This window comes from Stenotrophomonas sp. YJH_SMC_16, assembly GCF_059367875.1.
Genome location: NZ_JCAFRH010000005.1, coordinates 56,630 through 167,819, shown reverse-complemented (window position 1 = coordinate 167,819; position 111,190 = coordinate 56,630). Strand labels below are relative to the sequence as shown.

Genomic DNA, 111,190 nt, shown 5'->3' with positions numbered 1-111,190 from the left:
TCGACCAGCTTTCATACAACGCGGCCAGGCACAGGAACACCACTACGATCGACAGCACCAGCAGCAGCGTCGCCGCGTTGCCGGCCAGGATTTCCTGGTAGGACATGCCGGACCAGTCGTAGCCGAAGCCGGCCGGCAGATCGTCGTTGACGATGCCTTCCATGGTCTGCATTGCCTCACCCGAGCTGGTGCCCGGTGCCTGCGAGCCGACGATGTTGATCGCCGAGTAGCCGTTGTAGCGGCTCAGTGACGGCGGTGCCGACACCCATTCGGACTTGACCACCGTGTTGAGCGGGATCATCGCGTTGGTGCCATCGGCATTGGTGGTCAGGCTGGACGGGCTGTAGAAACTCTTCAACGACTCCTGGCCGGTGCGGTACGGGCCATCAGCCTGCATGGTCACGCGCTTGATGCGGCCTTCGTAGAAGAAGTCGTTGACGTACACCGGGGCCAGCATCAGCTGGATGGTGCTGTACACGTCCGACACCGACATGCCCATCGACTGCGCCTGCACGCGATCCACGTGCAGCTGCAGCTGCGGCGCGTTTTCCAGGCCGTTCGGGCGCACACCGACCAGGTGGTCCGGTTTCTGCGCGGCCTGGCCGAGCAGGATGTTGCGGGCCTGGGTCAGCTGCTCGTAACCGGCACCGCTACGGTCCTGCAGCCACATGTCGAAGCCACCGAACTGGCCAAGGCCCTGCACGGTGGGCAGGTTGACCACGAAGATCTGCGCTTCCTTGATGCCATAGAACGCGCCGTTCATGTTCTGGATGAACTCCGGCGCGGTGAACTTGCGTTCCTCCCACGGCTTCAGGCGGATGAAGCCCATGCCCACGTTCTCGCCGGAACCGACGAAGCTGAAACCGGCCACCTGCAGCATGCCTTCATAGCCATCCTGCTTTTCCAGGATGCCACGCATCTGCGCGAACACTTCGTTGGTCTGGCCCTTGGTCGAGCCCGGCGGCAGCTGCACGATCGCCAGCGCATATCCCTGGTCTTCTTCCGGCAGGAAGCTGCCCGGCATGCGGGTGAACAGGAAACCGCACAGAGCGGTCAGCACCACGAACAGGATCATCCAGCGCGGCGCATGGCGCACCGCCGAGGTGATGTGGCCCACGTAGGTGTGGCTGATCTTGTCGTAGTACTTGTTGAAGGTGCGGTAGATGATGTTCGGGTTGTCGTTGTGCGTCGGCTTGAGGAAAGTCGCGCACAGCGCCGGGGTGAAGCCCAGGGCCAGGAACGCCGAGAACGCCATCGAGATGGCGATGGTCAGGGCGAACTGCTTGTAGATCTCACCGGCGGCGCCGCCCTGCAGGGCGGACGGGATGAACACCGCAGCCAGCACGACGGTGATCGCCACCACCGCGCCGGTGATCTGGGTCATCGCCTTCTGCGTGGCCGGCTTCGGCGCCAGGCCTTCCTCGGTCATGATGCGTTCGACGTTCTCGATCACCACGATCGCGTCATCGACCACGATGCCGATCGCCAGCACCATCGCGAACAGGGTCAGCTGGTTGATCGTGAAGCCGATCATCCACATGCCCAGGAAGGTACCGAGCAGGGCCACCGGGATGACCAGGGTCGGGATCAGAGTGGCGCGGAAGTTCTGCAGGAAGATCAGCATCACCAGGAACACCAGGAACACCGCCTCGAACAGCGTCTTGACCACTTCCTGGATCGAGATCTTGACGAAGGTGGTGCTGTCGTACGGCGAGAACCAGGTGACGCCGGCCGGGAAGCTGGGCTGCAGTTCGTCCATCTTGGCGCGCACCGCATCGGCCACGTTCAGGGCATTGGCGCCCGGCAGCAGCTGGATGGCGAAGGCGCCGGTCGGCTTGCCGTTGTACTGGGTGTCGAAGCCGTAGTTGTTGGCACCGAAGGCAACGCGGGCGATGTCCTTCAGCAGCACGCGCGAACCGTCAGCATTGGCGCGCAGGATGATGTTCTCGAACTCCTGCGGCGAACTGAAGCGGCCTTCGGCCGAGACCGTGGCGGTGAAGTGCTGGCCTTCCGGCGACGGGTCCGAACCCAGCGCACCGGCGGCGAACTGCACGTTCTGCGCGCGCACCGCCGCCAGCACCTGGCTGGCCGACAGGCCATAACCCTGCATCTTTTCCGGGTTCAGCCAGATGTTCATGGCGTACTCGGAACCGAACTGCTGCGTGCTGCCGACGCCGGGGATACGCGAGACCTGGTCGAGCACGCGCGAACCGACGATGTCGTTCAGGGCGTCACGGTTGATGGCGGGGGTATCGGACTGCAGCGCCACCACCATCAGGAAGCCGGCGTTGGCCTTGGCCACCACCACGCCCTGCTGGGTCACTTCCGAGGGCAGGCGTGGCGTGGCCAGCGAGACCTTGTTCTGCACCTGCACCTGGGCGATGTCCGGATCGGTACCGGTCTCGAAGGTCAGGGTGATCTGTGCACGGCCGTTGGAGGCGGACGAGGAGCTGAAGTACAGCAGGTGATCGATACCGGTCAACTGCTGCTCGATCACCTGGGTGACCGACTTCTCCGTGGTGTCGGCACTGGCACCCGGGTAGGTGGCCGAGACGGTGACCTGCGGCGGGGCGATGTTGGGATAGGACTCCACGCCCAGGTTGAGGATCGCGATCACGCCGCTGAGCGAGATCAGGATCGCAACCACCCAGGCGAAGACTGGATGTTCGATGAAAAATTTAGGCATGACGGAAGGTTCCCGTTACTGCTTGTTCGAATCGGTGGCTGCCGGCTTGGCCGCATCGGCCTGCTCGGGCTTGGCCGCGTCGGCCGGTGCCTTGCCTGCGGCCGGTGCCGCGCCCGCCGGAGCGGCGCCGCCTGCGGCAGGCTTGCCGTTGGCGTCCTGCCCCGGGGTCCACGGCTTGGCGACTGCCGGTGCGCCTTCCTTGACCTTCTGCACGCCGGCCACGATCACCTTGTCACCGGCGGCCAGGCCGTCGCTGACCAGCCAGTTGCCGTTCTGCGCACCGTCGGTCTTCACGTTCTTGCGGATGACCTTGCCGTCGGCACCGACCACCATCACGTAGCCGCCGGTGGTGTCACGCAGCAGTGCCTGCTGCGGCACCAGGTAGGCGTTGTTGCGCTCGCCCAGGTTGGCCTGGAAGCTGACGAAGGCACCCGGCAGCAGGATCTGCTGCGGGTTCGGCAGCAGCGCACGCAGCGACACCGCGCCGGTGGCCGGGTCGACCGTGGTCGAAGAGAAGTCCAGCGTGCCCGGCTCGCTGTAAGTGGTGCCGTCGGCCAGCTTGACGTTGACCGTGGCCTTGCCGTCACCCGACAGCGCCAGCGCGCCCTTGGCCTGCTGCGCACGCAGCTGGGTCAGCTCATCCACGCTCAGCGAGAAGTTCACGTACAGCGGGTCGAGCTGGTCGACGGTGGTCAGCAGGGTCACATCGCCCTGGCCGACCAGTGCGCCCTCGGTGACCTGCTGCTTGTTGGCCACGCCACTGATCGGTGCGGTCACTTCGGTATAGCCCAGGCTGATGCGCGAGGAGGTCACCGCCGCTTCGGCCTGCTTGACCGCGGCCAGCGCGGTGCGTTCGGCCGATTCGGCGTTGTCCAGGTCGGATTTGGAGACGAACTGCTGCGGCGCCAGCGAACGGGCGCGGTCGGCGGCCACCTTGGCATTGGCGTAGGTGGCGCGGGCCGAAGCCAGCTGGGCCTCGGAGGCGTTGAGCGAGGCACGCAGCGGCGCCGGGTCGATCAGGAACAGGGGTTGCCCCTGCTTGACCTGGGAGCCTTCCTGGTAGACGCGCTTGAGCAGTACGCCCGGCACGCGCGCACGCACGTCGGCGCTGCGGAACGGCGACAGGCGGCCGACCAGCTCACGCTGCAGCGGCAGGGTCTGCGGCTTGGCGTCGATCACGCCCACCTCCGGCGGCGGGGGCGTCTGCTGTTCCGGCTTCTTGCAGGCAGCCAGCGCGACAGCAACGGCGCACGTCAAGGCAAGGGTGCGGAGTGGGGCGGTCATCAGGAGGAACTCCGGGGTTGGTTTGAAGACGGGGCCGGCGACGGCCGAGGCGCGAAGGCGCGCAGGAAGCTGTCGACGGAGAACTCTGCCCAGCGCCGACGCAGCTGCGCGTCATCACGATGGGGGGTATGGAAGCGCTGTTTGTCGAAATCCTGACCGGCGATCATGCTCAGCAGCAGTTCGGCCATGAAGTGCGGGTCGTCATGCCGGAGCTGGCCTCGCATGCAAACGGTTTCAATCCATTCAGCAAGATGAAGCGTCAGCGCGCCGGCACCATGCCGGTACAGCGTACGCGCCTCTTCGGGAAACTGGGATGCATCGGCGGCGATCAGCCGACAGGCCTGGCCCACGTGCGGTTGGTTGAAGTGCTCCAGAAAGTCGGTGGCGAACTGGAGCAGGCTGGCACGCAGGTCGTCAGTGCGGAGTGCACGAACCATGGCGCCGGTGGCGTGGCCGACGTGGCGCTGCATCACCCGGCGCAGCAGTTCCTGCTTGCTGCCGTAACGCGAGTACAGGGTCTGCTTGGAGCAGCCGGCGTGCTGGGCCACCGCATCCATGCTCATCTGCATGCCCTGCTGGGCCAGCAGCTCGCGCACGGCATCGAACACGCGCTCATCGCGTGCGTCGAGGGCAACGGGGAGGTAGGCCGGATTCACGCGGTGGACTATACCGTCCAGTTCAGGATTGTGGAATCGAATCGGTGTCGCCGCGTGTGTCTTCCGGTAACACGCTTTGCCGATCCTGTCGGCAGTGCTGAAGCGGGCGCCAGCACCATACCGGTGCGAACTGAATAGGCGTCTAAACCGCAGCAAACCCGAATCTGGTTATTCCGTCCTGCAGCAAGGCCTTTTCGTGCGGTAGGGCTACAATTTCATTTTCCCAACTGAGCAAGCGCATCGCTCTGCCATGAAACCGCAAAAAACCGCAGCCAAGACCGTGAAAAACAAGACCAAACCAGCAGAAGCGGAGGTCGCAGTGACCGCTGGTTTCTCCCTGGAGCCGGTGTACACGGCCTTGCGCAAGCGCTACCCCGCGGCCGCACAGGCCGAAGCAGTGGCATTTGCCACTGACTTCTACAAGCGCATGGAGTCGGACGAGTTCCCGCACCACAGCGCTGAAGAGTGGGCCGCTCTCGCGGCTGAGACGCTGGAATTTGCCCGTGCCCGCAAGGCCGGCAAGGCCAACGTCCGCGTGTTCAATCCGACCGCGAAGGCCAACGGTTGGGAGTCGCCGCACACCGTGCTGCAGATCGTCAACGACGACATGCCGTTCCTGGTCGACACCGTCACCATGTCGCTGGCCGAACAGGGCGTGGGTGTCCACGTGCTGGGCCACCCGGTGCTGCGTTTCACCCGCGACAAGGCCGGCAAGCTGGTCAAGGTCGGCGAAGGCGATGCCGAGTCGGTGATGCTGCTGGAGATCGACCGCCAGCCGGCCGACGCCATGGCGGCCATCGAGCAGGCCATCAACAAGGCGCTGGACGAAGTGCGTGCGATCGTGCGCGACTGGCAGCCGATGAAGGACAAGGCGCTGGCACTGGCCGACGACCTGGGCAGCCGCCAGCTGCCGGTTGACGATGCGTCGCGCAAGGAAGCACAGGAATTCCTGCGCTGGGCCGCCGACAACCACTTCACCTTCTTCGGCTACCGCGAGTACCGCGTCGAGAAGCAGGGCAAGGAAGAGGTGCTGGCGCCGCTGAACGACACCGGCCTGGGCCTGATGCGCGGCAAGGACAAGTCCGCCGCCCGTCCGGTCAAGACGCTGGCCGCGCAGGGCCTGAACACCACGTCCGGCCTGAAGGACGCGCTGATCCTGACCAAGACCAATGCCCGTTCGCGGGTGCACCGCGCCGGTTACATGGACTACATCGGCGTGCTGGAATTCGACGCCAAGGGCAAGATCATCGGCGAGCAGCGCTTCCTTGGCCTGTTCACCTCCAGCGCGTACAACCGTCGCCCGTGGGAAATCCCGCTGGTGCGCCAGCGCCACGAGCACGTGATGAAGCAGTCCGGCCTGGCTCCGGCCAGCCACAGCGGCAAGGCCCTGCGCCACATCCTGGAAACCCTGCCGCGCGAAGAACTGTTCCAGTCCAGCGAGGACGAACTGTTCCGCACCGCGATGGGCGTGCTGGGCCTGCAGGAGCGCGTGCGCAGCCGCCTGTTCCTGCGCCGCGACAAGTACAGCCGTTTCATCTCCGCGCTGGTCTACCTGCCGCGCGAGCGCTTCAACACCGACGTGCGCCTGCGCATCGAAGCGATGCTGAAGGACGCGCTGCACGGCGAGTACGTGGACAGCTCGGTGGTGCTGGGCGAATCGCCGCTGGCCCAGGTGCACCTGATCGTGCGCCCGAAGCCTGGCGAAATGCTCGACGTCGATACCGCCGAACTGGAGCAGAAGCTGGCCCAGGTGCTGCGCAACTGGCAGGACGACCTGCGTGAAGCGCTGGTGTCCCGCCATGGCGAGACCGAAGGCCTGCGCATCGCCGCCCGCATCGGCAAGGCGCTGCCGGCCGGCTACATCGAAGACAACAGCACCGCGGTTGCCGCCAACGATGTCAGCCAGCTCGACGCCCTGACCGGCCCGGACGACCTGCGCCTGAGCCTGCAGGCCGTGCCGCGCGAAAGCGGCGATGGCCTGCGCCTGAAGCTGTATCGCCAGCTGGACGACATTCCGCTGTCGGATGCGCTGCCGATGATGGAAAACATGGGCCTGCGCGTGATCGCCGAGCGTCCGTACCGCCTGTCGGTCGACAACGCGCCGGTGTACGTGCAGGACTTCGAGGTGGAATCGACCGCCGGCGCGATCGATGCCGCCAGCGTCGATGAAGCCTTCGGCGAGACCTTCGCCCGCGTCTGGCACGGCGATGCCGAGAACGATGGCTTCAACCGCCTGGTGCTGGCTGCCGGCCTGCATTGGCGCCAGGTCGCCATGCTGCGTGGCTACTGCAAGTACCTGCTGCAGACCGGCGTGCCGTTCTCGCAGGCCTACGTGGAAGGCACCTTCGCGCGCTACCCGCTGCTGGCCCGCCTGCTGGTCGAGCTGTTCGAAGCGCGCTTCGATCCGGCCACCGGCCACGAGAGCAAGGACGACATCGCTGCCGGCCAGGCCCAGCTGAAGGCCCACTTCGATGTGCTGGCTGCTGGCGACGACGCCACCCTGAAGGTGCTCAAGACCGTGGTCGACGCCCGCAAGGGTGACCGCGACGCACAGATGCAGGCTGCGCGCGATGCGCTGCTGAAGCTGATGGACCGCGTGTCCAGCCTGGACGAGGACCGCATCCTGCGCTCGTTCATGGGTGTGATCGACGCGACCCTGCGTACCAGCTACTACCAGACCGATGCCAACGGCCAGCACGGCCACGTCATCAGCTTCAAGTTCGATTCGGCGCTGGTGCCGGACCTGCCGAAGCCGCGCCCGTACCGCGAAATCTTCGTCTACGGCCCGCGCGTGGAAGGTACCCACCTGCGCTTCGGCGCCGTGGCCCGTGGTGGCCTGCGCTGGTCGGATCGTCGCGAAGACTTCCGTACCGAAGTGCTGGGCCTGGTCAAGGCGCAGATGGTCAAGAACACCGTCATCGTGCCGGTCGGCGCGAAGGGTGGCTTCTTCGCCAAGATGCCGCCGGTGAATGGCGATCGCGATGCGATCTTCGCCAACGGCGTGGCCTGCTACAAGCTGTTCATCCAGGGTCTGCTGGACATCACCGACAACATCGTCAACAACAAGATCGTGCCGCCGGTGGATGTCGTGCGCCACGACATGGACGATCCGTACCTGGTGGTGGCCGCCGACAAGGGCACCGCGACCTTCTCCGACATCGCCAACGGCCTGGCCATTGCGCACGGCTTCTGGATGGGCGATGCATTCGCCTCCGGTGGTTCGGTCGGTTACGACCACAAGGGCATGGGCATCACCGCACGCGGTGCGTGGGAGTCGGTCAAGCGCCACTTCCGTGCGCTGGGTCGTGACAGCCAGAGCCAGGACTTCACCGCGGTCGGCGTCGGCGACATGTCCGGCGACGTGTTCGGCAACGGCATGCTGCTGTCGCGCCACATCCGCCTGGTCGCTGCATTCGACCACCGCCACATCTTCCTGGACCCGAACCCGGATGCGGCCACCACGTTCGTCGAACGTGAGCGCCTGTTCACCGTGCCGCGTTCGAGCTGGGCGGACTACGATGCCAAGCTGATCAGCAAGGGCGGCGGCGTGTATCCGCGCAGCCTGAAGTCGATCGAGATCACCCCGCAGGTGCGTGAAGCGCTGGGCCTGGACGACAACGTCAAGGCGCTGTCGCCGAACGATCTGATGAGCGCGATCCTGAAGGCACCGGTCGACCTGCTGTGGAACGGCGGCATCGGTACCTACGTGAAGGCTGCCAGCGAGCAGCACAGCGATGTCGGCGACCGCGCCAACAACGCGCTGCGCGTGAATGGTGGCGAGCTGCGCTGCAAGGTAGTGGGCGAGGGCGGCAACCTGGGCATGACCCAGCTGGGCCGCATCGAAGCCGCGCAGGCCGGCGTGCTGCTCAACACCGACTTCATCGACAACTCGGCCGGTGTCGACACCTCCGACCATGAAGTCAACATCAAGATCCTGCTCAATGATGTGGTGCGGGCCAAGAAGCTGACCGTCGAGCAGCGCAACAAGCTGCTGGCCTCTATGACCGATGAAGTCGCAGAGCTGGTGCTGAATGACAACTACCGCCAGAACCAGGCCCTGAGCCTGATGGAGCGGATGGCGGTCAAGCGCCTGGGTTCCAAGCAGCACTTCATCCGTACCCTGGAACAGCAGGGGCTGCTCGACCGCCAGATCGAGTTCCTGCCGTCCGACGCCGAGCTGTCCCAGCGCAAGGCACGTGGCCAGGGCCTGACCCGTCCGGAACTGTCGGTGCTGCTGTCCTACTCCAAGCTGGTGGCGTTCAACCAGCTGCTGGATTCGGACATCCCGGAAGATCCGTACCTGTCCAAGGAGCTGCAGCGCTACTTCCCGACCCCGCTGCAGAAGAAGTACGCCGACGCGATGGAGCGTCACCGCCTGAAGCGCGAAATCATCGCCACGGCCGTGACCAACCAGACCATCAACCGCATGGGCGCTACCTTCCTGATGCGCATGCAGGAAGACACCGGCCGTTCCATCGCCGAGGTCGCCAAGGCCTACACCATCAGCCGCGAAACGCTGGATGCACGCGCGCTGTGGGCGCAGATCGATGCCCTCGACGGCAAGGTGCCGGAGTCGGTGCAGATCGATGCGCTGGAAGTGATCTGGAAGCTGCAGCGCTCGTTCGTGCGCTGGCTGCTGTCGCGCCCGGGTGCGATGCCGGGCATCACCGAAGCGGTCAACCGCTACCAGGGTCCGTTCAACGACATCCGCGTTGCTTCGGGTGTGCTGCCGGATTCGCAGCGTCCGACCTACGAAGCCCTGGTGGCCGAGTGGAAGGAGAAGGGCCTGCCGTCCGCACTGGCGCAGCAGCTGGCCGAACTGCACTTCCTGGAGCCGGCGTTCGACATCATCGAACTGGCCCGCACCCGCAAGCTGAAGCCGGTGGACGTGTCCAAGGTCCACTTCCGCCTGGGCGATGCCCTGCAGCTGCCGTGGCTGTTCGAGCAGGTCGATGCGCTGGAGGTCAATGGCCGCTGGCACGCCGTGGCACGTGGCGTGCTGCGTGACGAACTGGCCGCCAACCACCGCAACCTGGCCGGCCAGGTGCTGGGCACCAAGGGCAGCAGCGCGGAGGCCAAGGTCGCAGCCTGGATGGGCCGTGACGACAACAGCCTGCGCTTCACCCTGGCGATGCTGGCCGAACTGGCCGAGCAGAAGACCCTGGACTACCCGACCGTTTCGGTCGCAGTCCAGCGCCTGGGCCAGCTGGCCGCGCACGGTGCGTAAGTGATGTAACGCCGGGCGCTGCCCGGCATGCGTGAAACACAGCGGCCCCGCGAAAGCGGGGCCGTTCTGTTTTTGCCTGTCTATTCTGCGATCACTGACCCGACGCCGGCTGTCGACCTGTCAGGTGGATGTCCGGCCCGTCCGCCGGGACCGTGAGCGCCATGGATGGCGCGACCGAGCCCCCAGGGATGGGGTTACGGCGTGTCCCGGCGGACGGGCCGGTCATCCGCCCAGCGGAGTCCAACCTCCGGCGCTCGGTTATGCTCTCCCTCATGCCTTCCCCCCGGATCCACCGATGAGCGACACCCCCCGCATCGCTTTCCTGGCCAGCACCACCGAACCTGCGCAGATGGCTCGCGCGGCGATGATTTCGCGTTATGGCGATCACACGCCGGAGCAGGCCGACGTACTGTGCCCGCTGGGTGGCGACGGCTTCATGCTGCAGACCCTGCACCGGCACGGGCACCTGGGCAAGCCGGTGTTCGGCATGAAGCTGGGCACGGTCGGTTTCCTGATGAACCAGTACCGTGGCGACGATGACGTGCAGGCCCGCATTGCGCGCGCCGAACCGGCCAACCTGCGCCCGCTGGAAATGGTCGCGCTGACCGAATCGGGCACCAGTACCGGTTCGCTGGCCTACAACGATGTCTCGCTGCTGCGGCAGACCCGGCAAGCCGCGCATATCGGCATCGACCTGAACGGCCAGGAGCGCGTGGCTGAACTGATCGGCGACGGCGTGCTGGTGGCCACCCCGGCCGGCAGCACCGCCTATAACTATTCCGCGCATGGCCCGGTGCTGCCGCTGGGCTCGCACACCATCGCGCTGACGCCGTTGGCGCCCTATCGCCCACGGCGCTGGCGCGGCGCGATCCTGAAGGCGGATACCGAAGTGCGCTTCCGCGTGCTTGATCCGTACAAGCGTCCGGTCAGCGTGACCGCCGATTCGCACGAGACCCGCGACGTGGTCGAGGTGACCATCCGCGAGTCGAAGGACCGCCGCGTGACCCTGCTGTTCGACCCGGAGCACAATCTGGAAGACCGGATCCTGAGCGAACAGTTCGTTTTTTGAGGACAATAGGCGGCCGGCCATGCCGACCGCTTGAAGGACCCCCACCGATGGGCGACAACTCCCCCCGTTTGCTGACCGTCGCGGTGACCTCGCGCGCGCTGTTCGACCTCGAGGAAAGCCACGCGTTGTTCGAGAGCGATGGCGTGGCGGCCTATGCCGAGTTCCAGCGTCAGCACGAAGACGACATCCTCGGCCCGGGTGTGGCGTTCCCGGTGGTGCGCAAGCTGCTGGCACTGAACCAGGGCGCCAGTCCAGAGAACCCGCGGGTCGAGGTGATCCTGCTGTCGCGGAACTCGGCCGATACCGGCCTGCGCATTTTCAACTCGATCCAGCACTACGGCCTTGGCATCATCCGCGCGACGTTCACCGCCGGCGAGCCGACCTGGCCCTACGTGAAGCCGTTCGGAACCGACCTGTTCCTGTCGGCCAACCCGGAATCAGTGCGCAGCGCGCTGCGCCATGGCATCGCCGCGGCCACCATCCTGCCCAAGCCGCCCGGCGAAACCGCCGCGGCGGCAGCCGATCAGATCGACATCACCCGGCCGGCCGGGCAGCTGCGCATCGCCTTCGACGGTGATGCGGTGATCTTCGGTGATGAGAGCGAGCGCATTTCGCGCGAGCAGGGCGTGGAAGCGTTTGGCCGCCACGAGCGCGAACGTGCCCGGGAACCGCTCAGTGGCGGCCCGTTCCGCGGCTTCCTGTCGGCCCTGCATACGCTGCAGGAAGTCTTCCCGGCCGGCGAAAGCGCACCGATCCGCACCGCATTGGTGACCGCACGCTCGGCACCGGCGCACGAGCGGGTGATCCGCACCCTGCGCGAGTGGGGCGTGCGCCTGGACGAGGCGCTGTTCCTCGGCGGCCGCCACAAGGGCCCGTTCCTGCAGGCGTTCGGCGCCGACATCTTCTTCGATGATTCGCAGCACAACATCGACAGCGCCCGCGAGCATGTGGCCGCCGGCCACGTACCGCACGGCGTCGCCAACGAAGGCTGAAGCCATGCCGGGTAGGTGCCGACCTCGGTTGGCACTGCCATGCATCGGCGCCCACCAAGGTGGGCATCTACCAGAGCCGCATGCCCCGGTAGTTGCCAACCTAGGTCGGCATCGCCCTCAGGCCCCGGGTACGATCAAGGGCTGCCCGACATCCCCAGCTGCAGGTCCACCACCTTCCAGCGCAGGCCCTGCGGCTCCAGCACGACCTTCATCGGCGCCTGGCCGGGGCCGCGATCGACATCGATCACGAAGCGGTCCAGCGCTTCGAAATGATGCTCGGCATTCTTCAGCGGTCGCGCCGGCTCGGTCGGGCCGAAGGCATCGCCGCCCTGCAGTTCATTGCGGCCGCGCTTCCATAGCACGTGGCCCTGCAGCATCGCGCCGATACCGGTTGGGGTCACCATGGTGTCCACCGCGGCACCGCCTAGCTGGTCGCCCAACCCATACAGCAGGGCACCGAAGGGACTGGCCGCCACATCCGGGCCGGCCTGGCGCACCAGGTAGTCGTTGAGCTGCGCCCGCAGGCTGCTGCGCACGCGCGGGAAATCCACATAGCGCTCCAGGCGTGCGGTGTCGCGCTGTTCAATGGCCTGGGACAGCCCGCGCACGGTCATGTAGGGGCCACCGAACCACCAGGCGGCCAAGGCCAGGACCAGCAGCACAACGAGTACTGTGAGTTTCTTCATGCCGCACAGACTGCCGCAACCGCAGCGGCATGGGGTGAAGACTCAATGACTGGGTGATCCGCGCCCATCACCGAAGGCGTTCACAAGCTGCTGGCGTTCGGCTGCGGTCAGTGCCTCAAGCCGCGTCGCCAGCACTTCGTCCAGGCTGACGGTGCGGGTGGTGCCGAGGATGCCGCTGGCCACGCCGGGATGGCCCAGGGCGTAGGCAAACGCGGTCTGGGCGGGGCGCTGGCTGCGGATGGTAGCGATGGCGTGGCGCATCCGGCGTGCACTGTGCATCAGTGCGCGGCTGCTTGGCTTGAGCCAGGCTCTGGCCAGGTACCAGGCGTCGGCCGGGCGCGGCAGGCGGGCGCGTGACGGCAGCAGATGGCCCTGCGCCAGCACGGTGCCGGCGAGCACGCCGATGCCCGCCGCGTGCAACTGGTCGATCAGCGGTTCACGGTCCTGCTGCAGGGCGTTGTAGTCCAGAAGCACCACATCGAACAGCATGGGATGGTCGATCATCCAGCACAGGGTCGACGCCGTGTGCGTATTGATGCCGGTGTGCCGGATCAGCCCGCGTTCGCGCAGTCGCTGCAGTGCGGCCAGCAGGTCATCGTTGATGTCGTGCTGGCTGGCACCGTGCAGCTGGTAGATATCGAGGTAATCCAGTCCGAGGTTGCGCAGCGAGGCTTCGCAGCTGGCGGTGATGGCGGCGGGCGAGAAATTGCGCTGCTCGGCGCCGCTGATGCCGGCCTGGCCGGTCAGCGTGCCGCCCTTGCTGGAGATCACCAGCGACTCGCGCGGGTATCGCTTCAGCAACGGGCGCAGGATGCGGCCCAGCCGCGGCTCGGCGTGGAAACCGGAGTAGTTGTGACCGGTGTCCAACAGGTTGACGCCCTGTGCCAGTGCATGCTCGACCACGTGCGCGGCCGACTGTTCCGGGAACCGGCGATGCCCCCAGAAGCCGGAACAGCCCAGGCCCACCGGCGAAACCGCCAGCCCGGTGCGGCCCAGCGTGCGGCGTTGGTGCGCCAACGGCATCAGAATTCCAGGTCCAGCGCCGCGCACAGATAGTCGACGAACGGGCCCAGCCCGGCCAGATCCCTGCCGAGCGTGGACAGCAGGCGCGGGCCGGTCATGGTGGCGTCGTCCAGTGAGCGCCACATCACCCAGTTGCGATGCTTGAGGTCGTCGATGAACTCGAAATCGGCCGGGAAGCCGCGCGGTGCACGCACCAGTTTTTCGCTCTCCTCGAAGTCGAAGCGCTTGCGCAGCGCGGGAGCATGCGCGGCCGCCTTCCAGCTGCCCGGGTTGTCGAGGATGAAGTGGCGCACGCGGCGCTGGGTCTCCGGTTCTGGATGCCACAGGCCGGCGCCAACGAAGCTCTCGCCCGGTTGCAGGTGCACGTAGAACGAAGGCGCGGCCACTTCGCGGCGGCGCTCATGGAACAGGCGCGCACCCTGCCAGGTTTTGTACGGGGATTTGTCGTTGGAGAAGCGCGCGTCGCGGTGGATGCGGAACAGCGAGCCACCGACGCCACGGGTATCGGCGCGGAAGTGGTCGCTGATCTCCGCCAGCGCTGGCTGCAGGTCACCCAGCAGGCGCAGGAACGGCTGCCGGACGTGGTCTTCATACTGCTGGCGGTGATCGTTGAACCATGCCTTTTCGTTATGCCGCGCCAGGCTGCGCAGGAACTTGAAGCTGGCGTCCGAGAAATAGGTACTCACAAGGTCTCCTGCAGCTGCTGGCCCCAGTCGCGCAGCGATTGCAGCAGGGCCTGGCGCCGGGTGTCATCGGGCGCTTCGGCGGCCAGTGCATCGAGCTGCTGCTGGTACTGGGGCAGGTTGAGTTCGCCCAGGCCGCCGTCTCCGAGCAGGCGCTGGCGGCGGTAATCCTGCCAGCGCTGGCGTTCAGGCGGCGCGAGGCTGTCGGGATGATTGCGCGCGCGGTAGCGGAACAGCAGTTCGGGCAGGCGCGGGTCGCGGAAGCGGCCTTCCAGCGCGGCCAGCTGTTCCGGCGCGGTGGTGCGGGCCAGCGCCAGCAGCGGCTTGTCGCCATTGCCGAGGAAGCCGTCGTACAGCGAGGCATCGACGTCGGCCACGGTGGCCGCACGGGGCTGGTTGTAGACCTGGCGCGCCTTCTCGGCCAGCTGCGGGGCGAACGCGCGCAGGCGCTCGACCTTGGCCTCGATCGCGGCCACGTCCAGGCCGAGTCGCGCGTGGTCATCGGCGCGCAGGTGGTTCCAGGCGATCAGTGCTGGCACCTTGTTCAGATGCACTTCCTTCAGTGGCACCCGCGCCGCGCCTTCGGGCAGTTCGCTGGCGCGCATGTACAGGCGCTGTGCGATCACCTCGGCCGGCAGTGCCAGCAGGTCGTCGATGTCGCCATCCAGGTCGAACACGATCACGCGGTTGTTGATGGTGGGATGCACGGCCAAGGGCAGCACCGGCGCCGCGCACAGGCGACTGGCGGGGTAGCGCATGGAAATGTGCAGCACGGGTTTCATCGCGGTCACGTCCAGCAGGCTGCCGACGAAGCGCTTGTCGCGCAGCTTCAGCGCGTACTCCCACAGCCGCGGCTGCGACTGCTTGAACAGGCGTGCCATGCCGATGGTGGCGCGCACGTCGGACAGCGCTTCGTGCGCGTCGCCCTCGCGCACGTTGTTGGCCTCGGCCAGGTGCTCGAGCTTGAACGAGGTGGCGCCGTCCTCGCGCAGCGGCCACTGGATGCCGTCCGGACGCATCGCGCGCATGAGTCGCAGCATGTCCAGCAGGTCCCAGCGCGAATTGCCGTTGCGCCACTCGCGTTCGTAGGGGTCATGGAAGTTACGGAACAGGCCGTAGCGGACGAATTCATCGTCGAAGCGCAGGGTGTTGTAGCCCAATGCGCAGGTGCCGGGACGCGACAGCTGCTCGTTGATACGGTCGAAGGCTTCGGCCTCGCTGATGCCCTCGGCCAGGGCCTGCTGCGGGGTGATGCCGGTGACCAGGGTGGCCATCGGCGAGGGCAGCAGGTCGTCGGCCGGGCGCACGAAGAAACTGACCGGGGTATCGATCTCGTTGAGGTCGGCGTCGGTACGGATGGCGGCGTACTGGGAGATGCGCGTGCGTCGCGGGTCCTGGCCGAAGGTTTCCAGATCGTAGAACAGGAAGCTGTCAGCCATCAGTGCGCGCCCTCCAGGATCGGCAGCTGCGCGTGGATCTGCGCTTCCAGTGCCGTCCAGTCGATGTTGTCCAGTGAGTGGTGACCTGCAGTGGCCGCCACCAGCATCTCGCGCTGCAGTTCGGTGCGGCGCAGCGCCTCGGCGTAGGGCGTGTGCAGGAAAGTGACCATCGTGTAATGCGGTACGAAGCGGGTCGGCCAGCGCCGCTGCAGTTCCTGCTCCAGGTCGCGCTGCAGAAGGAACGCAGGATCGGCCACGCGGTCGCGCATCTCCAGGTAGTTCTCCAGCGCCATCTGCTGGATGGCACGTGCATTCGGCTTGCGCTCGGCTTCGAACGCAGCGAACGCACCTTCCAGATCATCGGCCTCCATCAGGTGACGGGCCAGCGCAACGCAATCCTCGAACGCGCAGTTCATGCCCTGGCCGTGGAACGGCACCATCGCATGCGCAGCATCGCCGATCAGTACGGCGCGGCCCTGCTGATGCCATCGGTCCAGGGTGAGCGTGCCGAGCAGGCCCGGGGGGTGCTGTTCCCAGTCCGCGCGCAGGTTCGGGATCAACGGCAGGGTGTCGGCGAACTCGCGCGCGAACAGCGCCTCGGCCTGTACGCCGGTGTTGACCGTGGCGAAGCTGGGCTCGCCCTGGTTGGGCAGGAACAGGGTGACGGTGAAGGTGCCTTCGTGGTTGGGCAGGGCGATGCACATGTAGTGGCCGCGCGGCCAGATGTGCAGTGCGTTGCGCTCGATGCGGAAGCTGCCATCTGCGGCCGGCGGGATCTCCAGCTCCTTGTAGGAGTGGTCGAGGAAGGCGATGTCCTCGCCCAGCGGCGCACGCCGGTTCATCGCCGCGCGCAGCGCCGAGCCGGCGCCGTCGGCACCGATCAGGGTGTCGAAGCGGATGTCGTGCGGGCTGTCGTCGCGATCATCGATGAAGCGCGCGTAGCCGGCATCGAAATCGACGGTGTGCAGGCGGCGATGGAAGTGCACGGTGGCGCCGGCCTGTTCGGCCAGTTCCAGCAGTGTGGTGTTCAGGTCGCTGCGGTGGATCGACCAGATCACTTCGCTGTCATCACGGCCATAGCGCTGCAGCTGCGGTTCGCCTTCGCGCGGGTGCACCATGCGCCCGCGCATCATCACCGCGCGCGCCATCACCTCGTCTTCCACGCCGGCCTGGCGCAGCGCATTGCGCCCACGCTCGGCCAGCGCCAGGTTGATCGAGCGGCCGCTCTCGTAGTCGGCCACGCGCGGATCGCCGCGGCGCTCGTACAGGGTGATGCGCCAGCCTTGGCGTGACAGCAGGATGGCCAGCAGGGACCCGGCAAGGCCGGCACCGATAATGCTCAACGAGCGGGAAGCGTGTGCGATCAACGAACTGTCCAGCAGTAGGGGAAGGGGTCGGCCTAGAGGCCGGCCCAGGCTTCCACTTCCTCGACGAAGTGGTGCACGTCCAGGTAGCGGTTGTAGAGCGGGGTGGGCGAAATACGGATCACGTCGGGTTCGCGCCAATCGCCGAGCACGCCGATGCCGCGCAGGTGTTCGAACAGTGCGCGGCCACGTTCGCGGCCCCCGATCACGCGCAGCGACAACTGACAGCCGCGACGCTGCGGGTCGGCCGGGGTGATGATGTCCAGCACCTGCGGCAGGCGCGCGCGTACGAGTGCTTCGAGCATGCCGGTGAGTGCCAGCGATTTGCTGCGCAGCGCGTCCATGCCGGCACGCTCGAACAGCTCCAGCGAGGCACGCAGCGGTGCCAGGCCGAGGATCGGCGGGTTGCTCAGCTGCCAGCCTTCGGCGCCGATGGCCGGGGTGAACTGTGGTGCCATCTGGAAGCGAGTGGACTCTTCATGGCCCCACCAGCCGGCGAAACGCGGAAGGCTGGTGTCGCGATGGTGGCGCTCGTGCACGAAGGCGCCGGCAACCGCGCCAGGGCCGCTGTTGAGGTACTTGTAGTGGCACCACACGGCGAAGTCGGGTGCGATGTCATGCAGGCGCAGCGGCAGGTTGCCGACCGAGTGCGCCAGGTCGAAGCCGATGCGTGCGCCCTGCAGGCGGGCGGCACGGGTGATCGCATCGAGGTCGAAAGCCTGGCCGGTGCGGTACTGCACGCCCGGCCACAGCACCAGCGCCAGGCGCGGGCCGTGTTCGGCGATGGCGTGCTCGATCGCGGCCAGCGAGATCGTGCCGTTGGCCTCGTCCGGCTGCACTTCCACCAGGCACTCGGCCGGGTCGAAACCATGGAAGCGGATCTGTGCTTCCACCGCATGACGGTCGGTCGGGAATGCACCGGCCTCCATCAGGATCACCGGGCGCTCGGCCGTTGGCCGGTAGAAGCTGACCATCATCAGGTGCAGGTTCACGCTCAGCGTGTTCATGGCCACCACCTCGCTGGGCAGCGCACCAACCACGCGGGCCAGCTGCGCGCTCACCAGACGGTGGTAGGACAGCCACTGCGTCGGGCCGGTGAAGTGGCCTTCCACGGCCAGCTCGCCCCACTGCTTCATCACTTCCTGCACGGCCGCCTGTGCGCCACGCGGCTGCAGCCCCAGCGAGTTGCCGACGAAGTAGGTCTGCTCGCCGCCACCATGGCGCGGAATCAGGAATTCATTGCGCAGCGGGCGCAGCGGATCGGCGGCGTCCAGGGCGATGGCGTGGGTGCGGCTGAGCAGGTCGGACATGGTCGGGCAACAGGCTGCAACGGGACCGCCAGTGTAGCGCTTGGCGGCGTGCCTGCCGCCGAACCTGTAGAGCCGAGCCCATGCTCGGCTGCCGGGCCACGAAGCCGAGCATGGGCTCGGCTCTACAGGGGCAGGTGCTCAGCCCGCCGCAGGCACCGGCAGCGGATCCACGTGCCCGCACTGGCTGCAGGTACGCAGCTCCAGGCTGGCGTGGTAACGCGCGAACACCTTGGGCAGATCGGTTTCGATGTTCCGCAGCGGGAAGTACTCTTCGTGCAGCTTGTGGTTGCAGTGTTCGCAATGCCAGATCACACCGTCCATCTCATGCGGCAGGCGCTTGCGCTCGACCACCAGGCCGATGCCACCGGGCGGACGCCGCGGCGAGTGCGGCACCTTCGCCGGCAGCAGGAAGATCTCGCCGGCGCGGATCGGAATGTCGCGCACCGCGCCGTCTTCCTGCACCTTCAGCACCATCTCGCCTTCGAGCTGGTAGAACCACTCCGGGCCTTCGTCGTAGTGGAAGTCGGTACGCGAGTTCGGCCCGCCCACCACCATCACGATGAAGTCGCCGTTGTCGATCATCTTGTTGCCCACCGGTGGCTTCAGCAGGTGGCGGTTTTCTTCGATCCAGGCGTGCAGGTTGATCGGCGAAGCGAGCATGGTGGTCATCCGTAAGGGATCAGTCGCGCTTGCCCTTGCGCGGAATGTAGGACAGGGCCTTTTCATACGCCGGCTGCAGCTCTTCCTGCGAACCGACGTCAATGCCCATCTCGCGCACGCGTCCGTCCTTCAGACTGTAGACCCAGCCATGCACCATCAGCTTCTGGCCGCGGGCCCAGGCATCCTGCACGATGGTCGAGCGGCACAGGTTGGCAACCTGCTCGATCACGTTCAGTTCGCACAGGCGAGCGTGCTTGAGCTCATCGGTCTCGATCGCATCGAGGATGCCGGTGTGCTTCTGCATCACGTCGCCCACATGGCGCAGCCAGTTGTCGGCCAGGCCGACGCGGGTGTTGTGCAGGCAGGCATGCACACCGCCGCAGCCGTAGTGGCCGACGATCAGGATGTGCTTCACCTTCAGCTGGTCCACCGCGTACTGCACCACGCTCAGGCAGTTCAGGTCGGTGTGGGCGACCACGTTGGCGACGTTGCGGTGCACGAACACTTCACCCGGGGCCATGCCGATGATCTGGTTGGCCGGCACGCGCGAATCGGAGCAGCCGATCCACAGGTATTCCGGGTGCTGCTGCTTGGCCAGCTGGTGGAAGAACTCGGGGTCTTCCTTCTCGATGCGGTCGGCCCAGTCGCGGTTGTTCTGCAGCAGCTTGTGGATGTCTTTCATGTACGGGTCCCTGGCGTCGGGTGGGGGCGCGCCGCAGCCATCCGGCTGCGTCGTCGCGGGAATCTGGGGCGTTCAGTCGCTGCGGGCGGCCTGTTCGCGGTGCCAGCGCATCCACTGCGCCAACTCGGTGGAAGAGGGGGTGCCGAGCTGTTCCAGTTCGGCGATCACGGCGCGCTGGTTGGCGTCGGGATGGTTCTGGCTCAGCTTGAGCTTGAGCTGCACCTGCTCGACCTGGAAACGGAAGCCGACGATGGCGCGCAGCTCCGGGCCGTGTTCGGCACGCGTGGCATCGAACTGCCAGGCCTGGCCGACACTGGCTTCGAAACGGTCGCTGATCGTACCAACCAGTTCGGCCAGCGCATCAGTGTCGTCGAAGGTCTGCAGCTGGCCACGCAGTTCGGCGGCGGCGTAGTTCCAGGTCGGCACCCGCGCCGCAGGTTCCTTGTCCGGGTACCAGCTGGCCGAGACATAGCCGTGCGGGCCGTCGACCAGCACCTTGGCCGCGCCGCTGTGGCGCGACTGCGGGTTGGCGCGGGCCCAGTGGCCGCGCAGTTCGATCTGTTCGCCGTCACGCCGGTACAGTACCGGCATCCGGGTCAGCTCCGGCAGGCCATCGCTGCCGGGGGTGAGCACGGTGACGAATGGATCGCGCGCCAGCAGGCGGTCCAGCCAGAGCAGGTCGGTCTCGGCGAAGGCGCGCGGGGTGAACATGCTGGGTTCAGGCGCGCCCGCCCAGCGACTGGATCATGCGGCCACGCAGTCCCTCGTCGCTGTCGGCCTGCGGCGGCTGCACTTCGTGCAGGCTGAAGCCGCGCACCAGCGCGTCTTCTTCGTCCAGGCCGTCGTACTCGACGAACTCGGCGTCGAACAGCTGCGAACGGGCGGTGTCTTCGCTGTCATAGCTCAGCGTGTTGCCATCGCTGTCGAGCACTTCGGCGGTGCCGGCCGGGCGCACGCGCAGGCGCGCCCAGATCAGGGTGTTGCCGAGGCTGGCCAGCCACCAGCTGTCGCGCGAGGCGGTGATGTCATTCATGGGTGTGTTACCAGAGCGAGGCCAGCCAGAGCAGGGCGGCCATGCCCAGTCCGGCCAGCAGGGTCAGCAGCGATACCCAGGCCGGCGTCGCCAGCCCGGACAGCGAGCGGTCCGGCTGATTGCGATAGTCGCGGCGCAGCAGCCAGGCCAGGGCATCGGGCTTGAGGAAGGCGCCGCTGCCGAAGCGCTCGGCGAGCGCCGGATGGCGGTCGCGCACATGCACCAGGGTCAGCGGCCAGAAGATCACGAAGGCACTGAACCCGGCCACTGCAACGCCGACGAAACAGAGGGCGAAGAACAGGGTCATGGGGCAGTACCTCCGTGGTCGTGTGGGGCTTAGAAGTCCGCGCTGCCGGGGGCGCGCGGGTAGGGGATCGCATCGCGGATGTTGGACAGCCCGCAGACGTAGACCACCAGGCGCTCGAAGCCCAGGCCGAAGCCGGCGTGCGGCACCGAACCATAGCGGCGGAAATCGCGGTACCAGCTGTAGTGCTCGCGATCCAGGCCGAACTGGGCCATGCGCGCATCCAGCACGTCCAGGCGCTCTTCGCGCTGGCTGCCGCCGATGATCTCGCCGATGCCCGGGGCCAGCACGTCCATCGCGGCGACGGTCTTGCCGTCGTCGTTCAGGCGCATGTAGAAGGCCTTGATGTGCTCCGGATAGTTGGTCACCACCACCGGGCGGCCGACGTGTTCCTCGGTCAGCCAGCGCTCGTGCTCGGTCTGCAGGTCCAGGCCCCATTCGACCGGGAAGTCGAACTTCCTGCCGGACTTCTGCAGCAGGGTGACCGCATCGGTGTAGTCGATGCGCTCGAACGGCGCGTTGATGAAGTCTTCCAGCTTGGTGATCGCGTTCTTGTCCACGCGCTCGGCGATGAAGGCCAGGTCGTCGCTGCGCTCGTTCAGCACCGCGCGGAACAGGTACTTCAGGAACTCTTCGGCCAGGCGTGCGTCTTCGGCCAGGTCGGCGAAGGCGATTTCCGGCTCGATCATCCAGAATTCCGCCAGGTGGCGGGTGGTGTGGCTGTTCTCGGCGCGGAAGGTCGGGCCGAAGGTGTAGACCTTGCTCAGCGCCAGGCAGTAGGCCTCGACGTTCAGCTGGCCGGACACGGTCAGGAAGGTTTCCTTGCCGAAGAAGTCGCGGCTGAAATCGATCGCGCCCTTCTCGTCACGCGGCAGGTTCACCATGTCCAGGGTGGACACGCGGAACATCTGGCCGGCGCCTTCGGCGTCGGAGGTGGTGATGATCGGGGTGCTGATCCAGTTGAAGCCGTTCTCGTGGAAGAAGCGGTGCACGGCCTGGGCCAGGCAGTTGCGGATGCGGGTGACCGCACCGAACAGGTTGGTGCGCGGGCGCAGGTGTGCCACCTCGCGCAGGAACTCAGGCGACATCGGCTTGGGCTGGATCGGGTAGGTGAGCGGGTCTTCGACCCAGCCGACCACTTCCAGTGCGCTGGCCTGGATCTCGAACGACTGGCCCTTGCCCTGCGACTTCACCAGGGTGCCGGTGGCAATGACCGAGCAGCCGCTGGTCAGGCGCTTGATCTCGTCGAAGTTGGCCAGGCCGTCGCCGGCCACGACCTGGATCGGGGCGAAGCAGGAGCCGTCGCTCACATTCACGAAGGCCAGATTCGCTGAACCGCGCACCGTGCGCACCCATCCGCGTACCGTGACTTCGCCGCCTTCCGGGATCTTCCCGGCAAGCGCATGTTCAACGCTGACCACCGTCATGACTTGAATCCTCTGCTGATCGACTCGATCTGTGAACACGGGAGTTTACCGGTTGCAGCGTTCTGCTTGCGAGGCATTTTTCGCGGCAACGGCTCCTTATAATGTCCCCGTACCTCTGGAGTAGCCCCATGGCCGTCAGCCTGACCCCCATTGCCTTCGAGCGCGTGCAGCGCTTCGTCGCCCAGACCCCCGGCGCGCTGGGCCTGCGTTTCGGCGTGACCAAGACCGGTTGCTCCGGCTGGGGTCACATCACCGACCTGGCCCGCGACGAGCGCGAGGGCGATACCGTGTTCGACCAGGACGGCGTGAAGATCTACGTCGACGCCAAGAGCCTGGCGCTGGTGGACGGCACCGTGATCGACTTCGGCAAGCACGGCCTGAGCGAGACGTTCACGTTCAGCAACCCGAACGCCACCGCCGAGTGTGGCTGCGGTGAAAGCTTCACCACCGACGCCGACAAGGCCTGACGGCCGGCCGCCGGGCATGGCCCGGCGCTACCCGCCTGGTGGGTGCCGACCTTGATCGGCACCGGGGCAGGGCACCCCGGTTCAGCATGTCGGGTACCCCCGGTTGCCCGGCCACCCCATCTGCGCCATAATGCGCGGCTTCCTGCCTACCCGGCGGGAACCCTTGCCCCACCGCGGTCTCAACGGCGGGGGGCTGTCCGGCCGCAAGGCCACATCCGAAAGGTAGAAAAAACATGAGTCGTCATTACGAAATCGTGTTCATGGTCCACCCGGACCAGAGCGAGCAGGTCCCGGCCATGATCGAGCGCTACAAGTCGCTGGTCGAGAACGGCAACGGCACCATCCACCGTCTGGAAGACTGGGGCCGCCGCCAGCTGGCGTACCCGATCCAGAACCTGGTGAAGGCCCACTACGTGCTGATGAACATCGAAGCCGACCAGGCCGTTCTGAACGAACTGACCGAGAGCTTCCGCTTCAACGACGCCGTGCTGCGCAACCTGGTCATCAAGCGTGACGAGGCTGACACCGAGCAGTCGCTGATCATGAAGAGCAAGGACGAGAAGGGTGACAAGCCGGAGCGCGGTGAGCGCCGTCGTCGTGACGACGAAGAAGGCGAGTCCACCACCACCGCTGACAACGAAGCCGGCGACGACGCCGCTTCTGCCGCCTAAGGAGCCTTCCCATGTCCAAGTTCTTCCGTCGCCGCAAGTTCTGCAAGTTCACGGCTGAAGGTGTGAAGGAGATCGACTACAAGGATCTCAACACCCTGCGCCAGTACCTGACCGAGAACGGCAAGATCGTGCCGAGCCGCGTCACCGGTACCAAGTCGAAGTACCAGCGCCAGCTGGCGACCGCCGTCAAGCGCGCTCGCTTCCTGGCCCTGATCCCGTACACCGACAACCACGACGTCTGATGCCCGGCGGGGCGGCCCGGTGCCGCCCCCGCTGTGCCAGCTATTCGGACAGCCTTTGTTGCGGGGCATCGCCTCGCTAACGAATAACTCATCTGGAGCAATACCATGCAGCTGATCCTCCTGCAGAAAGTCACCAACCTCGGCAACCTGGGCGACCTGGTCGACGTGAAGCCGGGCTACGGCCGTAACTTCCTCGTGCCGCAGGGCAAGGCCGTGCCGGCCACCGAGAGCAACAAGGCCGAGTTCGAAGCCAAGCGCGCCGAGTACGAAGCCAAGGCCCAGGCCATCCACGCCGAAGCTGACGCCCGCAAGGCCAAGCTGGACGGCGCGAGCGTGACCATCCCGGCCAACGCTTCGACCGAAGGCAAGCTGTACGGCTCGGTCGGCGCCCGCGAAATCGCCGATGCCTTCACCGCTGCCGGCCTGCCGGTCAGCAAGAGCGAAGTCATCCTGGGCGAAGGCGCCTTCCGCAACATCGGCGAGTACGACGTGCTGATCCACCTGCACGCCGACGTCGAGACCACCGTCAAGGTTGTCGTCGTCGCCGAAGCCTGATCCCACGCCGCAAGGCCTGGCATCACCGCAGAACGGGCGCCCGCAAGGGTGCCCGTTTTGTTTTATGGCTCCGTTTCGTGGTGTCGGACCACCTCTGGCCGACGGGGTGGGGCTGGACAATGTTCCACGCCCATTCGTAGAACACGGCCACATCGGTATACTCAGGGCGTCACACCCGTTCCACGGGCATCGATCCCAACAGGATCAATGGCTTGGAGGGTAAACGCAGGCCGCTTGCCGGCCCCAGTCCGGAACCCCTATGCGTCTTTCCACGATCAAGCTGTCCGGCTTCAAGTCGTTCGTCGATCCGACCACCCTGCACCTGCCGACCAACATGACCGGCGTGGTGGGGCCCAATGGTTGCGGCAAGTCGAACATCATCGACGCCGTGCGCTGGGTCATGGGCGAGAGCTCGGCCAGCCGCCTGCGTGGCGACTCGCTGACCGACGTGATCTTCTCCGGGTCCAACGCGCGCAAGCCGGTCTCGCAGGCCACGGTCGAGCTGATCTTCGACAACTCCGACCACACGATCTCGGGCGAGTACGCCTCGTTCAACGAAATCTCGGTCAAGCGCACGGTCAGCCGCGACGGCACCAGCAATTACTACCTCAACGGCACCAAGTGCCGCCGCCGCGACATCACCGATCTGTTCCTCGGCACCGGCCTGGGCCCGCGCAGCTACTCGATCATCGAGCAGGGCATGATCAGCCAGATCATCGAGGCACGCCCGGAAGACCTGCGCGTCTACCTGGAAGAGGCGGCCGGCATCTCCAAATACAAGGAGCGCCGCAAGGAGACCGAGACCCGCATCCGCCACACCCGCGAGAACCTGGACCGGCTGGGCGACCTGCGCGACGAGATCAGCAAGCAGCTGGAGCACCTCAAGCGCCAGGCCAAGCAGGCCGAGCAGTACCAGGCGCTGCAGGAAGAGCGCCGGGTCAAGGATGCCGAATGGAAGGCGCTGGAATTCCGTGGCCTCGACGGGCGCCTGTCGAAGCTGCGCGAAGGGCTGTCGCAGGAAGAAACCAGGTTGCAACAGCTGATCGCTGACCAGCGTGATGCCGAGGCCCGCATCGAGACCTCGCGGGTACGCCGCGAAGAGGCCGCCGATGCGCTCAACACCGCGCAGGCGGCGGTCTACCAGGTCGGCAGCACGCTGGCGCGCCTGGAACAGCAGATCCAGCACCAGCGCGAGCTGTCGCAGCGCCTGCACAAGGCGCGCGATGAAACCCAGCAGGCGCTGGCTGAACTGGGCCAGCACATCAGCGGCGACGAGGCCAAACTGAGGGTGCTGCGCGAGGCGGTGGAGGCCGCCACTCCGCAGCTGGAAGCACTGCAGGAAGAAAACGAGATCAAGCAGGAAAGCCTGCGTGAGGCTGAAGAGCGGCTGGCCAGCTGGCAGCAGCGCTGGGAACAGCACACCTCGCAGAGTTCGGAAGCCTCGCGCGCCGGCGATGTCGAGCGCACGCGCGTGGACTACCTGGACAAGCAGATCCTCGACGCCGACCGGCGTCGCGAGGCCCTGGCCGCCGAACGCGCCGGCCTGGACGTGGATGCGCTGGAAGAAGCCTTCGAGCAGCTGCACCTGCAGCACGACACGCAGAAGACCGCGCTGGATGAATTGAGCGAAGACGTCGAGCTGCGCAAGCAGGGCGTGGCGGCCGTGCAGGAGCAGCAGCGGAATGGCCAGAACGAACTGGCTGAACTGCGCAAGCAGGCCAACGGCCTGCGCGGTCGCCTGGCCTCGCTGGAAACCCTGCAGCAGGCCGCACTGGGCCAGGAGCAGGGCGCGGCCGTGGCCTGGCTGAAGGCGTGCGGGCTGGATTCGGCGGCGCGCGTCGGCGAACGCCTGGACGTGGATGCCGGTTGGGAAAACGCGGTGGAAAGCGCGCTTGGCCAGTTGATCGAAGGCGTGCTGGTCGATGACCCGGCCAGCCTGGTCGACGCGCTGGGCGAACTGGGCGAGGGCCACATTGCACTGGTCGCCAACGATGGCGCGGACCTGAAGGTCGCGCCGACCTCGCTGGCTGCACGCGTGCGTGGCCCGGCAGCGATCCGGCGCCTGCTGGCGCACCTGCACGGTGCCAGGGATCTGGCCGAAGCCAAGACGCTGCAGGCCAGCCTGCCGGAAGGCGATTCGATCATCACCCAAAGTGGCGAGCGCCTGGGTCAGGGCTGGCTGCGCGTATCGCGTTCCGGTGCGGCCCAGCAGGGCGCGCTGCTGCGCGAACGTGAGATCAACGAACTGCGTGAGCAGATCGAGCAGCTGCAGGACCGCGAGGCCGAGCTGGAGGAACAGCTGGCAGGCTTCCGTGAGCAGTTGCAGGCCGCCGAACAGCAGCGCGAAGACGCGCAGCGTGCGCTGTACCAGGCCCATCGCGCGGTCTCTGAACTGGCCGGCCAGCTGCAGGGCCAGCAGGGCAAGGTGGAGGCCGCGCGCACGCGCATCGACCGCATCGAAGGTGAGCTGAAGCAGCTGCAGGACACGCTGGAAGCCAACAACGAGCAGGCGCGTGAGGCGCGCTCGCGGTTGGAGAACGCGGTCAGCAGCATGGGCGACCTGGAATCGACCCGGCAGCGGCTGGAGGGCGAGCGCCGCCAGCTGACCGAGGCCCGCGACCTGGCCCGCGACGCTGCACGTGCGGTGCGCGAGCGGTCGCACTCGCTGGCCCTGACCCTGGAATCGCAGCGGGCGCAGCTGGCCTCACTGAGCCAGGCGTTGGAGCGCATGGGTACCCAGCGCGGGCAGTTGGATTCGCGCCTGGGCGAACTGCATTCGCAGCTGGATGAGGGCGATTCGCCGGTCGAATCGCTGCAGGCCGAACATCAGAACGCATTGGAAGAGCGCGTCCGCGCCGACCGCGTGCTGACCGAGGCGCGCACGTTGCTGGACGGCATCGATGCCGAACTGCGCAACTACGAACAGACCCGCCACCAGCGCGACGAACAGGCGCTGGCCCAGCGCGAACGCATTTCGCAGCGCAAGCTGGACCAGCAGGCGCTGGTGCTCAGCGCGGAGACCCTGCAGGGGGCGGTGGAGAAGGCTGGTTTCGTACTGCAGGACGTGCTCAATGCGCTGCCCGAGGATGCCCGCCTGGGCGACTGGGAGCAGGCCGTGCACCAGATCGATGGCCGCATGCGCCGGCTGGAGCCGGTCAATCTGGCCGCCATCCACGAGTACGGTGAGGCGTCGCAGCGCTCGGACTACCTGGATTCGCAGCACACCGACCTGACCACGGCGCTGGAAACCCTGGAAGATGCGATCCGCAAGATCGACCGCGAGACCCGTGGCCGCTTCAAGGACACCTTCGACCGCGTCAACGCCGGCGTGCAGGCGCTGTACCCGCGCCTGTTCGGCGGTGGCCACGCCTACCTGGAGCTGACCGGTGAAGACCTGCTCGACACCGGTGTGACCATCATGGCGCGTCCGCCGGGCAAGCGCGTGTCCAGCATCTCGCTGCTGTCCGGCGGCGAAAAGGCGATGACTGCGGTGGCGCTGGTGTTCGCCATCTTCCAGCTGAATCCAGCACCGTTCTGCCTGCTGGACGAGGTGGATGCGCCGCTGGACGAAGCCAACGTCGGCCGCCTGGCCAACATGGTCAAGGAAATGAGCGAAAAGGTGCAGTTCCTGTTCGTCAGCCACAACAAGGCGACGATGGAGGCCGCGCACCAGTTGTCGGGCGTGACCATGCGCGAGCCGGGCGTCAGCCGCCTGGTCAGCGTGGACCTGGAAGAAGCCGCGCGATTGGCGGGCGCGGCCTGACGTGCCATCCTAGTTACCTGAATGAACTAGCCGGAGAACCTATCGAATGTCCGACACGGCACTGTTGCGCATCGGCATCCTGGCCGCCGGCCTGCTGTTGATCGCCGCGATCTTCCTGTTTGGCCGTCCGAAGAAGAAGCCCCAGGGCCGCCGCGTGGAAAGCGCGGAACCGAACAGCGGCGAGCGCCGCGAGCCGGTGCTGGGCGAAGACGGCGTCACCGTGGCCGATGGCCGCGTCGAACCGGGCATGGGCACGGAAGGTGAGCAGGCCGAACTCGGCCTGGGCGAAACCGATCCGGGCGCCAGCGACCTCGGCAAGCGCGCCACCCAGGACTTCGACAAGATCGTCTCCCTGTTCGTGGCCGCTCGGGCCGGCGAACAGCTGCGTGGCGAAGACATCGTGGTGGCGGCCGAAAAGACCGGCCTGGTGTTCGGCCACATGAACGTGTTCCACCGCCTGGTGGAAGGCCACCCCGAGCGCGGCCCGATCTTCTCGATGGCCAGCATCATGAAGCCGGGCAGCTTCGACATGGCCAATATCCGTGCCATGGAGACCCCGGCCATCGCCTTCTTCCTGACCCTGCCGGCGCCGCTGACCGCGCTGGATGCCTGGGAGAAAATGCTGCCGACCGTGCAGCGCATGGCCGAGCTGCTGGATGGCGTTGTGCTGGATGACAGCCGCAACGCCCTGGGGCGCCAGCGCATCGCGCACATCCGTGACGAGCTGCGCGCCTATGACCGTCAGCACCAGGCTCCGCCGTTGACCAAGACCCCGCGCTGGTAAGCGCCATGGCGTGCCGACCAACGGTCGGCACCCACCCCGACCAACGGTTGGCACCCACAACAGTAGATCCGCGCCATGCGTGGATGGGGCGAACCAAGGTTCGCCCCCACCAACAGGGTCAGGCCAGTACGCCGGCCACCTTCGCGAACGCATTGCGGAACGCGGCCATCTCCTCTTCGGTGCCGACGGTCACGCGCACGCGCTGTGGCCAGATCGGCCAGCTTCGCCCGATCACCACGCCGTTGTCGGCCATTGCCTTGGCGAACGCGCTGCCATCGCGCCGGACGTCGACCACGAAGCAGTTCGCTTCCGACCGCACGCAGCTGAAACCACGCTTGCCCAGCCACGCGATGGTGGCCTGCCGCACCTTGGCATTCTGCAGGCGGCGCTGAGGAATCAACTGCGGATCGCGCAGGCTGGCCAGTGCAGCGGCCAGTGCCGGCACCGGCAGCGGGTTGTCGCCCAGGCTGGCCAGTTCGCGCAGGCGGTCGGGATGCGCGGCCGCCACGCCCAGTCGCAGGCCGGCCATGCCATAAAGCTTGGAGAACGTGCGCAACACGATCAGGTCGTCGCGCTGCGCCACCTGCGCAATCAGGCTCGGCTGCTCGCTGTACTGCAGGTAGGCCTCGTCCAGCAGCACGCGGGTGGAGGCGGGCTTGTGGGCCAGCAGCCAGGCAAGCTCATCCGGTGGGCTGATCGAGCCGGTCGGGTTGTTCGGGTTGCACACATACAGCAGTCCGGTCGGGCGTGCATGCGCGGCGGCAACCATTGCACGCAGGTCATGTGCGCCGTCGTCGCGCAGCGGCACTTTCTGCACGTGCGCACCGTGTGCGGCGGCGACCTCGCCCAGCGTCTCGAAGGTCGGGTCGGCGACTACCAGTCCCGCCAGCGGGCCGGTCCATAGCACGGCGGCACGGTTCAGCGGTTCGCTGGAACCCGGATACAACCGCACGTGATCAGCCGGAATGCGTGCCTGTTCGATGAAGGCGTCGCGCACCTGTCCGGCCAGTGCGAAACGGTAGCGGCCGCAACCGGCGATGCTGTCGCGTGCCGCCTGCTGGGCTGCGGGCGAGGGACCGTAGGGGCATTCGTTGAAATTCAGCAGCACCGCACCTTCGGCGGGGGCGAGGGCGGCGGCGGCGGCTGTCGCGGGTTGGGCATGGCCGAGCTGCGGCAGCCCGCTGCCGGCGACGGCGAGGCCAGCACCGGCCAGTTGCAGGAAGCGTCGACGGGAAGCGGGCAGGGGCACGGGCAGGATTCCGAAGGGCAGACCGTCGCACGCTAGCGCCGGTGAGGGTGGGCGGCAAGCTGCATTTGCAGCGTCGAGCCGTGCTCGACTACAGACGTGCCAACCAAGGTTGGCACCTACCGGAGCGGGGAGAAGGTTGGCACCTACCGGAACGAGGGAGACGGTTGGCACCTGCCAGAGCGGAGGGGGGGCAGTCGAGCATGGCTCGACGCTGCAAAAGCGGGGCCGTTACCGGGCCTGACGGCCGGGCGCGGTAGAATTCCCGGCCATCCCAGAACCACCGGATCCCGATGAGCCCCAGCCCAGCCGAACGCGCCGAAGACCTCCGCCGGCAGATCGCCCAGGCCAACCGCGCCTACCACGAGCTGGACGCGCCGGAGATCCCTGACGTCGACTACGACCGGATGGTGCGCGAGCTGGAAGCGCTGGAGCGCGAGCACCCGGAACTGGCCCGTGCCGACAGCCCGACCCAGCAGGTCGGTGCGCGGCCCTCCGGCCGTTTCCCGGAGGTGCGCCACGCGGTACCGATGTTGTCGCTGTCCAATGCCTTCAGCGATGAAGAAGTGGCCGATTTCGTGCGCCGCATCGATGAGCGCCTGGGTCGTCGCAGCCTGCGGTTCTCGGCCGAGCCGAAGATGGACGGCCTGGCGATCAGCCTGCGCTACGAAGAGGGTCATTTCGTGCTCGGCGCGACCCGTGGCGATGGCAGTACCGGCGAGGACGTGACCGCCAACCTGCGCGAGATCGGTGACATTCCCAAGCGCCTGCACGGCAAGGACTGGCCGGATGTGCTGGAGGTACGCGGCGAGGTCTACATGGCGCGCGCCGATTTCGAGGCCTACAACGAACGTGCCCGCCAGCACGGTGGCAAGGTGCTGGCCAATCCGCGCAATGCCGCGGCCGGCTCGCTGCGCCAGCTCGATCCTAAGATCAGTGCGCAGCGCAGGCTGAGTTTCTTCGCCTACGGCACGGGCGAAGTGCAGGGCGGTGAACTGCCGGACACCCATTCGGGCACTCTGGCCCAGCTCGGTACCTGGGGCTTTCCGGTCAGTGAGCTGTGCAAGGTGGTGGAAGGCACCGACGGCCTGCTCGGCTACTACCGCGACATCGGTGAGCGCCGTGATGGCCTGCCGTTCGATATCGATGGCGTGGTCTACAAGCTCGATGATCGTGCGGGTCAGCAGGCGATGGGCTTCGTTTCGCGCGCGCCGCGCTGGGCCATCGCGCACAAATTCCCGGCGCAGGAACAGAGCACCACGGTGGAGGCGATCGAGATCCAGATCGGCCGCACCGGTGCGGCCACACCGGTCGCGCGCCTGGCGCCGGTGGCCGTGGCCGGCGTGATCGTGTCCAACGCCACGCTGCACAACGCCGACCAGATCGCACGCCTGGATGTGCGCGTCGGCGACAGCGTGATCGTGCGCCGTGCTGGCGATGTCATTCCCGAAGTGGTCAGCGTCATCCTCGACCGCCGCCCGCAGGGCACCGCGCCGTGGCAGATGCCGACGCGCTGCCCGGTCTGTGGCTCGGAGATCGTGCGTGAGGAGGGGGCAGCGGCGTGGCGTTGTTCGGGCGAACTGTCCTGCCCGGCGCAGCGCAAGGAAGCCATCGCCCATTTCGCTTCGCGCCGCGCGATGGACATCGATGGCCTGGGTGACAAGTACATCGAAACCCTGGTCGACGCCGGCATCGTCAAGAGCGTGGCCGACCTGTACCGCCTCAGCCGTGACCAGCTGCTGCACCTGAAACTGGTACTGGACGCCGAGGATCCGTCAGCACTGGCCGCTGCGCTGAAGCTGCATCTGCCCGCCGAGGGCAGTGGTGCGGTGCTCAATGCAGTGCTGAAGCTGGACGGCAACGATCCGGGCTGGCGCGCGCAGGCGCTGGTGCAGCCGGCCAGCTTCGAATGGAACACGAAGAAGATCGCCACCAAGTGGGCCGACAACCTGATCGCGGCGATCGACGCCAGCCGTGCTGCCACGCTGGAGCGCCTGCTGTTCGCGCTCGGCATCGAGCATGTGGGCGAAAGCACGGCCAAGGCGCTGGCGCAGTGGTTCGGTGACCTGGAGCTGATCCGCCATCTGCCGTGGCCGTTGTTCAAGCGTGTGCCGGACATCGGTGGCGAAGTGGCGCGCTCGCTCGGCCATTTCTTCGAGCAGCAGGGCAACCAGCAGGCCATCGATGACCTGCTGCAGGTTGGCCAGGTGCGGATCAGCGATGTGCACGCGCCCAGCGCCAAGCTGCGTGAGGGCCTGGATCTGGCACAGCTGCTGGTCGAGTCGGAAATTCCCGGCATCACCCGCCTGCGCGCCGAGAAGCTGGTGGCTGCGCTGCCTGGCGCGCAGGCCGTGCTCGACGCCGAACATGGCCAGTTCGTCAACGCCGGCCTACCGGACGACACTGCGCGCGGTCTAGCGGAGTGGCTGGACGCCGAAGGCCATGGCGCGATGCTGCTGGCGGCCGAGAAGGCGATGCAGCAAATCCTGGCCAAGGCGCCGGCGCTGGCCGAGATCGTTGCGGGCCCGCTGGACGGGCAGACCGTGGTGCTCACCGGCACCCTGGCGCAGCTCACCCGCGATGCCGCCAAGGAGCGCCTGGAGGCGCTGGGCGCCAAGGTCTCCGGCAGCGTCTCGAAGAAGACCAGCTTTGTGGTGGCCGGTACAGAGGCAGGCTCCAAGCTGGACAAGGCACAGTCGCTGGGCGTGCCGGTGTGGGACGAAGACCGCCTGCTGGCCTATCTTGCCGAACACGAATGATGACCCCGCCGGGTGCCCCTGCGCCCGGCATGAAACACAAAGGAACACCGATGCAGACCGCCCCGCTGGATTTCCGCCTGGCTACCCGAGCTGACGAAGAGCTGCTGATCGCGTTGATGCGCGAGTTCTACGCCGAAGACAGGATCGACTTCGATGACGCGCGCGTGCGTCGCGGTGTGGATGCGCTGCTGGCTGACCCGCGCAATGGCGAAGTACTGCTGTGGCTGGACGAGGCGGGCGAGGTGGTCGGCTACGCAGTGATCGCGATGGGCTTCAGCCTGGAGCAGGGCGGCCACTTCATGCTGCTGGACGAGCTGTACCTGAGCCATCGCGCGCGCGGTCGTGGCCGCGGCAAGCAGGCGCTGGCCATCTGCGAACAGCGCGCACGGGGTCGTGGCGTCAGTCGCCTGCGCCTGGAAGTGAACCACCACAACGAACTGGCCCGGCGCCTGTACCTGGCCAGCGGCTACATCGATGACACCCGCGATCTGCTGACTCTGCCGCTGGACCACCCGCGCCCGGAGGGCATCCTGTGAGCGAGGCCCTGCTGCGCATGCTGCAGCAGCGCGCCGCGCTCAATGCGCTGGTGCGCCGCTTCTTCGCCGAGCGCGACGTGCTGGAGGTGGAGACGCCGATCCTGTCGGTGGCCGGCAACACCGAGCCGAACATCGACAGCTTCCATACCGATTTCACCGGCCATGTCGATGCCGGCGGACGCCGCCGCTGGCTGCGCACCTCGCCGGAGTATCCGCTCAAGCGCCTGCTGGCGGCGGGCGTGGGTGACTGTTACGAACTGGGCCGGGTGTTCCGCAACGGCGAGGCGGGCGGCCGCCACAATCCGGAATTCACCATGCTGGAGTGGTACCGGGTCGGTTGGGACCACCATCGCCTGGTGCAGGAAACCGCCGAGCTGGTTGGCCAGGCGCTGGCCCTGGTCGGGCGCAGTGCGACGCTGCGTGTGCTCAGCTACCGCGAGCTGTTCCAGCAGTACGTGGGCGTGGATCCGTTCGATGCCGATGAGGCTGCGCTGCGTGCCGCGCTGGGCGAGGTGCACATCGACCCGGTCGGGCTGACCCGCGATGACTGGCTGGATCTGCTGATGACCCATCATATCCAGCCGCATTTCGATGACGCGGTGATGACCGTGGTCCACGATTGGCCCGCCAGCCAAGCCGCATTGGCACGCATCCGTGCCGGCACGCCGCCACTGGCGGAGCGTTTCGAGCTGTACCTGGGGGCAGTGGAACTGGCCAACGGCTATCACGAACTGAACGACGCCCACGAGCAGCGTGCGCGTTTCCAGCGCGACCTGCAGCGCCGCCATGAGCGCGGCCAGGTGCAGCCGGCACTGGACGAAGCATTGCTGGCCGCATTGCCCTCGATGCCCGCCTGCGCCGGCGTGGCGGTGGGTGTTGATCGGTTGCTGATGGCGATGAACCGCACGCCGCGTATCGCCGATGTGCTGGCCTACGACTTCGCCCACGCGTGAGCGCGGTGCGCACGTTCCTGAACATCGAAGACTGAACGGAATTCCGCGTTTCTGCGCTTGCTTCGGTAAGCGGGATGATGCTCTTATCACGGCAGATGCCGGACACTGGCACGCAGTTCATCCATTCCTGCTGGGGAAGGCTTTGGTCAAGTGGTTTGCGGTTGTCGCTGCACCGGTGTACTCCATCGCGCTCTGGGGTGCCTGGCTGCCGTCATCGGCGTCGGCCCAGCAGGCGGGCTATGACGGCGAAGTGGTGACCTGCGAATCGCGCGACATGGGCTGGGTGCATTGTGATATCGACGTCAGCAATGGCATCGACCTTGTGCGCCAGCTGTCCAGCAACAGCTGCATCCGAGGCAGCGAGTGGGGCACCGACCGCAGTGGCGTGTGGGTCACCCTGGGCTGCCGGGCCGAGTTCCGTGCGCGTCGAGCGCAAGGTGCAGCGCCTGCGGCAACGGAAGGCAAGCGCCTGGTCCGCCGTGTGGTGCGCTGCGAATCCAATGGCCGCCCGCAGAGTTGCCCGGTGCGCCTGGACGGTGCGCCGGTGCGCCTGCTGCGCCAGCTCTCGGTGCTGCCGTGCCGCGAAGGGCAGGGCTGGGGCTACAAGCGCAATGAAGTCTGGACCAGCCGTGGTTGCCAGGGCGATTTCGAAGTGGCGGACGAGGACGGCCGTTTTGTCGACGTGCCGCGCCGCCTGACCTGCGAGTCGAAGTCGAAGAAGCGCCGCTTCTGTGGCGCGAGCATTTCGGTCGGCGCCGTCGTCACCGAACAGTTGTCCAGCACCCCGTGCGAGGAAGGCAACACCTGGGGCTGGAACCGCAACGGGATCTGGGTGGACGGCGGCTGCCGCGCCGAATTCTCGGTGAATTGAGCCGGGGCAGGCTCCAACCGCGCGGGGCGTGGCCCTACAATGGGGCCATGAACACTGCCTCCGACATCGACTACGCCCGTTACGACCACATCCGCCCGATCCTCTGGACCGGCGATGCCCTGCAACTGCTGGACCAGCGCAAGCTGCCGTTCGTGGTCGAGCACGTGGTCTGCCATGACAGTGACGAGGTTGCCGCCGCCATCCACGCGCTGACCGTGCGTGGCGCGCCGGCCATCGGCATTGCCGCGGCCTGGGGCGTGGTGCTGGCCGCACGTGACGTGCAGGCCGCTGATGGCGCGCATGCGCTGCAGCAGCTGGAGCCGGCGCTGCAGCGCCTGAACGCGTCGCGCCCGACCGCCGTCAACCTGGCCTGGGCGCTGGCGCGCATGCGCCGCTGCCTGAATGCCGCCGGTGCCGACTGGAAGGCCGCGCTGGAAGCGGAGGCGCAGGCCATCGCCGAGGAAGACCTGGCCGCCAACCGCCACATGGGCGCGCTGGGCGCCGGCCTGATCGAGGCCGGTAGCGGCGTGCTGACCCATTGCAACACCGGCTCGCTGGCCACCGCCGGCTTCGGTACCGCGTTGGGCGTGATCCGTGCCGGCATGGCCCAGCACCGCATCGCCCGGGTATTTGCCGGCGAGACTCGTCCGTGGCTGCAGGGCGCACGTCTGACCGTGTGGGAGCTGCAGCAGGATGGCATCGACGCCACCCTGATTGCCGATTCGGCCGCCTCGCACCTGATGAAGACCGGTGCTGTGCAGTGGGTGATCGTGGGTGCGGACCGCATCTGCGCCAATGGCGATACCGCCAACAAGATCGGTACCTACCAGCTGGCCATTGCCGCGCGCCACCACGGCGTGAAGTTCATGGTCGTGGCGCCGTCCTCGACGGTGGACATGGAAACTGTGGACGGCAGCCAGATCGAGATCGAGCAGCGCGATCCGGGCGAGCTGTACGGCGTGGGCGGTACCCGCACCGTGGCCGAGGGCATCGCCGCCTGGAACCCGGTGTTCGACGTCACTCCGGGCGAGCTGATCGATGCCATCGTGACCGAGCGCGGGGTGATCCTGAACCCGACCGCCGACAACATGCGCGCCGCCTTCGGCGGCTGAGGCGGGCAGGGTCGCGGATGTCTGGAGAGCCGAGCCCACGCTCGGCTCAGCCAGCGAATCCGCCGCAGCCGAGCATGGGCTCGGCGCTACAGGGGCGGTATGGGGCCCTAAGTTCCTGATTTGTGCCGGTAAAATCCCCGTAAAGGGAGGCGGAAAACGGCCTGTTGTGGTAGTATCCACAGGTTGAATCGAGGTTCCGGCACGACCCCCTCCCGCAGAGGGCTGCGCCGGACTGGACCGCTACCAGACAACGGAACCCGAATGGCAGAAACCGCCAAGGAAATCATCCAGGTCAACCTGGAAGACGAGATGCGCAAGAGCTACCTCGATTACGCCATGAGCGTGATCGTGGGCCGCGCGCTCCCGGATGCGCGCGACGGCCTCAAGCCGGTGCATCGCCGCGTGCTGTTCGCGATGAACGAGTTGAACGCGCACAGCAACAAGCCCTACTTCAAGTCGGCACGTATCGTCGGTGACGTCATCGGTAAGTACCACCCGCATGGCGATCAGTCGGTGTACGACACGCTGGTGCGCCTGGCACAGCCGTTCTCGCTGCGCTACATGCTGGTCGATGGCCAGGGTAACTTCGGCTCCATCGACGGCGACTCCGCCGCAGCGATGCGATACACCGAAGCGCGCATGTCTCGCCTCGCGCATGAGCTGATGGCCGACATCGACAAGGAAACCGTCGATTTCCAGCCCAACTACGACGAAAAGGAACTGGAGCCGACGGTCATGCCGACCCGGTTCCCGAACCTGCTGGTCAATGGTTCGGCCGGTATCGCGGTGGGCATGGCGACCAACATCCCGCCGCACAATCTGAGCGAATCGATCAACGCCTGCATCGCGCTGATCGACAACCCGGAAATCGACGTCGACGGCCTGATGGAATACATCCCGGGTCCGGATTTCCCGACCGCCGGCATCATCAATGGCACCGCCGGCATCGTCGCCGGCTACCGCACCGGCCGTGGCCGCGTGCGCATCCGTGCCAAGGCCGATATCGAAGTGGCCGACAACGGCCGCGAATCGATCATCGTCACCGAGATTCCTTACCAGGTGAACAAGGCGCGTCTGATCGAGAAGATCGCCGAGCTGGTCAAGGAAAAGAAGATCGAAGGCATCAGCGAGCTGCGCGATGAGTCCGACAAGGACGGCATGCGCATCTACATCGAGATCAAGCGCGGTGAATCTGCCGAGGTTGTGCTGAACAACCTGTACCAGCAGACGCAGATGGAATCGGTGTTCGGCATCAACATGGTGGCGCTGGTCGATGGCCGCCCGCAGTTGATGAACCTCAAGCAGATGCTGGAGGCGTTCGTCCGCCACCGTCGCGAAGTGGTCACCCGCCGCACCGTGTTCGAGCTGCGCAAGGCGCGTGCCCGTGCCCACGTGCTGGAAGGCCTGACCGTCGCGCTGGCCAACATCGACGAGATGATCGAACTGATCAAGACCTCGCCGAACCCGAACGAAGCACGTGAGCGCATGCTGGCGCGCGTGTGGGAGCCGGGCCTGGTCGGTGCGATGCTGGGCGCCGCCGGTGCCGAAGCCTCGCGTCCGGAAGACCTGCCCAAGGGCGTGGGCCTGATCGAGGGCGGCTACCAGCTGACCGAGATCCAGGCCACCCAGATCCTGGAAATGCGCCTGCACCGCCTGACCGGGCTGGAGCAGGACCGCCTGACCGACGAGTACAAGCAGCTGCTGGAAGTGATCGCCGGGCTGATCCACATCCTGGAAGACCCCGACCGCCTGCTGCAGGTGATCCGCGAAGAGCTGGTCAGCGTCAAGGCCGAGTTCGGCGACGAGCGTCGTACCGAGATCCGCCACAGCGAAGAAGACCTGGACATCCTCGACCTGATCGCGCCGGAAGACGTGGTGGTCACCGTGTCGCACGCCGGTTACGTGAAGCGCCAGCCGGTGAGCGTGTACCGCGCGCAGCGCCGTGGCGGCCGTGGCCGTAGTGCGGCGGCGACCAAGGAAGAGGATTTCATCGAACAGCTGTGGCTGGTCAACACGCATGACACGCTGCTGACCTTCACCAGTTCGGGCAAGGTGTTCTGGCTGCCGGTCTACCAGCTGCCCGAAGCCGGTTCCAACGCTCGTGGCCGTCCGATCATCAACTGGATTCCGCTGGAACCGGGCGAACGCGTGCAGGCCGTGCTGCCGGTGCGCGAGTACGCCGACGGCCAGTTCGTGTTTTTCGCCACGAAGAACGGTACGGTCAAGAAGACCCCGCTGGGCGAGTTCGCCTTCCGTCTGGCCCGCGGCAAGATCGCGATCAACCTCGACGAGGGCGACGCGCTGGTTGGCGTCGGCCTGACCGACGGCGAGCGCGACATCCTGCTGTTCGCCTCCAACGGCAAGACCGTGCGCTTCGGCGAGGACAAGGTCCGCTCGATGGGCCGTACCGCGACCGGCGTGCGTGGCATCAAGATGCCGGCCGGCGAGGAAGTGGTCAGCCTGATCGTGGCCGAAAGTGCCGGTGGCATCGAGGACGAGAACGAGGACGACAACGGTGTCGAAGAAGCCGCCGCCAATGGCGATGCGGTGATCGACGGCGCTGACGACGCCAGCGTGCAGTACATCCTAACCGCCACCGAGAACGGCTATGGCAAGCGCACCCCGCTGCCGGACTACCCGCGCAAGGGCCGTGGTACGCAGGGCGTGATCGGCATCCAGACCACCGAGCGCAACGGCAAGCTGGTCGCCGCGGTGCTGATGGGCTCCAGCGACGAAGTCCTGCTGATCTCCGATGGCGGCACCCTGGTGCGTACGCGTGGCTCGGAAATCAGCCGCGTCGGCCGCAACACCCAGGGCGTCACCCTGATCCGCCTGTCCAAGGACGAGAAGCTGCAGGCGGTGGAGCGCATGGATGCCTCGATCGACGAGGACGAGGACGAGGTGGCGGCTGCCGCCCCGGCCACGACCGACGGCGCCCCGGCTGCGGCCAGCAGCGAGGACGCCGCGCAGGAGTGATCCTGCCGCGAGCCTGAAGTACCCGACGACGCCGGCCCTGTGCCGGCGTCGTCGTATCCGGACGCCACACATACGCGCGCGCTTCACGCCGGCGGTGGGATAAGGGCGCATGCTGCCCCCGGAGATCGACGATGTCCGTCACGCCGCCGTCCGATCCTGCTCCTGTCCGAACCCCGCGCCATCCGCTGGTGACCGTGCTGTCGCTGTTGCTGGTCGTGCTCGGCCTGGTCATCGGCGGGCTCGGCGCATGGCTGCTCAGCCTTGGCGGCTCGGCGTACTACGCCATCGCCGGGCTCGGCCTGCTGGCCAGCGGCCTCCTGCTGTTCGGCAACCGTCGCAGCGGCGCGCTGCTGTACGCGCTGGTGTTCATCGGCACACTGCTGTGGACCTGGTGGGAGTCAGGCAGCGACTACTGGCGTTGGGTGCCGCGCCTGGGCCTCGTTACGGCCCTGGGCATCGTGGTGGCGCTGCTCGCACCGACCCTGCGCGAACCGGTGTCCAAGCGCCTGTCGCGCAGCGTGGCGGGCGTGCTGATGCTGGTGTTCGTAGCTGCCTTCGGCCTGGCCTTTGCGCCGCATGGTGAAGTGGACGGGCACCTGCCGTTCCCGGAAGGCGCGGTCAGCGCCGGACTGGAACCTACGCGCGATACCACGGGCCTGCAGCCGGCTGACCAGCCCGCCGAGGGCGACTGGCCGGCGTGGGGCCGCAGCAATGCGGCCACCCGCTATTCGCCGCTGCAGCAGATCACCCCGGCCAATGTGGCCACGCTGCAGCCGGCCTGGCAGTTCCGTACCGGCGATATGCCGAAGAAGCGCTGGGGCGCGGAAACCACGCCGCTGAAGATTGGCGATCGCCTGTACCTGTGCACCGCGCGCAACCGCCTGATCGCACTCGACGCCGCCAGCGGCAAGGAGCTGTGGCGGTTCGATCCAAGGGTGAAGGATGCTTCGATTCCCTATACCGCTGCCTGTCGCGGTGTGAGCTATTACGAGCAGCCCAGCACGCCGACCGTTGCTGATGCGGCATTGGCCGATGTCGCCGCTGATCTGGCGCTGCCGGAACCGCCGCCCAGCATCACCCGCAGTGTTGCACCGGGCAGTCGTCCGGCATGCTGGGCGCGCATCATCGAAGGCACGCTGGATGGGCGCATCATCGCGGTGGATGCGGACAGTGGCCGCCCGTGCGCGAATTTCGGCAACAACGGCCAGGTCGACATCACCCTGGGCATGGGCGAAGTGCCGCCGGGCTATGTGTCGATCACCTCGCCGCCGGCCATCGTGCGCGGCGTGATCGTGACCGGTCATCAGGTGCTCGACGGACAGCGCCGCGATGCGCCCTCGGGCGTGATCCAGGCCTACGATGCCATCACCGGCAAGCTGCGCTGGGCATGGGACATGGACCAGCCCGAGCGCAGCGGCTTGCCGCCGCGCGAGCAGACCTATACGCGTGGCACACCCAACATGTGGACCACCGCCACCGGTGATGAAGCACTGGGGCTGGTCTACCTGCCGCTGGGCAATTCTGCGGGAGACTATTGGAGTGGCTCGCGCACGGAGAGCCAGAACCGCTATGCAACCTCGCTGGTGGCGATCGACGTGGCCACCGGCAAGCCGGTCTGGCATTTCCAGGCGGTGCGCAAGGATGTGTGGGACTACGACCTGGGTTCGCAGGCCAGCCTGATCGACTACCCGACGGCGGCGGGCAAGGTGCCGGCGATCCTGTTGCCGACCAAGCAGGGCGACCTCTATATCCTCGATCGCCGCAACGGCCAGCTGCTGACCGCCGCCGAAGAGCGCAAGGTGCCGGTCGGCGGCGTCGAACCCGAGCAGCGTTCACCCACCCAGCTGTTTTCGCTGTACCACACGCTGCGCCGCGAACATGACCTGACCGAGCGCGACATGTGGGGCATCACCCCGATCGACCAGCTGGTCTGCCGCATCCAGTTCCGCAAGGCGTACTACGAAGGCTTCTACACGCCGCCGAGCAGCGAGCGCCATTCCATCGAGTACCCTGGCTACAACGGCGGCTCGGACTGGGGCAGCGTGTCCATCGATACGCGCCGCGGCGTGATCGTGGCCAACTACAACGACATGCCCAACTACAACCGGCTGGTGCCACGCGCCGAGGCCGACCGGCTGGGCTGGCTGCCACGCGAGAAGATCCGGTTCGACAAGGGCGGTGCAGAAGGCGCGGGCGACCCGCAGGTGGGCACGCCGTATGGCATCCAGGTCAACGCTGGTTGGCGGCTGCCGTTCACCGGCCTGCTGTGCAAGCAGCCGCCCTATGGCGGTATCCGTGCCATCGACCTGCGTACCGGCAAGCTGCTGTGGGACCGTCCATTCGGCAGTGCGCGCGGCAACGGACCGTTCGGCATCCGTTCCGGCCTGCCGATCGAGATCGGCACGCCGAACAATGGTGGTTCGGTGATCACCGCCAGCGGCCTGATCTTCATCGCCGCTGCCACCGATGACCTGCTGCGTGCCATTGACCTGAAGACCGGCAAGGAACTGTGGCATGCCAAGCTGCCCGCGGGCGGCCAGGCCAATCCGATGGTGTACGAGCAGGGCGGGCGCCAGTACGTAGTGATCATGGCCGGCGGCCACCATTTCATGGAAACCCCGAACGGCGATTATGTGATGGCGTTTGCGTTGCCCAGGTAACCGCAATGGGGGCGATGATCCACCCCCATTGCATGACGCTGGATCACACCGTCACCACCACCTTGCCGATCTGCTCGTTCGATTCCAGGTAACGGTGTGCCTCCTGGATCTGCGCAAACGGGAACACCTTGGCAATCTTTGGCGCCAGCGTGCCCTTGTCCAGGCCATCGACGATGAACGCCTTGGCGCGGGCCAGTGCGGCATCGTCAGAAACGATTTCCGAGTACAGATAGCCCTTCAGCGTCAGCGACTTGCCCAGCACGTTGAACAGCGGGAACGGCGTGGGTTCGCTGCTCAGCGCGCCGTACTCCAGCAGGATGCCGGCACGGGCCATCGCTTCGGTGAGCGGCACGAACTGCGGGCCACCGATCGGATCGAACACCACACGGGCACCGGCACCGCCGGTGATGCGCGCCACTTCGGTCACCAGATCCTGCTCCTGGGTGGCGATGACGTGGGCGGCACCGGCATCGAGCAGGGCTTGGCGCTTGCCCGGGCCACGGGTGACCGCGATCGGCGTGGCGCCTACTGCATTGGCGATCTGGATGGCGGCCAGGCCGACGCTGCTGCTGGCGGCGGTAATGATGACGAAATCCCCGGCGGCCAGATGAGCCTGTTCCAGCAGCGCGCCCCAGGCGGTGACGTACTGCATCCACACCGCGGCCGCCGTTTCAAAGTCCAACGCCTGTGGGTGCTTGACCACCAGTCGTGCCGGCACGTTGGCCAGCTCGCCATAGGTGCCCCAGCGCGCGATGTCCAGTGGCGGTATCACGCTGACCGCATCGCCAGCAGTGAAGCCGCTCACCGCACTGCCGACCGCTTCGATCACGCCAGCGGCCTCATAGCCCAGCCGGCTGGGGAACTGCGCTTCCTGCAGATAGGCGCCGTTGCGGAACATCACCTCGGCGCGGTTCAGGCCGATTGCCTTCACCCGGATCTGGACTTCGTCAGGGGCGGGGGCGGGAACGTCGATATCGTCGATGCGCAGCACATCGGCACTGCCATATTCGTGGATGCGGACAATCTGGCTCATGGGGGCTCCGAGGAAGGGCCGACGAGGGCGTCGGCGAAAGGGTCACGGCTACTGTGCGCGTAGTCTGCATCCAGAATAAGGGGTAATCTGGTGTTTCATTGAAGAACAATTGTTTGCAATGGACCTGATCGCTCCCCTGCGGACCTTCGCCAAGGTGGCCGAGGTCGGCTCCTTCGCCGCCGCTGCCGAGGCACTGGACCTGTCGCCGCAGCTGGTCGGCAAGCATATCCAGGCGCTGGAGCAGCACCTGGGCATGCGCCTGCTCAACCGCACCACGCGCAAGCAGAGCCTGACCGACTTCGGCCAGGCCTACCTGGCGCGGGCGCGGGTGATCCTGGAGGAAGTGGAGGGCGCCGAGCAATTGGCGGAAGTGGCGCGTGGACGGCCGATGGGGCGCCTGCGCATCAGCGCGCCGGTCACCTTCGGCGTGCACGCACTGGGCCCGGCGGTGGTGGCTTACATGCAGCAGTACCCGGATGTGCAGGTCGATCTGAATCTGTCCAACAGCTTGGTGGACATCGTCGAGGACGGCTACGACCTGGTGTTCCGTACCGGTGACCTGGCCGACAGCGGGCTGGTGGCGCGACGGCTGGGGCCGTATCCGCTCGTCCTATGTGCCTCGCCGGACTACCTGGCTTCGCGCCCGGCCATCACCCATCCCAATGACCTGAGCCGCCACGAGTGCCTGGGCTTCGCGCATTCGATCATCCGCACACGCTGGAGTTTCCGCGATGCCGATGGCAGCGTGCTGACCGTGCCGGTGTCCAGTCGCTTCATGGTCAACCAGGCCGAGCCGCTGCTGACAGCGGCCGTGGGTGGGCTGGGATTGATCCTGCAGCCCTACGAAATGCTTGCCGCTGTGCTGGCGCGTGGTGAACTGGTGGAAGTGCTGCCGGACCATGTGCCGGTATCGACGTGGATCAACCTGGTGTATCCGCGCGACCGCCAGCTGACGCCCAAGCTGCGCAGCTTCCTGGACTTCTGCGTGGCGCGTTTCACAGAGCAGACGATGGCAAGGCGATAGCGTGGCATCGATCAGCATTCCTGTGTTCCCATGCGAAGGACTCGCCCCGTGATGTCTCTCCTGCTGCCGCAGCATGCCGCCCGCGTCCTGCTGCTGGCGTCATTTTCCAGCGCCAGCGTGCTTGCGCAGCAGACGCCTGCGCAGGCGTTGGCCGAGTGGGAGGTGCAAGGGCGCGCGGATGGCCTGGCGCGACCTGATACTGAATGCCAGGATTTCCTGCAGGCAATGGGCCGGAAGCCTCCGGAACTGCAGTATGTAGGCTGCAGCCAGGATGACGTGTCCTACATCAAGCCGATGGAGGCCCACTATCGTGTTTCAGGCGCGCAAGCGGCGCAGGTCGAAGCCTATCTGCACACGGCATTCGGCCTGCCTGCATTGCGCTACGTCTGTTGTGGCTGGAGCAACGGCGCACCCTACTACTGGCGCGAAGGTCCGGATGCGGTGAGGTATCAGATCGGCATGGGGGTGGAATCGCTGCCGTACGAACGGGGCCAATGGCATAGCATCGAGGCATTCAACGTCACCGTCGAGGTGGTGCGGCAGCGTCCCTAGCGTGGATGCGGCGGGCCGATCCATCGTCTAGGATGCGCCCAGGGATACCCGCAAAGGAATTGCCATGAGGGCTGTTGGACGCCTGTTTCTCTGCAATGCGCTGGCCTGTTTGGTCCTGGTGACCGCCTCGGCATTTCCGGCAGTTGGCGCAGCATCTTCCGAGCGCGAACATCCACGCGCGCGGGATGCCATCGATGACTGGCTTGCCGCCTTCAATGCGGGCAGCCTCGAGGGGTTGCAGGCATTCGCCGACAGATATGCCAAGCAGGAGGGCAGCACGCCCAAGGACTATCTCGAGTTCCGCGAGAGCACGGGCCCGCTGAGCGTTCTGGAAACACTCGAGCGCGCGCCCGGCCAGGCGAAGCTGCTGGTGATGGGCCAGCTGAGCGAACGTGCGATGTGGGTGACGGCGGTCATGGACCCGGCCAACCCGTCGCACGTGAAGCAGTTCCAGATCGAGGGCACTGAAACGCCGGACAAATACAAGCCGGCACGGGTTGCATTGCCTGCGCTGATGGCTGATGCCGCGGCAAGGCTGGAGGCGCTGCGGGCGCAGGACGCGCTGTCGGGTGCATTGCAGGTGGCGCAGAATGGCAAGGTGCTGCTGGACTGGCGCGGTGGCGATGCCGATCGCACCGCTGGCATTCCAGTGGACGTGGATACACAGTTCCGCCTTGCGTCCTCCAACAAGATGTTCACCGCAGTGGCCGTCCTGCAGCTGGTGCAGGACGGCAAGCTCAGTCTCGATGACACGATCGGCAGTTGCCTGCCGGACTATCCGAACAAGGCCGTTGCCAACAGCGTAACCGTTCGCCAGCTGCTGTCACACACCAGTGGCCTGGGCGACTTCTTCGGCGACGATTTCGAACAGTATTCCGCGTCGTTGAAGACGCTGGATGACTACGTGCGGCGCTTTGCCAAGGATGCGCCGCAATTCACGCCAGGCAGCCAGGACAGCTACTCGAACTATGGCTTCATCGTGCTTGGGCGGATCATCGAGGTCGTCTCCGGGCAGTCGTACTACGCCTATGTGGAGCAACACATCCTGCGCCCGGCGGGCATGATGGGCACCGGCTTCGAACCGGAAACAGTGAACGTCCCGCAGCGTGCCGTCGCCTACACGAAGAAGGACGGGCAATGGGTCCGTGAAACGAAGTCGCTGCCCTGGCGCGGCATGTCAGCCGGTGGTGGCTACAGCGCGGTGGGCGACATGGTGAAGTTCGCCGAGGCATTGCGCAGTGGAAAGCTGGTCTCACCTGCATTGCTGCAGCAGGCCACCACGGCGCAGAACCACAAGGGCTGGTATGGATTCGGCTTCGTGGTGCAGGGCAAGGGCAGGGAGCACCAGTACGGCCACGAAGGCGGTGCGCCCGGATCGAACAGTGCCATCGTGGTGATGCCCGCACAGGGCTATGTGATCGTTGGCCTGGCCAATGTCGATCCGGATGCGATCAGCAACGTGGTCAACTACATCGCGCGAAGAGTGCCGTTGTAGCCCCGAGCGACTGTGCTGCAGCGATGTTGACGCTGGGGCAGTTGGCGGACCAGAATCGGGCCATGAGCCGATTCCTTCCCGTGGTGTGTCTGGTCGCCAGCATGGTGCTCCTGCTGCGCGGGGTGCACGTGATACTCAGGGGTGTCCCGGCGATGGCCAGCGAAGGTACCAGTGCTGCGTATGCACAAGGCTACCTGCATGGACAGGCAGCAGCCGGGTGGGTGTTGATTTCCGCTGCGGTAGCCTGTGCACTCATTGCCTGGTACCGGGCGCGCGCCAGGAAGTGAGAGACGGGCGCATCAGCGCGGCACCCGCACCATCTTCGTCATCAAGTGTTCCACCACGCCCGCCGGGTCCGCAGTGCGGCCCACATGCGTGCTCGACATCTGCACAACCGAACTGCGCTTGGCGGTAAGGAAATGGAAGCGCGCTCGCGCGGGCAGCTGCGCGATGGGGCCGGCGCTGGCGTCGCCGCGGCAGATGGCCACGATCGCATCCAGCCACGGCTGCAGCGCCTCCTGGTCCAGCGCCGGCGCGAAGGCGCGCAGGCGCGCAGGATCGATCTCGATGGCCGCCTCCAGATGACGCGCGCCAGGACAGGAGACGATCACCCCGACGTTGATGAATTCCTCGCGTTCCACCCGCGGTACCACGCGGATGACCGCGTAGTCATACGTGTGCAGCGTGGGCACGGATGGCCTCCTGCACGAACACCGCACGCACTTTCAGGCGATGCTTGAGATAGTCGATGTAGCCTTGGCGATAGGCCTGCGGACTGTCGAATGCCGGCTCGTTGACCAGCCAGCTGTCCGGCACCAGGCCGACGATGCGCTCGATCTCGGCATCGGTCAGGCGCGCGGCCAGTTCGGCATCCACCTCGGCGATGCGGCTGGCGAACGACAGCAGCACGTGGTCGCGGATCAGCACGAACGGCTTTTCGCAGGCATCGCCGGCGTTGGCCCAGTCGTGATGGAAGTACATGGCCGCACCGTGATCGATCAGGTACAGCTTTCGATGCCACACCATCAGGTTCGGATTGCGCGTGGTGCGATCGACATTGCTGGTGAGCGCATCGAACCAGACGATGCGCGAGGCCAGATCGGCATCCACCGGCATCGCCGCCGGGTCGTAGTTGATCGCACCGGGCAGGTAGTCCAGGCCCAGGTTCAGGCCCTCGCTGGCACGGATCAGCTCCTGGATTTCCGGGTCCGGTTCGGTGCGGGCGAACTCGCGGTCCAGCTCCACGAACAGGATTTCCGGAATCGGCAGGCCCAGCGTGCGCGCCATTTCGCCGGCGATCAGCTCGGCGATCAGCGCCTTCGGGCCCTGGCCTGCGCCACGGAACTTCAGCACGGCCATGCCGTCGTCGTCGGTCTCGACCACGGCCGGCAGGGAGCCACCTTCCCGCAAGGGAGTGATGTAGCGGAGGGCATGTACGGTGCGCATGGGCGCATTCTAGCGTGGTGCGGGTGCAACCCCCTGATCGGCGAAGACCGAGTTCGGCCTTCACCTGTCCCTTCCGCCTGCGATGGCAGCATCGTGCTCCAGGAACCCTTGGGTTCATGGGCGTACTGGCACTCTCGATGCAGAGGCTTCAGGCCGGGCACCTGCTCGGCTGCCAGCGACGCGCACTGCGAAGCGGAAACCTCATCCACGATGTCCTGCAGGCTACGGAGGTGCACCGATGAGCGACGAATTCACTCCCATGCTGCCGCCCTTGGACGACGCCAAGGTCGAGGAAATGATCGGCAAGGTCGTACTGGTAGGGGTGACCCGCTATGGCGGCGACGGCCAGGTAAAGGGGCTGGAGCAGTATGCCGGCACGGTGCTGCGCATCAGCGCCGACGAGGGCGTGGTGCTGGCCGACGAGAATGATGGCCACGAGCGCTACCTGCCGCCGATGCTGGACCAGTACCAGCCAGCCGAGCCCGGGGAGTACCGCATGCACACCAGTGGCATGATCGTGGTCGACCCCGACTACCTGGCCACCTGGGACCTGCACGCGCAGCAGTAGTGCCAAGCCATGCCTGGCAGGTGCCGGCAGTTCCCCGGCACCTCCCGGAGCTGCACTTTGCCCCATCCGTCCACTAGCCCTTCCGGCCCATTCACGACAACCCCTGCGGTGCTAGATTCGGGTCCATGCCCGATTCCGGGTACCCATTCACACTCCAGGGGATAAGGATGCTGATCCGTCGAACCTCTCTGGCGGCGGCCGTTGCCGTCGCCACCGTCGGCCTGCTGGCCGCTGGCCCGGCGCTTGCCGACTACGCCAAGCCGCCGGAACACCTGCTCAAGGTGCTGAAGGCACCGCCGCCGCCGGCGCCGAACGTGGCCCCGGGCGGCCAGCGCCTGCTGCTGACCACCGCGCAGACCTACCCGTCAATCAGCCGCGTCGCCCAGCCGTACCTGAAGCTGGCCGGCGTGCGCCTGGAGCCGAAGAATCGCAGCCGCCATGACACCCCCGGTGGCTACGGCATTCCGGCCTGCGTGGCCGACTTCACCCTGGTCGATATCGGCAGCGGCAAGGAGACCAAGGTCAACCTGCCGCAGGGCTGCGCCACCGGCGCGCTGTGGTCGGCCGATGGCAGCCACTTCGCCTTCCAGAATGCGGTCGATACCAGCGTGCAGCTGTGGGTGGGCGATGCGGCCACCGGCCAGGTGAAGCAGGTGCCGAACGTGCAGCTGAACCCGATCTTCGGCTACACCGTGCAGTGGCTGGGCGGCAGCCAGAATCTGCTGGTGAAGCTGGTCCCGGCCAATCAGGGCCCGGCGCCGTCCAATGGCGGCGTGCCGACCGGTCCGGACGCGCAGGAGTCGCTGGGCAGCAGCGGCGAAAGCAGCACCTACGAAGCCCGCGACACGCTGACCAGCGTCCATGACGAGAAGCTGTTCGCCTATTACGGTACTTCGCAGCTGGCCGTGGTCGATACCGTCGCCAACCGCGTGCGCCCGGTCGGGCAACCGGCGCTGTTCAATGAAGTCAGCGCCGCGCCCGATGGCGTGCACGTGCTGACCGAATCGATCAAGGCACCGTATTCGCATGCGGTGACCTACCAGCGCTTCGCCAACGACGTGGCCGTGCTGGACATCGCCAGCGGCAAGTCCACGCCGATCGCCAGCCTGCCGTTGGCCGACCGCGTGCCGGTGCACGGCGTACCGGAAGGTCCGCGCGGTTTCGACTGGCGTGCCACCGATCCGGCCACCCTGGTCTATGCCGAAGCGCTGGACAAGGGCGACTGGAAGGTCAACGTGCCGCATCGCGATCGCGTGCTGATGCTGAAGGCGCCGTTCAACGGCAAGCCGACCGAAATCACCCGCACTACGCAGCGCTTTGAAGGTTTTGCGTGGTCCGCCGATCCGTCCGTGGCGTTCCAGTTCGAGAACGACGAGAACCGCCACTGGATGCAGACCCGCATCGTCGATGTGGACCAGCCGAAGAAGGAAGGCCGCCTGCTGTGGGACATGTCCAGCGATGAGCTGTACGGCAACCCCGGCAACCTGGTCTTCACCCGCCTGTCGAATGGCGCGCAGGTCGTGCGCCGTGAGGGCAACCATGTGTTCCTCAGCGGCCGTGGCGCGTCGCCGCAGGGCGACCGTCCGTTCCTGGACCGCCTGGACCTGGGCACGCTGAAGAGCGAGCGCCTGTTCCGCAGCAGTGCCGATGCCTACGAACAGTTCCTCGGTTTCAGCAACACGCCGGGGCGCTACCTGACCTGGCACCAGTCGGTGATCGATCCGCCGAATGCCTTCATCCGCCAGCAGGGTGAGGCGGTGGCCGACGCGAAGGCCGGCGAGGCGCAGTTCGCGTCCACCACGACCGCGCTGACCAAGCTGGTCGACCCGACCCCGGAAGTGCGCCAGATCAAGAAGCAGCTGGTGACCTACAAGCGCGCCGACGGCGTGGACCTGTCGTTCACCCTGTACACGCCGCCGGGCTACAAGGAGGGCCAGCGCGTGCCGGCGATCCTGTATGCGTACCCGGCCGACTTCGCCAACGCCGCGCAGGCCGGCCAGGTGTCCGGTTCGCAGCAGACCTTCACCCGCCTGCAGCCGTACCGCCTGATGCTGCTGGCCGGCTACGCGATCATCGACAACGCCTCGTTCCCGATCGTGGGTGACCCGAAGAACGCCTACGACACCTACCTGGAGCAGCTGGAAGCCGACGCCAAGGCGGCGGTGGACAAGGCCGTGGACATGGGCGTGGTCGATCGCAACCGCATCGGCGTGACCGGTCACAGCCATGGCGGCCTGATGACCGCCAACCTGATTGCGCACACCAAGCTGTTCAAGGCCGGTGTGGCGACCAGCGGTTCGTACAACAAGACCTTCACCCCGTTCGGCTTCCAGAACGAACGCCGCTCGGTCTGGCAGGCGCAGGACGTGTACCTGAAGGCCTCGCCGTTCTTCTATGCCGACAAGATCAAGCTGCCGCTGCTGCTGGTCCACGGCGAGGACGACGCCAACCCGGGCACCGAGCCGTTCCAGTCGCGCAAGCTCTACCAGGCGATCCGCGGCAACGGCGGCACCACCCGCCTGGTGATGCTGCCGAACGAACCGCACTGGTACACCGCTTTGGAATCGAACGAGCAGCTGGTGGCGGAAATGCTGAACTGGTTCGACACCTACGTGAAGAACGCCAAGTAGCGTCGAGCTTGCTCGACTGCTTTGCACAAGGCCGCCTTCGGGCGGCCTTCCTGCATCCTGCTGTAGAGCCGAGCCCACGCTCGGCTATCCGTTGGCCTGTAAACAGTTGCAGGTGCTATGCAATCAACTGTGGAGACTCGGTAACGACGTGTTACCGGCACATTCGCACGCCGCGCAAATGGTCTAGGCTGAACCTGATAGCTCGTTCCAGGTCGGTGCAATGAAAGTCATCCTTCTTGCTGCAACGTTGTCCTTGGTCCTGGTCTCAACTGCAGGTGCGCAGCCATTGCCCACCGAATTGGCGCAGCTGGGGATCATCGCCGGCATGCCTTACGCCAAGGCCAAGCGCCTGCTGGATGCCGCAGGCTGGCGGGCAAAACCTGCGCAGGGCGCGCCGGAATCGCTGGACGGCTTTCCGGAAGTCGGATGCCAGAAGGATGGAAAGCAATGTGCGACGACCTTCGAAAAGGACGGTCAACAGATCGCGGTGCGGCTGGGCACTACCCTGGCAGGGCAGCCGTTCGTGCAGAGCGCTGACTGAGTACCCGCCCTCACGCCAGCGGTAGGCGGTCCTGCGCGCGCGACAGCCGGTCATGCAGGTCGCGCACATGTTCTGCCTTGGCATGCACCCGGGTGGTATCGCCGAAACTGCGTAGATAAGCGCAGGCCGCGAAGCCGGCGCTCTTCTTTTCGTATTCGGCGATCCAGGCCAGACGGTCCGGGTTGTTGGCCTGTTCGGCGGACCACGCGGCCACCGGCGGGCGGATGCGATAACGCAGGCCGACGCGCCACGGCTTCGGTGTCAGCCGCGCACGGAAGCAGTGCTGCAGTCGGCACATGCGCGCGTACAAGGTGTCGGTGCCCAGTGCCTTGAAGAGCGCCTGCAGCTGCTCGTCCTCGGGCGAGAAGGTGGCATGCATCGCCAGCACGCGCAGTCCCGCAGGCGTGCGGTAAGCGCGCAGATGCCAGTCGGGGTGTTGTTCGCTGAAGACTTCCACGCGCCGCAGCGCAAGCCCTTCGGCACCCCCGGCGGCGGCCAGACGCTGCCTGCGGCGCAACAGCAATGCGGCATTGACCAGAACTACCGCCGCCACGCCCAGCACCAGCCCCACCAGCCAGTGCCACAGCAGCGTGCCAGTGACGGCGCCGGCAAGCAGCACGACCGCCGCAACCATGGCCGGCATCACGCAGCCGGCTGGCGGCTGCGCATGGTCGATATCGGCGAACAGCACGTCAGGGGTATTGAGGCAGAGCGCACCGTAGCTGTTGCGGGTGATGATGACGTCGCCGTCGCGCTGCACGATCTGCTCGCGGATCGGCACGCCCTCCACGCCGTAGTTGCTGCGCACTTCGCGTCGCGGAAGCGCCTGCCCGGCGAGGATGGCATTGAGGGCTTCGTTGGCGCGGCGGTCGGCGTGCACCTGCGCCTCTGCAGGGCCTTCGTCGGACCAGCCGAAGCGGCGCACCACCACCGGCCGGCCACGGAAGCGGGCCTGCAGGCGGGCTTCAGCCCAGTACGCGGGAACGATCATCATCGCGGGGTGCTCCATCTTCCGTGGCAGGTGCCGAATCGAGTCTGGCACAGCGCCGGAGTGCCCGCATCTGCTTGCTGCGGCGGCCGGGCCGGGGTGATAGATTGCGCGCTTCGCCTGCACTCCACCAAGGACGGAGCGATGTCCATGATCCTGCGCGGCCTGTTGGCCCTGGCCTGTGCCGGGGCAGTTGGCATGGCCACGGCGGCGGTACCGGCCGGGCCTCAGATTGTCACTGACGATGTCAGTCGCTTCTACGCGCTGTACGACAACGCAGGTGGCAAACCCAGCGTTGCGCAGTTGCGTGGATACATGGCCGAGGGTTCGGCGGGCCTGGCCGAGCTGGCGAAGGCGCGCCGGGTCACCCCCGAGCGCATTGCCGAGTCCATCGCCATCCAGCCGGAACTGTATGCGCAGGGACGAAGCTGCCTGGCCGAACTGCCAGCGGTGAAACAACGCCTGACGCAGGTGTTTTCCAACCTGCAGGCCATCTACCCGCAGGCCGCGTTTCCGCCGGTGACTATCGCAGTCGGCCGTGGCCGTCCGGTCGGGCTGACCTCGAAAAGCGGGGTGATCATCGGCCTGGAAGCGCTGTGCGCAGCCGATTTCATGAATCCCAATGTGCAGGACCGCTTCGTCCACGTGATCGCGCACGAGTACGTGCACATCCAGCAGACCGGCCTGACCGACTTCGAGCCGGGCGACCCGCATGCGACGGTGCTGCGTGTTTCGCTGGGGGAGGGCATCGCCGAGTTCATCGCCGAACTGATTTCCGGCAACGTCGGCAACGGGCGCCACGCGGCCTGGACCCGTGGCCGGGAAGTGCATATCGAAAGCGCGTTCGCGCTGGATCTGGACAGCACCGATCTGTCGCCGTGGCTGTACAACTACAAGCCAGGCTCGCAGGAACCTTACGACCTGGGGTACTGGGTGGGCTACCGCATCGCCAAGGCCTATTACCTGCAGGCCAAGGACAAGCGTGATGCGGTGCGTGCGCTGATCCAGCAGGACAACCCGAAGGCGATCCTCGCTGCCAGCGGCTGGACGCCGGGCATGTGGATGCCGGCGAAAGTCACGGGTGTGGCGGCGCGTACGGCTGCACGCTGAGCACAGGGCGGGGCGTTAGACTGCGGAAGATGATTTCAGGAGTACTCGCATGCGTGGATCTGTTGAGCTTGCCGCTGCCACCGTCGTGACGCTGGGCCTCGCGTTGGCTTCTCCGCTGGGCGCTGCAGAAGCCGTCGCAGTCAATCCGCTGCTGCAGACGCCGATCGACCAGCTGCGCCCCGACGAAGTTCGTTTCATGCAGCAGCGCCTGGCCGATTGGCCGCAGCTGCAACGCTATCGTGACGCGAACGCGCGACTGCCTGCGGCAGTGCCGGGCCAGCCACGCGTAGTGTTCTTCGGTGACTCCATCACCGAGGGCTGGGGCAGGGAAGGCAGTGCCGGTTTCTTCCCCGGCAAGGGCTGGCTCAACCGCGGCATCAGTGGCCAGACCACGGCGCAGATGCTGGTGCGTTTCCCGCAGGACGTGCTGGCACTGAAGCCACAGGTGGTGGTGATCCTGGCCGGCACCAACGACATCGCCGGCAACACCGGCCCGTCCACGCAGGCGATGATCGAAGACAACCTGCACGCGATGATGGAGCTGGCCCGTGCACATGGCATCGCCGTGGTGCTGGCCTCCGTGCTGCCGGTGAGCGAGTACCCGTGGATGCCGGGCATCACGCCTGCGCCGAAGGTGCGCGCATTGAATACGGCGTTGAAGCGCTATGCCGAGGCGAAGCAGTTGGTCTATCTGGACTACTACACGCCGATGGCCAATGCGGCTGGTGGCCTCGATCCGCAGCTGGCCGAGGACGGCGTGCATCCCACGGCGAAGGGCTATGCAGTGATGGCGCCGTTGGCCGAAGCGGCGGTCAAGCGCGCGCTGCAGCAGAAGTAGCTCCCGCGGGCAGACTCGCCAGCAGCCACTCGCAGAAACTGATCACCAGCGGATCGGCGGTGCTGTCCTCATGCACCAGCCAGCTCCAGCGCGGACCACGCACGCGTGCCTCATCCAGCGGCTGCAGCAGGCCCTGCTCGCAGGCGCGTGCCGCCAGCAGCTCGCTGACCAGCGCGATGCCCAGCCCTTGGCATGCGGCATCCAGCAGCTGCCCGGGCTCGGAGAAATTCATGCCCTCGCGGCGCTGGCCGACATCGGCGCCGCCCTGCACCTGCCATTGGCTCCAATCCATTTCGCGCTCGCCATGCAGGGTCAGTCGTTCGTGCACCGGTGTGGCGAGCAGGGCCGGATGGCAGGCCGGATAGAGGCGGTCCTGCAGCAGCACGCGGTGCTGGCACTGCGCCTGTGAGTCGAGGTCATCGCGTACCGCTACGTCCAGCGTCTGCGTGGTCATGTCCGGCGCGTCCTCGCTGGTCAGCAGCCACAGGTCGGCACCGGGATGCAGGCGATGGAACCCGGCCAGGCGTGGCACCAGCCAATGGCGCGCAAAGGCCGGGCTGGTGTTGACGATCAGTTGATTCGGCTTGCGGTACTGATCGAGCCGGCGGATGCCACTGGCCAGCTGCCGCAGCAGGGACTGGGTGGTTTCCAGCAGGTCGATGCCGGCGTCGGTGAGGGTGACGCTGCGGCCCTGCCGGAAGAACAACGGCTGCTGCAGCGAGGCTTCCAGGCCCCGGATCTGCTGGCTGATGGCCGACTGGGTCAGATGCAGTTCCTCGGCGGCCCTGTGGAAACTACCCAGGCGGGCGGCGGCCTCGAAACCACGCAACGCGTTCAGCGGTGGCCAATGCTTGAGCATTTCAGGTAAGTAAAACTGTTCAATTGATGGCTGAATCTATCGTTTGTTCTTATGGATGGGCAAGCGCAGCATAGCTTCCATTCCACACCGGCCCTGGAGCCCGTCATGAGCAGCCGTCGTCACTTCCTCACCCAGCTGGCGGGCGCCGCCGGTCTTGGCGGCCTGGCCGCCCTCGGTCTGGCGGGGCTGCCGGCTCGCGTATCCGCAGCGGAGCCAGCTGCGGGCCCCTGGCGCATGCCGGACGAGCACGGGCCGCAGGAACGTGTCTTTCTGGCCTTTGCCGCGCAACCGCGGGTCTGGGGCGCGCAGGCCGATGCGGTGAACACCGCCGTGGCGCGGCTGGCCCGTACCATCGCCCGCCACCAGTCGGTCAGCGTGCTGTGCCGCCCGGAGCAGCTGAAGCAGGCGCAGGACCGCTGCGGCCGCGACAACATCGAGTTCCTCGAGGTGCCGCTGGATGACATATGGGTGCGCGATTACGGCGGTTGCTTCGTCACCAACGACAGGGGCGGGCTGGGGCTGGTCGACTTCAACTTCAACGGTTGGGGAGGCAAGCAGAGCGCACGCAACGATGGCGCGGTGGCGCCCTGGCTGGCACAGGTGACCGGCGCGACGCTGCTGGAAAGCGATCTGGTGGGCGAGGGCGGTGGCATCGAAGTCGACGGCCATGGCACCGCCATCCTCACCGAAAGCTGCTGGGTGAACCGCATCCGTAATCCGGACTGGTCGCGCGCGGAGATCGAGGCCGAGCTGAAGCATCACCTGGGCCTGCGCAAGGTGATCTGGCTGCCCGGCATCGCCGGCGAGGACATCACCGACGCGCATGTGGATTTCTATGCGCGCTTCGTGCGCCCGGGTGTAGTGATTGCCAACCTGGACAATGATCCGGAGTCCTACGACTACGACCTGACCCGCGAACATCTACAGATCCTGCGCGAGGCCACCGATGCCGATGGCCGTCGCCTGCAGGTGCATACGCTGCCGCCGCCGCTGGACGGGCGCGACAACGTGCATACCCGCGACAACGACGATCTGGCGACGGGCTATATCAACTACCTGCCGATCAACGGCGCGGTGGTCGCGCCGCAGTTCGGTGACGACGCAGCCGATGGCTACTGCCGTGAACTGCTGGAGGACTTGTATCCCGGCCGCGTGATCGAACAGGTGGATATCGATGCGATCGCCGGCGGCGGAGGTGGCATCCATTGCGTGACCAAGAACATGCCGAAGGTAGGGTGACGTGCCTCAGGCATCGTCCAGCTTCAACGCGGCATCGGCCGCCAGCAACGCCTCGGCGGCTGCACTGAGCGACGGCGACGGTGGGGCGACCACGCCGATCGCTTCCATCATCTTCGGCATGCCCAGGAACTGGCGCGCGCGACGGTCGTAGATGCCGGTGACCAGCAGCGCACGGGTGGCGATCTTCTGCTCGGGCCCGATCAGCACGCGCTGCTCCATGATGCCGCGCGAGCCGACCCAGCCCACCAGGCGCGTTTCCAGGGTGAAGCGCTGGAACGGCTTGAGTTCGCGGCGGAACTGGATGGTGCCGGCACCGACGATCGGCGCCCACTTCTCGCGCAGCGCCACCCGGCCCAGGCCCATGCGCAGGATCAGGTCCAGCCGGCCCAGATCGAAGATGTTCCAGTAGCGGCCGTTGGTCATGTGCAGGTTGCTGTCCAGGTCGTTGGGCAGCACACGGAACTGCAGGCGCGAGACCCCGAACGGGGCCTCCAGCTTCGGCCGGAACAGGCTGCAAAGCAGCAGATGGAGCAGGCGGAACCAGAGATTCATGGCTATGACGACTGTTATAGAACGGCCGGTACGCTAATCTATGACGACTGTCTTAGCAAGGCGATCGCCGTGAGCCCACGACCCTCTGATGCCCCGCAACGGGTGATTGATGCCGCAGCACAGATGCTGGCGCGGGTAGGCCTCAATGCCACCAGCATTCGTGAGGTGACCAAGCTGGCCGAGGCGCCGCTGGGCTCCACCTACCACCATTTTCCTGGCGGCAAGCAGGAACTGCTGGCGCGCGCCACCTACATGGCCGGCGACAAGGTGGAGGCGCTTCTCGTCGAGCTGTTGAAGGGAGGGGCGGTGCAGGGCCTGCAGCAGTTCCTGGCAATGTGGCGCGAGCGCCTGCTGCGCTCCGGGTTCCGGGCGGGCTGCCCGGTACTGGCCGCTGCCGTGGAGGAGCCGGTGGAGGCAGTGCCGAGCCAGCCCCGTGCAGCAGCTGCTGAAGTGTTCGCACGTTGGCAGGCCCATCTGGCCGCAGCGTTCATCGCCGACGGCCACGATCCGGTCGCCGCGGGTGGGCTGGCCAATCTGGTGATTGCCAGTGTGGAAGGTGCGGTGGCGATGTGCCGCGCACTGCAGGACATCGCCCCGTTCGACCAGGTGGCCGCGCAGTTGCTGAAGGCCGCCGCGCCTCCTTGATACGGCTGAACGGTCGCGGGAGACTTGGCGCAGGCCCTGACTGGACACCGCCGTGGACGAATCGCACTGCCGCCATCTGATCGAGCACTACCTGCAGGCCTACAACCGCTTCGACATCGACGCCATGCTGGCGGTGCTGGCGCATAACGTGCGTTTCGAGAACCACAGCGGTGGGCAGCTGACGATGGTCACCGAAGGCATCGATGCCTTCGGCGAACTGGCACGGCAATCGGCGCCGTTGTTCCGCGAGCGCGAGCAGCGGTTGCTGGAGCTGATCTTCAAGGATGGCGTGGTGCTGGCCAGCATCGGCTGGCGTGGCGTGTTCGCGCAGGACATTCCCGATGGTCCCGGCGCGGGTACGGAACTGGCACTGCAGGGACACAGCGAGTTCGCTTTTGAGGACGGTCGCATCGTGCGGATCGTCGACCGCAGTTGATGATCAATGGCCTCGGCCCGTCGCCTGGACAGAGGCCCCGGCCGCGGTAGAATCCGCGCAACACCCCCCGCGCGTGCCCGGCAAGGATGTCCGCATGCTGTATCAGGTTCTTGAGCTTCCACGCTCCACGATCCGCGGCACCCGGTGGCGCCGATGAAACGCACCCGTTTCTTTGCGCGGAGCCCGCTGAAGTTGCCGGTGAACCGTGCCGGTGAGCTTGTGCGCGCACGGCAACACCTGCGGGAACGCGGCTGGCCATGCCTGCAGATGGCGCTGATCGTGGCCCTGACCGGTGCGGCCGGTTTTCTTGCCTCGCATCTGCTGCGTCTGGCCGGCATCGACGCGATGCTGCTTCGCTACCCGATGGCCGTATTGCTGGCCTATGGCGTGTTCCTGCTGCTGATGTGGATCTGGATCCGCTGGCGCTGGGACAACGTGCTGGATGGCCTGTCGCCGGATGTGGGCAGTGGCAGCCCTTCGCCTCGCGGAAGTGCCGTGGAATCACCGTGGGGCGGCGTCGGTGGCCGTTCTGGAGGTGGCGGCGCGTCAGCTTCGTGGAATGAGTCGGCGCAGGCCGGCGGCGGCGATGCCGGTGAGCTGCCGTTGACCGGCCTGGCCGAAGACGAAGCAGGCCTGCCGTTGCTGGCGATCCTCGGCATCGTCGCGCTGGTGGCGTCCGTCCTGCTGGCGAGCGTGTGGGTGGTGTGGTCGGCACCGGTGCTGATGGCCGAATTGCTGGTGGACGCGGCCATCGCCAGTGGCCTGTACCGGCGCATGCAGGGCATGCACGAGCAGGGGTGGTGGCGGGTATGCGTGACGCACACGATCTGGCCGCTGCTCGGCCTGCTGCTGTTCTTCGTGGTGCTGGGCGGGCTCGCGCAGGAACTCGCGCCAGATGCGACCCATCTGCTGCAGGTCATTCAAGCGCTGTAGCGTCACGTCCCCGGCCGATATCCCAACCTGCTTCATTTCTTCCAGGAACTTCATGCGACAGCGCATTGCACGGAAACGCGTCCTGGCCACAACGGTCGTTCTATCGATGGTTGCAGTCGTAGCGCTGATCGTCAGCATGCGCTCGCAATGGCGGCAGGCAGTCGGCCCGCCTCCGATCAATCTGGGAACGGCACGGATGCAGGCCGAAGTGATGGCAGAGCTCATCGACCTGCGACCGACACCACCAGGGAAGCCGCCGGAACCACCGATTCCAATCAAGGGAATCTTCTCCCCGATGCTGACCGGTAACAGTGGATCCGCGACCGCGGCAGTGCCGCTGGAAGATGTCGCGCCAGCACACTTCGAGCCGCGCGGCTGGGAGCCCGACATGCCATTTGTCGTGATGGAATGGACTGCGCCTACCTGTGGCGAAGGAGACCCCGCCCCTGTCTGCCAGGTTCGTCACAGCGTCGTGGAATGGCGTGATGATGACAGTGCGGCGTCCTTTCAACTGCAGCAGCATCTGGAGTCGATGCTGCAGGTTGCGAACCGCCGGGCTGTACGCGTACCCGACCTTGCGTTTGAGCTTGCGCATGTGCGAGCGCAACGGATGACGTGGGACGAGCTTCAGCAACGGCGTGCGCGTGGCATCGAGGGATGCACGGGTGGCCCGGGCAATCCCGATCTGGGCGTTGTCTATCTGCAGCGTCCTGTGTTCAGCCAGGAGGGGAACTGGGCAATGGCATCGGTCGCCTCGGATCTGTGCAGTGGAGGGACGGCGATGCGCGTCCTCTACCTTCTGCACCGCAGGAAGAGCGGATGGGAGCGTATTCGAGTGGAGCCTGTCCGCCATATGAGCGTTGGACACGGCCTGTGGCCCGCGTTGGCGGAGTCGTGATGACAGATACCTCGTTCAAGCCAGACCGTGACTGCCAACAACGGATCACCTGGCGACGCATTGCATCGCTGGCGGCGGCGCTGTCGGCTTTGGCTCTCATGGCCGGGATCTGCAGCCTGCGCCCGAGGTGGCAGCAGGAGATCGGTCGGCTACCGATCAACCTGGGAACAGCGCAGATGCAGGCGGAGGCGATGGCGCTGGCGCTGGCGATCCGGCAGAGCCCCCCATTCCCCCCTCCACCCCCGCCAGTGCCCGCGGCCGCATTGGCCGGTGCGCAGCGGATGGTCGGCGCGGGGCTTCGAGCGCTGCGGGAGCACGGGTGCGGGGCAACGGTGCATGGGCCGACTCGGACATACGACCACGTCGCCTATCTGACCCGGCCTGTTTTCAGCGTCGAAGGGCAGTGGGCTATGATTGCGGTCGCCCGGGATTCGTGTTCCGACGATTTCGTCTACCGGGAGCTTGTCGTGCTGCATCGGGAACAAGGACGCTGGATGGCCGAACCCCCGGAACGGGGTCTGGGCGGCGTATGGGACGGCCGCATACTGCGGCCCTGGACGTACAACCACTGACGAGGAAGAGCGCATGGATGTCGCTGCACGCAGGAACAGGACGTTGTTTCGTTGGATCATGGTGACGCTGCTGGCGGTACTGATGCCGTTTGCAGCGCTGGCGCAGCCCGCAGCCGGGCAGGCCGATGGCGCCGAAGCCGCCACTGCCGCGGAAGAGGCCCAATGCCGCGCCTGCAGCTATGAGCGTATCGGGCCCAAGGTCGATATCGGACTGGTTGCACTGGTATCGCTGCTGGTGGTGGGTCTGCTGATCGCAGCGTCGCGGGAATGGGGCACCACGTCGCAGCGCTGGACCTGCCGCACGCTGGCTCTGCTGCTGGTGGGCATCGGCCTGGCGTTGCTGTGGTGGGCTGGCAGCGTCGTCTACCTGGGCTACAACCCGTGGCAGGACATGGCCCCCCCCGGCGATGGTTCGCTTACCTCGACACTGCTCAACACCTCACCGAAGTGGCTGGCGGCGCTGGTGTTGATTGGTTTCGCGCCTTCCATCTGGAAGCGTAGCGAACGCCTGCCGGCCTGGCGTATCGGCTGACCCTGGAACGACGGCGCCGGGTCAGACCCGGCGCCGCCTGCGGCCATCAGTCAAAGCGCCAGCGCACGCCCGCATAGACGCCACGGCCTTCGCCTGGCGTCGAGCGCGCGACATCCTTGCCGGCGTCGTCGTAGCCCGGCGTGACCGTGGCGGCGTAGTGGCGGTTGCCGATGTTGCGCATCTCCGCCCACGCCTGCCAGCGGCCACCGGGTGCGTCGTAGCCGATGCGGCTGCCGAAGATCGCATGGCTGTCGGCCCAGTAGCTATTGGCGTAGTCCACCGCGATGCGCGAGGCGTATTCGGTGTTCAGCGCGGCGTACAGGCCGGAGGCATGATCGAAGCGCAGCTCGGCCTGGTAGCTGTGGCGCGGCAGGCCGGGCAGGCGGTTGCTGCCGAAGCGTGCATCGTGGCGATAACGGAAATCACTGAAGGTGTACGCCTGGCGCAACGACAGGCGCCCCGGCGCGGCCTGCCACAGTGTGCTGTCCAATCCGGCTTCGATGCCACGGTGCACGGTGGGGCTGGCGTTGTTCTCGGCGATGAAAAGGTTCGGCACCGGTTGCAGTTCGACACTGAGCAGTTCGTGGTTCACGTGGGCGTAGTAGCCGGTCAGTTCCCAGCGACCCAGCGCCGCGTCACCGCGCGCGCCCAGTTCCAGCGTGGTGGCGGTCTGGTTCTGCATCGGCACCGGCGCGCGCTGGCGGCCGGTAGACGGGCCATTGCCCGGCCCGAAGTACTGGTTCGAGCCCCAGATCATCGACCACGGGTGCGGCGCCTCCACCGAACGGCTGAGGTTGCCGAACCACTGCGTCTGCGCGCTGTGCTGCCAGGTGAAGCCCAGTCGCGGCGCGTAGTCCCAGTCGTGGTCGCGCAGGCGGCCGCCGCTGCTCGGCCAGGTCACCTGCACATCGCGGCGGGTGCTGATCAGTGCCAGCCCGGTCTGCATGCGCAGGCGGTCGTTGAAGGTGAGGGTATTGCCGACGTGCAGCGTACTGTCGGTGCCGTGGTGGCGGAAGTCACGCGTGCGCGTACCGGCGGCATAGCCGTTGCTGGCAAAGCGCAGCGACTCGCGCACATCGGCGTCCAGATCGTGGGTGGCGCGCAGGCCGACCGTGGTCTCGCTGTCCAGGCCGAACAGCCGGTGGCGATGGCGGTAGTCCAGCGTGGCGTTGAGGTTGGCGTAGTCCAGCTGCTGCCGGTACAGGCTCTCGTTCAAGTCCATCGGGTACGTGTGGTAGACCAGCCCGGCCTGCAGCGAGGAGTCCTCATCGATCTGCAGCGTGGTGACATTGCCCACCCAAGTGCTGCCCGGTTGCGGGCGGCGAGCATCAATGGCCAGGTTGGACGCATTCGCGGCGTGCGGATCGTTGCGGATCTGATCGCGGGTCAGGCGGCCGGGCGTTTCATGATTGGTTTCGCGGTAGCGCACGAAGAAACGCGTCTGCAGATCGGGGGTGATCTGCCAGCCGATGTTGGCCATCGCGCCCTTGCCGTCGCCGCGCGCATGGCGCTGATAGCCATCGAACTCGGTATCGGTATAGGCCAGGAAGTAATCGACATCGCCACTGACGCCGCCCCAGCTGATGCCGTGCTTCTGGTAGCCACGGCTACCCGCTTCGTAGTGCAGCTGCACGCCGGCCGAATCACGGCCGCTGCGGCTTACATAGTCGATGGCACCGCCCAGCGCCAGCGCGCCGCGCTTGAAACCATTGGCGCCCCGCAGCACTTCCACGCGTGACAGCCACAGCGGTTCGAGCAGCTCGTAGGGCGTGCCGCCCGGTCCGGTCAGCGGCAGCCCGTCGATCGACACTGCGATGCCCGAAGCATGCGCGCCCGGCCCGCGATTGATGCCGGAGCCGCGGATGGACACCTTGGTGCCCTCGTTGCCCGGCGACTGCGCGCTGATACCGGGCTGGTAGGCCAGCACATCGGCGCTGCTGGACAGGCGGCTGCCGGCCTTGGCCACGTCGATGACGTTGCTAGCGCCGGGCACGCGCTTCAACGCCTCGCGCGCCTGGGCACTCGCATCGGCGGCAGCGGTGACCCGTACGGCATCGAGGGTGGTGGCCTGGGGGGCGGCGACGGCGATGGAGGAAAGGCCTAGGGAAACGGTCAGGAATAGCAGCGAGGGAGTGGGGCGGTACGGCGAGAGCGACATGCGGAAATGCTGTAAACCACGAAAGTGGCGCGCAAGTTAACAGGTCGGCGCCGTCACGTCACCCGTCGCTCGCGTATGGCCGCCCGCAACATCCATGTAGAGCCGAGCCCATGCTCGGCTATCGCGCGCAGCGCGCGCGGGTCTCCTGCGATCGCAACGAAGAGCAGCCAAGCATGGGCTCGGCTCTACAGCAGGGTTTAGGGCGAGGGCTTCGCCAGCGCCTTGGCCTTCGCATACAGCCGATCAGCCGCTTCCCTTTCGCCCAATGCCGCATGGCACTCGGCCAGGCTGTCCCACGCGTTGGCCGAATCCGGATACAGCTCGGTGTTGAGCGTGAACACTTTCAGCGCCTTGCCAGCACCCAGACTCTGGCGGATGGCATAGCCATCGGCATTGATCGCGCGCTCCAGTTCGCCGGTGGGAACGCCATTACTGTCGCGCAGCCAGCTACGCATCTGCGGTTTCGCATCGGTGCTGTCATCCAACGCATAGCCGATCAACCGCTCGGACAACACCGCATGCGGGAATTCCTTCGGCGCGGCCACCGCCATCGTGCTTTCCACCAGCGTGCTCGACCAGACATTGCGGGCGCTGCCGTTGGTCAGGTAAACGAATACCCAGTAGCCGCTGGCCAGCGTGCCCTTGTAGGCCAGCCGCGCACGTACACGGGTGCCGCCATCGTGGCCAACCTGGGTGTAGCCGTCGCTGCGGGTGGTGTCCCATCCCGTGGAGAAGAAATTGTTGCCGCCACCGGCCAGTTTCTGCGGCTGCCAGAGTTTTTCCAGGGTCGCCGTGCGCACCAGCTTGCCGGTCGCAAGCGCCTGCAGGAAACGGTTCATGTCGCCTACGGTGGTCTGCAGATCGGCATGGCCCCAGCCGTAGTCCGGCCAGGGGTCTTCATTGGCGGGCTGCAGTTGGCCGTCCCTGCCGATGTAAGGCACCGCCGCGCGCGTGGCCGGCACGCTGGCCACGCCCCACGAGGTGCTGGCCATCTTCAAAGGCTGCAGGATGCGTTCGCGTGCGATGGCCGGGTAGGGTTTGCGATAGTGCGCTTCCAGCAAGGCGGTCAGTACCAGGTAGTTGGCCTGGGTGTACTGCACGCGGCTGCCGCTGGCGAACTGCATCGGCGCGGTCGCGGCGACCTTCAGTGCAGCGGCAAGATCAGGCGCCACACCGGTGTAGCCCTTGCTGACCCAGCGGTTCTCCACCCGGTCGTAGTACTCGCCGATACCCGAGCTGTGGTTGAGGAAGTCGCGCACCGGGATCGTCTTCCATGCGGCCGGCAGGTCCGGCACATAGCGGCTGGCCGGCGCATCCAGATCCATCTTGCCTTCGTCGACCAACTGCATCACCAGCGTGCTGGTCAGCAGCTTGGCCATCGACTGCGCAGTGAAAATGGAATTGACGGTGGCCGGTGCGTGGGTAGCGGGATCCCGTTCACCGCTGGCGCCCTGGTACAGCGCCTGGCCGTTGTGGGCGACCAGTACGGCCTGGCCGGCGATGCCGTAGCGTTCGCGGTTGGTCTGCAGTTGGGTATCCAGCTGGGACGAGAGGTTGTCGGGAGCACTGCGCGCCGAAACGGGCAGGGTGGCCATCAGGAAGCAGGAAAGTGCAACGGCAAGAGCGCGATGCATCGCAGTGGTCCGTCAGCGGTGATGGCGCATCTTGGCATGTAGAGCCGAGCCCATGCCCGGCTGCCTTCCGGTCAGGCGTGGTGACCCTGGAAGCACTGAGCCGAGCATGGCTCGGCTCTACAGGTGCCTTGCGGTAGTGCCGGCCAGTGGCCGGCACCCCTGCGATCAGCCGAGAATCCCCGGCAGATCCAGCCTCTTCTCCTTCGCGCAGTCGATCGCGATCTCATAACCCGCATCGGCATGGCGCATCACGCCGGTCGCCGGGTCGTTCCACAACACGCGGCCAATCCGCTTCGCCGCTGCCTCGGTGCCATCGCACACGATCACCATGCCGGCATGCTGCGAGAAGCCCATGCCCACGCCACCGCCGTGGTGCAGCGACACCCAGGTCGCGCCGCTGGCAGTGTTGAGCAGGGCGTTCAACAGCGGCCAGTCGGAGACCGCATCGGAGCCGTCGGCCATCGCTTCAGTCTCGCGGTTCGGCGAGGCCACACTGCCGCTGTCCAGGTGATCACGGCCGATCACCACCGGCGCCTTCAGTTCACCGTTGGCGACCATCTCGTTGAACGCCAGGCCCAGACGATCGCGGTCGCCCAGACCCACCCAGCAGATGCGCGCCGGCAGGCCCTGGAACTTGATCTTCTCGGCGGCCATGTCCAGCCAGCGGTGCAGGTGTGGGTTGTCCGGAATCAGCTCCTTCACCTTGGCATCGGTCTTGGCGATGTCTTCCGGGTCGCCACTCAGCGCCGCCCAGCGGAACGGGCCGATGCCACGGCAGAACAGCGGGCGGATATACGCGGGCACGAAACCCGGGAAATCGAAGGCATTGGCCACGCCTTCTTCCAGCGCCATCTGCCGCAGGTTGTTGCCGTAATCCACGGTCGGCACGCCCAGTGCGTGGAAGCCGAGCATGGCGCGGATGTGGTTGGCCATCGAGGCACGCGCAGCCCTTTCCACTTCCTTGGGGGCGGAGACACGTTTCTCGTCCCACTGCTCGACGGTCCAGCCCTGCGGCAGGTAGCCGTTCACCGGGTCGTGTGCGGAGGTCTGGTCGGTCAGCAGGTCCGGCTTCACGCCGCGCTTGAGCAGTTCGGCCAGCACGTCGGCAACGTTGCCGAGCAGGCCCACCGACTTCGGCGTTCCGGCCTTGCACGACTCCTCGATCAGGCGCAGCGCTTCGTCAAGATTGTCGGTCCAGGTGTCCAGATAGCCGGTGCGCAGGCGCATGTCGATGCTGCTCTTGCGGCACTCGACGGCCAGGCAGGAGGCGCCGGCCATCACGGCAGCCAGCGGCTGTGCACCGCCCATGCCGCCGAGGCCGCCGGTGAACAGCCACTTCCCGGTCAGGTCGCCACCGAAGTGCTGGCGGCCCATTTCCACGAAAGTCTCGTAGGTGCCCTGCACGATGCCCTGCGCGCCGATGTAGATCCAGCTGCCGGCGGTCATCTGGCCGTACATGGCCAGGCCCTTCCTATCCAGCTCGTTGAAGTGGTCCCAGTTGGCCCAGCGCGGTACCAGGTTGGAATTGGCGATCAGCACGCGCGGTGCATCGGCATGGGTGCGGAACACACCCACCGGCTTGCCCGACTGCACCAGGAGAGTCTGGTCGTCGTCCAGGCGCTTGAGCGTTTCGACGATGGCATCGAAGCTCTCCCAGTCACGCGCGGCGCGGCCGATGCCGCCGTACACCACCAGCTCCTGCGGCCGCTCGGCCACGTCCGGGTGCAGGTTGTTCATCAGCATGCGCAACGGCGCTTCGGTCAGCCAGCTCTTGGCGTTGAGCGTGGTGCCGGTCGGCGCGGCGATGGTGCGGGACGGGTCGTTGCGGGTCATGCGGCGCTCCGGTTCGTAGCGAATTCAAGGCAGGCATTGAGCACCTGCGCCAGGGTGTGGCGCAGTGGTGCGGCGTGGTCGGGGTCGAGCGGGGTGGGCCAGCTGTGTTCGTCCACCTGATCCGGCAGGGGTTCGTGCATGTAGCCACGGCAGGCCAGCTCCATCTGCAGGCTGTGCACGCCGCCGGCGATGTTGCTGTAGTGGCGGGTGATCCAGCCGCCCTTGAAGCGGCCGTTGCGCACCTGGCTCATGCCACTGATCTTCAGCAGGTTTTCCACCACATCGCTCAAGGCGTTGTCGCAGGACGTGTCGGGTGCGCCGGACGGCCCGGCGGTACCGAGGTTGAACTGCGGCAGCTCGCCATCGAACAGGTGCGGAATATGCGAGCGGATCGAATGCGCGTCGTACACCACCACCGTACCGTGCTGCGCGCGCAGGCGGGTGATCTGTGCGGCCAGCGCATCGTGGTAGGGCAGGAAATACGTGTCGCGGCGCCGCGCGATCTCGGCGTCATCCGGCTCGCGGCCCGCGTGGTACAGCGGCTGGTTGTCGAAGGTGGTCAGCGGGCACAGACCGGTGGTGTTCTGGCCCGGGTACAGCGACACACCGCTGGGATCGCGGTTGAGGTCGATCACCGAACGTGAGATCGCCGAGCGCACCGTGGTCGCGCCCATGCCGCGCACGAAGTCGTACAGCTCGTGCACCCACCAGTCGGCATCGCGGCGTGCCAGCCACGGCGAGTGGTAGTCGCCGATCAGGTCGTGCGGCAGCTCGCTGCCGGTATGCGGGAAGCTGACGATGAGGGGGGCGTCGCCCTCGTGCACCGTCAGCCAGTCGGGATGGGTATTCATGCCTGCGGTTCCACGGTTGGCAGCTCCACGCCTGGCAACAGATGGGCCAGGCCCTGCGCCAGCGCGCCACTGCGCACCAGATTCGTGGCGGTCACCATGTCCGGATGGAAGTAGCGGTCTTCTTCCAGCGTCGGCACCTGCGCACGCAGCGTGGCGCGCACGGTTTCCAGCGCGGCACTGGAGCGCAGCGGCGCATGGAAGTCGCAGCCCTGCGCCGCGGCCAGCAGTTCGATGCCGATCACGTTGGCCGCGTTCTCGGCCATCTGCATCAGGCGCCGCGCACCGTGCGCGGCCATCGACACGTGGTCTTCCTGGTTGGCCGAGGTCGGGATCGAATCAACGCTGGCCGGGTAGGCGCGCTGCTTGTTTTCAGAGACCAGCGCGGCGGCGGTCACCTGCGGAATCATGAAGCCGGAATTCAGGCCGGGGCGCGGGGTCAGGAACGCGGGCAGGCCGGACAGCGCCGGGTCCACCAGCATCGCCAGGCGACGCTCGCTGATCGAACCGATCTCGCACACGGCCATCGCCAGCATGTCGGCGGCGAAGGCCACCGGTTCGGCGTGGAAGTTGCCGCCGGACAGCGCTTCGCCGGTTTCGGTGAACACCAGCGGGTTGTCGGTCACGCCGTTGGCTTCGATTTCCAGCGTGGTCGCGGCCTGGCGCAGGATGTCCAGCGCCGCGCCCATCACCTGCGGCTGGCAGCGCAGGCAGTACGGATCCTGCACGCGTACGTCGTTGTCACGGTGCGACTCGCGGATGCCCGAGCCCTGCATCAGGGTGCGCAGCGTGGCCGCTGTGGCGATCTGGCCGCGCTGGCCACGGATGGCATGGATGCGCGGATCGAACGGGGTGTCCGAGCCCTTGGCCGCTTCCACCGACAACGCGCCGGTGACAAGTGCCGCCTGGAACACGGTTTCGATCTCGAACAGGCCGGCCAGCGCGTAGGCGGTGGAGAACTGGGTGCCGTTGAGCAGCGCCAGGCCTTCCTTCGCGCCCAGTTCGATCGGCTGCAGGCCGGCACGCGCCAGTGCGTCGGTTGCGGGCAGGCGTTCGTCACCAATGAACGCTTCGCCGACGCCCAGCATCACGCTGGCCAGATGCGAGAGCGGCGCGAGGTCGCCCGAGGCGCCGACCGAACCCTGCGCCGGTACTACCGGCAGCACGCTCTTGACCAGCATCGCTTCGAGCAGCAGCAGGGTTTCCTCGCGCACGCCGGAAGCGCCCTGCGCGAGGCTGACCAGCTTCAGCGCCATCATCAGCCGCACCACGCTGGCCGGCATCGGCTCGCCCACGCCGGCAGCGTGCGAGAGCACGATATTGCGCTGCAGAGTGGCCAGGTCCTCGCGCTCGATGCGCACGCTGGCCAGCTTGCCGAAGCCGGTATTGATGCCATACACCGGCGCGCCCTTGGCGACGATGGCGGCGACGGCGGCGGCGCTGGCACGCACCACCGGCAGTGCGGCCGGGTCCAGTGCCAGCGGCGCGCCGCGATAGACCTGCCGCCACTGGGCGAGAGTGACATGGCCGGGGCGAAGAACCAGGGTGTTGCTCATGTGTTGCTCCAGGAGGCAGGCAGGTCGGGCTGCCCGCGCACCACGCGCGCGTGCAGCGGGTTGAATCCAATGCGATAGACCAGGTCGGCGGGGGCGTCGATGTCCCAGATCGCCAGGTCGCAGTCCATGCCGACGGCCAGACGGCCGATACGCTCGCCATGGCCCAGTGCGCGCGCCGCTTCACGGGTGAAGCCGGCGATGCATTCGTCCACGGTCAGGCGGAACAGGGTGGCGCCCATGTTCATCGCCAGCAGCGGGCTGGTCAGCGGCGAGGTGCCGGGGTTGCTGTCGGTGGCCAGCGCCAGCGGCACACCCGCCGCGCGCAATGCAGCGATCGGCGGCAGGGTGGTATCGCGGGTGAAATAGAACGCGCCCGGCAGCAGCACAGAGACAGTGCCGGCCGCCGCCATCGCGGCGATGCCGGCGTCATCCAGATGTTCGATATGGTCGGCCGACAGCGCGCCGAAACCAGCGGCCAGTTCGGCGCCGTGCTGGTTGCTCAGCTGTTCGGCATGGATCTTCACCGCCAGCCCGTTCGCACGCGCCGCTTCGAAGACCTGGCGCGCCTGCGCGGGCGAGAAGGCGATGTTCTCGCAGAACACGTCCACCGCTTCGGCCAGGCCTTCGGCGGCAATGGCCGGAATCATCACCTCACACACCTCGTCGGTGTACTCCTGCGCCTCGCGGCCTGGCGGAATCGCGTGCGCGCCGAGGAAGGTGGTCACCACGTTGACCCGGCATTCCTCGCCCAATGCGCGTGCGACCTGCAACTGCTTGCGTTCGTCGGCCAGGGTCAGGCCGTAGCCGGACTTGATCTCGATCGTGGTCACGCCTTCGGCGCGCATCGCCAGCAGGCGCGGGCGGCTTTCGCTGGCCAGTTGCTCGGGTGTGGCGGCGCGGGTGGCACGCACGGTGGAGACGATGCCGCCGCCGGCACGGGCGATGTCGGCATAGCTGACGCCCTGCAGGCGCTGCTCGAATTCGTTGGCGCGGTTGCCGGCGTAGACCAGGTGGGTGTGGCAGTCGATCAGGCCCGGCGATATCCAGCGGCCCTCGCCGTCAATGCGGGTGGTCGGCTGCAGGTGGGCGTCGCTGCCGGCCGGGCCGACATGGACGATGCGGCCGTCGGCGCAGGCCAGCACGCCATCGCGGATGACACCCAGGCCCTCGCCATCGAGGGTGATCAGGTGGACGTTGGACCAGAGGGTTTCGACGTGCATGGAATCCACAACGCGGCTGTGCTTATATGTCTATACAATATAGGCGTCCATTTCGGGTTGTCCAGCCATGTCCGATTCGCGTTCCCCGCACTGTTTCCATGCCGCCCACGCCCTGCTGGCCGAGGGCTGGGCCCGTGATGTCCGCCTGCAGGTTCAGGACGGCCGCATCACCTCGATCAGCACGGGGCAGGGCGCGCAGGACGGTGACACCCGCGTCGGCATCCTGGTGCCGGGCCTGCCCAACCTGCACAGCCACGCCTTCCAGCGCGGCATGGCCGGCCTGACCGAGATCGGCGGCGGTGACGGTGACAGCTTCTGGAGCTGGCGCGAACTGATGTACCGCTTCCTGGCCCATCTGCGCCCGGACGCGGTGCAGGCCATCGCCGCCCAGGCCTACATGGAAATGCTGGAAAGCGGCTTCACCCGCGTCGGCGAATTCCACTACCTGCACCACGATGCCGACGGCCGCGCCTATGCCAACCGCGCCGAGATGAGTGCGCGGATCGCGGCGGCGGCCGATCAGACCGGCATCGGCCTGACCCTGCTGCCGGTGTTCTATGCGCATGCCGATTTCGGCGGGGCAGCGCCGAATCCCGCTCAGCGTCGCCTGATCCACGATGTGGACGGCTTCGCGCAGTTGCTGGATGCCGCCAAGCCGGCATTGGCCGCGCTGCCCGATGCGGTGCTCGGCATCGCACCGCACAGCCTGCGCGCTGTCACGGGCGAGGAACTGGGTGCGTTGTTGCCGCTCACCGATGGCCCGGTGCACATCCATATCGCCGAGCAGATGCGTGAAGTCGAGGCCTGCCTGGCGTGGAGCGGCCAGCGCCCGGTGCAGTGGCTGTACGACCACGCACCGGTCGATGCGCGTTGGTGCCTGGTGCACGCCACCCACATCACCGACGACGAGCGTGCCGCCATCGTGGCCAGCCAGGCCGTGGCCGGCCTGTGCCCGATCACCGAAGCCAACCTGGGCGACGGTCTGTTCCCGATGCAGGCGTTCGCGCGCGAGGGTGGCCGTTTCGGTGTCGGCTCCGATTCCAACGTGCTGATCGATGCCGCCGAAGAACTGCGCCTGCTCGAATACGGCCAACGCCTGACCCTGCGTGGGCGCAATGTGCTGGCCCCGGACGCCACCCGCAGCACCGGCCGCTTCCTGTTCGAAGGCGCACTGCACGGTGGGTCGCAGGCGCTGGGCGTGGCCGCTGGCCTGCAGGTCGGTGCCAGTGCCGATCTGGTCGAACTGGACGCCGCGCACCCGGCGCTGCAGGCGCGACAGGATGACGCATGGCTTGACAGCTGGGTGTTCGCCGCACGTAATGGCGCGCTGCGATCGGTCTGGCGCCATGGCCGCCAATGCGTGGCCGAGGGCCGCCACCTGCAGCGCGAGGCGATCACCACCGCCTTCGCCGCCGCCCTGAAGGGCGTGCTGGGCTGATCGCCTCCGCCACCGGGACCCCATTACGTGAAGGCCAGCAAGTCCGCCACGCTCAACCAGCGTATCCGCAGCGATCTGGAAAGCCGCATCCTCAGCGGAGAATGGGCGCCGGGCTTCCGCATTCCATACGAACACGAGCTGATGGAGCAGTACGGCTGCTCGCGGATGACGGTGAACAAAGTGCTGACCGCGCTGGCCGAGAGCGGCATGATCGAACGTCGCCGTCGTGCGGGTTCGTTCGTGGCGCGGCAACCCCCGCACCTGGAGCAGGTGGCGTTGGAAATTCCGGACATTGCGATGGAGGTCGGTTCGCGCGGGCATCAGTACGGCTACCGGCTGCTGCAGCGCGAGCTGCGTCTGGCTGAAGTGGGCAATGCCGGCGAAGTGGAACTGGCCGGCAGCGAAATGCTGTTGGCGATGCGTTGCCTGCACCTGGCCGATGGCCGCCCGCTGGCGCTGGAGCATCGCCTGATCAGCCCCGTCGGCGTGCCCGAGGTGCTGGAGGTCGATTTCAGCACTACCGCGCCGGGCAGCTGGCTGCTGCAGAACGTGTCGTGGACCCGCGCCCAGCATCGCATCAGTGCCTGGGGCGCGGATGCTGTCACCGCCAAGCTGCTCGATGTGAAGCCCGGTACCGCCTGTCTGGTGATCGAGCGCTTGACCTGGCGCGGTGAGCAGCCGATCACCCGCGTGCGCCAGGTGTTCCTCGGCGATGCCTGGGACCTGGTTGCGCGCTTCGCGCCTGGGGCGCGCTAGAGGCGTATCCACGCATGGCGTGGATCTACTGAATCCCGGTTGGGATTATCCGACGCGTGTGAATCCCTGGTAGATCCACGCCATGCGTGGATGCTGCCCCATCAATACGTGGCGCATTGGCGCCAGCGCACCGGCTCATCCACACCGGGTCGGGCATTGAGCTGGATGCGCACGTTGCGCAGGGCGGGGTAGTGCAGCACTTCCTCGCAGACCTGCGGCCACACCGCGTCCAGCTCGCCGGTGCGGTTGATCGCCAGCGTCTGCCGGGTCAACCAGACACCGCTGGCGATGCCGGGCTTGCCGGCCAAGGCACGGGACAGATCGGCCTGGAAGCGCTCCAGCGTAGCGGCATCCGGGTTGGGGTTGCTGCGCGCATCGGTTGAGGGCGCGGCCGGTGCAGGCGTAGCGGCCGGCGGCATGGTGGCGGGGGCCGGCGCCGGTTCGGGCGCCGCTTCAACCGCAGGCGCAACCGGCGCGGGGGCGACCGCCACCTCGGCAACGGGCGGGGCGTCCTGCACGTGCAGCCCTTGCAGGCTCAATCCCACCAGCAGGCCCAGCGTGACCGCGCCGAGCGCGGCAATGGCGATCCGGCGCAGGGCTTCATGGCGGGCGCTGGCGCGCACACGGGTTTCGATTTCCGCCGGTAGATAGGGTTGCAGCAGCGGCCACAGGCGCGGGCCGTCCAGCACCTCGACCGCCTGCTTCTCGGCGGCGCTGCGGCCGTCGCGTTCCATCCGGCCTTCGGTCAGCAGCACGCCGCCCTTGGCGCCGGCCAGGCGCGCGGCTGCACCCAGTTCGTTCACTGCAGCGGTGCCGATGCGGTAGGCCAGGCCGTGCTTGCACGACACCAGCCAGCTGTTGGGGCCGTCACTGAGCAGGAAATCGCTGCTGGGCTCACGGGATTCCTCGCCTGGGTCATCCAGTTCGCGCAGGCCGCGCTGCTCGCGCAGCATGCGCTTGACCAGTACCGAGAATTCGCGCCAGTGCATGCCAGCCAGGGCCTGCAAGCCGAGTTGCATCTCCTTCTGCCGCCGTTTGATCCACCACAGATAGACAACGGCCAGGGAACAGGTAAGCAGGGCCGACAGCAGGGCCAGGATCCAAGGGAGCATGCAGGAGGTGCGCGGAAGGGGCGAATGCGAAGGCGACAGTGTAAAGGTCGCGCCGTGCCGCTGAGTCAGGATGTTCCTGACAGGAAGCGTGATGGAACGCGCAGTTCGGAATACCGCAGGCACGAAAAACCCGCCAATCCTGAAGCCGTGAGGGGAGGGAACAAACGGCAGCCGAAGCGATTGGCGGGTTGCTCGCGATTGTCAATCAAAATTTATTGCATTGCAACAATGGCCGGTCAGGGCACGCTGCCTGGCGACTGATGGCTGCCCGGTGCAGGTGCATCAGTGCCCGAGGCGTCGCGATTCTCCAGCTTGGCCAGGCGCGCCTGCAGGGCATCGATGCGAGCCTCCAGCGCAGTCACCTCGTCGGCGGTGGGTACGTGCAGGCGCTTGAGTACGCCCTGCACCTGATCGTCGAACGCCTTTTCAACCTTGTTCCAGGTGCCGGAGGCCTTCTCGCGGGCCTCGTCCAGCGAGGTTTCAACGTTGTCGCGCCAGCCCGGGCCCTGTTCGCCGTTGCGTTCACGGCGGCGGGCTTCCCAGGCTTCGCCTTCCTTCACCAGGCCGTCGAAGAAGCGGCTGCCTTCGGCCTGTGCACGGCCAAGAGCGCCCAGGCCGGCCAGCCAGACCTGCTGCGCCGAGTCACTCAGCTTGCGCGAGAAGCGCTCGGCCTGGTCACCGAACGAGGCGTCGTCGTTGCGGCGGTCATCGTTTTCGTACTGGTTCATCGCACTTCCCGTGGGAGTTGGGCCTGCCCCCGAGAGTAGCGCGCGTTGGCGTTGCACGGCCGTGATGGCCGCCGCCGGGGTTCAGCCCAGCTTTTCCTTCAGCACGCGCTGGATCTCGCCTTCGACCATGCCCTTCATCGCCGACAGCAGGAAGCCCAGCTTGGCGGTCACGCGCACGGCGCCCGGCTGCAGTTCGATCGCACCGTCCACGCCGCTGCCGGAGAAATTCAGTACGTCGGCAGTCCAGGACGACTTCAGGCCGAAGCGCTCGGACAACTTGGCGGCAACCTGTTCGATCGCGGTGCGCGCCTGTGCGTCGGGCAGGGCGTGGGCGTGGCGGACATCGATGGTGGACATTCAGGCTCCTGGCGCAGGGCGGGGATGATCAATGAGGGCGAGCATTGTGCGCATCGAGGGCCTCCGCGCCAAGCACTCATCGTGGGTTCTTCTTCGTTGGCGGCCAACCTGCTAGGCTGCGCCGCGTGCAGAACCTGCTTGTCCACTTCAGTCAGCAACAACAGCCCGACCAGCCGCTGCGGCCCGGGGTGCAACGCATCGTGCGCCAGGCCAACGGCAGTGTGCGGCTCGGCGATGCCGGCCACGGTGCCCTGCTGCTGGCGCAGTTCTGCGTGGATGATCGCGGCCTCTGGCTGCAGGTCGGCAACGGTATCCGCGGCATTCATGTGAACGGTCGCCCGGTGCGGCGCATGGCGCTGCTGCGTGCCGGCGATGCGGTGTATGTGGACGGCGTGGAAATGGTCCTGCAGGGCGAGGTCGAGAGCCTGCTGCAGGCGCCTGCGCCGAAGAACGACGACGGCTCCGATGAGCAGCAGCGCCTGCTGCGCGGTGTCGGTGGCCTGCACCATGGCCGCAGCTTCACGCTGTCGCGGTCCCGCCTGATCGGCCGCGGCGGCGACGCTGACATCGAGATCAATGAACCGGCCTTCGCCGAACAGCACGCCCGCGTGGAAGTGCACGGCGAGCGCGTGCTGCTGCGTGACCTGGGCAGTGCCGACGGCACCCGGGTCAACGGTGTGGCCGTGCGCCACTGCTGGCTGCAGGCGGGCGACCAGGTCGTGTTCGATGGCCAGCACCGGTTCGTGCTGGAAGTGCCGCATGACCCGCGCCGGCGCCCGCTGCCGGATGAAGACGAGTCCAGCCAGGACGCCGAGCAGGCGCCGGTGCTGCCGGCCGTGCCGCGCAAGGTCCGGCGCTGGCCGTGGCTGCTGGTCAGTGCGCTGCTGCTGGCCGCGCTGCTCAGCCTGCTGCTCTGGTTCGGCGCGCGCTGATCTGAATCCGCCGGGCATGGCCCGACGCTACCCCCCCCCCCGGCGTGTGCCCACCCGCTTCCGGTAGGTGCCGACCTTGGTCGGCACGCTCCTTCGGCGGGAATGACGCCTGACGGCGTACGCCGACCAAGGTCGGCGACTACCGGCGCCATGCGGGTGGCCAATGGATTCCAATGAAACCAAATTTCCCTTGCGCCACAAGGCCGCAAGGCTGGTGCACTGCGGCATACTAGGGGTCTTGCCCCACAGGTGTGACATGACGCGCGCGTTCAACTTCAGTGCCGGCCCTGCAACCTTGCCGGAATCGGTCCTGCGCCAGGCGCAGGCGGAAATGCTGGACTGGCACGGTACCGGTGCCTCGATCGTGGAAATGAGCCATCGCGGTGTGGAATTCATGTCCGTGGCCGCCGAGGCGGAAGCCGATCTGCGACGCCTGCTCGACATCCCCGACGACTATGCGGTGCTGTTCCTGTCCGGTGGTGCGACCACCCAGCAGGCGCTGATCCCGCTCAACTTCGCCGCCCCCGGCCAACGTGCCGACTACGTGGTCAGTGGCCACTGGGGCAAGACCGCGGTCAAGCAGGCCGGTGTCTACGTCGACGTCAACATCGCCGCCAGCAGCGAGGCCAACGGCTACCGCGAACTGCCGGCGCGTGCCGACTGGCAGCTGTCGCCCGATGCCGCCTACGTGCACATCACCGCCAACGAGACCATCCACGGCGTCGAGTTCCGTGATGTGCCCGACACCGGCAACGTTCCGCTGATCGCGGACTTCAGCTCGTCCATCGCCAGCGAACCGCTTGATGTGCGCCGTTATGGCGTGATCTACGCCGGCGCGCAGAAAAACCTCGGCCCGGTCGGCATCGCGGTGATGATCATCCGCCGCGACCTGCTCGAGCGCAGTGGCCAGCCACGTGCGGACATCTTCGATTACCGCTCGCACGTCGCCCGTGATTCGATGCTCAACACCCCGCCGACCTGGAACTGGTACCTGGCGGGCCTGGTGTTCAAGTGGATGCTGGCAGAAGGTGGGGTGGCCGAGTTCGCCAAGCGCAACGCCGCCAAGGCCGCGCTGGTGTACGGCGCCATCGACGGCTCCGGCGGCTTCTACCGCAATGAGGTCGCACATGCGGCCCGTTCGCGGATGAACATCCCGTTCTTCCTGCCCGATGCCGAGCTCGATGCCCGCTTCGTCGCCGAAGCCAAGGCCGCCGGCCTGCTGGCGCTGAAGGGCCACAAGGTGGTCGGGGGCATCCGTGCCTCGCTGTACAACGCCATGCCGCTGGCCGGGGCCGAGGCGCTGGTCGCCTTCATGGCTGATTTCCAGCAGCGTCACGGTTGAGCAATGAACGGCGCGCACCGTCGGGTGCGTGCCCCGCAACAAGGAACTCCGATGGCAAGCAGCAAATCCAGCAAGAAGGCGCCGAAGAAGGCCGAACCGGCCAAGGACAGCGCCTCCACCAAGGCCAAGGGCAAGAGCACGTCCAAGGCCGCGTCGAATCCGGCGCCTACCCTGGCGCCGCTGGCGCTGGCCGATGTGCGCTCGAAGATCGACCAGATCGACCGTGACATCCAGAACCTGATCGCTGAGCGCGCGCGCTTCGCCCACCAGGTCGGCAAGGCCAAGGGCAAGCTCGCCGCCGCCGTCGACTACTACCGCCCCGAGCGCGAAGCGCAGGTGCTGCGCATGGTGGTGGACCGCAACGAAGGCCCGCTCAGCGATGAACTGCTGGTGCACGTCTACCGCGAGATCATGTCGGCCTGCCTGGCCCAGCAGGAGCCGCTGAAGATCGGCTACCTCGGCCCGGAAGGCACCTTCAGCCAGCAGGCGGTGCTCAAGCACTTCGGCCGCTCCGCGCTGGGCCTGCCGATGGCCAGCATCGAGGAGGTGTTTCAGGAAGTGGAAGCGGGCAACGCCGATTTCGGCGTGGTGCCGGTGGAGAATTCGGGGCAGGGCACCATCCAGATCACTCTGGACATGTTCCTGACCTCCAACCTGAAGATCTGTGGCGAAGTGGAACTGCGCGTGCAGCAGTACCTGATGTCGCGCAGCGGCCGCCTCGAGGACATCGAGCGCATCTACGCACACCCGCAGTCGTTCATGCAGACCTCGGCGTGGCTGCGCGCCAACCTGCCGAAGGCCGAGAAGATTCCGGTATCCAGCAACGCCGAAGGCGCGCGTCGCGCGCGCAACGCCGATGATGCGGCGGCCATTGGTGGCGAGAGCGCCGGCCACGTGTACGGCCTGAAGAAGGTGGTCACCAAGCCGATCCAGAACGATGCCGACAACACCACCCGCTTCCTGGTGGTGGGTCGCAACATCTTCCCGACCTCCGGCCACGACCGCACCTCGGTGCTGGTGTTCATCCATGACAAGCCCGGTGCGCTGTTCGACGTGCTCAGCCCGTTCGCCCGCCACGGCATCAGCATGAACCGCATCGAGTCGCGGCCGTCGCACCACGGCAAGTGGGAGTACGGCTTCTTCATCGACCTGGCGGGCCACATCGACGACGCGCCGATGCAGGCTGCCCTGGCCGAACTGGAAGCGCACTCGGCGCAGATCAAGGTGCTCGGCTCCTACCCGGTGGCCGTGCCCTGAGTGCTGCTGCGGCGGCAACAGCCGCCGCTCCCTGATGCATCGCCGGCGCTGCCGGTGTTTACGGAATGATCGAACGATGAGCAACGCGCAACACTGGATTGCCCGCAAGGGCCAGCCGCTGCAGGGCAGCCTGACCATTCCCGGCGACAAGTCGGTCTCGCACCGCTCGGTGATGTTCGCCGCGCTGGCCGATGGCACCTCGCATATCGAGGGCTTCCTGGAAGGCGAAGACACCCGCGCCACGGCGCGCATCTTCAGCCAGCTCGGCGTGCGCATCGAAACCCCCAGCCCGTCGCAGCGCATCGTGCACGGCGTCGGCATCGACGGCCTGCAGGCACCCAGCGCACCGCTGGACTGCGGCAACGCCGGTACCGGCATGCGCCTGCTGGCCGGCCTGCTGGCAGGCCAGGCATTCGACTGCACGCTGATCGGCGATGAATCGTTGTCGGGCCGCCCGATGCGCCGCGTCACTGGCCCGCTGTCGCAGATGGGCGCGAAGATCGACACCCAGGATGACGGCACGCCGCCGTTGCATGTGCATGGCGGCCAGTCGCTGCACGGCATCGACTTCGCCTCGCCGGTGGCCAGCGCACAGATCAAGTCCGCAGTGCTGCTGGCCGGCCTGTACGCGCAGGGCGAAACCAGCGTGCTGGAACCGCATCCGACCCGTGACTACACCGAGCGCATGCTGTCGGCGTTCGGCGTGGACATCGAATTCTCACCGGGCAAGGCCCGCCTGCGTGGCGGCCAGCGCCTGCGCGCCACGGACATCGTGGTGCCGGCCGACTTCTCGTCTGCGGCGTTCTACCTGGTGGCCGCCAGCATCATTCCTGGTTCACAGCTGCGCCTGAAGCAGGTCGGCCTGAACCCGCGCCGCACTGGCCTGCTGCACGCGCTGCGCCTGATGGGGGCGGACATCACCGAAGAGAATCCGGCCGAGCAGGGCGGTGAGCCGGTGGCGGACCTGGTGGTGCGCTACGCCCCGCTGAAGGGCGCGCGCATTCCGGAAGCGTTGGTGCCGGACATGATCGACGAGTTCCCGGCGCTGTTCGTGGCCGCCGCCGCCGCAGAAGGCCAGACCGTGGTGAGCGGTGCGGCCGAGCTGCGGGTGAAGGAATCCGACCGCCTTGCTGCGATGGCCACCGGCCTGCGCGCGCTGGGCATGCAGGTGGACGAAACCGAAGACGGCGCCACCCTGCATGGTGGCGTTCGCCTGGGCAGCGGCACCATCGAAAGCCACGGTGACCATCGCATCGCCATGGCGTTCGCCATCGCCGGCCAGATCAGTGACGGCGAAGTGCGCATCAACGATATCGCCAATGTCGCCACGTCCTTCCCGGATTTCGATGGCCTGGCGCGCAGCGCCGGGTTCAACCTGGCCTGATCGTCACAGCAACCTCCGGGCCACGCCCGGCGGATCGCATTGCACGGTAGAAGCCAACCTCGGTTGGCGCGCTCACCTCATCCGGTAGGTGCCAACCTCGGTTGGCACGCTTTTCCGCATAAAAGGACGGAGGCCGAAGCCTCCGTCTAAACATCACGAACCCCTCGTCCGCGATCAACGCTGCTCGGTACGGAAATCCACCGGGACCCGCACCACGCTGGCGACGGCACGGCCCTCGTGCATCGCCGGCTGGAACTTCCAGTTCTGCACGGTGTTCAGCACCGCGCGATCCAGATCACGACTGCGCTCGCCGCTGCGCGAAACGATCGCAGCATTAGCGACATTGCCGTGGGTATCTACACTCAGGCTGGCGATCACGCTGCCCTGCACGCCACTACGCAGCGCAGCGGCGGGGTAGGTGGGCATGCGGTTGCTGGCCAGCGGGCGGGCCTCACGATTGCGCGCTACCGGCGCGGCCTTCCGCGAAGCAGTAGCCGGGGCTGCCTGGCGCGCGGCAGGGGCCGCTGCATCCGTCACCGCGGCCTGCTCGGGGGCTGGAAGCATGCGCTCACCGACCGGCGCTGGCGCCACATCTTCCTGGTTGGAATGACGCAGCCAGAGCAGGGCGGCAGCAAACATCGCCACGATCAGCGCGATCCACATCCAGGGCGACGTGGGTTTGTGCTGCAGGCTGGAATCCTCCTGCAGCTGCGGCGAATGAAGGTCTTCGTGGGTGGTGGCAGTCATCGCTAACTCCTTCCGTCAATGGACGACGTGGGAAGTGTTGCGCGAGCCACGGACGAGAAGTGTCAGCGTTGCGTCAACGCCACCGGCAGGGTTCAGTTTGCCTGCCGGGAAGTGTTCAGTTACTGGGTCTTGAAGTCGAACGGCACTTCAATGCTCCCGGGGACGGGCTGGCCGTTGCTCTGCGCGGGGGTGAAACGCCAACGGCGTACGGCGTCGGTGGCGGCACGGTCGAGGTCGCGTGAACCACTGCGCTGGATCACCGTGGCGTTGTTCGGATAGCCGGTGGCGTCTACATCCACGCGTACCACCACGGTACCGGTTTCGCCGGCGCGCAGGGCGGCGGCGGGGTACGACGGCGGCGGCGACTGACCGGCAATCGGCATCGGTTGGCTGTTGCCGGTCGTGGCCGGGGCAGCGCCCGGGGTGGCCGGGGCCGGCTCGGCGATCGGGGCGGGCGGTGGCGGGGCGGTTTCGACCAGCTTCGGCGCTTCTTCCTCGACCGGGGCCGGCTTGGCATCGGGCATGTCGCTGGAGCCGGCCGCAGCGGCCAACGGTTCCGGCAGGGGCTCGACCTGGGCGGTTTCCTGCGGGGTCTGCGCGGCCGGGTCGGCGCGGAAGAACTCCTTGTCACGGCCGGTCAGCCAGACCAGCACGAACAGCAGCACGCCCACGCCGAAGGCGATGCCGGCGATCTTCAGGGCGTTGCGCGGGATATGCACAGTAAACGACTTGGCGGACGACGAGCGGGGTGCAGACATGGACCGGACCAGTACGGAATAGCCCGATTCTGCCACGGCGGGAATGAACCGGGCGGCAGAAATCCGTATAACAAGCGATAATCCCATCCCTGATACCCACCACGACACCTGCCATGCTTGATCCAGCCCTGCTCCGCCACCAGCCCGCCGACCTCGCCGAACGCCTGCGCACCAGCCGCGGCTTCGAGCTCGACGTGTCTGCCCTGGAGTCCCTGGAGGCCGATCGCAAGCGCATCCAGGTGCGGACCCAGGAGCTGCAGAGCCTGCGCAACAGCCGTTCCAAGGCCATCGGCCAGGCCAAGGCCAAGGGCGAGGACGTTTCGGCCATCATGGCCGAGGTTGCCGCCTTCGCCGACGAGCTGAAGGCCTCGGAAGTGGCGTTGGACGAGCTGCGTGAGAAGATCGAAGCGATCTCGATGGGCATTCCGAACCTGCCGGCCGATGACGTGCCGGCCGGTGCCGACGAGAACGACAACGTCGAGCAGGCACGTTGGGGTACCCCGCGCCAGTTCGATTTCAAGGTGCTCGACCACGTCGAGCTGGGCGCCCGCAACGGCTGGCTGGACGGCGAGACCGCGGCCAAGCTGTCCGGCTCGCGCTTCACCGTACTGCGCGGCCCGATCGCGCGCCTGCACCGTGCGCTGGCCCAGTTCATGGTCGACCTGCACACCGGTGAGCACGGCTATGAGGAAACCAACGTGCCGCTACTGGTCAACGCCGATTCGCTGCGTGGCACCAGCCAGCTGCCGAAGTTCGAGGACGACCTGTTCAAGACCGCCGTGGGCGACTCCACGCGGTACCTGATCCCGACCTCGGAAGTGCCGCTGACCAACATCGTGCGCGACGAGATCGTCGAGGCCGAGCGCCTGCCGCTGCGTATGACCGCCCACTCGATGTGCTTCCGTGCCGAGGCCGGCAGCGGCGGCCGCGACGTGCGTGGCATGATCCGCCAGCACCAGTTCGAGAAGGTCGAGCTGGTCTCGATCAGCCGCCCGGAAGACAGCGACGCCGAACACCAGCGCATGACCCGCTGCGCCGAAGTGGTGCTGGAGAAGCTGGGCCTGCCTTACCGCAAGGTGCTGCTGTGCACCGGTGACATGGGCTTCTCGGCCATCAAGACCTACGACCTGGAAGTCTGGCTGCCGTCGCAGGAAACCTATCGCGAGATCTCCTCGTGCTCGAACTGTGGTGACTTCCAGGCCCGCCGCATGCAGGCGCGCTGGCGCAACCCGGCCACCGGCAAGCCGGAACTGGCGCACACGCTGAACGGCTCGGGCGTGGCGGTTGGCCGCGCGATGATCGCAGTGATGGAGAACTACCAGAACGCCGACGGCAGCATCACCGTGCCGGAAGCGCTGCGCCCGTACATGGGTGGGCTGGAAACCATCGCCTGATTCTCTGATCGGGTGGGTGCCATGCATGCATGGCACCGCTGTGGCTCTGGTGGGTGCCATGCTTGCACGGCACCGAATCCACGCATGGCGTGGATCTACTGGAGGATGTTGCACGCGCCCGGCATGAATTCACCGATGCCTCAGTAGATCCACGCCATGCGTGGATGAACCCCGCGATTACCGCATGGCCCGCAGCTTCTCCAGCGGCACCCATCCCGGTTCGCCGGTCTCCGGCACGCACCACGCCCAACCATTGAGCGTGCGCTGCCCACGCAGCACCTGCCCGGGATCCACATCCAGCTCCCGTGCGCAGTAATCCTCGGTGGCAAACGCGTCACCCTGCGCAGTGCGACCGATCACGGGCGCCGGCACGAAACCGGGCTGCTGCCCTTCGGCCTCGCACAGGAACCAGTCGTCCCAGCCCTCCGGGCCTTCATAGCGTTCGCCCACCACCAGCGCCTGGCCACGGCGCAGGGTGATCGGGTGCGGAAATTCGCTGCGGTGTGCAGTGGTCACGATGTAGTTCATGGCCCCAGCCTAACGTTCTGGTGAGCGCCGCGCATGGCACCGAATCCACGCACACGTGCAGTAGATCCACACCGTGCGTGGATGGCGAGCCCTCGGGCCAGACACAGAAAAGCGGCCCCGCAAAGCGGGGCCGCCAGGGTGGGCCGGGATGGGGGAGGGGATCCCGGCCCGCGTTCAGCGCCCAGACGAGGAGAGAGGGGCACCGAACGCTGGAACGCTTATGCAGCGGCGGCTTCAGCCGCTTCGTGCGACGGCAGGGCCGCCAACGCGCCAGCGATGGCGTCTTCACGGTGCTGCGGCGAGTAGGCGATGCCTTCGGCACGTACGAACTCGATGTCGTTGATGCCCCAGAAGGCGAACGTCTGGCGCAGGAACGGTTCCTGGAAGTCGGCCGGCGAATCGGTGTAGATGCCGCCGCGGCTGCTGACCACGATCACGCGCTTGCCGCCGGCCAGGCCGATCGGGCCGTTCTCGGTGTACTTGAAGGTGCGCCCGGCCACGGCCACGCGGTCGATCCAGGCCTTCAGCGTGGACGGGATGCTGAAGTTGTACATCGGCGCGCCGATCACCACGATGTCCGCGGCAAGGAACTGCTCGAGCACCTGTTCAGCATCGGCGGCTTCGGCCGCGTCCGCCTTGGCCAGCGAGCTGCTGCGAAGATGCGGTACCGGATTGGCGTCAAGATCGCGATAATCGATCTGCAGGCCTTCGATCTGCTGCTTGAAGCGGGCCACCACGGCGGCGGTCAGGTGGCGGGAGACGGAGTTCTCGCCAAGCACGCTGGCGTCGAGATGCAGAAGCTTCATGGCAGTCACCTATGTTCTGGGAGGGAGGGGGCGGGGTGGCCCCGCCGACGGAGAGAACGATAGGTTGTTGCAAAGGCGGGATAAAGGTGGTTGAATGCCACGTATTGTTCTAGATATGGAACTCGGGCATGCATGACCTGAATGATCTGTACTACTTCGCGATGGTGGTCGACCACGGCGGATTTGCCGCCGCCGAGCGTGCGCTGGGCATCCCCAAGTCGCGCCTGAGCCGCCGCATCAGCCAGCTGGAGACCGACCTGGGCGTGCGCCTGCTGCAGCGCTCCACGCGCCGTTTCGCGGTCACCGACGTCGGCACCAGCGTGCACCGCCACGCGCAGACGATGCTGGCCGAGGCGCAGGCCGCCCGCGAAGTGGTCGACCGCCTCAGTGCGGAACCGCGCGGCGTGGTGCGCGCCAGCGTGCCGGTGTCGCTGGCGCAGATGCAGCTGCCCAAGCTGCTGCCCAAGTTCCTTGAGCAGTACCCGAAGGTGCGCCTGCAGCTGAACATCAGCAACCGCCGCGTGGACATCATCAACGAAGGCTATGACGTGGCCCTGCGCGTGCGTTCGCGCCTGGACGACGACGGCAGCCTGGTGATGCGCAGCTTCGGCCAGGTGCAGGAACTGCTGGTGGCCAGCCCGAAGTACCTGGACCGCGCTGGCCGGCCGAAGGACCCGGAAGAGCTGACCCAGCACGTTACCCTCAGCATCAGCGAAGACGAAGCACGCCAGCGCTGGGAACTGCATGGTCCGGAAGGCGAAGTGCGCCGGGTCGACCTGCAGCCGCGCGTAGCCGGCTTCGATTTCCCGCTGCTGCAGAGCATGGTGAAGGACGGCTTCGGCATCACCATGCTGCCGGAAACCGTGTGCGCCGATGCCGTGCGCAATGGCGAGCTGGAAGTGGTGCTGCCGGACTGGTCGCTGCCGCAGGGCGTGTGCCATGCCGTGTTCGCCTCGCGCCGTGGCCTGCTGCCGGCGGTGCGCGTGTTCATCGACTTCCTGGCCGAACATCTGCCGCCGCAGCTGGAGGCCTCGCGCCTGCATTGCGATGGTGCCTGCGAGAAGGCCAAGGAGCGGATCAAGGCCAGTGCACTGGGTGCGCTGGCGGTGGATGCCGGCTGAGGGACATCAACGGTAGCGCCGGGCCATGCCCGGCGTTGCTGTTTCCGGGCGTCGATCACTTCCGCCCGAACAATCGGTCCCAGAAGCTGCGTCGCGGGGCTGCCTGCGGTGCTGGCTGGGCTGCAATGACCGGTGCCTCCAGCACCGCTATCAGCTCCGCGCTGCGTGGCTTCTTCAGGAAGCGCGCGTAGTCCAGGTAGCTGGTCACCTTGCTCATGTGCAGGCGCTCCGGCATCGCCGGCAATGCGCCGCCCTGCAGCAGTACCCGCAATGCCTGCGGACGGTCCAGCCGGATCGCCTCGAACACCGCGGTGCCGCCGCAGTCCGGTTCGATCTGATTGGCGCGCTGCGGCGCATCCTTCAACAGGTCGCGCAGCGCATCCGCGTCGTCCCGCTCCACGGCCGCCACCAGCCGCGCCAGCGCTTCCGCTTCTTCACGTGGAAGGTTGTCGCGATAGGCCTGGTCGGCGATCTCGCGCTCGTCGCGCCCGTCTCCGCCCTGGATGCACAGGAAATCGGTGACCAGAGCGACCGGAATGCCGGACGTATCCAGCGCCCAGTAGCTTGGGTAAACGCCGTCGCCCCAGCCGCTGGTGAATACGACCAGGCCATGCGGTGAGTCCTCGCCCCAGGGGCGGTATTCGGTGCCTTCGTCCAGGCCATCATGGTCGATCAGCGCATCCGACCACTCGCCGCCTTCGTCGCCATCGGCCCGTTCGATCAGGGCCAGCAGTGCCTGCTGGGTGTCGGTATCCATGAAGCAGCCGATGCCGGCGTCGACCGGGTAGCCGATGAAGCTGTCCTCATCCAGTCCGGTCAGGTCCTGCGTGGTCCAGCGCGCCATCTGCCAGTGCAGCGCAGACGCGGTGAGTGCCTGACGCGGCTTGAACCAGACCACGGCCAGGGCTGGGCGGCCGCTGTGCACGATGATTTCCACCGGATGCCGACCCAACGGGGCGGTGTAGTCGGCCAGCGCAGGCGCCTCGGCCTGGACCAGTGGATCGCAGACCACCAGATGCCCACTACTGACCGGCAGGTGCCCAGCGAAAGTGCGATGCAGGGCCACTGCGGCCAGCTGGGTGTCGTCCAGCAGGGTAGTGCGCAGGTTGGCCAGGTCGAGGTGGGCCATGGGGGCTCCGATTGCAGTGAAGGCCCCACCGTGCCGGATGCGAAGGGCGGGGGGCAAGGGTGGTCTTGGGCAAATGCCCTTCACGTGCGAGAATACGCCGCTGCCCGGGTAACTGGGACCCGATTGGAGAGATGGCCGAGCGGTTTAAGGCACCGGTCTTGAAAACCGGCGAAGGGTCAAACCTTCCGTGGGTTCGAATCCCACTCTCTCCGCCATATCATCGCAAGTAATTGATTTATATGTTTATTTGCATGATTTGATTGATTGTTAAATGGGACACAAGTCGGGACACATCTCCCGCATGCGCATCCCTCACAATCTCGTTCGAGCTGCTTCCGGCAACTTCTCTTTCCGCCAGCGTGTTCCTGGTGATCTACACGCAGTTGTGGGTCTCAGGCTCATCAAACGCGCTCTAAATACTGCCGACACTAGCTGCGCTCGTATGCGCGCAACCGTTCTCGCGTCAAGCTATGCTCAGGCCTATGACTTGCTGCGAGAAAGAAGTGTGGAGAAGTTCGGTAAAAAGGATCTGGAAGATCTTGTTGAGCGGCTGAGCAAAGGTGCAGGTCGAAATGATCTCACTTTGCATCGGACTCAAGCCGCCGATGGCACGATCACAGAGCGGTGGCAGATGGATAGCGAGGAAGACGTAAAGCTCTTCCGTCAAGCGCAAGCCCAAGCGAATGCTGCGGAAGTCGCAGCAATCGGCGTCCTTGATCCCACTCCCGTTCGGCGTACACACGCTTCTCGACCCCAAGTCACCGAAACCATTAGCCTCGAGAAGGCTCGCGATGCGTGGCTTGCAAGCATCAAACCGCGCACGCTACCCAAGACCTACACGATCAAGCTTGCAGCGGTGGAATCGTTGGTTTCATTCCTCGGGCCGAAATCCAAGCTCCACACTGTGTCCCGACCTGACCTGGCGCGCTGGTATCAGCACCTTCGCGACAACGGTGCATCCACGCCAACGCTCACGAATAAACAAAGCTATGTAGGCGGAAAGGGCGGCTTCTTCGATTGGTCAATTGCGTCAGGCTTTTACCCGAAGGGCGATAACCCGGCCACCGGACATGTGAGCTATTCGCTCCGCGAGAAGCGTGCGCGCAGGAAGCTTGGTTTTAAAGCATATGACGATGAGCAGATCCAGACGATCTTCTCACCCAGCAACTTCGAAAAGCTCTCCCAAAACGCCAAATGGGCCTCGCTGATCGGGCTCTACACTGGTGCTCGTGCTTCTGAGGTGGGCCAGTTGCTGGTGACAGACGTCTTCAATGAAGGGAAATTGGCTTGTATCCGAATTTCGGATGAGGGTGAAAATCAGAAGGTGAAGACCGAGGTCAGTCTTCGCACCGTGCCTCTGCATCCAGCTTTGATTGAACTAGGCCTTCTTGTTTGGGTTGAGAGCCGAAGAGCGGCAGGGCATAAGCGCCTGTTCCCCCAAGCCAAAGGCACTGCTCTCAACGGGCAAGGAAATTGGATCACCAAGGCATTTAGCCGCCACTTGTCTGTGATTGGCAAAGAATGGCCGAAGGCTAAACGTGGCTTCCATTCGTTGAGAAAAACCTTCATCCAGGAGTTGCAAGGACTTGGTGTGTCTTCTGAACTTCGCGCTCAAATTGTGGGTCACGAGCTCGATGACGAGCACCATGCGACATACAGCAGGGACTTCACTGCCGCAGAAAAGCTCAATGGTATGGGCAAGCACTCGCCCGGCCTTGCGGCGCTAAATTACAAGTTGAGACTTGGTCCGGACTCAATGAATTGAGCTAAAAGATCAGTTCAGAACGTTGCCAGTTTTATGCCAGTTCGATATGATCAGGATGCATCCCGAATTCCTTTGATCAACCAAAGAGTGCAATCGAATGGCAATGACTTACGCAGAAATTCAGAAGAAAGAGAAAGAACTTCGTGATGCTCTGCAAAAGCTTGAGCAGGACAAGGAGAAGTTGCTTGCTGCCGAGGCAACGAAGCACTTTGAGGACATCCACGGCAAGATGTCTGAGTTCTTCCAGCACTTCACTGCCGAACAAAAGGCTGAATTGAAGTCGTTCTTCCCGTCTGACAAGGTTCGCGGAGCGAAGAAGGGCGGTAAGCAGTCTCAGGAAAAGGGCAGTGTGCAGCCGAAGTATGAGCTGCCGACTGGCGAGAAGTGGAGCGGTCGTGGCCGCACCCCGATTTCGTTCCAGGAGTGGAAGAAAGCGAATCCGGATCACGAATATCCGGCATACCCACACAAGGCCTGATTTCTCATTGAACCTCGGAAAGCCGGCAGCAATGTCGGCTTTTTTATATGCCAAGACTGACAAACGAACAGGCTGAGCAAGAAGGCTTCCAGAAAACGTTGGAGTCACTTTTTGCCAGTGAAGAAAAGCGCGAAGAGATGACAGCCAAACAGGACTATGCATCAGTGCGCAAGATGCTTCATGGGATGAGTGGAGATGCTCTATTCACACTATCCATGACTGCTTTCTTCCTTGGCATCACAAGCAGCGCTTTGCGGGAGGCTCGAAAGAAATATGACGATCCTTTCTCCGTGTCCAAAAGCCACGCGGCTCGCAAAGATCAAATCTTGCGATGGTGGGCCACGGTCTTAAAGAAAAAGAGCGGGCTAGTGGAGGAGATTGAAGGCGGCGTTGGTCTCGATCTTCATTCCAACCCAAATCTCTTTATCGTCTTCAAAGACAAGATCACGGGTCGGCCGGTTGTTCTTTGCAATAGCCTGATCACCTCTGTCTCTGACGAGCTCTTGTCAGATACCTTGCGGGCTGGATGTCGTGTCGTGGCACTCACACCTGAAAAGGCAATTGAGAAGCCCTGGGCGGTGCATGAAGAAAAGGCCGCTTACATTGAGGCCTACCGCAAGCATCTTGAAGCCAAGCATCGGCAGAAGCTCCTATGGCTGGATCGAGAGCAGGCGCAAAGCAAAGCGCTCGCTGATCGGGCAGAGCTTGACGCTTCAACGGTAAGAAGGTAGTTGCACCTACCCAAGTTATTCTGGTGGATAGCAGGTGTGATGGAATTATAAATACCTAAATTATTGCCAATTCTGGATTCTCTGTTTTGCTGGTTCTAAGTCAGCAAATCAGGAGATCCAGTGCGGTATAAGCGAGATCAGAAATACCATGCAAGAGAGCGGCATCTATACGCTCTTAGATTTAAAAGCGGGGCCGTCTACATCGGCCAGACCGTTGACCTGGCCCGGCGGCAAAAGGAACACGAGTCGGTTGCTGGTGGCTGGCCGAGTGCATTCGACTTCCAGCATTTGTCCACGATTGAAGGCACTCAGCTTGAAGCCGAAGATCATGAGAGAGCTTGGCGCTATGTCGCAGCCTCTCACGGGCATCAAATCTTTGGCAAGCCACCTGGGATCGTTGTGGATTGCAGGCGTCAGCAGACGCCTAATAGCTTAAAGCTCGCGAAGACCCTGCGGTGGCCTGATCCAAGAATGCCAATGAGCCATCGGGTCTGGAAGGTGGTCCACACTGCCTTGCTTAGATTAGGTCGCTAAAAAGTGTGCTTCGACAGTTTGTTGCACGAGCTATAAATAAGCATGTAGTCCAATAATATAAGGAGCACTACATGCAAATAAAATTATCGTTGGGAACAGAGTATCGAGTAACATTGCTAGACAAGAACGTTGTTGTATTGATTGTTCATGGCACGAAGCTAGGTGTAGTTCAGTTCACGCTGGATGGCATCTACGGGGAGCGTTCAGACATAGAGTTCTTGCAATGGAGCAAAATTGAGGAGGGGATTGGAATAGACTAACGGTCAAGAAGTGAAGTGGTTGAACGCTAAGTTCCCACTTCACGGACTGGGTCCGCACCGCTAAGCTCGCCCGATGCTAACCGTCCTTCATCCCGAGCTTTACCACCAGGTCTTGAGCTACCCAATCGGCATCATGGCTGCGCCTGATCCTGATGGTGGCAATCCCTTCCTCATCGTCAAGGCTCACAAAGAGTTCCTTCTCGCGGCCAAGATCAGCGGCTTCATCAAGGTCTATGTGTGTCCTGCGGACCTTGGCGGACGAGAGACACTGGCATTGGTCTTCGCGTTCTTCGACGACGAAGACGAGCCCTTGAATATCCTCACGCCGCTGGTCGATGACGTCGAGAGTCGCCAGCTGTTGGCGGCCCTGAAAAGTCCTTCCGTCAACGTCCACTTCTTCGATGAGCATGGGCGCGAGTTCTTGGTCTACGAAGCGGAGATTGTTGTCCCAGAAGTCACAAGGGGCCGGCTGGATGGGCTGAAGCTGCTTGGGTCGGACTTCGTCGAGGCTCAGAACATGCTGCATGGAGTCGCTATCTGGTTCGGCCTGCGAACCTCCCAGGACGACGAAGAGGCACTGACAGTCAGGCTTGTCCACGCGCCCTATGGAGAGAGTCTTGCCATCCAGGATGCTCGGTATCCGCTCCATCAACATCATGGGGCTAAGGGATACAGCATCTCCACGTTAGAGAGGGAGGAGCCTGGGAACTTTCAGGAAGAAGACATCATCAAGTGCTTGGCGATGTGCTTTCCCCAAAGCCAGATCTACCACGGACCACTACGAACAACTGACAAGGAAGAGATTTGTGACGTCTTGGTGGTGACAGATGATCGAGTGCTCATCATCCAAGCTAAGGACAGTCCGAACGTTGAGCGCATCGCAAAGCAGAAGCTCAGTCGGAAGCAAACCAATGCGATGACCGCTTTCAAGAAAGCTGTGGCACAGGTTCGGGGTGCACAAAGTTACATCAAAGCAGGCAACGGAACGCTTCGATACGTCCTCAATGGCGAAGAGAAGTCAATCGATATCAGTCAGAAGCAGCTCTTTGCGATCACGATCATCAAAGAAGTCTTTGAGCGAGAGAGCGAAGAATACGCGAAGATCCTCAATGTGCTGATGGTGGAGCGCAGCATCCCTTGCTACGTGATCTCTTATGGCATGTTCTTTGAGCTCTGCTATCGAGTCCATGACCCTGACAAGTTCTTTCAGTTTTCAGAAGAAATGGTTGAGAGCATCAAGAATCTGCAAGACCTCCCTGTGATCAACTTCCACTCCTAGTCCACTTTAGAGGCTATCCTTAATCTTCTAGGAAGTTTTTTCAGTTCTTTTGAACTTACAACTGGTGGGGGTGGGCAGTGGCAGACTGGCTTGGCGAAGCATTGGAGACGGCGAGAGACCCGTTCGCCCTGATCGTTAAAGGACCCCGCGTCCTTGCAGAATGGATGGATCAAAGACGCGAGAAGCGATACCAAGAGTTCATCGATGCGGCACGCGTAGGGGATGTTTTTCCTGAGAATGCGGAAGCCATGACTGCTGAGGATTTGGTAGCAATCATGCGATCCCTCGAACAGGACATGGAAGCAGAAAAATCTGTTCTTTATGGTCGTCTTGCACGAACTATTGCGCTTGGGCGAATAGTGTTGTCAGAGCGGCGGCATTTCATCAAAGTCCTACGCGAGTTGAGCTTTCACCAAGTCGAGCAGCTCAGAAGCGCACATGTGTCCACGCTCTTCAATCTCCATCCGGGTTCTGGTAGCGGAAGGATGGTGCCAAAGGACTTCCTTGCATCACTTGTTGAGCATGACAAGCTGCAGATCGAGCAGTTGGGCCTGTGGGTTAAAGACAGTCTGTCGCCCACAGGGAAGCGCTTGGTTGAAGCTTGTTACTTGAAGGATGAACTCACGCCCCAGGCCATCGGTGCTCGTGAGTGGGTAGATGGGATGCTCGACATCATCTGCAACGAAATCGGCGAAGGAGAATGCTCTCGATTTATTGATGAGGTGACGATGGTTGGGCACGGGCGCTTGGTCAAGGTTAGAAATCAGGCCGCTTTCCGATCCAAGAACACGATTTCTTCGTTGTTTCCGTCATCGATGGCCGTGCTTCTATATTTTGATCCTTCCAAGCTTACGAGCCAGTGGAAATTTGTTGAGGAGCGCATTAGGCCTGGGACAGAGGTGGTCACCGCATCTTTTGATGACGGTTCATCTCGCGAACCTACGCTTTCAAGCTATCGCCACTTCAACCTGGCAAGCGGTATTCCCATCGTGGCATCCGAGATCATTGACCATTTTCTTGCCGCTAAGTCGGGCGAGCGGTGATCAATGGAGCATCTATGGAACTGGATTCATCACAGAAGACTCCCATTCCTTAGAAAGCTCTACTAGCGCTTCGTGTGCCGTGAGAAGGTCGTGGTGAGCCTTCTTCAAGTGGGGAATGATCTCCTTGAGTTTGATGGGATCCTGAGTCCCAATTCCCCATGAAAAGGAACCATCAGCATGCTTGGTCCACTCAGTGTGCTCCGTCAGCCCAATGACGAGCTGGCGAGGCGCGCCGTGCTGAAAGCTGTTCCGGAAGTGTCCGCTTGCCTCGTTGAGTTCCTGGGCCTCAAGGAGGGTCAGCTTCTCTGCTAATTCCGGCCACGCTTTCCAATTCTCAGCCACGGACTTTGCAACCTTCATGGTCACATGGGTGCTGCCGTCCCAGCGAAGCGGCTGCCCGATGATGCTATTGGTCAGTGCGCCACACTCGACCGTGGCGTAGATCATTTGCCCTCGGATTGCTTGTGTCGCCGAAATGGCGAGATTGGCAAGCGGCTCAATGTGCTCAATCGCGAGGGAAAAAATCTGCTTGTAATCTAGGCCTTCTATCACCAGATCCCATGCTTCAAGATTGCGTATCATCTGCCCGAAACTGTTGATCTGGTTTGCAATTTCTTTCATGGCCCTCGATAGGGCGTTATCGAGCACCATGGCTGTCCCTGGGATGCTCTCAAAGCTACCAAAGGGTGGGTAATAAGGTGCGTGCGCGAGCTGCGGAATGTGATGCCTGATGGCCAAGAACATTTTGTATCTCGCAACTTGAAAGCTGTCAGCCCCATGTAGCTGAGAGTCAATGTCATTCAGCACCAGGTTGCGAATACGAAAGCGTTCCATGTCATCCATCATGAGCACCTTATGCTTTTGGGGTGGGGTCTATCTGACCCGTTGCCGTCATGGGGGAAGTTGTGATCGATGGGGCGGCCGGGCCATTTCAGGCTGATCCTACCTCACGCGAATGAGCTGCTTCCAATCAGTGGTGTAAGCCGGTGAGAGCATGTCCCTCTTGACTGACCAGGCGGGCTTCTCAAGGGTCTTTCCCCTTGGACGCCAAGCCGTGGAAGCAAAGCCCATAGAGCCTCGGCCGAACTTCTGGTTGGTCCGGTCCATGACATCCATAATGGCCTTGCTGCGCTGATCGACCCCGGCGAACAGGTCTCCTTGCTGGACATCCATGTGGCTCAGATCAAGCAAGCTGACACCTGCTTTCTTGTAGCCGTAGCCATGTTTGAACATGGATTTGGCCAGCCCCTGGGCAACCATCAGAATTTCCCTGGTGTCAGCAGACGGCATCAGCAATCGAAACGACTTTGATGGATTGTATTGCGGCAAATTTTGCTTGAAAGGGTTCGTCTGGATGAAGACCCATACGCCCGCTGCTTGCAGCTGCCTTGAACGAAGCTTTTCGCAGGCTCGCTGTGCGAAAGTGGCAATGGCTTGCATCAGCTCGGTCTGTGACGTGATGTCTTTGCCGAATGTCCGAGACACCATGATTTCCTTGCGCTGTGGCTCGTGTTCTTCGAGTTCTGCACACGAGATGCCCTGCAACTCCCGCTGCGTGCGTGCCAGCACAACACCATATCGAGAACGCAGAGTGTCTACGTCAGTGGCAGCGAGATCGCCAGCCGTCAGGATGCCATCCGCACCCAATCTTGCAGTGAGCTTCCTTCCCACACCCCAAACATCCTCAACTGGGTATGTGAGCAGGGCAGGGTCGTCAGGCATCGTCGTAACTACACCTTCCACAGTGGACTTGGCCCTCTTGTTGCTGAGCTTCGCCAGCGTCTTCGTCGGTCCAATGCCTACACATGAGGGAATGCCGGTCCACTTCAAGATACGAGCACGGGCTTCGGCTGCGAGAGGCTCGTGATCCTTTGAGGGGATGCCTGCCAGGTCAATGAAGTTTTCATCGATGCTGTATTGCTCGATTGCAGGAAAGAGGGCTCTTAAGATCGACGCAATCCTGGTGCTGATGTCACCGTAGAGCGCGAAATTTGCAGAGCGAAAAGTGATCTGCCGGCGCACGTCTGGTGGGATCTGGTGAATTGGCGCACCCATGGGCACACCGAGCTTTTTGCTCAATGCGTCCCTGGCAATGACACAGCCATCCCCGCTGCTTGCCACACACACAGGCTTACCGCGAAGCCTGGGATCGAAGCTTGCTTCAACAGAGCAGTAGAAGTTGTTCCCGTCTTGGAGAGCGATCATGCTCACAGCCTGATCTCGCTCACATCGTGCCATCGCGTGATCTCAGCCGACAGCTCATCCCACTTCGCGTGAAGAACTGCGGGGTCGCCGCTGAAAAGTGGTTGCTCGATGTGCTCAAACTGATCGAACTGGGGCCTTGGAAGGACCGAGCCAATGCCGTCATAGCAAAGGGCGCTACCTAGGATCTCTGCCGTTTGCGCAAGGTCCCTGAATGCATTTTTTGCATCCGTAAGCTGCCAGCTTTCCAACTGCCTTCCTGCCCGACTTGCTTCCGTAGCCGCATGAGCCACGTCGATGTGCGTGTGCGTAACCACACCTTCAAGCCTTGCCATACGCTGTTCCAGCGCAACAAAGAAGTCTTCTCGAATCACATCATCAGCCGTTCTGTTTTGCTCGGTCGTTCCGCTCAGCGTGTCGAACTCGAGATGCCTACGGATCGATAGTTCTTCATCGAACCTCCGGCCGGAGACGATTGTGCCAGCGGGATGAGCGCGAACGAACTCTTCGAACCGTGCACGAGTGGCTACGTAGTCATAGTTGAGGCCGGCAATCTCTTCTACAAAAACCCGTCTAGTGATGAGCTCACGAGCCGCCTTCGCATCAGCGATGAGGCCTCCAATCGAGCAGACGCCCCGTGCACCCCCAATGGGATGTTTGTCAGCCAGTTTACGGACGCCCAAGAACGCGCTGTGCCAAAAACCGTTGGCAAGCATGCTGACCATGACTCCGTTTAGCTGCTTGCCTTGAGGGCCATCTGGAGCTTGGTCGATGGCTTCCACTAGGCAGGTGAACACGGCAAGGTCCCAAGCCATTCCGGATAGCTGCTTGCAGATGCTGTTCTCGTCGGTTTGGAAGATGCTCTTCCACTGCTCAATACGCTCGCGCATCATCGCCTCAGCTGCTTTTTAAAAGACCAAGTCACCACACCCCAGACATCCAGTTCAATGTCTGGGGGCACCAGGATAGGAGGGTAGTCCGGGTGTCCCGAGTGGAGCGCCAGACGATTCCGGCTCATGGCAAGCCGCTTGACCATGAACCCCCCTTCCCACAGCACCAGGACAATGTCCCCGTGCCTCGGCTCTAGGCTGCGGTCAACGACCAACGTGTCGCCTTCGTCGATTCCCAGCCCGGTCATGCTGTCCCCCTCAGCGGTGGCAAAGAACGTGGCCACTGGATTGCTGATGCAGTGCTGATTGAGGCAGAGCGTGTCCTCGGCCCCGAAGAAGTCCTCTGCTGGGCTAGGGAAGCCGCAAGAGACGCGCATACGCAGGACGGGCAGTGCATGGGTAGGTGCGGTGGGGCTGAAAGCGCCCAGGAGGCTTGGAGGGGCGATGGGGTGCATAGTGGGAGAGTCCGAGAAAGCTGAATCACGGGCTGAGACTGACAGGCCTCAGCATGCTGCTACGGCGCTAGCTTAGAACTCAGTTAGTTAAATTACTAACCAATTCCATAAGTCATTGATGAAGAAGGACCGGCCCGATGCCTGCGAAGCTGAATACGCTGGAAGCTCAACTCAACGCGCTTGAAACCGACCTTCCCTTGCTGATCCAGGCCCACTCCAGCTCGGGCGACTTCCGGGCAGTCTTCGCAGGCCTGGCAGATGTCATTGAGGACAACGCGGGAGCACACCAGAAGTTGGTCGCTCAACGGATCAGTGCCATGCTTACCCGGCACGGCATTGCCTGCGAAGATGAGCCGGGCGCAGTGACCTAAGGAAGGGGCGTATGGACATGGAAGAATCGAAGACTGTGGTGGTCTATCGCCTGATCACTTCTAGACTCGTGGATACACGGCAGGCTCACGCGATTAGCAAAGCACTCAATCTTGCATTGGGTGAAGACAGCCCCAGGCGACTGACCGACCGGCTCAGCGGTTTGGAGGACGTTACGCTGCCCATTCTTTGGTCCTGCCAGCTCGCAACGTTCGTGGGATTGGTGGCGGTGCTGGAAGACAGCAAGGGAAGTGCTTCGATCCCAGAACTCGCTCGCTTGATCCGAGCAGATGGCACAGAAGTGCCGGCAGAGCTGGAAGCAGAAGCTGCGGCGATCTGCGACAAATATCGCGTGTTTCGCAACAAGCTCTTCTCTCATAATTCGACCCAGCGCGAGCAGCATCGAGAGCTCTTCGACGAAGCCAAGATTAGTTGGGAGCAGCTTGACGCTGACTTCGACGCGGTGACGCGGATCCTTTTTCAAATTGCAGACAAGAGCCAAGAGCTTTCGCTCGATCTCGCGCCGCTCATGGCGTTCAATGATGTCGAAGCAACCGAGGCTTGCATAAAAAAAATCCTGTCAGAACTCGGAGCATAGGCCATGTGCTACTCAGCAGAAGTTTGGACGGACTACCACCGCTATGTCGATCAGTTCAATGCTGACGTCGACATCAAAGATTTCGCCAAGCTCTACCTCGCTCGCCAGAGTTCCCCAAAAATAAAAATCCCAAAGGGCATGGATCGCGGCTTCAACAAGCCGAAGACCGATCTGGAAAAGCAGATCCAACAGCTTGTGCAGGACTACAAAAGCAGCTTGATCAACGCCAGCGAACAAGAGATGTTCAAGCAAGCAAAGCGCTTGGCGGATGCTGAAAGGAAGCTTGCAGTCAAAGAGACGAAGACGGCACTCAACGAGCAGCGCATTGCAACGAATAAGATCAAGCAAATGAAGCGATGGATCGCTGACGCTAAGCGCGTTGAGCTCGATCCCGTCAAGGACAATCGCATGTGGCCGGACTGGTATGTGCCCGTGCTGATTTCTGAGAAGGGAAAGCTTGTCGTTCGGCCGATGCGCTATCACTGCCGTCCCGCTGGCAAGCCCGTCAGCGTTGACCGCACAAAGGATGGCAAGGTCTCGGGCACTTACAACGCTCGCCGGGACAACTTGACCCGATTTTGGCGCAAACAATTTGGCTACACCCACGGCCTCATCGTTTCCAGCCAATTTTATGAGATGGTCGAACGGGACGGTGTCACTCGTGAAGTTCAGTTCAACCCAAGCACGCACGAGCCGATGTTCATCGCGTGCCTGTGGTCACATTGGACAGACCCCAAAGGTGAAGCGACTGATCTTTACAGCTGCGCTGCTGTAACTGACGATCCGGAGCCCGAGGTTGCAGAAGCGGGGCATGACCGCACCGTCATCAACCTCAAGCCAGAACACATCACGGCTTGGCTCAATCCCGACCCAAATAATTTACAGAGCATGCAGGACATCATGGACGACAAGCAACATCCCTTTTACGAACATAGGGTTGCTGCGTGATCATTCGCAGAATTATTTCGTTGCGAGACGCCCACGCACTTCGTGCCCGACGCGAACGTCTGAAAGCCCTTGTGAGCAATTCTAAGCGAGTAACGAAATTCTGCATCCATGATCTGGACAGTAAGACCATTGAGGAGATTCGATGGGCGTTGAATGATGACTTTGCTTACTGGGCTGCACTCTGCAATGAAGTAGGTAAGTTTGGCGTATGGGGTGCGGTTGGAGCGAACTCGTTTCGTGCAATTGGACTTAGGATTGGTAGCCTGGACGCTGGTCACATTCAGAACTTTGCTTTTATTGACCAAGGGACGGAGTTGCAAATCGGCCATTTCGCGACATCCAAGATGCAAGATCGCAAGGGGTTTGGCACAGCACTCTTGCGTGGTCTCATGAGAGACGTAAAAGAGCACCATCCTCGGTGTAAGACGGTTACCTTGCTGGGCGGTGGAGAAACGGGTGTGGGCATCGCTCATCTGGCTAAAAAGTTCAACGGGACGCGGTTTCGAGGGAAAGGCGACGTGGCTGAGCGATATAGGATCGTGATTCCATGACGAGAAGCCATGACAAGTCGGTGCAAGTCAACGACGCCTTAAACCGTGCAGGCGAAATTCGTGGGCGATTGCAGTTGGCTGAGCATGCAACCCTTGCTCATCGAGTTGCCGTATCCCTTCTTGCTGCGGCTTATGATGATGCACGAGCAGCCACCCTGTTGATCGGGAACTATGGGCCGGACCTAGTTGGCAGCGCGCTGAGTCTGGTGCGGCCCATGAATGAGAAGCTGAGGCGAGGATGTTGGTTCTTCCTTGGGGCGACCGAGGAGCAGGCTGGCCAGTTCCTCACGCATGATCGACTTCCGCCGTCCAACGTGATGGTCGAAGCCATAGAGCGAGAAGAGCCGTTTCGAAGCTTCCCTATCTTTTCCATGCAACACCAAAACGGAATCAACCATCTGCATAGCTTCACACATGGGGGAAATCAGATTGCGCTGCCTTACATGGTCACCAACGAGATTGGTGCCTCATATGCAGATGTGGATGTTTTCCATGCTCTTGAGAGCATCGAAGCAATCGGGATCACTTCGGTCCTTGTGACAATCATGGTTGCGGGTGAGAGCAACCCTGAACTGGCGCAAGAGGTGCTGAATACGTTTGGTCGCGAGTTCAACATACCAACCGGGCCGAGCGGCTGACTCGCTCAGGCAGCACCAAAAATTGAGAATTCTAATATCGCGTTTCGTGCGCCAAGCGCGGATTGCCCCAACTGAGCATAAATAATGGAAGCGACAACACGAAATCTTAGGAAGCTCTTGGAACCTTCGGTCCAGTATCAAGTCCCGCTCTTCCAGCGTCCCTATGTGTGGAAGCAGGATGAGAACTGGATGCCTCTTTGGGAGGACATCGAAGCGCTGTTGGACAAGCATCTCTACCAGGGCAGTGCCCACCCGCACTTCCTCGGGGCAGCAGTGTTTGAGCTGGCAACCAGCCAGTCCGGCGCTGTGCAGACCCGCTTGGTGATTGACGGCCAGCAGCGTTTCACCACGTTGCAGCTCTTCTTGATGGCTGCACGCAACCTCTCCCGGAAGGTGGGGAGTGAGAAGCAGACTCATCGACTTGGCGCGTTGGTTGAGAACGGTGTGCTCGATATCGATGAAGAGGTAGAGAAATACAAGCTTCTCCCCACAAATGCGGATCGAGCTGCGTTCATGGCTATCCATGCATGTTCGTCTGACGATGAGGTCAGATCTCTGGTCAAGGCTGACAAGACCCTGGCTGAAAACCGACTGGTAGAGGCTTATCTCTTCTTCGCTGCGAACATTGCTGCTTGGGTCAATGGCGATGATGTCGATGTGGATCGTGCCGATGAATTTGCAAAGACCAAGCCGGAAGACCGCATCGAGTGCATCTGGAAGGTCGTAACCGAAGGGTTGCTCCTAGTTGTCATCGACCTCACTGCTGGGGACGAGAGCCAGTTGATCTTTGAGACGCTCAACCACCGAGGGGAACCGCTCCTTCCCGCCGACCTGATCAAGAACCTCCTGTTCCGCAAGGCTATCCAGCAGCCAGGGGCTAAGGAGGGAGACGTTGAAAGGCTCCACGAGAAGCACTGGCGTCGGATCGATTCCGATTACTGGCGTGAGGAGGTGACACAGGGCCGGTTGAAGCGGCCACGAATCGATCTCTTCATCAACCACTACCTGAGCATGATGCTCAGAGAAGAGGTGCGAGCAACGCATCTGTTCAACGAATACAAGCGATTCTTTGAGAACTCGGCCGATGTGTCGGTGGTCGGCATTGATACGCCAAAGAGTCCGTCAGAGCACATCATCCAGCTGGCGAAGTTTGGCGACATCTTCCAGGAGTTCTACAGCCCAGATCATCATCCAGAGCTTGCCCTGTTCCTGCGTCGCTTGAGTGCCATCAACACCGCAACTGTCTACCCCTTCCTGCTCTACAGCTATGCGCGGCTGATGCCGGACAACCGAGCTGAGTTCAACAAGATCCTGGTAGTCCTCGAATCGTTCCTGATGCGTCGTTGGATCGTCAATCTCACACCGAAGAACTACAACCGATTTTTTGTTGACCTCATCAAGGCAGTAGAACGGTCGGGCGAACTCACGGCAAGGTCCGTGAGCGAGCAGCTGATCCGGGGTGTCGGTGACAGTAGCAAGTTCCCCACAGACGATGAGCTACGTGTGGCGGTGTTTGAGAAGCCGCTCTACACCAGTCGCACTGTCACGAAGTCTAGGACGGTCCTGGAAGCGCTGGACGACCGTTTCCGGTCGGGCAAGAGCGAGGCGCTGACTATGCCTACAAATCTCACGGTCGAACATGTCATGCCCCAGTCGTGGGAAAAGCACTGGCCCCTTCCTGGTTCATTGACTGATGATGTGGAGAGGATGAAGTTTGCTGCGCGGCGCAACCTGCTCATTCACACCTTGGGAAACCTGACCCTCATCACTGGCGAGTTCAATAGTGGTCTCCAGCACAAGGCCTGGGGCGAGAAGAAGCCGGAGCTGCTGACGTATTCGAAGCTCAACCTCACCCAGTATTTCCACAAGATGGAGTCCTGGGGCGAAGACGAAGTCCGTGCTCGCGGTGAAGTTCTGTTCTCCGAGATGGTCAGGATGTGGCCTGTGCCCGAGGCAGCTCATGAATGAGGATAATCGAGTTTGCGATGGCTGTGTCGGAGATGCTTTTCTGGCACAGATCATCGGTGCTAGCGAACAAATTGAAATTTGCGACTACTGTGCAAAAGAGGGCCCCACAATCAGTCTGGATGAGCTAGCTGACAAGTGTGCTGCGGCCTTTGAAACGTTCTACGAAGGAACTGCTGACGCATATGCGGTCGTCTATCATGATCGCGAGCCGGCAGGCGACGATATCCATTCCTGTTTAGAGGAACTGGCAGGTGTGGAAGAAGAGCTCAATAATGATCTTGCCGACGTTTTGCTCGGTCGCTTGAGCACAGGTGATCTAGACGAAGCGGATCCGTTCTACATCAGGAGCAGTCAGCTAGGAGCTGTAATAGGTGATCAGTGGGAGCGAGTCTCCCAGAGCCTCAAGCATGAGGCAAGGCTCATCAATCCTGATGTTGTGGACGTCTTTGACGTGGTGTTCGGCCAGGTCTCAGAGGACGTTACCGCCGAGGGCTTTGACGTCTTTGTATCTGCGGGGCCGGGGAAGAGCGTGAGTCAACTCTTCCGGGCACGCGTGTTCCAAGGTGACAGCAAGCTTGAAGCGGCTTTGAAGCATCCCGAGCGAGAGCTTGGACCGTTGCCTATAGGTGAGGGAAGAGCGGGAAGGATGAACTCATCCGGTGTTTCCGTATTTTACGGAGCAACTGACGCAACTGTGGCTCTTGCCGAGGTGCGCCCACCGGTCGGAAGCAGGGTGCTGGTCGGATCCTTCGAAATCATGCGCGAACTGAGGCTCTTGAACCTTGATGAGTTGGGTCGCTTGGTTCCATCCCCATCAAGAAGTCTCTTTGATCCTCTGGCCAAGGCCGAACATGCTAGGTGTGATTTTCTGCGATCACTTACGCAACGCCTCACTATGCCCGTGATGCCTGAAAACGAAGCGCAGGATTACTTGATCACCCAAGCGATTGCTGACTATTTGGCGACGCATCGGAGCGTCTCAATTGATGGAATCTACTTCAGATCTGCGCAAGCCTTAAAGAGAAGGGAGCACGAGACTGGTCGCAACGTGGTGCTTTTCCATAAGGCATCTCGGGTAGATCGAGCGGAGATCCAATACAAATTCGGAAGAAGTTCGCAGCTGATGGATAATGACGAGGATCACTTCTTCATGCAGCCTGAAATCATGTGGAACGGCAAGGAGCCGCATGACCATAGGGATGGCTGGGAAGACTCCGACAACCGCGAGAAAACGCTCTCTCTTGATCTTAGTTCGATGGAAGTCAGATCTGTAACCGAAGTTCAATACTCGTTCAGCACGGATGAAGTCGGCTATCACAAGTATGATGAGTCGAAGTTTCTGAAGTTCAAGCGTCGCGGTTGAGATGGAAGACCTGGGGAATCATAGATGCCGGTTATGAATGTCATCGGTCCAAAGTCGGGTAGGTGCAACATCTGTGGCGCCGTAGGGCCTTTGACCGAAGATCACATCCCGCCTAAAGCGCTGGCGCAAAACATCGCTCTGCGACTCAACCATCTCGTTTCTGAGTTGGGTGCAGAGAAGGCGCCTCCCGGCACCAAGATGCCAGACGGCATCAAGTTCAGAAGCCTTTGCCAGCGCTGCAATGGCGTCGTGTTGTCACGCTACGACAAGGCCCTCGTGGCGATGGCAGACCAGGTGACTGCGATGTTGCGAACACCGATCCTGCTTGATGGATCGCAGACCGTTCGAGTCAAGCCGCAACTCGTAGCCAGGGCAGTGTTAGGTCACATCTGTGCGCTAGGCATCGATCGCTACAACGAGGGAGACCCGCAGAAATTTGGCGAGTATGTGCTCAACGACCAATCGACCTTCTTGCGAGATTGTAGAGTCTGCTATTGGGTCTATCCATTCGCTGGACGAACGGTCGCGCGTGATCTGTTTATAACTTACATCGGGACTAAGACTGCCTCGCAAGTGATGATCATGAAGTGCTATCCCATAGCATTCGCAATCATCGTCAATAAGGCATTGCCGTTAGATGGCTGGCAGCCGCCGTCGTTTGACTTCTATGCTTCTCTCGGCCCGGACGATGAGGTTGAACTACCGATCTACCTTGATCAGATCCCCGATCAGATTTGGCCTGAGATGCCGCATCGGGACGGCAACATGGTTGCGCTGCTGGGAGAAGCTGCATACGTCGCCAAGCTGAGCTCACCGAGGGGTCAAGTCCTAAAGAACCGACTTAAGCGTTGAACATCATCGGCGCATCGAGGTGGCGCTCGAATCGGCTCCATATCGGTATTTCACCATCAAGTGCTGTGCATCGCGATCACCGCGCTCCATGGCGGCTTGTATCGGTGTGTTACCGAAGTCGTCCACGATGTCTTGCTTCGCTCCGAAACGGAGTAGCGCATCAATTACCCCAGGGTCATCGGCCAGGTGCAACGCAGTCTGTCCGAACGCATTGGTCGTGTTGACGTCTACATGTGAGCGGATAAGGCCTCTGGCTTCGTTCCAGCGCCCGTTCTCGACAGCGTCCAGGAGAGCGGTCCCGGGGAGCGTGTCATCCGGCTCAGAAGCATAGACAAGCGGTTCTTTGTCACCCCGGATGCGAGCGAGAAGCAAGGCATGATCAATGAGGTGATCGAACCGCGATCCGGCGCGGCTTGCATCGTAAATGGCCTGGGATTCTGGGCTTAGGTTGCCAAAATCGAAGAGCTTGGGGCGGGGGTCTTGCTCGGGCTGTGTGTAGCACTGCCGGCTCTCTTCCAGGTCTGAATTATGGATCTGTGGCAGTCGTTCAGTCATAGCGCTACCGCCAGTTCTTTGGCTTTGCGCCGCGCCTTCATGTCTTTGATCTGATCGTCGAGCAGTTCGGGTGCCAACGGATCGACAGTCTTCGCCCTCGCGTTACGCACCGGCCGTTCTTGACGGGGCTCTTGACCCGCTAGCTCCTGCGCCTGGACATTGTTCTGCTCAAGTTCTTGATAGCGCTCGACCTTCAAGAAATTGCAGATCTTCTCTGCATCCGCACACGCGCGGAGGATCTCTTTGGGATCATCTTTGAGGACCTTGATCCAGGATTTGATGTAGGCCGTGTGCTGACCAGGGTCATGTCCAATACCCAAGCGTTCGCCGGTCATGTAGGAGAAGATCTCGGCTCGCAGCTCTTCGATAGCATAGCTCTCACTACCAAACTTGCCCGATAAATCACGCCCCAACCGATTTTTATTGCCGGTGCTGTGGCCTAGCTCGTGAAGGGCTGTTGTATAGAAGCCGTCCTGGCTTTTAAACGCAGTTTTCGAAGGCATGAAGATCTGATCGATGTCAGGACGGTAGTAAGCCCTATCACCGCCATTGAAGTTGAACGGAACTCCCGAGTCGCTCATCAGTTGCTCGCACTTCTCATGTCGCCATTTCTCAGGAACTTGGAGCTGGGCTTTCGGCCCAGGCAAGCCATCGCATTGATCGCGGTTGAAGACTGTGAAGTAGAAGACCTGCATGCGCTTCTTTGCCGCTGGGTCCTCAGCCAGTTGCTCTGCACTTGGCTCTGTCGTCTTCCAGAACTGGATCGACGTGCCTTTCTGGCCCCTACGCACTTTGCCACCGGCTTCCCCGATCTGCTTGAACGTCAACCACTCAGCAGACTGATAGCCGCGTTCGTGCTGTGTCATGAGCAAGTTCATGAAATTGCCGCCCCGGTAGCTACGATTAGTGACGCCGTTGTGCGGCCCTACTGGGACCTCGCCGGGCTTCCATGGCTTCGTCCAAGGCGCTGTGTTGCTCTCCAGACTGCGGATCACGAGATCAGCAAATTTGCGCGCGTAGTCGTCGGTCTTGCTCATGAGCCGATCCAGATGCTTCGGTGTTGCATGAGAGCCAGATCGACAAGATCGATGATCTCGAAGTCGTTGAAATGGCCTTCCGCCTCAGTCTGATCAGCGGTTACGCTAAAGAGCAGCCCGTCTCCGTCCCGTTCTGCGACGAACCGCCTAAAGGGCGGATAGATATCATCAGGTGTGAGCGCCGTCTCTTCGAAATACAGATCTTCATTAGTCATAAGTGCCTCCTCTTGACCAGGCTAAGGCAACTGACTCTTTTGGCAAGGGTTTCTAGCACAATTTATTTGGTCCAATTCGCAAATAGCTAGCGACAAAGATTGGTCGCTAAACGCATTGCAAGCGCCCGCGCTCCTCCACTGCGTTTCGGCTTTCAGTGCAATGCGTTCTTGCCGCTTCCCTACGACTCATCGCGAGCAATTGGCTCAACTGGAGCAACATGATGAGCACGAAATTCTTCAAAGAAGCAAACGAACACTTCACCAAGATGTTTGGCATCAGCATCGACGAAGCGGGCTTCTCAGAAGCCGAGTTCAAACAGCATTATGGCGATCTTTCAGCTCTCGAGGCCGCTCACCAAATTGGTCGCGACTACGACCTGGATCGCATCGATAGCGGCTGGCACTGAGCTACAAAAAAGCCCCGGATTTCCGGGGCTTTCTTCGTCTGCAGCACGGCATGCTCTACCAGAATTTTTGCAGGACAGTCTTGCCTTCAAGATCGGTCTGGACGACCTTGTATGTCACCTTCAAGCCTTTGACGGCAGTGTCAACAGTGTATTCAACCTTGCCGACCACTTCGCCATCGGCGCTCAGGATTGAATAATTGTCGACGTCAACGTTCCCCATAAAACCTGTCTCGCGCGAGCTGTCGAGGCGAAGCGTCTCGCCGTCCTTCAATTGCAAGTGTTCTGAAAAAGACATGGGCGTTCTTCTTGAGTGAGTGCGTCGTTATGGTCAGTCAATCGGCGGATCAAACGAAGCAAGCTTCGGTGGGATCTTGACGCCAGCTTCTTCCATACACACGAAATTGCAACCTTCCTTCTCGCTGATTGGGGCGAGACTCCGCGCGTCGTAAGCTTTGAAAAATCGCTTGGAAGGTGCCTTGTCTTCGATGACCACCAGGATCGGCCGAGACTCTCCCAGGCACACGGCAGTGATTCTTCCTACACCCAAGGGCGGGGTGATGACCTTCTGCCCGGACGTGACCTTCATCGTCACCTCTCCATCGTAGTTCCATCCGCCAACGCGGCCATCAGTTCGGTTTTGATTGACCCCTGTGTATTCGATGATGCTTGGGCCGCACAGGCCCTTGGCCGTGTTGTTGAACCTGTCGAAAGCCAAGTTCCCAAGATCCTGGGCATGGGACGAGTGCGCAATGCTCAGCAGCAAAATTCCTGCGAATACGATGTGTGATTTCATCCTTGATCCCCTTGTTGCTCAAAGCGAGCAAGCAGATCACAACGTAGATCACCCCCGACTTCAACCCCCCTGCGCCAACGCCCCCCAGGGGGCTGGCTGTGGAACGGGCTATCGCCCATCACCAGGCCGAACCAAGCGGCCCCTCAACTCCCATTGGGGCGAAGCCGCAGCGCAGCTGCCGGGTGAAGCGATAGCCCCAGCTTACCCGCCGCCCCCTCCCAGGGGGCAAAGGCGGAAGGGGTGACAAGAGATTACTGCTTTGCTTTTTTGCTTTTGATTTTCCCTGAGCGATAGCGAAAAAAGCGCGAAGCGCCCTTTAACCTTTATACCTTAAAGCCTTAAGCGAACGCAGGCCTTATGCGCCAAGGCTTTCGGAGGCATTGGGTCCGCGTAACTGCGCATTTGGTCCGCACAACTGCGCATTTGGTCCGAGTAAGTGCGCATTTGGTCCGCACAAGTGCGCATCGGGTCCGCGTAAGTGCGCAGTGTCAATGAAGCGCTGTCTCCACTTTTAAAACCTTTCGTTATTGACAAAAATCATATTCGCCTTATTTGTGATTGGAACAGATAAGGGGATATAAATGAAAGATAAAAAACAGCTTGCGCTTGCGCCGGTTCCAATGGGACTTGTAAGGTCTGCACTGTTCGGGACGGCACGGTTTAATGGCGAGCGGATTGAGTCCGGAAGCATAGCCGCGCATCACGTTCTGGGAACTAAGATCGCATACAAAGGGCCAAGACTGAATCAGCTGCACGCGATTGTATGGCAATCGATCTTGCTTCTCACGAGAGAGCAGGGCTCGTGCGTCGTGAGGGTCAGCGGAGACCGTCTCATCGATATGCTAGGCATGTCTTCAAGAAGTGGCACGAACAGAGATCTTATTCTCCAGCGGCTTGAAGATCTTGTCGGAGCGACCGTCAGGTATCAGACGGACACGCACCGATATTTTGGGACGATGCTGGTTGGAGCGCTGCGTCACGAGAAGACAGGCCATTTCGAGATCGAAATCAACCCAAAGGTCATGGATCTGCTTGGTAATGAAGTTATCTGCAATGACTTGGAAAGAAAGGTCGCACTCGGAAAAAATCAGTTGGCGCTTTGGCTGCACGACTACTTGTCATCTCACAGAGTGATCTATCCCATCGCGGTTGATGAGTTGCGGGTTCTAAGCGGCTCTGAGAAAGAGCTCAAGAAGTTTCGTTACGAGCTTAAGAAGTCTATGGCCATTGTCAGCACTGGTAACGATCCTTTGGTCAAGTCCTGGGCCATTAACGGCGACGACAAGCTGACAGCTGAGAAGGGCGTGACAAAGGTAGTGCTAATTCCTAAGTCTACCGAATTGAAGCTTGCACACGCCAGGAAGCGCAACCTGATTGATCAGGCCCGGAACCAACGGGTCAACCCACTATGAAGCGCATGACTAGGAACAAGAAAGCGAAATTGGTTTCACGGCTAAAGAATGGAAAGGAGAAACATTCAGACCTGGCCCGCATGTTTGGAATAAGCAGGCAGCGTGTGCATCAGATCGCGGCGAAGTCTAATGCTTGCATGCGGAGAGAAATAATTAAGGAGACTCGTATTGCGGTGGCGAGGTTTATTGCGGATCATCCGTCCATGCCCTACGCAGAGGTTCGTCGGCGGTTCTCTGTCTCTCAATCGCTTGTTGTTTCTGCACTGAATTTGAGGATCCTTCTGGAAAGAGATCTTTGAATTCCATATCTCCAATTCGGCAAGAGTAAGGCCACTCTAAGTGGCCTTTACTTTATCTGGATCCCATTCTTGCAAGCGACGACTCTATTGTCCGAATGCTTCCGATAGCCTTCTCTGACAAATAATCAAATCCGATCATCAAGCATGTGATGACAACCAGCCATGTGATCAGGCGTCTCATGCGCCCGTTCCCAGGGCACAGCTGATCAAGCGGCCGATGCCAGAGAGAACCGCGTAGCAGCTCAGCAAAGCAAGAACAGCCAGTGTGACCAGTGAGCCTGCCGAAATTAAAAAGCTTTCGTGATTGAAAAGATATTTGAACATGTTGATCTCCGGTTTTGTTGAGTGGGGCTTTGAGTGCCTTTCATTTATTAAGAGGCCGATTGAAGTTTTGTCAAGTAATTGGAGCCCAAACTATTGACAAAAGTTTGAACTGCCTTTTTCTCAAGTTAGGGAATAACCCTGGCTGGAGATCAGTATGAAAATCAAATATGACATCGACACAACGATCAAGTTCTATCAAGTTCATTTAAACCAAAAAGAAGAGCGAGCATCGCGTTTAAAGAACCGAGCTAAAGATCGAGATAGACGAATGATGGGTCATTGGAACCGTCAGCGCGCATCACAAGTCCAAGCGGTGCTCTCATGAAGATCTGCATGCTCAATGGAAAGGGAGGAGTAGGGCGCACGACTCTCACCCTCAATCTCGCTCACTGCTTGCAGTGCACTTACCCAAGTTCCAGCGTCTATGTCGCTGACTTGGACGTCCAAGGCTCATCCCTTGCCTGGGCAAGGCTGGCCGGGGAGACGCCCTTCACGGTAGGTGTCGTGAAGTCACGGGCACAGCACGATTTCCACCTCTTCGACACACCACCAAAGCTACCTGAGAACGGTCTTGTTCCTGAGGCTGACGTATATGTCATCCCAACGCTCCTAGACGCGGTGAGCTTTGTCGTGTTCTTGAAAACGATGGAGCTCGTGCGGAAGAAGGGTCTCCCCCATATCGTTGTGGCAAATCGGTTCAATCCGGACCGCTCAGAGCATCGGCAGCGCTTCGCACAGCTTCCTCCCGGGGCGCTGATCGTGAGGGATCGGGCAATCTTCGCCTCGTGTTATGGCTACGGGGAGACTGTCTTTGATCGGGCGGGGGTGAGAGCCAGCCACGCTCAGCAGGACATCAAAGCGATTGCGCGAGCAGTGAGAGGCTTTGACAGCCGAGCCTGGGGCGATCTATGAGACGCCTTCCAGATCTCGATACCGCGCTAGACGTCATTCATCAGCCCGGGCATCGCAGCGAGAAGCGGGTCAACGTCGAGCTGAGGTCTGCACCTGAGCCTGGTGACCACGAGTGCCGGCAGTCCTACTTTGACCTGGAAGACCGGCCCAGAGAGGGGGGTGAAGCCCTTTTGCAGCTCCATCGCACAGCCCGGCTCCGCGATTACCGCACTGCGGAGGGCGTTCGCACAAATCGTTCGATGATCACTGTGCCGCCGCGCCTCAGAGACACAATCCAAGAGCTCTTGGATGACCCTGGCGAGCCTTGGACAACAGGGCTGATAGCCCTTGCAGAATTCGGGGCACAAGTGCTCAGGAGCGAGCAGACCGTCCTCGTAGTCACTAAGGCTAGATACATGGGTGACGCAGATGAGTAGTCACGAAGAGCAGTTCATCGAGGCAGCAAGAACGGGTGACCTGGTCACGTTGCATGAGCTGCTGGACCAGGTTGACCCGAAGGCTCAGCACTCGAAAGCGCTGGCGGTCGCAGCAATGAACGCTCGGGTCCAAGCCGCCCTGGTGCTCTATCCACTCTCTGACCCGGAGGCTATCGAACACTGGTGCCATCTGCGGCAAGGCACAGACCCAGAGTTGATCCTACGGATGATTGGGTGGGCTAGGGCAGGGAGCGTTGGGCCAGGTAGCCCAACTGAATACAGCAAAGCCATGGCAATCGCTGCGGAGGAGGAGCACGAGGGCCTGCTGGGGCTTCTCTATCTGCACTGCTGTCCTGGGGAAGCTGTGAGCTATTGCTGGGAGAGAGCTTGGTTTGCGGCATCTAAACGCCTGGAAGCCTATTTCCTGCATCGGGCGACACCAGCTCTAGATGCGCGTGCTGAGGTGCGGCGGTTGTGAGGGCAGTCTTTGCTCTCTTGGTTATTTGTTGAAGTTTTTATATTAAGGGGTATTGACAAAAATGCGATTGGCCTTTTACTGGAGAAAAGGAGATCACTATGACTAATGAAGAGCAACTAATTCAAGCTGCAGCGTGTGGGCAAGTAGAAATAGTTAAAAAACTAATTCCAGTATCAAACCCTAAGGCAAATAACTCGCAGGCTCTGCGTCATGCTGCGGAAAGGGGTCATAAAGAAATTGTTGAATTACTTATTCCTGTATCAGACCCCAAAGCCAGCGACTCAATTGCATTTAGATGGGCTGCTTTCAACGGGCATAAAGACATTGTTGAAATGCTGCTTCCTTTCTCAAATCCAAAGGCAAATAACTCAGAAGCACTGAGGGATGCCGCACGTGAAAGCCATAAAGAAATTGTTGAAATGCTGCTTCCTTTCTCAGATCCAAAGGCAAATAACTCAGAAGCACTGCGGGATGCCGCACGTAAAAGTCATAAAGACGTTGTTGAAATGCTGCTTCCACTGTCTGATCCGCGAGCAAATGACTCAGAGGCATTGTGTTGGGCTGCGGGAATGGGGGCCATAGAAATTGTTGAAATGCTGCTTCCTTTTTCAGATCCAGAGGCTCGTGACTCAGCTGCATTGAGGGTTGCCGCATCTTGTGAGCACAGGGAAATTGTTGAATTGCTAATCCCTATTTCAGATCCTAAGGCAAGTGACTCAGAAGCATTAAGGGATGCCGCATCTTGTGGGCACAGGGAAATTGTTGAATTGCTAATCCCTATTTCAGATCCTAAGGCAAGTGACTCAGAAGCATTAAGGGATGCCGCATGTAAAGGATACGGAGACATTGTTGAAATGTTAATTCCCGTGTCTGATGTGGAAGCAGCTTGCGAAAAGCTTGATGATTCAAAGATTTCACTGATAAGGGCTATAGAGGCGGAATTGAAGATGAAAGAGCTTCAAGCGTCAACTGTCCAAATCCCACAGAGCTTTAAAGAATGCGTTGATCAAGCTAGCTCTGACAGCTTGGGCACTGCGGCAACTCCAAGAGCCCAGGCTAGGAGACTCTGATGAGCCCGCCGATGACAAATGAGCGCCTGTTGATTGAAGCCGTGGCAGAAGGACGAGCTGACCAGGTTCAAAGGCTCCTGCTGGTAGCAGACGCTAGAACGGGAAATTCCGCAGCGCTTCGTTGCGCTGTGGCCACCCAAAGAAGTGAAATCATAAATTTGCTCTTGCCGCATTCGGATGCCAAAGCAGACAACTCTTACGTGCTGCGACATGCCGTAGAAATAGGTCGCAGAGATTTGGTTGAAATGCTCATTCCATACGCTGACCCCAAGGCTCTGAATTCGAAAGCTCTGCGCTAT

The 111,190-nt window shown here is 63.7% G+C and carries 106 protein-coding genes and 1 tRNA gene (2 of these 107 cut by a window edge); 61 read left to right on the top strand and 46 right to left on the bottom strand.

Annotated elements, in window-relative coordinates; translation table 11 throughout:
* The 3 genes in view from AC5P6E_RS12815 to AC5P6E_RS12805 are tightly spaced (at most 15 nt apart) and all read right to left on the bottom strand, a layout consistent with a single transcriptional unit that may run on beyond the window.
* Positions 1-2,686, bottom strand: partial view of a multidrug efflux RND transporter permease subunit gene (locus AC5P6E_RS12815; RefSeq protein ID WP_019337350.1) — the 5' portion only. It extends 488 nt beyond the left edge of the window; 2,686 of the gene's 3,174 nt are visible here — the first part of the coding sequence; the start codon lies at positions 2,684-2,686; its stop codon lies beyond the left edge, outside the window.
* A 15-nt stretch (positions 2,687-2,701) separates the two neighbouring features.
* Entirely contained in the window at positions 2,702-3,970 is a 1,269-nt protein-coding gene (locus tag AC5P6E_RS12810; RefSeq protein WP_010480436.1) for an efflux RND transporter periplasmic adaptor subunit, read from the bottom strand.
* Entirely contained in the window at positions 3,970-4,626 is a 657-nt protein-coding gene (locus AC5P6E_RS12805) for a TetR/AcrR family transcriptional regulator (protein ID WP_019337349.1), read from the bottom strand. Before AC5P6E_RS12805 ends, AC5P6E_RS12810 begins: the two co-directional genes overlap by 1 nt.
* Before the next feature lie 250 nt (positions 4,627-4,876).
* On the opposite strand from AC5P6E_RS12805, the gene AC5P6E_RS12800 reads away from it, so the two are divergent.
* The 3 genes from AC5P6E_RS12800 (at position 4,877) to AC5P6E_RS12790 (ending at position 11,914) form a co-directional block, all read left to right on the top strand.
* Positions 4,877-9,853: an NAD-glutamate dehydrogenase gene (locus AC5P6E_RS12800; protein ID WP_019337348.1), complete on the top strand. Its 4,977-nt coding sequence runs from the start codon at positions 4,877-4,879 to the stop codon at positions 9,851-9,853.
* A gap of 295 nt (positions 9,854-10,148) precedes the next feature.
* Positions 10,149-10,922: an NAD kinase gene (locus tag AC5P6E_RS12795; RefSeq protein ID WP_010480442.1), complete on the top strand. Its 774-nt coding sequence runs from the start codon at positions 10,149-10,151 to the stop codon at positions 10,920-10,922.
* Between the two features lie 47 nt (positions 10,923-10,969).
* The gene (locus AC5P6E_RS12790) at positions 10,970-11,914 is read left to right on the top strand and encodes a 5'-nucleotidase (protein ID WP_010480444.1); all 945 of its coding nucleotides are present in this window, start codon (positions 10,970-10,972) and stop codon (positions 11,912-11,914) included.
* Positions 11,915-12,048: 134 nt separating this feature from the next.
* On the opposite strand, the gene AC5P6E_RS12785 is transcribed toward AC5P6E_RS12790, so the two are convergent.
* From AC5P6E_RS12785 to asnS, 12 genes are all read right to left on the bottom strand, one after another.
* Positions 12,049-12,600 (bottom strand): DUF2939 domain-containing protein, encoded by a 552-nt coding sequence (locus tag AC5P6E_RS12785; protein ID WP_019337347.1) that lies wholly within the window; start codon positions 12,598-12,600, stop codon positions 12,049-12,051.
* 42 nt (positions 12,601-12,642) lie between these two features.
* Positions 12,643-13,623, bottom strand: coding sequence for an aldo/keto reductase (locus AC5P6E_RS12780; protein ID WP_019337346.1), 981 nt, complete (start codon positions 13,621-13,623; stop codon positions 12,643-12,645).
* The gene (locus tag AC5P6E_RS12775; RefSeq protein ID WP_019337345.1) at positions 13,623-14,309 is read right to left on the bottom strand and encodes a DUF2461 domain-containing protein; all 687 of its coding nucleotides are present in this window, start codon (positions 14,307-14,309) and stop codon (positions 13,623-13,625) included. Before AC5P6E_RS12775 ends, AC5P6E_RS12780 begins: the two co-directional genes overlap by 1 nt.
* A complete protein-coding gene (sbcB, locus tag AC5P6E_RS12770; RefSeq protein WP_019337344.1) occupies positions 14,306-15,745 on the bottom strand; it encodes an exodeoxyribonuclease I in 1,440 nt (479 codons plus the stop codon). The genes AC5P6E_RS12775 and sbcB overlap by 4 nt, the downstream gene beginning before the upstream one ends.
* Complete coding sequence (locus tag AC5P6E_RS12765) at positions 15,745-17,112, bottom strand: FAD-dependent oxidoreductase (protein ID WP_019337343.1); 1,368 nt, start codon at positions 17,110-17,112, stop codon at positions 15,745-15,747. The genes sbcB and AC5P6E_RS12765 overlap by 1 nt, the downstream gene beginning before the upstream one ends.
* A gap of 32 nt (positions 17,113-17,144) precedes the next feature.
* Positions 17,145-18,419 carry a kynureninase gene (kynU, locus tag AC5P6E_RS12760; RefSeq protein ID WP_019337342.1) on the bottom strand — a complete coding sequence of 425 codons (1,275 nt, stop codon included), beginning with the start codon at positions 18,417-18,419 and terminating at the stop codon, positions 17,145-17,147.
* Positions 18,420-18,557: 138 nt separating this feature from the next.
* A complete protein-coding gene (locus AC5P6E_RS12755) occupies positions 18,558-19,079 on the bottom strand; it encodes a 3-hydroxyanthranilate 3,4-dioxygenase (RefSeq protein WP_329835354.1) in 522 nt (173 codons plus the stop codon).
* 19 nt (positions 19,080-19,098) lie between these two features.
* A complete protein-coding gene (gene can / locus AC5P6E_RS12750; protein WP_010480460.1) occupies positions 19,099-19,761 on the bottom strand; it encodes a carbonate dehydratase in 663 nt (220 codons plus the stop codon).
* A 72-nt stretch (positions 19,762-19,833) separates the two neighbouring features.
* Positions 19,834-20,472: an FMN-binding negative transcriptional regulator gene (locus AC5P6E_RS12745; RefSeq protein WP_043398467.1), complete on the bottom strand. Its 639-nt coding sequence runs from the start codon at positions 20,470-20,472 to the stop codon at positions 19,834-19,836.
* 7 nt (positions 20,473-20,479) lie between these two features.
* Complete coding sequence (locus AC5P6E_RS12740) at positions 20,480-20,794, bottom strand: hypothetical protein (RefSeq protein ID WP_006453002.1); 315 nt, start codon at positions 20,792-20,794, stop codon at positions 20,480-20,482.
* A 7-nt stretch (positions 20,795-20,801) separates the two neighbouring features.
* On the bottom strand, positions 20,802-21,101 hold the full coding sequence (locus AC5P6E_RS12735) for a hypothetical protein (RefSeq protein WP_010480464.1): 300 nt from the start codon (positions 21,099-21,101) through the stop codon (positions 20,802-20,804).
* 29 nt (positions 21,102-21,130) lie between these two features.
* A complete protein-coding gene (gene asnS / locus AC5P6E_RS12730) occupies positions 21,131-22,525 on the bottom strand; it encodes an asparagine--tRNA ligase (RefSeq protein WP_049482475.1) in 1,395 nt (464 codons plus the stop codon).
* Positions 22,526-22,653: 128 nt separating this feature from the next.
* On the opposite strand from asnS, the gene AC5P6E_RS12725 reads away from it, so the two are divergent.
* The 6 genes from AC5P6E_RS12725 (at position 22,654) to zipA (ending at position 29,007) form a co-directional block, all read left to right on the top strand.
* Positions 22,654-22,992, top strand: coding sequence for a HesB/IscA family protein (locus AC5P6E_RS12725; protein ID WP_006376495.1), 339 nt, complete (start codon positions 22,654-22,656; stop codon positions 22,990-22,992).
* Between the two features lie 233 nt (positions 22,993-23,225).
* Positions 23,226-23,663: a 30S ribosomal protein S6 gene (gene rpsF, locus AC5P6E_RS12720; protein WP_006452997.1), complete on the top strand. Its 438-nt coding sequence runs from the start codon at positions 23,226-23,228 to the stop codon at positions 23,661-23,663.
* Positions 23,664-23,674: 11 nt separating this feature from the next.
* Positions 23,675-23,905: a 30S ribosomal protein S18 gene (gene rpsR / locus AC5P6E_RS12715; RefSeq protein ID WP_002804494.1), complete on the top strand. Its 231-nt coding sequence runs from the start codon at positions 23,675-23,677 to the stop codon at positions 23,903-23,905.
* A gap of 105 nt (positions 23,906-24,010) precedes the next feature.
* Positions 24,011-24,460: a 50S ribosomal protein L9 gene (gene rplI, locus AC5P6E_RS12710; RefSeq protein ID WP_043398478.1), complete on the top strand. Its 450-nt coding sequence runs from the start codon at positions 24,011-24,013 to the stop codon at positions 24,458-24,460.
* Positions 24,461-24,719: 259 nt separating this feature from the next.
* Positions 24,720-28,223: a chromosome segregation protein SMC gene (smc, locus tag AC5P6E_RS12705; RefSeq protein ID WP_329835351.1), complete on the top strand. Its 3,504-nt coding sequence runs from the start codon at positions 24,720-24,722 to the stop codon at positions 28,221-28,223.
* A 46-nt stretch (positions 28,224-28,269) separates the two neighbouring features.
* Positions 28,270-29,007: a cell division protein ZipA gene (zipA, locus tag AC5P6E_RS12700; RefSeq protein WP_010480476.1), complete on the top strand. Its 738-nt coding sequence runs from the start codon at positions 28,270-28,272 to the stop codon at positions 29,005-29,007.
* Positions 29,008-29,125: 118 nt separating this feature from the next.
* Here the strand turns inward: zipA and AC5P6E_RS12695 are convergent, their stop codons facing one another.
* The gene (locus AC5P6E_RS12695; protein ID WP_329835349.1) at positions 29,126-30,256 is read right to left on the bottom strand and encodes a pyridoxal phosphate-dependent aminotransferase; all 1,131 of its coding nucleotides are present in this window, start codon (positions 30,254-30,256) and stop codon (positions 29,126-29,128) included.
* A gap of 284 nt (positions 30,257-30,540) precedes the next feature.
* Here AC5P6E_RS12695 and ligA point away from each other — a divergent pair, with 284 nt between their 5' ends.
* The 7 genes from ligA (at position 30,541) to AC5P6E_RS12660 (ending at position 42,120) form a co-directional block, all read left to right on the top strand.
* Positions 30,541-33,012, top strand: coding sequence for an NAD-dependent DNA ligase LigA (gene ligA / locus AC5P6E_RS12690; RefSeq protein ID WP_181389980.1), 2,472 nt, complete (start codon positions 30,541-30,543; stop codon positions 33,010-33,012).
* Positions 33,013-33,062: 50 nt separating this feature from the next.
* The gene (locus AC5P6E_RS12685; RefSeq protein ID WP_010480482.1) at positions 33,063-33,548 is read left to right on the top strand and encodes a GNAT family N-acetyltransferase; all 486 of its coding nucleotides are present in this window, start codon (positions 33,063-33,065) and stop codon (positions 33,546-33,548) included.
* Positions 33,549-33,565: 17 nt separating this feature from the next.
* Positions 33,566-34,501, top strand: coding sequence for an EF-P lysine aminoacylase EpmA (gene epmA / locus AC5P6E_RS12680; protein ID WP_050815680.1), 936 nt, complete (start codon positions 33,566-33,568; stop codon positions 34,499-34,501).
* Between the two features lie 142 nt (positions 34,502-34,643).
* Positions 34,644-35,372 (top strand): DUF3011 domain-containing protein, encoded by a 729-nt coding sequence (locus tag AC5P6E_RS12675; protein ID WP_010480486.1) that lies wholly within the window; start codon positions 34,644-34,646, stop codon positions 35,370-35,372.
* A gap of 47 nt (positions 35,373-35,419) precedes the next feature.
* Positions 35,420-36,484: an S-methyl-5-thioribose-1-phosphate isomerase gene (gene mtnA, locus AC5P6E_RS12670; protein ID WP_010480489.1), complete on the top strand. Its 1,065-nt coding sequence runs from the start codon at positions 35,420-35,422 to the stop codon at positions 36,482-36,484.
* 261 nt (positions 36,485-36,745) lie between these two features.
* Positions 36,746-39,460: a DNA gyrase subunit A gene (gyrA, locus tag AC5P6E_RS12665; RefSeq protein WP_019337314.1), complete on the top strand. Its 2,715-nt coding sequence runs from the start codon at positions 36,746-36,748 to the stop codon at positions 39,458-39,460.
* Between the two features lie 131 nt (positions 39,461-39,591).
* The gene (locus AC5P6E_RS12660) at positions 39,592-42,120 is read left to right on the top strand and encodes a membrane-bound PQQ-dependent dehydrogenase, glucose/quinate/shikimate family (protein WP_241888046.1); all 2,529 of its coding nucleotides are present in this window, start codon (positions 39,592-39,594) and stop codon (positions 42,118-42,120) included.
* 43 nt (positions 42,121-42,163) lie between these two features.
* Here AC5P6E_RS12660 and AC5P6E_RS12655 read toward each other — a convergent pair whose 3' ends face one another.
* On the bottom strand, positions 42,164-43,153 hold the full coding sequence (locus tag AC5P6E_RS12655; protein ID WP_049455462.1) for a zinc-dependent alcohol dehydrogenase family protein: 990 nt from the start codon (positions 43,151-43,153) through the stop codon (positions 42,164-42,166).
* 118 nt (positions 43,154-43,271) lie between these two features.
* On the opposite strand from AC5P6E_RS12655, the gene AC5P6E_RS12650 reads away from it, so the two are divergent.
* From AC5P6E_RS12650 to AC5P6E_RS12635, 4 genes are all read left to right on the top strand, one after another.
* Complete coding sequence (locus AC5P6E_RS12650; protein ID WP_019337311.1) at positions 43,272-44,177, top strand: LysR family transcriptional regulator; 906 nt, start codon at positions 43,272-43,274, stop codon at positions 44,175-44,177.
* Between the two features lie 51 nt (positions 44,178-44,228).
* Positions 44,229-44,729, top strand: coding sequence for a DUF4952 domain-containing protein (locus tag AC5P6E_RS12645; RefSeq protein ID WP_019337310.1), 501 nt, complete (start codon positions 44,229-44,231; stop codon positions 44,727-44,729).
* A 64-nt stretch (positions 44,730-44,793) separates the two neighbouring features.
* Complete coding sequence (locus AC5P6E_RS12640) at positions 44,794-46,224, top strand: serine hydrolase domain-containing protein (protein WP_019337309.1); 1,431 nt, start codon at positions 44,794-44,796, stop codon at positions 46,222-46,224.
* A gap of 62 nt (positions 46,225-46,286) precedes the next feature.
* On the top strand, positions 46,287-46,511 hold the full coding sequence (locus AC5P6E_RS12635; protein WP_138984362.1) for a hypothetical protein: 225 nt from the start codon (positions 46,287-46,289) through the stop codon (positions 46,509-46,511).
* Between the two features lie 12 nt (positions 46,512-46,523).
* On the opposite strand, the gene AC5P6E_RS12630 is transcribed toward AC5P6E_RS12635, so the two are convergent.
* Together AC5P6E_RS12630 and AC5P6E_RS12625 are read right to left on the bottom strand one after the other, a co-directional pair.
* On the bottom strand, positions 46,524-46,916 hold the full coding sequence (locus tag AC5P6E_RS12630) for a DUF3037 domain-containing protein (RefSeq protein ID WP_019337307.1): 393 nt from the start codon (positions 46,914-46,916) through the stop codon (positions 46,524-46,526).
* Positions 46,894-47,670: a HipA family kinase gene (locus tag AC5P6E_RS12625; RefSeq protein ID WP_043398508.1), complete on the bottom strand. Its 777-nt coding sequence runs from the start codon at positions 47,668-47,670 to the stop codon at positions 46,894-46,896. Before AC5P6E_RS12625 ends, AC5P6E_RS12630 begins: the two co-directional genes overlap by 23 nt.
* Positions 47,671-47,908: 238 nt before the next feature.
* Between AC5P6E_RS12625 and AC5P6E_RS12620 the strand changes: the two genes are divergently transcribed.
* From AC5P6E_RS12620 to AC5P6E_RS12610, 3 genes are all read left to right on the top strand, one after another.
* Positions 47,909-48,238 carry a hypothetical protein gene (locus AC5P6E_RS12620; RefSeq protein ID WP_010480503.1) on the top strand — a complete coding sequence of 110 codons (330 nt, stop codon included), beginning with the start codon at positions 47,909-47,911 and terminating at the stop codon, positions 48,236-48,238.
* A gap of 167 nt (positions 48,239-48,405) precedes the next feature.
* Complete coding sequence (locus AC5P6E_RS12615; RefSeq protein WP_257471288.1) at positions 48,406-50,868, top strand: prolyl oligopeptidase family serine peptidase; 2,463 nt, start codon at positions 48,406-48,408, stop codon at positions 50,866-50,868.
* A gap of 220 nt (positions 50,869-51,088) precedes the next feature.
* On the top strand, positions 51,089-51,409 hold the full coding sequence (locus AC5P6E_RS12610) for a hypothetical protein (RefSeq protein WP_197645656.1): 321 nt from the start codon (positions 51,089-51,091) through the stop codon (positions 51,407-51,409).
* 10 nt (positions 51,410-51,419) lie between these two features.
* Here AC5P6E_RS12610 and AC5P6E_RS12605 read toward each other — a convergent pair whose 3' ends face one another.
* Complete coding sequence (locus AC5P6E_RS12605; RefSeq protein WP_109813613.1) at positions 51,420-52,403, bottom strand: hypothetical protein; 984 nt, start codon at positions 52,401-52,403, stop codon at positions 51,420-51,422.
* 138 nt (positions 52,404-52,541) lie between these two features.
* Between AC5P6E_RS12605 and AC5P6E_RS12600 the strand changes: the two genes are divergently transcribed.
* Together AC5P6E_RS12600 and AC5P6E_RS12595 are read left to right on the top strand one after the other, a co-directional pair.
* Positions 52,542-53,507, top strand: a complete 966-nt coding sequence (locus AC5P6E_RS12600; RefSeq protein WP_197578963.1) for a DUF2268 domain-containing putative Zn-dependent protease — start codon at positions 52,542-52,544, stop codon at positions 53,505-53,507.
* A 49-nt stretch (positions 53,508-53,556) separates the two neighbouring features.
* Positions 53,557-54,345, top strand: coding sequence for an SGNH/GDSL hydrolase family protein (locus AC5P6E_RS12595; RefSeq protein WP_125437280.1), 789 nt, complete (start codon positions 53,557-53,559; stop codon positions 54,343-54,345).
* Here the strand turns inward: AC5P6E_RS12595 and AC5P6E_RS12590 are convergent.
* On the bottom strand, positions 54,320-55,204 hold the full coding sequence (locus AC5P6E_RS12590; protein ID WP_053443265.1) for a LysR family transcriptional regulator: 885 nt from the start codon (positions 55,202-55,204) through the stop codon (positions 54,320-54,322). The genes AC5P6E_RS12595 and AC5P6E_RS12590 overlap by 26 nt on opposite strands.
* A gap of 105 nt (positions 55,205-55,309) precedes the next feature.
* Between AC5P6E_RS12590 and AC5P6E_RS12585 the strand changes: the two genes are divergently transcribed.
* Positions 55,310-56,443 carry an agmatine deiminase family protein gene (locus tag AC5P6E_RS12585; RefSeq protein ID WP_191863306.1) on the top strand — a complete coding sequence of 378 codons (1,134 nt, stop codon included), beginning with the start codon at positions 55,310-55,312 and terminating at the stop codon, positions 56,441-56,443.
* A 6-nt stretch (positions 56,444-56,449) separates the two neighbouring features.
* On the opposite strand, the gene AC5P6E_RS12580 is transcribed toward AC5P6E_RS12585, so the two are convergent.
* Complete coding sequence (locus AC5P6E_RS12580) at positions 56,450-56,995, bottom strand: thioesterase family protein (RefSeq protein WP_010480517.1); 546 nt, start codon at positions 56,993-56,995, stop codon at positions 56,450-56,452.
* Positions 56,996-57,064: 69 nt separating this feature from the next.
* Here AC5P6E_RS12580 and AC5P6E_RS12575 point away from each other — a divergent pair, with 69 nt between their 5' ends.
* From AC5P6E_RS12575 to AC5P6E_RS12550, 6 genes are all read left to right on the top strand, one after another.
* Entirely contained in the window at positions 57,065-57,640 is a 576-nt protein-coding gene (locus AC5P6E_RS12575; protein ID WP_029379700.1) for a TetR/AcrR family transcriptional regulator, read from the top strand.
* 52 nt (positions 57,641-57,692) lie between these two features.
* On the top strand, positions 57,693-58,076 hold the full coding sequence (locus tag AC5P6E_RS12570; RefSeq protein WP_019660343.1) for a nuclear transport factor 2 family protein: 384 nt from the start codon (positions 57,693-57,695) through the stop codon (positions 58,074-58,076).
* Between the two features lie 153 nt (positions 58,077-58,229).
* On the top strand, positions 58,230-59,009 hold the full coding sequence (locus AC5P6E_RS12565; protein WP_191863305.1) for a hypothetical protein: 780 nt from the start codon (positions 58,230-58,232) through the stop codon (positions 59,007-59,009).
* 52 nt (positions 59,010-59,061) lie between these two features.
* The gene (locus AC5P6E_RS12560) at positions 59,062-59,907 is read left to right on the top strand and encodes an energy transducer TonB (protein ID WP_191863304.1); all 846 of its coding nucleotides are present in this window, start codon (positions 59,062-59,064) and stop codon (positions 59,905-59,907) included.
* Positions 59,907-60,479 (top strand): hypothetical protein, encoded by a 573-nt coding sequence (locus tag AC5P6E_RS12555; protein ID WP_029550743.1) that lies wholly within the window; start codon positions 59,907-59,909, stop codon positions 60,477-60,479. The genes AC5P6E_RS12560 and AC5P6E_RS12555 overlap by 1 nt, the downstream gene beginning before the upstream one ends.
* Before the next feature lie 13 nt (positions 60,480-60,492).
* A complete protein-coding gene (locus AC5P6E_RS12550) occupies positions 60,493-61,011 on the top strand; it encodes a hypothetical protein (RefSeq protein ID WP_109813624.1) in 519 nt (172 codons plus the stop codon).
* Positions 61,012-61,057: 46 nt separating this feature from the next.
* On the opposite strand, the gene AC5P6E_RS12545 is transcribed toward AC5P6E_RS12550, so the two are convergent.
* The 6 genes from AC5P6E_RS12545 to hutI form a co-directional block, all read right to left on the bottom strand.
* Entirely contained in the window at positions 61,058-63,169 is a 2,112-nt protein-coding gene (locus AC5P6E_RS12545; protein ID WP_248853696.1) for a TonB-dependent receptor family protein, read from the bottom strand.
* Between the two features lie 197 nt (positions 63,170-63,366).
* The gene (locus tag AC5P6E_RS12540) at positions 63,367-64,803 is read right to left on the bottom strand and encodes a serine hydrolase (RefSeq protein WP_495231043.1); all 1,437 of its coding nucleotides are present in this window, start codon (positions 64,801-64,803) and stop codon (positions 63,367-63,369) included.
* A 165-nt stretch (positions 64,804-64,968) separates the two neighbouring features.
* The gene (gene hutU / locus AC5P6E_RS12535; protein ID WP_248853694.1) at positions 64,969-66,636 is read right to left on the bottom strand and encodes a urocanate hydratase; all 1,668 of its coding nucleotides are present in this window, start codon (positions 66,634-66,636) and stop codon (positions 64,969-64,971) included.
* Positions 66,633-67,487 (bottom strand): N-formylglutamate deformylase, encoded by an 855-nt coding sequence (hutG, locus tag AC5P6E_RS12530; RefSeq protein ID WP_019337290.1) that lies wholly within the window; start codon positions 67,485-67,487, stop codon positions 66,633-66,635. Before hutG ends, hutU begins: the two co-directional genes overlap by 4 nt.
* A complete protein-coding gene (gene hutH / locus AC5P6E_RS12525) occupies positions 67,484-69,040 on the bottom strand; it encodes a histidine ammonia-lyase (protein ID WP_248853693.1) in 1,557 nt (518 codons plus the stop codon). The genes hutG and hutH overlap by 4 nt, the downstream gene beginning before the upstream one ends.
* The gene (gene hutI, locus AC5P6E_RS12520) at positions 69,037-70,260 is read right to left on the bottom strand and encodes an imidazolonepropionase (protein WP_197597216.1); all 1,224 of its coding nucleotides are present in this window, start codon (positions 70,258-70,260) and stop codon (positions 69,037-69,039) included. The genes hutH and hutI overlap by 4 nt, the downstream gene beginning before the upstream one ends.
* Before the next feature lie 67 nt (positions 70,261-70,327).
* On the opposite strand from hutI, the gene AC5P6E_RS12515 reads away from it, so the two are divergent.
* Positions 70,328-71,698, top strand: coding sequence for a formimidoylglutamate deiminase (locus tag AC5P6E_RS12515; protein WP_248853692.1), 1,371 nt, complete (start codon positions 70,328-70,330; stop codon positions 71,696-71,698).
* Positions 71,699-71,725: 27 nt separating this feature from the next.
* The gene (gene hutC / locus AC5P6E_RS12510) at positions 71,726-72,454 is read left to right on the top strand and encodes a histidine utilization transcriptional repressor HutC (RefSeq protein ID WP_049412977.1); all 729 of its coding nucleotides are present in this window, start codon (positions 71,726-71,728) and stop codon (positions 72,452-72,454) included.
* Positions 72,455-72,555: 101 nt separating this feature from the next.
* Here the strand turns inward: hutC and AC5P6E_RS12505 are convergent, their stop codons facing one another.
* From AC5P6E_RS12505 to AC5P6E_RS12495, 3 genes are all read right to left on the bottom strand, one after another.
* A complete protein-coding gene (locus AC5P6E_RS12505) occupies positions 72,556-73,566 on the bottom strand; it encodes a restriction endonuclease (protein WP_197602297.1) in 1,011 nt (336 codons plus the stop codon).
* Between the two features lie 236 nt (positions 73,567-73,802).
* Complete coding sequence (locus AC5P6E_RS12500; RefSeq protein WP_010480542.1) at positions 73,803-74,294, bottom strand: phasin family protein; 492 nt, start codon at positions 74,292-74,294, stop codon at positions 73,803-73,805.
* 81 nt (positions 74,295-74,375) lie between these two features.
* Positions 74,376-74,651, bottom strand: coding sequence for a polyhydroxyalkanoic acid system family protein (locus AC5P6E_RS12495; RefSeq protein WP_049455440.1), 276 nt, complete (start codon positions 74,649-74,651; stop codon positions 74,376-74,378).
* A gap of 125 nt (positions 74,652-74,776) precedes the next feature.
* Between AC5P6E_RS12495 and AC5P6E_RS12490 the strand changes: the two genes are divergently transcribed.
* From AC5P6E_RS12490 to aroA, 4 genes are all read left to right on the top strand, one after another.
* Entirely contained in the window at positions 74,777-75,583 is an 807-nt protein-coding gene (locus AC5P6E_RS12490; protein WP_010480552.1) for an FHA domain-containing protein, read from the top strand.
* 256 nt (positions 75,584-75,839) lie between these two features.
* Complete coding sequence (gene serC, locus AC5P6E_RS12485; protein ID WP_019337284.1) at positions 75,840-76,925, top strand: 3-phosphoserine/phosphohydroxythreonine transaminase; 1,086 nt, start codon at positions 75,840-75,842, stop codon at positions 76,923-76,925.
* Between the two features lie 51 nt (positions 76,926-76,976).
* The gene (pheA, locus tag AC5P6E_RS12480; RefSeq protein WP_019337283.1) at positions 76,977-78,182 is read left to right on the top strand and encodes a prephenate dehydratase; all 1,206 of its coding nucleotides are present in this window, start codon (positions 76,977-76,979) and stop codon (positions 78,180-78,182) included.
* A gap of 76 nt (positions 78,183-78,258) precedes the next feature.
* Positions 78,259-79,566: a 3-phosphoshikimate 1-carboxyvinyltransferase gene (gene aroA / locus AC5P6E_RS12475; protein WP_019337282.1), complete on the top strand. Its 1,308-nt coding sequence runs from the start codon at positions 78,259-78,261 to the stop codon at positions 79,564-79,566.
* Positions 79,567-79,740: 174 nt separating this feature from the next.
* Here aroA and AC5P6E_RS12470 read toward each other — a convergent pair whose 3' ends face one another.
* Together AC5P6E_RS12470 and AC5P6E_RS12465 are read right to left on the bottom strand one after the other, a co-directional pair.
* Positions 79,741-80,313 carry an energy transducer TonB gene (locus AC5P6E_RS12470; protein WP_049482538.1) on the bottom strand — a complete coding sequence of 191 codons (573 nt, stop codon included), beginning with the start codon at positions 80,311-80,313 and terminating at the stop codon, positions 79,741-79,743.
* 119 nt (positions 80,314-80,432) lie between these two features.
* On the bottom strand, positions 80,433-81,071 hold the full coding sequence (locus tag AC5P6E_RS12465; RefSeq protein WP_100446140.1) for an energy transducer TonB: 639 nt from the start codon (positions 81,069-81,071) through the stop codon (positions 80,433-80,435).
* A 113-nt stretch (positions 81,072-81,184) separates the two neighbouring features.
* Here AC5P6E_RS12465 and serS point away from each other — a divergent pair, with 113 nt between their 5' ends.
* Positions 81,185-82,465 (top strand): serine--tRNA ligase, encoded by a 1,281-nt coding sequence (serS, locus tag AC5P6E_RS12460; protein ID WP_049436699.1) that lies wholly within the window; start codon positions 81,185-81,187, stop codon positions 82,463-82,465.
* Positions 82,466-82,642: 177 nt separating this feature from the next.
* Here serS and AC5P6E_RS12455 read toward each other — a convergent pair whose 3' ends face one another.
* Both AC5P6E_RS12455 and AC5P6E_RS12450 read right to left on the bottom strand, forming a co-directional pair.
* A complete protein-coding gene (locus tag AC5P6E_RS12455) occupies positions 82,643-82,993 on the bottom strand; it encodes an SH3 domain-containing protein (RefSeq protein WP_019337278.1) in 351 nt (116 codons plus the stop codon).
* A 218-nt stretch (positions 82,994-83,211) separates the two neighbouring features.
* On the bottom strand, positions 83,212-83,799 hold the full coding sequence (locus AC5P6E_RS12450; protein ID WP_010480565.1) for an FMN-dependent NADH-azoreductase: 588 nt from the start codon (positions 83,797-83,799) through the stop codon (positions 83,212-83,214).
* 128 nt (positions 83,800-83,927) lie between these two features.
* Between AC5P6E_RS12450 and AC5P6E_RS12445 the strand changes: the two genes are divergently transcribed.
* Positions 83,928-84,920: a LysR family transcriptional regulator gene (locus AC5P6E_RS12445; protein ID WP_049429058.1), complete on the top strand. Its 993-nt coding sequence runs from the start codon at positions 83,928-83,930 to the stop codon at positions 84,918-84,920.
* A 55-nt stretch (positions 84,921-84,975) separates the two neighbouring features.
* Here the strand turns inward: AC5P6E_RS12445 and AC5P6E_RS12440 are convergent, their stop codons facing one another.
* Positions 84,976-86,049 carry a DUF4241 domain-containing protein gene (locus AC5P6E_RS12440; protein ID WP_483697780.1) on the bottom strand — a complete coding sequence of 358 codons (1,074 nt, stop codon included), beginning with the start codon at positions 86,047-86,049 and terminating at the stop codon, positions 84,976-84,978.
* 125 nt (positions 86,050-86,174) lie between these two features.
* Between AC5P6E_RS12440 and AC5P6E_RS12435 the strand changes: the two genes are divergently transcribed.
* The 6 genes from AC5P6E_RS12435 (at position 86,175) to AC5P6E_RS12410 (ending at position 92,139) form a co-directional block, all read left to right on the top strand.
* Positions 86,175-86,264, top strand: a tRNA-Ser gene (locus AC5P6E_RS12435).
* An 86-nt stretch (positions 86,265-86,350) separates the two neighbouring features.
* A complete protein-coding gene (locus tag AC5P6E_RS12430) occupies positions 86,351-87,814 on the top strand; it encodes a DUF6538 domain-containing protein (protein WP_495231042.1) in 1,464 nt (487 codons plus the stop codon).
* 97 nt (positions 87,815-87,911) lie between these two features.
* Positions 87,912-88,292 carry an H-NS family nucleoid-associated regulatory protein gene (locus AC5P6E_RS12425; RefSeq protein ID WP_495231041.1) on the top strand — a complete coding sequence of 127 codons (381 nt, stop codon included), beginning with the start codon at positions 87,912-87,914 and terminating at the stop codon, positions 88,290-88,292.
* A gap of 47 nt (positions 88,293-88,339) precedes the next feature.
* Positions 88,340-89,023 carry a hypothetical protein gene (locus AC5P6E_RS12420; RefSeq protein ID WP_495231040.1) on the top strand — a complete coding sequence of 228 codons (684 nt, stop codon included), beginning with the start codon at positions 88,340-88,342 and terminating at the stop codon, positions 89,021-89,023.
* A gap of 867 nt (positions 89,024-89,890) precedes the next feature.
* A complete protein-coding gene (locus tag AC5P6E_RS12415; RefSeq protein ID WP_495231039.1) occupies positions 89,891-91,096 on the top strand; it encodes a hypothetical protein in 1,206 nt (401 codons plus the stop codon).
* Positions 91,097-91,173: 77 nt separating this feature from the next.
* A complete protein-coding gene (locus AC5P6E_RS12410; protein ID WP_495231038.1) occupies positions 91,174-92,139 on the top strand; it encodes a hypothetical protein in 966 nt (321 codons plus the stop codon).
* A 12-nt stretch (positions 92,140-92,151) separates the two neighbouring features.
* On the opposite strand, the gene AC5P6E_RS12405 is transcribed toward AC5P6E_RS12410, so the two are convergent.
* The 4 genes from AC5P6E_RS12405 to AC5P6E_RS12390 form a co-directional block, all read right to left on the bottom strand.
* A complete protein-coding gene (locus tag AC5P6E_RS12405) occupies positions 92,152-92,982 on the bottom strand; it encodes a hypothetical protein (protein ID WP_495231037.1) in 831 nt (276 codons plus the stop codon).
* 99 nt (positions 92,983-93,081) lie between these two features.
* Complete coding sequence (locus AC5P6E_RS12400; protein ID WP_495231036.1) at positions 93,082-94,344, bottom strand: Y-family DNA polymerase; 1,263 nt, start codon at positions 94,342-94,344, stop codon at positions 93,082-93,084.
* 2 nt (positions 94,345-94,346) lie between these two features.
* On the bottom strand, positions 94,347-95,231 hold the full coding sequence (locus AC5P6E_RS12395) for a hypothetical protein (protein WP_261996935.1): 885 nt from the start codon (positions 95,229-95,231) through the stop codon (positions 94,347-94,349).
* A complete protein-coding gene (locus AC5P6E_RS12390) occupies positions 95,231-95,686 on the bottom strand; it encodes a LexA family protein (RefSeq protein ID WP_495231035.1) in 456 nt (151 codons plus the stop codon). Before AC5P6E_RS12390 ends, AC5P6E_RS12395 begins: the two co-directional genes overlap by 1 nt.
* A gap of 137 nt (positions 95,687-95,823) precedes the next feature.
* Here AC5P6E_RS12390 and AC5P6E_RS12385 point away from each other — a divergent pair, with 137 nt between their 5' ends.
* From AC5P6E_RS12385 to AC5P6E_RS12350, 8 genes are all read left to right on the top strand, one after another.
* Positions 95,824-96,057, top strand: a complete 234-nt coding sequence (locus AC5P6E_RS12385) for a hypothetical protein (RefSeq protein ID WP_495231034.1) — start codon at positions 95,824-95,826, stop codon at positions 96,055-96,057.
* An 11-nt stretch (positions 96,058-96,068) separates the two neighbouring features.
* Positions 96,069-96,653: a hypothetical protein gene (locus AC5P6E_RS12380; RefSeq protein WP_495231033.1), complete on the top strand. Its 585-nt coding sequence runs from the start codon at positions 96,069-96,071 to the stop codon at positions 96,651-96,653.
* A 3-nt stretch (positions 96,654-96,656) separates the two neighbouring features.
* Positions 96,657-97,601: an SOS response-associated peptidase family protein gene (locus AC5P6E_RS12375; RefSeq protein WP_495231032.1), complete on the top strand. Its 945-nt coding sequence runs from the start codon at positions 96,657-96,659 to the stop codon at positions 97,599-97,601.
* Positions 97,602-97,672: 71 nt separating this feature from the next.
* Positions 97,673-98,152: a hypothetical protein gene (locus AC5P6E_RS12370; protein WP_495231031.1), complete on the top strand. Its 480-nt coding sequence runs from the start codon at positions 97,673-97,675 to the stop codon at positions 98,150-98,152.
* Positions 98,149-98,790: a DUF6988 family protein gene (locus AC5P6E_RS12365; protein WP_495231030.1), complete on the top strand. Its 642-nt coding sequence runs from the start codon at positions 98,149-98,151 to the stop codon at positions 98,788-98,790. Before AC5P6E_RS12370 ends, AC5P6E_RS12365 begins: the two co-directional genes overlap by 4 nt.
* A gap of 117 nt (positions 98,791-98,907) precedes the next feature.
* Positions 98,908-100,758 (top strand): DUF262 domain-containing protein, encoded by a 1,851-nt coding sequence (locus AC5P6E_RS12360; protein ID WP_495231029.1) that lies wholly within the window; start codon positions 98,908-98,910, stop codon positions 100,756-100,758.
* Complete coding sequence (locus AC5P6E_RS12355; protein ID WP_495231028.1) at positions 100,751-102,121, top strand: RES family NAD+ phosphorylase; 1,371 nt, start codon at positions 100,751-100,753, stop codon at positions 102,119-102,121. Before AC5P6E_RS12360 ends, AC5P6E_RS12355 begins: the two co-directional genes overlap by 8 nt.
* Positions 102,122-102,154: 33 nt before the next feature.
* Positions 102,155-102,973: a hypothetical protein gene (locus tag AC5P6E_RS12350; protein WP_495231027.1), complete on the top strand. Its 819-nt coding sequence runs from the start codon at positions 102,155-102,157 to the stop codon at positions 102,971-102,973.
* A 3-nt stretch (positions 102,974-102,976) separates the two neighbouring features.
* Here AC5P6E_RS12350 and AC5P6E_RS12345 read toward each other — a convergent pair whose 3' ends face one another.
* From AC5P6E_RS12345 to AC5P6E_RS12335, 3 genes are read right to left on the bottom strand one after another with little or no spacing between them, the layout of a single operon-like run.
* A complete protein-coding gene (locus tag AC5P6E_RS12345) occupies positions 102,977-103,528 on the bottom strand; it encodes an ankyrin repeat domain-containing protein (protein WP_495231026.1) in 552 nt (183 codons plus the stop codon).
* Positions 103,525-104,565, bottom strand: a complete 1,041-nt coding sequence (locus AC5P6E_RS12340) for an ArdC family protein (protein ID WP_495231025.1) — start codon at positions 104,563-104,565, stop codon at positions 103,525-103,527. The genes AC5P6E_RS12345 and AC5P6E_RS12340 overlap by 4 nt, the downstream gene beginning before the upstream one ends.
* Positions 104,562-104,780: a hypothetical protein gene (locus tag AC5P6E_RS12335; RefSeq protein ID WP_495231024.1), complete on the bottom strand. Its 219-nt coding sequence runs from the start codon at positions 104,778-104,780 to the stop codon at positions 104,562-104,564. The genes AC5P6E_RS12340 and AC5P6E_RS12335 overlap by 4 nt, the downstream gene beginning before the upstream one ends.
* Before the next feature lie 221 nt (positions 104,781-105,001).
* Here AC5P6E_RS12335 and AC5P6E_RS12330 point away from each other — a divergent pair, with 221 nt between their 5' ends.
* Positions 105,002-105,187, top strand: coding sequence for a hypothetical protein (locus AC5P6E_RS12330; RefSeq protein ID WP_495231023.1), 186 nt, complete (start codon positions 105,002-105,004; stop codon positions 105,185-105,187).
* A gap of 55 nt (positions 105,188-105,242) precedes the next feature.
* On the opposite strand, the gene AC5P6E_RS12325 is transcribed toward AC5P6E_RS12330, so the two are convergent.
* Together AC5P6E_RS12325 and AC5P6E_RS12320 are read right to left on the bottom strand one after the other, a co-directional pair.
* The gene (locus AC5P6E_RS12325; protein ID WP_197649801.1) at positions 105,243-105,482 is read right to left on the bottom strand and encodes a hypothetical protein; all 240 of its coding nucleotides are present in this window, start codon (positions 105,480-105,482) and stop codon (positions 105,243-105,245) included.
* A 33-nt stretch (positions 105,483-105,515) separates the two neighbouring features.
* A complete protein-coding gene (locus AC5P6E_RS12320; RefSeq protein WP_197649802.1) occupies positions 105,516-105,980 on the bottom strand; it encodes a hypothetical protein in 465 nt (154 codons plus the stop codon).
* 581 nt (positions 105,981-106,561) lie between these two features.
* Between AC5P6E_RS12320 and AC5P6E_RS12315 the strand changes: the two genes are divergently transcribed.
* A complete protein-coding gene (locus tag AC5P6E_RS12315) occupies positions 106,562-107,392 on the top strand; it encodes a hypothetical protein (protein WP_495231022.1) in 831 nt (276 codons plus the stop codon).
* A 476-nt stretch (positions 107,393-107,868) separates the two neighbouring features.
* Here AC5P6E_RS12315 and AC5P6E_RS12310 read toward each other — a convergent pair whose 3' ends face one another.
* Positions 107,869-108,015, bottom strand: a complete 147-nt coding sequence (locus tag AC5P6E_RS12310) for a hypothetical protein (RefSeq protein ID WP_495231021.1) — start codon at positions 108,013-108,015, stop codon at positions 107,869-107,871.
* Positions 108,016-108,169: 154 nt separating this feature from the next.
* Between AC5P6E_RS12310 and AC5P6E_RS12305 the strand changes: the two genes are divergently transcribed.
* The 5 genes from AC5P6E_RS12305 to AC5P6E_RS12285 all read left to right on the top strand — a co-directional run.
* Positions 108,170-108,340, top strand: coding sequence for a hypothetical protein (locus AC5P6E_RS12305; protein WP_161771322.1), 171 nt, complete (start codon positions 108,170-108,172; stop codon positions 108,338-108,340).
* Complete coding sequence (locus AC5P6E_RS12300) at positions 108,337-108,927, top strand: AAA family ATPase (RefSeq protein ID WP_495231020.1); 591 nt, start codon at positions 108,337-108,339, stop codon at positions 108,925-108,927. The genes AC5P6E_RS12305 and AC5P6E_RS12300 overlap by 4 nt, the downstream gene beginning before the upstream one ends.
* Before the next feature lie 408 nt (positions 108,928-109,335).
* Positions 109,336-109,821: a hypothetical protein gene (locus tag AC5P6E_RS12295; RefSeq protein ID WP_495231019.1), complete on the top strand. Its 486-nt coding sequence runs from the start codon at positions 109,336-109,338 to the stop codon at positions 109,819-109,821.
* 98 nt (positions 109,822-109,919) lie between these two features.
* Positions 109,920-110,891, top strand: coding sequence for an ankyrin repeat domain-containing protein (locus tag AC5P6E_RS12290; protein ID WP_495231018.1), 972 nt, complete (start codon positions 109,920-109,922; stop codon positions 110,889-110,891).
* Positions 110,891-111,190, top strand: the beginning of a protein-coding gene (locus AC5P6E_RS12285; protein WP_495231017.1) for an ankyrin repeat domain-containing protein. The gene runs 765 nt beyond the window's last position; 300 of the gene's 1,065 nt are visible here — the first part of the coding sequence; it begins with the start codon at positions 110,891-110,893; its stop codon lies beyond the right edge, outside the window. Before AC5P6E_RS12290 ends, AC5P6E_RS12285 begins: the two co-directional genes overlap by 1 nt.

What these genes read in the sequence shown, in the direction of transcription:
- AC5P6E_RS12795 (WP_010480442.1), top strand. Translation starts at nt 10,149, where the DNA reads ATGAGCGACACCCCCCGCATCGCTTTCCTGGCCAGCACCACCGAACCT.
- rplI (WP_043398478.1), top strand. Translation starts at nt 24,011, where the DNA reads ATGCAGCTGATCCTCCTGCAGAAAGTCACCAACCTCGGCAACCTGGGC.
- AC5P6E_RS12295 (WP_495231019.1), top strand. Translation starts at nt 109,336, where the DNA reads ATGAGTAGTCACGAAGAGCAGTTCATCGAGGCAGCAAGAACGGGTGAC.
- AC5P6E_RS12375 (WP_495231032.1), top strand. Translation starts at nt 96,657, where the DNA reads ATGTGCTACTCAGCAGAAGTTTGGACGGACTACCACCGCTATGTCGAT.
- AC5P6E_RS12505 (WP_197602297.1), bottom strand. Translation starts at nt 73,566, where the DNA reads ATGCTCCCTTGGATCCTGGCCCTGCTGTCGGCCCTGCTTACCTGTTCC.
- AC5P6E_RS12620 (WP_010480503.1), top strand. Translation starts at nt 47,909, where the DNA reads ATGAGCGACGAATTCACTCCCATGCTGCCGCCCTTGGACGACGCCAAG.
- AC5P6E_RS12550 (WP_109813624.1), top strand. Translation starts at nt 60,493, where the DNA reads ATGGATGTCGCTGCACGCAGGAACAGGACGTTGTTTCGTTGGATCATG.
- hutG (WP_019337290.1), bottom strand. Translation starts at nt 67,487, where the DNA reads ATGAATACCCATCCCGACTGGCTGACGGTGCACGAGGGCGACGCCCCC.
- AC5P6E_RS12500 (WP_010480542.1), bottom strand. Translation starts at nt 74,294, where the DNA reads ATGAACCAGTACGAAAACGATGACCGCCGCAACGACGACGCCTCGTTC.
- AC5P6E_RS12365 (WP_495231030.1), top strand. Translation starts at nt 98,149, where the DNA reads ATGACGAGAAGCCATGACAAGTCGGTGCAAGTCAACGACGCCTTAAAC.
- AC5P6E_RS12640 (WP_019337309.1), top strand. Translation starts at nt 44,794, where the DNA reads ATGAGGGCTGTTGGACGCCTGTTTCTCTGCAATGCGCTGGCCTGTTTG.
- AC5P6E_RS12380 (WP_495231033.1), top strand. Translation starts at nt 96,069, where the DNA reads ATGGACATGGAAGAATCGAAGACTGTGGTGGTCTATCGCCTGATCACT.
- asnS (WP_049482475.1), bottom strand. Translation starts at nt 22,525, where the DNA reads ATGACGGTGGTCAGCGTTGAACATGCGCTTGCCGGGAAGATCCCGGAA.
- AC5P6E_RS12615 (WP_257471288.1), top strand. Translation starts at nt 48,406, where the DNA reads ATGCTGATCCGTCGAACCTCTCTGGCGGCGGCCGTTGCCGTCGCCACC.
- AC5P6E_RS12625 (WP_043398508.1), bottom strand. Translation starts at nt 47,670, where the DNA reads ATGCGCACCGTACATGCCCTCCGCTACATCACTCCCTTGCGGGAAGGT.
- AC5P6E_RS12320 (WP_197649802.1), bottom strand. Translation starts at nt 105,980, where the DNA reads ATGAAATCACACATCGTATTCGCAGGAATTTTGCTGCTGAGCATTGCG.
- AC5P6E_RS12660 (WP_241888046.1), top strand. Translation starts at nt 39,592, where the DNA reads ATGTCCGTCACGCCGCCGTCCGATCCTGCTCCTGTCCGAACCCCGCGC.
- AC5P6E_RS12390 (WP_495231035.1), bottom strand. Translation starts at nt 95,686, where the DNA reads ATGCACCCCATCGCCCCTCCAAGCCTCCTGGGCGCTTTCAGCCCCACC.
- hutU (WP_248853694.1), bottom strand. Translation starts at nt 66,636, where the DNA reads ATGACCCGCAACGACCCGTCCCGCACCATCGCCGCGCCGACCGGCACC.
- AC5P6E_RS12545 (WP_248853696.1), bottom strand. Translation starts at nt 63,169, where the DNA reads ATGTCGCTCTCGCCGTACCGCCCCACTCCCTCGCTGCTATTCCTGACC.
- AC5P6E_RS12315 (WP_495231022.1), top strand. Translation starts at nt 106,562, where the DNA reads ATGAAAGATAAAAAACAGCTTGCGCTTGCGCCGGTTCCAATGGGACTT.
- kynU (WP_019337342.1), bottom strand. Translation starts at nt 18,419, where the DNA reads ATGTCCGACCTGCTCAGCCGCACCCACGCCATCGCCCTGGACGCCGCC.
- AC5P6E_RS12655 (WP_049455462.1), bottom strand. Translation starts at nt 43,153, where the DNA reads ATGAGCCAGATTGTCCGCATCCACGAATATGGCAGTGCCGATGTGCTG.
- AC5P6E_RS12780 (WP_019337346.1), bottom strand. Translation starts at nt 13,623, where the DNA reads ATGCCGTTGGCGCACCAACGCCGCACGCTGGGCCGCACCGGGCTGGCG.
- hutI (WP_197597216.1), bottom strand. Translation starts at nt 70,260, where the DNA reads ATGCACGTCGAAACCCTCTGGTCCAACGTCCACCTGATCACCCTCGAT.
- AC5P6E_RS12560 (WP_191863304.1), top strand. Translation starts at nt 59,062, where the DNA reads ATGCGACAGCGCATTGCACGGAAACGCGTCCTGGCCACAACGGTCGTT.
- can (WP_010480460.1), bottom strand. Translation starts at nt 19,761, where the DNA reads ATGAAAGACATCCACAAGCTGCTGCAGAACAACCGCGACTGGGCCGAC.
- AC5P6E_RS12685 (WP_010480482.1), top strand. Translation starts at nt 33,063, where the DNA reads ATGCAGACCGCCCCGCTGGATTTCCGCCTGGCTACCCGAGCTGACGAA.
- AC5P6E_RS12400 (WP_495231036.1), bottom strand. Translation starts at nt 94,344, where the DNA reads ATGATCGCTCTCCAAGACGGGAACAACTTCTACTGCTCTGTTGAAGCA.
- AC5P6E_RS12580 (WP_010480517.1), bottom strand. Translation starts at nt 56,995, where the DNA reads ATGAATCTCTGGTTCCGCCTGCTCCATCTGCTGCTTTGCAGCCTGTTC.
- AC5P6E_RS12540 (WP_495231043.1), bottom strand. Translation starts at nt 64,803, where the DNA reads ATGCATCGCGCTCTTGCCGTTGCACTTTCCTGCTTCCTGATGGCCACC.
- epmA (WP_050815680.1), top strand. Translation starts at nt 33,566, where the DNA reads ATGCTGCAGCAGCGCGCCGCGCTCAATGCGCTGGTGCGCCGCTTCTTC.
- AC5P6E_RS12445 (WP_049429058.1), top strand. Translation starts at nt 83,928, where the DNA reads ATGCATGACCTGAATGATCTGTACTACTTCGCGATGGTGGTCGACCAC.
- AC5P6E_RS12555 (WP_029550743.1), top strand. Translation starts at nt 59,907, where the DNA reads ATGACAGATACCTCGTTCAAGCCAGACCGTGACTGCCAACAACGGATC.
- serC (WP_019337284.1), top strand. Translation starts at nt 75,840, where the DNA reads ATGACGCGCGCGTTCAACTTCAGTGCCGGCCCTGCAACCTTGCCGGAA.
- AC5P6E_RS12790 (WP_010480444.1), top strand. Translation starts at nt 10,970, where the DNA reads ATGGGCGACAACTCCCCCCGTTTGCTGACCGTCGCGGTGACCTCGCGC.
- AC5P6E_RS12605 (WP_109813613.1), bottom strand. Translation starts at nt 52,403, where the DNA reads ATGATGATCGTTCCCGCGTACTGGGCTGAAGCCCGCCTGCAGGCCCGC.
- AC5P6E_RS12610 (WP_197645656.1), top strand. Translation starts at nt 51,089, where the DNA reads ATGAAAGTCATCCTTCTTGCTGCAACGTTGTCCTTGGTCCTGGTCTCA.
- zipA (WP_010480476.1), top strand. Translation starts at nt 28,270, where the DNA reads ATGTCCGACACGGCACTGTTGCGCATCGGCATCCTGGCCGCCGGCCTG.
- AC5P6E_RS12565 (WP_191863305.1), top strand. Translation starts at nt 58,230, where the DNA reads ATGAAACGCACCCGTTTCTTTGCGCGGAGCCCGCTGAAGTTGCCGGTG.
- AC5P6E_RS12800 (WP_019337348.1), top strand. Translation starts at nt 4,877, where the DNA reads ATGAAACCGCAAAAAACCGCAGCCAAGACCGTGAAAAACAAGACCAAA.
- AC5P6E_RS12515 (WP_248853692.1), top strand. Translation starts at nt 70,328, where the DNA reads ATGTCCGATTCGCGTTCCCCGCACTGTTTCCATGCCGCCCACGCCCTG.
- AC5P6E_RS12745 (WP_043398467.1), bottom strand. Translation starts at nt 20,472, where the DNA reads ATGTTCACCCCGCGCGCCTTCGCCGAGACCGACCTGCTCTGGCTGGAC.
- AC5P6E_RS12340 (WP_495231025.1), bottom strand. Translation starts at nt 104,565, where the DNA reads ATGAGCAAGACCGACGACTACGCGCGCAAATTTGCTGATCTCGTGATC.
- gyrA (WP_019337314.1), top strand. Translation starts at nt 36,746, where the DNA reads ATGGCAGAAACCGCCAAGGAAATCATCCAGGTCAACCTGGAAGACGAG.
- sbcB (WP_019337344.1), bottom strand. Translation starts at nt 15,745, where the DNA reads ATGGCTGACAGCTTCCTGTTCTACGATCTGGAAACCTTCGGCCAGGAC.
- AC5P6E_RS12330 (WP_495231023.1), top strand. Translation starts at nt 105,002, where the DNA reads ATGAGCACGAAATTCTTCAAAGAAGCAAACGAACACTTCACCAAGATG.
- AC5P6E_RS12585 (WP_191863306.1), top strand. Translation starts at nt 55,310, where the DNA reads ATGAGCAGCCGTCGTCACTTCCTCACCCAGCTGGCGGGCGCCGCCGGT.
- AC5P6E_RS12725 (WP_006376495.1), top strand. Translation starts at nt 22,654, where the DNA reads ATGGCCGTCAGCCTGACCCCCATTGCCTTCGAGCGCGTGCAGCGCTTC.
- AC5P6E_RS12595 (WP_125437280.1), top strand. Translation starts at nt 53,557, where the DNA reads ATGCGTGGATCTGTTGAGCTTGCCGCTGCCACCGTCGTGACGCTGGGC.
- AC5P6E_RS12415 (WP_495231039.1), top strand. Translation starts at nt 89,891, where the DNA reads ATGCTAACCGTCCTTCATCCCGAGCTTTACCACCAGGTCTTGAGCTAC.
- AC5P6E_RS12455 (WP_019337278.1), bottom strand. Translation starts at nt 82,993, where the DNA reads ATGAACTACATCGTGACCACTGCACACCGCAGCGAATTTCCGCACCCG.
- AC5P6E_RS12335 (WP_495231024.1), bottom strand. Translation starts at nt 104,780, where the DNA reads ATGACTAATGAAGATCTGTATTTCGAAGAGACGGCGCTCACACCTGAT.
- AC5P6E_RS12495 (WP_049455440.1), bottom strand. Translation starts at nt 74,651, where the DNA reads ATGTCCACCATCGATGTCCGCCACGCCCACGCCCTGCCCGACGCACAG.
- AC5P6E_RS12300 (WP_495231020.1), top strand. Translation starts at nt 108,337, where the DNA reads ATGAAGATCTGCATGCTCAATGGAAAGGGAGGAGTAGGGCGCACGACT.
- AC5P6E_RS12325 (WP_197649801.1), bottom strand. Translation starts at nt 105,482, where the DNA reads ATGTCTTTTTCAGAACACTTGCAATTGAAGGACGGCGAGACGCTTCGC.
- AC5P6E_RS12470 (WP_049482538.1), bottom strand. Translation starts at nt 80,313, where the DNA reads ATGACTGCCACCACCCACGAAGACCTTCATTCGCCGCAGCTGCAGGAG.
- rpsF (WP_006452997.1), top strand. Translation starts at nt 23,226, where the DNA reads ATGAGTCGTCATTACGAAATCGTGTTCATGGTCCACCCGGACCAGAGC.
- pheA (WP_019337283.1), top strand. Translation starts at nt 76,977, where the DNA reads ATGGCAAGCAGCAAATCCAGCAAGAAGGCGCCGAAGAAGGCCGAACCG.
- serS (WP_049436699.1), top strand. Translation starts at nt 81,185, where the DNA reads ATGCTTGATCCAGCCCTGCTCCGCCACCAGCCCGCCGACCTCGCCGAA.
- AC5P6E_RS12290 (WP_495231018.1), top strand. Translation starts at nt 109,920, where the DNA reads ATGACTAATGAAGAGCAACTAATTCAAGCTGCAGCGTGTGGGCAAGTA.
- AC5P6E_RS12350 (WP_495231027.1), top strand. Translation starts at nt 102,155, where the DNA reads ATGAATGTCATCGGTCCAAAGTCGGGTAGGTGCAACATCTGTGGCGCC.
- AC5P6E_RS12755 (WP_329835354.1), bottom strand. Translation starts at nt 19,079, where the DNA reads ATGCTCGCTTCGCCGATCAACCTGCACGCCTGGATCGAAGAAAACCGC.
- rpsR (WP_002804494.1), top strand. Translation starts at nt 23,675, where the DNA reads ATGTCCAAGTTCTTCCGTCGCCGCAAGTTCTGCAAGTTCACGGCTGAA.
- mtnA (WP_010480489.1), top strand. Translation starts at nt 35,420, where the DNA reads ATGAACACTGCCTCCGACATCGACTACGCCCGTTACGACCACATCCGC.
- AC5P6E_RS12405 (WP_495231037.1), bottom strand. Translation starts at nt 92,982, where the DNA reads ATGGATGACATGGAACGCTTTCGTATTCGCAACCTGGTGCTGAATGAC.
- AC5P6E_RS12740 (WP_006453002.1), bottom strand. Translation starts at nt 20,794, where the DNA reads ATGAATGACATCACCGCCTCGCGCGACAGCTGGTGGCTGGCCAGCCTC.
- AC5P6E_RS12635 (WP_138984362.1), top strand. Translation starts at nt 46,287, where the DNA reads ATGAGCCGATTCCTTCCCGTGGTGTGTCTGGTCGCCAGCATGGTGCTC.
- AC5P6E_RS12645 (WP_019337310.1), top strand. Translation starts at nt 44,229, where the DNA reads ATGTCTCTCCTGCTGCCGCAGCATGCCGCCCGCGTCCTGCTGCTGGCG.
- hutH (WP_248853693.1), bottom strand. Translation starts at nt 69,040, where the DNA reads ATGAGCAACACCCTGGTTCTTCGCCCCGGCCATGTCACTCTCGCCCAG.
- AC5P6E_RS12355 (WP_495231028.1), top strand. Translation starts at nt 100,751, where the DNA reads ATGAATGAGGATAATCGAGTTTGCGATGGCTGTGTCGGAGATGCTTTT.
- AC5P6E_RS12310 (WP_495231021.1), bottom strand. Translation starts at nt 108,015, where the DNA reads ATGTTCAAATATCTTTTCAATCACGAAAGCTTTTTAATTTCGGCAGGC.
- AC5P6E_RS12425 (WP_495231041.1), top strand. Translation starts at nt 87,912, where the DNA reads ATGGCAATGACTTACGCAGAAATTCAGAAGAAAGAGAAAGAACTTCGT.
- AC5P6E_RS12810 (WP_010480436.1), bottom strand. Translation starts at nt 3,970, where the DNA reads ATGACCGCCCCACTCCGCACCCTTGCCTTGACGTGCGCCGTTGCTGTC.
- AC5P6E_RS12420 (WP_495231040.1), top strand. Translation starts at nt 88,340, where the DNA reads ATGCCAAGACTGACAAACGAACAGGCTGAGCAAGAAGGCTTCCAGAAA.
- AC5P6E_RS12305 (WP_161771322.1), top strand. Translation starts at nt 108,170, where the DNA reads ATGAAAATCAAATATGACATCGACACAACGATCAAGTTCTATCAAGTT.
- AC5P6E_RS12430 (WP_495231042.1), top strand. Translation starts at nt 86,351, where the DNA reads ATGCGCATCCCTCACAATCTCGTTCGAGCTGCTTCCGGCAACTTCTCT.
- AC5P6E_RS12450 (WP_010480565.1), bottom strand. Translation starts at nt 83,799, where the DNA reads ATGAAGCTTCTGCATCTCGACGCCAGCGTGCTTGGCGAGAACTCCGTC.
- AC5P6E_RS12735 (WP_010480464.1), bottom strand. Translation starts at nt 21,101, where the DNA reads ATGACCCTGTTCTTCGCCCTCTGTTTCGTCGGCGTTGCAGTGGCCGGG.
- AC5P6E_RS12345 (WP_495231026.1), bottom strand. Translation starts at nt 103,528, where the DNA reads ATGACTGAACGACTGCCACAGATCCATAATTCAGACCTGGAAGAGAGC.
- AC5P6E_RS12395 (WP_261996935.1), bottom strand. Translation starts at nt 95,231, where the DNA reads ATGCGCGAGCGTATTGAGCAGTGGAAGAGCATCTTCCAAACCGACGAG.
- smc (WP_329835351.1), top strand. Translation starts at nt 24,720, where the DNA reads ATGCGTCTTTCCACGATCAAGCTGTCCGGCTTCAAGTCGTTCGTCGAT.
- AC5P6E_RS12650 (WP_019337311.1), top strand. Translation starts at nt 43,272, where the DNA reads ATGGACCTGATCGCTCCCCTGCGGACCTTCGCCAAGGTGGCCGAGGTC.
- AC5P6E_RS12590 (WP_053443265.1), bottom strand. Translation starts at nt 55,204, where the DNA reads ATGCTCAAGCATTGGCCACCGCTGAACGCGTTGCGTGGTTTCGAGGCC.
- aroA (WP_019337282.1), top strand. Translation starts at nt 78,259, where the DNA reads ATGAGCAACGCGCAACACTGGATTGCCCGCAAGGGCCAGCCGCTGCAG.
- AC5P6E_RS12440 (WP_483697780.1), bottom strand. Translation starts at nt 86,049, where the DNA reads ATGGCCCACCTCGACCTGGCCAACCTGCGCACTACCCTGCTGGACGAC.
- AC5P6E_RS12465 (WP_100446140.1), bottom strand. Translation starts at nt 81,071, where the DNA reads ATGTCTGCACCCCGCTCGTCGTCCGCCAAGTCGTTTACTGTGCATATC.
- AC5P6E_RS12385 (WP_495231034.1), top strand. Translation starts at nt 95,824, where the DNA reads ATGCCTGCGAAGCTGAATACGCTGGAAGCTCAACTCAACGCGCTTGAA.
- AC5P6E_RS12785 (WP_019337347.1), bottom strand. Translation starts at nt 12,600, where the DNA reads ATGAAGAAACTCACAGTACTCGTTGTGCTGCTGGTCCTGGCCTTGGCC.
- AC5P6E_RS12600 (WP_197578963.1), top strand. Translation starts at nt 52,542, where the DNA reads ATGTCCATGATCCTGCGCGGCCTGTTGGCCCTGGCCTGTGCCGGGGCA.